This is a genomic window from Streptomyces sp. NPDC048606 (assembly GCF_040650855.1).
GTDB lineage: Bacteria > Actinomycetota > Actinomycetes > Streptomycetales > Streptomycetaceae > Streptomyces.
The window spans coordinates 112973-228315 of sequence record NZ_JBEZIB010000008.1; the positions used below are offsets into that span (position 1 = coordinate 112973).

Here is a 115343-nt window from a genome sequence, read left to right on the forward strand (position 1 = left end):
CGAACAGTCCAGGTCACAGGTGCCGGTGCTCGGGTACACCATCCCGTACGCGATCGGGAACGTGCTGCTGACCATCTGGGGCGCGGTCATCGTGCTCCTCACCCACTGACCACCCACCACAGCGTCCCCTTCCTCTTCCCCTTCCCCCGACGAACGCCGGTCCGCCGGCGCCGACCCGAGGAACCACCGTGCCGGAGACCAGCTTCAGCCGCGAGGAGATCCAGTCCTTCGCGCAGCTCAGCCCCTTCGAGCTGAAGGACAAGTTCATCCAGCTCGCCACCGCCGCCCAGGAGGAGAAGCCGGGGCAGAAGGACACCACCGCCCGCGCCATGCTCAACGCCGGTCGCGGCAACCCCAACTGGATCGCGACGGGTCCGCGCGAGGCCTTCTACGCGCTCGGCTACTTCGCGCTCGACGAATCGCGTCGGGTGTGGACCGCCGACAACCTCGGCGGCATGCCCGAGAAGGCGGGCATCGGCGACCGCTTCGACTCCTGGGTCCGACGCCACCCGGAGCTGCCCGGTGTCGAGATGCTGTCCGCGTGCGTCGCGTACGCGCTGTCGCGCTGGCCGTTCGACAAGGACGCCTTCGTCCACGAGCTCACCGATGCCATCACCGGTGACAACTACCCGGTGCCGGACCGGATGCTGACGCACGCGGAGCACGTGGTGCGCGGGTACCTCGCGGACGAGATGTTCGACAAGCGCCCCCCGGGGGACAACACCCTCTCCCTCTTCGCCACCGAGGGCGGCACCGCCGCCATGTGCTACATCTTCGACTCGTTGATGAAGAACGGAGTCCTCCACAAGGGCGACAAGATCGCCCTGATGACCCCGGTCTTCACCCCGTACATCGAGATCCCCGAACTCGACACCTTCGAGTTCGAGGTGGTCAACGTCTCCGCGAACCTCTTCGCCGAGACCGGCGTGCGCCAGTGGCGCTACCCCGAGGACCAGGTCGCCCAGCTCGCCGACCCCGCCGTCAAGCTGGTCTGCCTGGTCAACCCGAGCAACCCGCCCTCCCTGGCCCTGAGCGAACGGGTCGCGAACCAGATCAAGGACATCGTCGCGGGACCCAACCCCGACCTGATCATCGTCACCGACGACGTGTACGGCACCTTCGTGCCCGGCTTCCGCTCGCTCGCCGCCGAGCTGCCGCGCAACACCCTGCTGGTGTACTCGTACTCGAAGCACTACGGGTGCACGGGCTGGCGCCTGGGCGTCATCGGGCTGCACGAGGACAACGTCATCGACGAGATGATCGCCGGCTTCCCGCAGGAGCACAAGGACCGCCTGGCCAAGCGGTACGGAACGCTGAGCCTGGAACCCGAGAAGATCCGCTTCATCGACCGCCTCGTGGCCGATTCCCGCTCGGTGGCCCTCAACCACACGGCCGGACTCTCCCTGCCGCAGCAGGCGATGATGACCCTCTTCTCCCTCTTCGACCTGATGGCCGAGGGCCAGGCCTACAAGGAACGCATCCGCGCGATCGTCCACCGACGCCTCGACCTCCTCCTCGAAGGCGCGCAGATGAAGATCAGCGACGACGACCGGCGGGCGGGCTACTACATCGAACTGGACCTGCTCGCCGAGGCCGAGCGCACCCACGGCAAGGACTTCGCCGCCTTCCTGGAGAAGAACTACGAGCCCGTGGACCCGCTGTTCCGGCTCGCCGAACAGACCTCGGTGGTCCTCCTCAACGGGGGCGGCTTCGACGGCCCCGAATGGTCGGTCCGGGTCTCCCTGGCGAACCTGGACGACCTGGACTACCTGAAGATCGGCCACCACCTCAGGGGAATCTTCGACGACTACGCCTCGGAGTGGCGCCGCGCGCAGGCGACGGGCTGACGGCGAGGGGGTGCCCGCCCCACGGCGGGCACCCCCGCTGGAGCAACCGTGCGTCGCGCAGCCGCCGGGTACGGGGCGTGCCTCGCGCACGCGTACGCCGGGGCCGGATCAAGGGATCATCCCCCGCCATCCGCCCAGGCCCGCAGCACGACCGTGCAACCCGTCGAGTCGCGCGGAGGGACGATCTCGGACGCAGAGGGCGCTGAGAACCCGCAGCCCTCCAGCAGGTTCGCCCACTGGTAGGCCTCCCCCTCCCACCGGGGCACCGTCTCGGAGGGCACCCGGGCGGCCGTCGGCCCGTGCGCCTCGAACTGGGTTCCCGGGGTCAGGTGGGCCAGGACCAGCACGCCCCCGGGGCGTAGACGCCGGCAGATCGCCGGGAGGAGCACCTTCGGGTCTGTGAACCAGTGTGCGCCATACGCGGAGTACACGGCGTCGTACAGGTCCGTGGTGTGGTGCAGGTAATGCACGGCGTCGGCCTGGTGCACCTCGACCGCCGGCCCCCACCGGCGGTCGGCGGCGGCCACCTGCATCGGCGAGATGTCGACGCCGACGGCTCGCGCACCGAGGGCCGCGACGGCGGCGAGGCGGTCGCCCTTGCCGCACCCCAGCTCCAGGACGTCAGCCCCCGGCCCGACGCCGAGGAGTTCGACGCCGGGGCCGTGGCCCGGGTGGATCGTCCAGCTGAAGGGCGGCGGCGGGCCTTGGCGGCCGGCTGGGGTGAGGCCGGCATACCGGTCCCACTGGGACGAGGTGGTCATGGACGGCTCCGCGGGGAGAGGGCCCGGCCGCCGTGGCGGCCGGGCCCGTTGGGTCAGTCGTCAGACGGCAGCTGCATGACGAACCCGCGGGTGGGACGTTCGTCCGGATCGCGGGAAGTCGGCTGCTGTGCGGCCCGCCACGCTTCGACCAGCTCGGCGTACCGCGGGTCGTTCCACTCCTGCATGTGTCCTCCTATCGGGAGTGGAGCGTAGCGCCCGGTCAGACGGCGTTAGCTCGGTTCGGACAGGCACTGCGGGGTGGGCATGGGCTGGATCGGCCCGCAGTTCGGCGAGTGCTGGCAGGTCGCCGACACGTCGGTGACGCCGTTGTCCGGGCCCCGCCACAGCTCCCGGTCAACCGGGTAGCCGGCCATCTCGATCGCGACCATGGTGCGGTCGATGAATTCGGGGTCGTAGCGGCCGGAGGCCGGGAGTTCCGGGTAGTGGTGCACGAAGCCGCCCCCGAGGCGCTCGCACAGGCCGGTGTAGACGGCCGTGTGCAAGATCAGGGCGTGCCAGCCCTCGTCGACCACGCGGGACGGCGCGATGCCTCGCGCGCCCGTTGCCGCCGCGGCGACGAACTTCAGGCCTTCGAGCGTGACCCGCTCGGCCATGGTCCAGCCCATGTCGGGGTTGTCCTTGGCGACGGTCGCGATGACGGCGAAAAGGTCGGCGGGGGTGAGGAGGTCGCGGGCGTCACGGGTGCCGGGTTCCAGGGTCAACGTTGCGGTGGCGGCCTGCGCGGGGGTGGGCGGGCCGCCGGGCTTGGTGCTGCACGGCGGAGGGGGCGGGGTCGGACTGGTCATGTTCGTCTCCCTGGAAGTGGTGGTGCAGAGGTTCGTCAGCGGGTTCCTGCTGGGTCAGCGGACGCCGGTACGGCCGCCGCGCGTTCACGCGGCCTCGATGTTCGTGACGGCCGTGCTGAACTCGCGGCCGGACTTCATCCGGATGTAGGCGAGCGTCGCGTAGAACGCCTGGCCGTCATGCCGACCGACCTTCTCGCGCACCACGGCCATCAACTCGCCCTCGGCGCCGCAGGCAATGTCACGGACCCGGCGCCGCAGGAACGGGTGGTCCATGGCGGTGTACGGGTTGATCGGCGTGGTCACGAGGTGCTCCCTTCCGTCGTCAGCCGGTGGTGAGACCAGTCAACTGCGAGACGACGAAGTGGGACCATTTCCTATGCGGCACCCGCATACGGATATGCGCGCAGTGCGTAGGGGCACGCGAATCGACGGTTGAAACCCAAGACTGGGGGCACGTTGAGCATCACGCCGGCGGTCAAAGAAGCGTCCGCAGCCAAGGATTACGGGCGGGTCATCGAGTTGGTCCGCAAGGGCGCGAGGCTGACACAGACCCAGTTGGGCCAGACCTGCGGGCTGTCACAGTCGGCGGTGTCACGCCTTGAGAAGCGCGGGTCCGGGGCATACGCGACAGACGTCCTCGCGGTGATGGCGACCCACTTGGGCATCCCCGCCTCCCTGCTGGGGCTCGCGGACGCAGCGGTACGAGATGGGTACGAGCACATGGAACGAAGAAACTTCATGGGAGGAGTGGCCGCGGCAGCGGTAGCCCCAGCTCTGGCAGCGTTCCCCGATCCGAACGAGGGCGTTGGGCAAGCCGCAACGCTTCGGCTGGGCACGGCGTCCTACCGCCGCCTCGACGGGACCACCCCCTCAAGGGATCTCTCGGAAGCAGTGCAATCACACCTTCGGCTCGTGCAAACCGTGAGCCGAACCGCAAGCGACGATCGCCAACGGGCCCGGTTGGCGGCGGTCGGCAGCGAAGCCGCGAGCCTGGTGGGCTGGCTCTCGTGGGACATGGGCGATCACGGGTCAGCGCGAAGCTGGTACGGATCCGCGATCAAGGCGGCGCGCGCGGCAGGGGACCCCCTCCTCGCCTCCTACCAGGCAGGCAGCATGGCCCAGTTCGAGGCCGACGCCGGAAACGGGGCGCAGGCCCTGAACTGGACGCGGAAAGCGCGGGGCTTCCTGGACGCTCGTAGGCCGGCCGTCGCAGACGCGTGGCTGTCGGCGGTCGAGGCGCTCGCCCACGCTGCGGCGGGAGACGAGGAGGCGAGCGACCAGGCCCTGACCACGAGCCGGTCACTGGCCGCGCGGCTGGGGTCCGAGGACCCAGCCCCGTGGCCCTGGGTGTTCCGGTTCAGCGAGGCGAAGGTGGTGGCGGCGCGGGTTGCCTGCGGGGCCCGGCTGGGGCTGCCCGCCTGGGTCCTCGACGCTGACACGAAGGCGCTGGCCACCGGGCACACGAAGCAGCGCGCGCTCCTGCTGCTGGACATCGCGGCCGGCCATCTGGCGGCCGGCCGGGTCGAGGGCGCGTTCGCGATGGCCTCCCAAGCCCTGGAGTCCGGGGTCCAGTACCGTTCCGGACGGATCGTGGACCGTGCCCGTGCGGTCCGCCGCTCGTACCGCACCGCGTCACCGCCCAAGGTGGTCCGCGACTTCGACGAGCAGCTGCACGACGTCTACCTGTAGGGGAGGCACGCGATGCGTGTGGGAATCACCGGCCATCGAGGGCTGAACACGGAGGTCGAGCAGCGGGTTCGCGCGCTCCTGGAGACGGCGGTGAGCCAGAACGACGCCGTCGAGTTGGTGGGCGTCTCCTGCATCGCGGACGGCCCTGACGCCTGGTTCGCCGAGTATGTCCTCGCGCACGGTGGGTGTTTGGAGGTGGTGATCCCGGCTGACGAGTATCGCGACAACCTCCCTGCGGAGCACCGGGCCGTGTACGACCGCCTCCTAGGCCGGGCCACCGAGGTACACCGCACGGGGATGGCGGCCTCCGACTCGGCGGCCCACATGGCCGGCAGCGAGATCCTCGTCGGTCTTGTCGATGAATTGTGGGCCGTCTGGGACGGGAAGCCGGCATGGGGGTACGGGGGCACAGCGGACGTGGTGGCGTACGCCGAGCGAACGGGGGTACCGGTGCGCATTCTCTGGCCGGAAGGCGCCGGCCGCTGAGCCCCGGACGCACGCAAGCGCCCCCTCCCGGCCGGAGGCGAGAGGGGGTGTTCTCGGGTGGGGCTGCTGTCGGCGATGAGGTCGAGGGTGCTCGGCGCTCGATCCGCGCGGCCTGGGCTACTGGGCCGCGGATCCCACGACCGGGTAGTGGTCCGAGAGGGCGTCGTACGTGTAGGAGGTGCCCCAGCTGGAGACCGTCCAGGGGGTCGTCGTCTCCTTGATCACGTTGTTGTTCCAGCCGGCCGGGCGGGCGTGGCCCTTGCGGTGCAGGACGTAGTCCAGGTCCTCGCGCGGGTCGGTCGGGTAGCGGTACTTCGCGATAGAGTTCAGCGCGGTGTCGAAGGAGTACGGGTGGCCCGTGCGGCTGTCGGTGCCGGCCAGGTCGGCGTCGGCCAGCATGGAGGCGTACTCCGGGGTGCGCGAATCGACGTTCATGTCGCCCGCGACGATGACCTGTTCGGCCGCCGGTATGTTCTTCGCGTCCAGGAAGGCGTCGATGGCCCGGAACTGTCGGGAGCGCATCTGGGCCGCCTCGCCGGCCCCGCAGCCGGGGTCGGTGGACTGGGCGTGCGTGCCCACGACGTGCACCCGGGTGCCGTTCACGTCGAGGACGACGTAGGCGAAGCCCTTGTTGGACCACCAGTCGGCGCCGCACGCGTCCTTGTAGACGACCTGCTCCTTGCGGACGATCGGCCACTTGCTGAGGACCATCACCCCGCCGTCCTCGGGCGTGGTGGCGGAGTACGCGCCGCCCGTGGCGTCCCAGCCGCTCTTGCTGCGGCCCACCACCGGCGTGGCGTACGGGTAGCGGGAGGCGGAGTTCGCCCGCAGCGCGTCCGAGGCCGCGTTGTCGAAGGCCTCCTGGAGCACCACCACGTCGTGGCCCTGGTAGAAGGAGGCCTTGGGGATCTCGGCGGCCCGGTGGTCCTGGCCCCAGTTCGGGTAGAGGTTCTTGCTCATCAGGAACGCGTTGTACGTCAGCACGCTCAGCCGCGGCGTGGCGGCCTCCTCCGCCGCCGTGGCGGCGGGCGCGGTGGCGAGGGCCAGGGAACCGACGGCCAGGGCGGCGACGGCCGTGGCGGCGGCCCGGTGGCGGCGGTGCGAGATCTGCGGCATGGGGGTCTCCGTCATTCCTGCGGGAAGATCGACGCCGTCATACAAGCAGCCGCGGTTACTTCGGGGTAACACCCGTGACAAGACTTTCTGTCCTGCTCGGGACATCGTGGGGGACCGCCCGCCGGGGGCGGTCCGACGCAAGGGGTGAATACTGGAAGGACCGCCACAGGACACCCCGGGGGAGCACGGATGAGTACGAAGGCGACGCCCGGGACCACCGGCGACCACGACCCGGACCGCGAGCGCGGGAAAGCGCGCGGCCGCGATCCCGAGCCGCCGCCGCCCGGCGGAGTGCTCTGGAGCACCGCCGGGGACATCCGCTCCCTGCTGACCCTGCCCGCCGCCTTCACCCTCCAGGTCGCCCACCCCGCCGTCGGCGCCGGCGTCGACCGGTACTCCGTCTTCCGCACCGACCCCTGGGGGCGCGGCGAACGCTCGCTGCGCTCGGTGCAACTGTGGGTGTACGGCGGGGACGAGGCCGCCGCCGAGGGCCGGCGCGTGCGCCGTCTGCACCGGGAGATCCGGGGCGTCGACACCCGGGGCCGCGCCTACCACTCCCTCGACCCCGCCTGCTACGCCTGGGTGCACGCCACCGGCTTCCCCGTCTCCCTGTACGCCGGCCGCTACCTGTTCCGCCGCATCACCCCCGCCCAGGAGCGGCAGTTGTACCGGGAGTGGCTCCAGGTGGGCCGGATCCTGGGTCTGCGCGACCGGGACATGCCGCAGACCGTCGAGGAGTTCTGGCCCTACTACCACCGGATGCTGGCCGAGGAGATCGAGCCGACCAAGGTCGCCCGCGAACTGGTCGCCACCGACACCCCGGTGCCCCGCCCCGAACCCCGCTCCCGCGTCGCACGGGCACTGCTGCGCCCGACCTGGCCGCTGCTGCGGGTCGCCTACCTGCGCTTCCGGGCCTTCGTCACCGTCGGGTACATGCCGCCCGAGGCCCGGGCCGCCATCGGCCTGGAGTGGACGCCCGCGCAGGAGCGCCGGCTGCGCCGGCTCAGCACCGCCGCGCGGATCCTCGTACCGCTGCTGCCGGAGAGGGTGCGCTACCTGCCGATCGCCCGCGCCGCGCGGGCGCGCCGGCGCGCCGGAGTCCGCTGAGGACCCCGGCGCGCCCGCACGCGGTGCCGTCGGGCGCGATCAGTGGCCGTGGTCGTGGCCGGCGGCGTGACCCCGGTCGTCGCGGTCGTGGACGGTGTTCGTCGCGGCGATCTTCTTCCAGGACTTCGGCTCCGCCGCCGGCTTGGCGGGCGCCGCGCCGAAGGTGCGGGCGCCCGGGGCCGCCGCGGCCGACGGGGCGTAACCGGGCTTGCCCGCGGTGTAGAGCCAGGTCTCGAACAGCTGGGCGAGCGGCTTCTTCGAGATCTTCTCCGCGTACCGGACGAAGTCCCCGACCTTCGCGTTGCCGTAGGCCCGCTCGGTCGGCCAGCCCTTGAGGATCTTGAAGAAGGCCTCGTCGCCGATCTCGTCGCGCAGCGCCTGGATGGCGATGGCGCCACGGTCGTAGACGGCCCCGTGGAACTGGTTCTCGGCGCCCGGGTCACCCGGCTTGACCTGCCAGAACGGGTCCTCGGCCGGGCGGGAGGCGTAGGTCCACTGCGCGAGCTCGCGCGCGGTGCCCTCGCCCTCCTTCTCCGACCACAGCCACTGGCTGTAGCGGGCGAAGCCCTCGTTGATCCAGATGTCCTTCCAGTTGTCCACGGAGACGCTGTCGCCGTACCACTGGTGGGCCAGCTCGTGGACGACCACCTGGATGTTGGCGCCGTTCGCGAACTGGCGCGGGCTGTAGAAGGGCCGCGTCTGCGTCTCCAGGGCGAAGCCGCTGGGCACGTTCGGGACGTAGCCGCCCAGGGCGTTGAAGGGGTACGGGCCGAACACCCCTTCCAGCCACTCCGCGACCTCGCCGGTCCGCTCGATGCTCGCGCGCGCCGCGCCCGCGTTGTCGCCCAGGTCCTTGCTGTAGGCGTTGAGGATCGGCAGGCCGTTCGCGGTGGTGTCGGTGGTGATGTCGAACTTGCCGACGGCCAGCGTGGCCAGGTACGTGGCCTGCGGCTTGTTGGAGCGCCAGTTGTAGCGGGTCCAGCCGAGCTTGGAGGACTGCGACTGGAGGACACCGTTGCTGATGGCCTGGGTGCCGTCCGGGACGTTGATCGACACGTCGAAGGTGGCCTTGTCGAGCGGGTGGTCGTTGCTCGGGAACCACCAGGCGGCCGCGTCGGGCTCCTGCGCCGCGACCCCGCCGTCCGGGGTGCGCTGCCAGGCCGACCAGCCGTCGACCTTGAACTCCGAGGGCTTTCCCGCGTACTTGACGACGACGCTGACCTGCTTGCCGCGCGCGAGCGCCTTCTCGGGGGTCACCTCCAGCTCGTGGGCGCCGGAGGTGGCGAACTTGGCCTTGATCCCGTTGACGCGGACCTCGCTGACCTTGAGGCCGAAGTCGAGGTTGAAGCGCGACAGGTCCTGCTTGGCGGTGGCCAGGAGGGTCGCGGTGCCCTCCAGCAGGTCCGTCTTCGGCTGGTACTGCAGGCGCAGGTCGTAGTGGGAGACGTCGTAGCCGCCGTTCCCGCTGGCCGGGTAGTAGGGATCGCCGAGACCCGGGGCACCCGGAGTCGAGCTCGCCGCGGATGCCGGGATCACCAGCAGGAGGGAGGCGGCGAGCACGCTCGGGGCGATGACTGTGCGGCGCACGATGAGCTCCAAGTGGTAGGGGAGGCCGATGTGTTCGACCGTATTCACCCGCGATGCCCGCGTCATGTCCATGGCCACCTCTGTCACACGATCGCCATTCGGCCGTCACACCCCGCTCAGCGGACACCGTGCGGGGCCGGTGTTCCCGTACGGGGAGCCGCGCGCGGGGGCGCGGACCGTACGCGGTCGGGCGGGCGAACGGCGTCAGGAAGGCCGGAAATCGCCGGGTCCCGGATCCGCGGATCCCCGGATCCCCGGCGCGGGATCCCGGCCGGACGGGCCCCGGCCGGACGGGCGCCGCGACCGGAAGGGTGCCGGCCCGCCGGCCGGGCGTCGAGGAGGCGCGCGGGCGGCGACGGGCGCCGAAGGCCTCGACGGCGTCGCGGGCGCCGCGCGGGGCGGGGCGGGAACGCCGGGGTTCCCGGGGGTGCCGGGGCTCCCGGGGGTACCGGACATACTGAGCGGTCGGTAACCTGCGGGGCATGACGCTTCCCGCGCACGCCGCCCGCCGCTGTTGGCACGCCGCCATCAACCCCCTGCACTCCACCGTCTACTTCTCCCGCGACCTCGCCACCGAGTACGCCGCCCTCGGCGTCACCGACTCCGTGGCCGTCAACCTCGCCTCCCGCTCGGCCGCCATGGGCGCCGTCGGCCCCGGCGCGGTCACCGCCGCCTTCTACAACTACCGCCACGACCTCGTCGCCACCCACCTGCCCGCCGTCTGGCGGACCCTGACGCCCGAACAGGCCCTCGCCGCCCGACTGCGCGCCGTCGACGCCACCCTGCGCCGCGTCCTGGGACCCGAGGCCGTCGAGTCGCCCGAACTCGCCGAGGCCGCCGACCTCGCCCTGCGCGCCGCCGAGGCCTGCACCCGGCACGGCCGCACCCTCTACGCCGCCCACGCGGACCTCCCCGTCCCCACCGAGCCCCACCTGCGGCTGTGGCACGCCACCACCCTGCTGCGCGAGCACCGGGGCGACGGCCACCTCGCCGCCCTCCTGATCACCGGCCTCGACCCCCTCGAAGCCCTGGTCAGCCACACCGCCACCGGGCACGGCATGAGGCCGAAGTGGGTCAAGGGCATCCGCGGCTGGCGACAGGAGGACCTCGACGCCGCCGCCGACCGGCTGCGCGCCCGCGGAGCCCTCGACGCCGCCGGGGAACTCACCGAGGAGGGCGCAGCCCTGCGCGAGCGCCTGGAGACCGAGACCGACCGGCTCGACGCCGCCCCCTACGAGCACCTCGGCGCCGCCGGTCTCGCCCGCCTCCACGAACTCGGCGGCGGATTCGTGCGCCGGGCCGTCATGGGGGGCGCCTTCCCGGCGGACCTCACCGGCAAGGCCTGACCGGCAAGGCCTGAGCAACAAGGCCCGACCGGCGAGGCCCGACCGCGACCCGCAGGCCTCCCGACGTCCGCCGCGGCCACCTGCCACAATTGGCAGCCTTCCACGCAAACGAAGGCAGGCGGGACCGCAGTGACGATGTCCATCGAAGGCAGGATCGCCGAGGAGCTCGGCGTACGGGAGCGGCAGGTCAAGGCCGCCGTCGAGCTGCTCGACGGCGGCTCCACCGTGCCGTTCATCGCGCGCTACCGCAAGGAAGCGACCGAGATGCTCGACGACGCCCAGCTGCGCACCCTGGAGGAGCGGCTGCGGTACCTGCGCGAGCTGGAGGACCGCCGCGCGGCGGTCCTGGAATCCGTACGGGAGCAGGGCAGGCTCGACGCCGAGCTGGAGGCCCGGATCAACGCGGCCGACACCAAGGCCCGACTGGAGGACATCTACCTCCCCTTCAAGCCCAAGCGCCGCACCAAGGCCCAGATCGCCCGCGAGGCCGGCCTGGAGCCCCTGGCCGAGGGCCTGCTGAGCGACCCCTCCGTCGACCCGGCCGCCGCCGCGGCCGCCTTCGTCGACGCCGACAAGGGCGTCGCCGACCCGGCCGCCGCCCTGGAGGGCGCCCGCGCCATCCTCACCGAGCGCTTCGCCGAGGACGCCGACCTGATCGGCGACCTCCGCGAGCGCATGTGGGGGCGCGGCCGGCTCGCCGCGAAGGTCCGCGAGGGCAAGGAGGAGGCGGGCGCCAAGTTCGCCGACTACTTCGACTTCGCCGAGCCCTTCACCGCCCTTCCCTCGCACCGCGTCCTCGCCATGCTGCGCGGCGAGAAGGAGGACGTCCTCGTCCTGGACCTGGAGCCCGAGGCCCCCGAGGACGCCGACACCCCCGGCCCGTCCACCTACGAGGGCATCGTCGCCCGCCGCTTCGGCGTCGCCGACCGCGGCCGCCCCGGTGACAAGTGGCTCGCGGACACGGTCCGCTGGGCCTGGCGCACCAAGATCCAGGTGCACCTCGGCATCGACCTGAGGACCCGGCTGCGCGCCGCCGCCGAGGACGAGGCCGTACGGGTCTTCGCGGCGAACCTGCGCGACCTGCTGCTCGCCGCCCCCGCCGGCACCCGCGCCACCCTCGGCCTGGACCCGGGCTTCCGCACCGGCGTCAAGGTGGCCGTCGTCGACGCGACCGGCAAGGTCGTCGCGACCGACGTGATCCACCCGCACGTTCCCGCCAACAAGTGGGACGCCTCGCTGGCCACGCTCGCCCGCCTCGCGAAGGAGCACGCGGTCGAGCTCGTCGCCATCGGCAACGGCACCGCTTCCCGCGAGACCGACAAGCTCGCCGGCGACCTCATCGCCCGCCACCCGGAGCTGAAGCTCACCAAGGTGATGGTCTCGGAGGCCGGCGCGTCCGTGTACTCGGCCTCGGCCTTCGCCTCCCAGGAACTGCCCGACATGGACGTGTCGCTGCGCGGCGCGGTCTCCATCGCCCGTCGGCTCCAGGACCCGCTCGCCGAACTCGTCAAGATCGACCCGAAGTCCATCGGCGTCGGCCAGTACCAGCACGACCTGTCCGAGGTGAAGCTGTCCCGCTCCCTCGACGCGGTGGTCGAGGACTGCGTCAACGGCGTCGGCGTCGACGTCAACACCGCCTCCGCGCCGCTCCTGTCGAGGGTCTCGGGCATCAGCGGCACCCTCGCCGAGAACATCGTCGCCCACCGCGACGCCAACGGTCCCTTCCGCAGCCGCAAGGGCCTCAAGGACGTCGCCCGCCTCGGCCCGAAGGCCTACGAACAGTGCGCCGGCTTCCTGCGCATCCGCGGCGGCGACGACCCGCTGGACTTCTCCAGCGTCCACCCCGAGAGCTACCCGGTGGTGCGGGCGATGGGCAAGACCGCGGGCGCCGAGGTCGCGGCCCTGATCGGCAACACCTCCGTCCTGCGCTCCCTGCGGCCCGAGCAGTTCGTCACCGACTCCTTCGGCCTCCCGACCGTCACCGACATCCTGCGCGAGCTGGAGAAGCCGGGCCGCGACCCGCGTCCCGCCTTCAAGACGGCCACCTTCAAGGAAGGCGTCGAGAAGATCGGCGACCTGGCCCCCGGGATGATCCTGGAGGGCGTGGTCACCAACGTGGCCGCCTTCGGCGCCTTCATCGACATCGGCGTCCACCAGGACGGCCTCGCGCACGTCTCCGCCCTGTCGAAGACCTTCGTCAAGGACCCCCGCGACGTGGTGAAGCCCGGCGACATCGTCCGGGTGAAGGTCATGGACGTCGACATCCCCCGCAAGCGCATCTCCCTGACCCTGCGCCTGGAGGACGAGGCCGGCGCCGAACGCGGCGCCGGAGTGCCCGGCCGGCGGGAGGAGCGGCGCGAGGACCGCCGCGGCGGCGGACGCCCGCCGCAGCAGCGCGGCGGCGGCCAGACCGGCCAGACCGGCAACGGCGGCAACGGCCAGGGACGGAGCGGAGGTCAGGGACAGGGCCAGGGCGGACGCGGCGGACGCGGCGGCGCCGGCGACCGCCGCCAGGGCGCGCAGGGCGGCGGCCGTCCCTCCTCGGCGCCCGCGCCGGCCAACAGCGCCATGGCCGACGCCCTGCGCCGGGCCGGCCTCACCGGCCCCGACCAGGGCCGGGGACGCTCCTGACACGGCGACCGGCCCCGCCGGCCGGCGGGAAGCGGCACGAAGCGGCAGGAATGGCCGAATAGGCACCCCACCAGCGGGAATGCCTTGCCAACCCGCCCGGCACGTCTGTAGGGATGGTGGAACGCCCGTTCGTCACGCGCGAACGGGCGTTCCGCATTCCCCCACCGGGGCCCCACCCCCGAGCCCGCCCCAAGGCACAGGACGCCATGCCGCCACCCACCCACGCCTACCGACGCTGCCCGCGAAAGGGTCCGCGGAGGGAACCGCACATGCCCCACCGGAACCTCAGCCTGCGCAAACGGTGCGAGGTGATTCTCGGTCACATGGACCTCGCGCCACCGCTGTCCCTCGACACCCTGTGCGCCCGCATCGCCGAGCGCCGGGGCCGGCCGATCCGCCTGCACCCGCTCCCCGAGGAGGCCGCCGCGTCCGGGGTCTGCGGACTGTGGGTCGGCACCGACACGGTCGACCACGTCTTCTACGAGGACCGCACCACCCCCCTGCACCGCGAGCACATCGTGCTGCACGAACTGGGCCACATCCTCTTCGGCCACCACTCCCTCGACGGCGAGGAGAGCGACGGGCACGCCCCCGTGGTCCTCGGCCGCACCGACTACAGCACCCGCCAGGAGCGGGAGGCGGAGATGCTCGCCAGCATGATCCGCGTCCGCATCCGCACCTCCGGCGCCGCGCACGCGCGGCCCGCCTCCGCCGCCCGGGGCGCGCTCGCCCGGCTGGAGTCCGCCATGGGCTACGAGCGGGGCGTGCGCGATGGCGGCTGAGCTGCTCGCCCTCGGCGACCGGCTGGCCCTCCCCAGCGTCCTCGCCCTGTGGGCCGCCGTCCTGCTGCGCGCCCCCGGCGCCCTGCGCTCCCCGGAGCAGCGCGGACTGTGGCTCGCGGTCGCCACCGCCGCCGCCGCGATGACCCTGAACCTGCCCGCCGTCGTCGCCTACGCCATGAGCCGCGATCCCGGCTACGCGCACTCCGTCGGCCTCGTCCGCAACGTCATCGGGGTGCTGTCCGCCGGCGCCGTCCTCTACTTCGTCGCCGCCGCCACCCGCGGCCCGCGCCTGCGCCTGGCCTCCTGCGCGGGCACGGCCGCCTGGCTCGCCACCCTCCTGACCCTGGACCTGGCGGCCCCGGCGCACGGCCCCCACACCATCGGGTCCGCCGGCGCCCCGGTGCCCTCGCTCTCCTACTGGCTCGTCCTGGTCTCCGCCCACCTCGTCGCCAACACGATCTGCGTGCGGGTCTGTTGGCGCTACAGCCGGCGCACCGAGAGCCGCGGGCTCGCCGCCGGACTGCGCCTGTTCGGCCTCGGCACGGCGCTGGCGGGGCTGTTCTGGTTCGCCTTCCTGCTCAAGGCCCTGTTCGGGACCACCTGGGCGATGCCCGCCCTGCCCCTGCTGATGAACCTGCACGGCCTGTTGCGGGCCGCGGCCATCCTGGTCCCGACCCTGTTCACCCTGCGCCGCACCACCGCCGACATCGCCACCGCCTGGCGGCTGTGGCCGCTGTGGCGGGACCTGGTCCAGGCCGTCCCGCACGTGGTGCTCTCCGAGCCCCGCACGGGCCGGGTCCTGGAGCTGCTGTGGCCGCCCGTACCGCGCGACCTGCTCGTCTACCGCAAGGTGATCGAGACCCGCGACGCGATCCTGATCCTGGGCGAGTACGCGGCCCCCGGCGCGACGGAGCGGGCGCGCAGCCACGTCGCCGGCAGCGGGATCCCCGAACCCCGGCGCGCGGCCGCGGCGTTGGCCTGCGTACTGAAGGAGGCGCGCCAGGCCAAGCTCGCCGGGCGGACCGGGGTGCCCGGGCCGACCCCCGGCCTGGAACTGCCCGCCGAGATCAGGGCCTCGGGGGAGGGCGGCGACCTGGAGGGCGAGGCCCGCTTCCTCGTGGACGTCGCCCGCGCCTACGACTCGCGGGCCGCGACCGCCTTCGCCCCCGGCGCGGCCTGACCGGCCACCGACGCCGACCGATCCGCCGTACGGGACCGCCGCGCGCGGCCCCGCGCACCGAACCGCAGGAAGTGGGACCCAGTTGACCACCGTACTCATCACCGGCGCCAGCGCCGGACTCGGCGCCGCCTTCGCGCGCGGCTTCGCCGCCAAGGGCTGCGACCTGGTCCTCGTCGCCCGCGACAGGGAACGCCTCGAATCCGTCGCCGCATCGCTCGCCGGGGAGTTCGGGACGGTCTGCGAGGTCCTGCCCGCCGACCTGCTCGACACCGGCGACCTCGAACGCGTCGCCGCCCGGCTCGCCGGCACCGCCCGACCGGTCGACGTCCTGGTCAACAACGCCGGCTTCGGACTGCCCGCCCCCTTCCCGTACAACCCGTACGCGGACGAGGAACGGATGCTCGACCTGCTGGTCAAGGTGCCGCTGCGGCTCACCCACGCCCTGCTCCCGGGCCTGCGCGAGCGGCGCCGGGGCGCCGTCCTCAACGTCTCCTCGGTCGCGGGCCTGCTGCCGACCGGCACCTACGGGGCGGCCAAGGCCTGGGTCACCGCCTTCAGCGAATCCCTGCGCGTCGACATGGAGCCGTACGGTGTGCGCGTGCTGGCCGTCGTACCGGGCTTCACCCGCACCGAGTTCCAGGAGCGGGCCGGCATGGACGTCAGCGCCCTGAGCGAGGCGGTGTGGCTGGAGCCCGAGGCGGTGGTCGCCAAGGCCCTGAGCGACCTCGCCCGGCGCCGCCCGATCAGCGTCACGGGCCGACGCTACCGGGCGTACGCCCTGGCCGTACGCCACCTGCCGCGCGGGTTCGTCGCCCGGAAGATGGCCCGCAGGCGCGCGGCCCCGACGGGGACGCGCACCTGACGCACGGCCGCACCGCACCGCACCGGGCGGTGCGGGGGCCGGGCTACAGCTCCGTGACCTTGCCCTCCGCGACCTCCAGGCGGCGGGTCACGTGGACCGCGTCGAGCATCCGGCGGTCGTGGGTCACCAGCAGCAGGGTGCCCTCGTAGGCGTCGAGGGCCGCCTCCAACTGCTCGATCGCCGGCAGGTCGAGGTGGTTCGTCGGCTCGTCCAGGACCAGCAGGTTCACCCCGCGCCCCTGGAGCAGCGCCAGGGCCGCGCGCGTGCGCTCGCCCGGGGAGAGGGTCGCCGCCGGACGCAGCACGTGCGCCGCCTTCAGGCCGAACTTGGCCAACAGCGTGCGGACCTCGGCCGGTTCGGTGTCCGGCACCGCCGCGCAGAACGCCTCCAGCAGCGGCTCGTCGCCCAGGAAGAGCCCGCGCGCCTGGTCCACCTCGCCGACCAGCACGCCCGAACCGAGGCCGGCGGCGCCCGAATCCGGGGCGAGCCGGCCCAACAGCACTGCGAGGAGCGTGGACTTGCCGGCGCCGTTGGCCCCGGTGATCGCCACCCGGTCGGCCCAGTCGATCTGGAGGCTCGCCGGCCCGAAGGCGAAGTCGCCCCGCCGCACGGCCGCCTCGCGCAGGGTGGCGACGACCGAGCCGGAGCGCGGGGCCGACGCGATCTCCATGCGCAGCTCCCACTCCTTGCGCGGCTCCTCGACCACCTCCAGCCGTTCGATCGCGCGCTGCGTCTGGCGGGCCTTGGCGGCCTGCTTCTCGCTGGACTCCCCGCGCAGGTTCTTGCCGATCTTGTCGTTGTCGCTCGCCTTGCGGCGGGCGTTGCGCACGCCCTTGTCCATCCAGTTGCGCTGCATCTGGGCCCGGCCCTCCAGGGCGGCCTTCTTGCCCGCGTACTCCTCGTACTCCTCGCGGGCGTGACCGCGGGCGCGCTCGCGCTCCTCCAGGTAGGACTCGTAGCCGCCGCCGTAGAGGTTGATCTGCTGCTGGGCCAGGTCCAGTTCCAGGACCTTGGTGACGGTCCGGGTGAGGAACTCGCGGTCGTGACTGATGACGACCGTGCCCGCGCGCAGCCCCTTGACGAACTGCTCCAGCCGCTCCAGACCGGCGAGGTCGAGGTCGTTGGTGGGCTCGTCGAGGAGGAACACGTCGTAGCGGGACAGCAGCAGCGAGGCGAGACCCGCCCGCGCCGCCTGCCCGCCGGACAGGGCCGCCATCGGCAGGTCCAGGCTCACCGAGAGCCCGAGCTCGCCGGCCACCTCCTCGGCCCGCTCGTCGAGATCGGCGCCGCCCAGGTCCAGCCAGCGGTCCAGGGCCTCCGCGTACGCGTCGTCCGCTCCCGGGGTGCCGTCGACGAGTCCCTGCGTGGCCGCGTCGAGCTCCGCCTGCGCGGCGGCGACCCCGGTGCGGCGGGCCAGGAAGGTACGGACCGACTCGCCCTCGCGCCGCTCCGGCTCCTGGGGCAGGTGGCCGACGGACGCGCCGGGCGGGGACAGCCTGAGCTCACCGGTCTCGGGGGTGTCGAGCCCGGCGAGCATCCGCAGCAGGGTCGACTTGCCGGCGCCGTTGACGCCGACCAGGCCGATGACGTCACCGGGCGCCACCACGAGGTCGAGATCGGCGAAGAGCGTGCGCTCACCGTGCGCGGCGGTGAGCTTCTTGGCGACGAGGGTTGCAGTCATGATGCCCCGATCCTATCCGCGCCCCGCCGCACCCCCGGCGGCCACCGCCCGCCCGCCCGCGACCCCCGCCGGCCCGCCCCGCACCGAGCCGGAAGTCCCTAGGCGCCGATCAGGCGCAGCCCGCACCACAGGGCGGTCACGGCCACCACCAGGGCGGCGGGGGTGGTGAGCAGGCCGAGCCGGGTGAAGCGGCCGAGGCCCACCGGTACGCCGTGCTCCAGCAGGACCCGCCGCCACAGCAGGGTCGCCAGCGAGCCCGCGTAGGTGAGGTTCGGGCCGATGTTCACGCCGATCAGCACGGCCAGGACCGGCCCCGCCCCGCCGCCGGCCGCCAACGGCAGCAGGGCCAGCACGGCGGGCAGGTTGTTGATCAGGTTGGCCAGGACGGCGGCCACCCCGGCCACGGCGAGCAGCGTCGGCAGGGAGTCCCCCTCCGGCAGCACCCGGGCCAGGCCGTCGCCGAGCCCGTGGTCCACGACGGCCCGGACGACCACCCCGAGCGCGAGGACGAACAGGCAGAACGCGGGAGCGGCCGAGGCCACGACCTGCCGCACCGTCGTCTCCCGGCGGCGCAGGGCCCGTACCCCCAGGGCGATCGTGCCCGCCAGCGCCGCCCACGCGGGGCTCGCCCCGGCGACCGAGGCCACGGCGAAGCCGACCAGGGTCAGCGACAGCACCACGAGCGCGAACCGCGGCATCGGCGCCGGCTCGACCGCCTCGGGGACGTGCTCGGGCGGGGCCGCCAGGTCGGCCCGGAAGAAGCGGCGGAAGACGGCGTACTCGACGGCGATGGCGCCGACCCAGGGCAGGAACATCAGGGCCGCGAACCGGGTGAAGGTGAGCCCGCTGGCGGCGAAGGCCAGCAGGTTGGTCAGGTTGGACACCGGAAGCAGCAGCGACGCCGAGTTGGACAGGTGCGCGGTGGCGTGGACGTGCGGGGCCGGCCGGGCCCCGAGGCGGGCGGCCGTCGCCAGCACCACCGGGGTCAGCAGCACCACCGTGGCGTCGAGGCTGAGCGCGGCCGTCACCCCGGAGGCCACCAGGAACACCCCGCCGAGCAGCCCGACGGGGCCACCGCCGGCCGCCCTGCGGGCCACGGCCGCGCCGGCCGCGCGGAAGAGCCCCTCGTCCGCGCACAGCTGGGCCAGGGCCAGGATCACCGCGAGGAAGCCAACCACCGGAAGCAGCTCGCGGACCTGCGCCCAGGCGTCGGACGGCGACACCGCGCCGAGCGCCACCAGCAGCCCGGCCGCCGGCACCGCGGCCGCCGCCTCCGGCAGTCCGCGCGGGCGCAGCACGGCGAAGCCCAGGACGCACAGGAGCAGGGCGGCCGAGAGGGACTCGGCGAGGACGGTGTTCAGGGCGCTGCTCCGGAAGGACGGGTCGGTGACGGGCCGGAGCCAAGGATCGCAGCCCCGCCCGGGCCGCCCCGCACCGGATGCCCGATGGCCGGATAGGTGGGATCCCCGTCATTGCGGCCATCGGCGGTGCGTCACACCATGGAGGCATGACGTCGCGAAACGTACTGGTCGTCCTCTACGACGGGGTCCAGAGCCTGGACGTGACCGGCCCGGTCGAGGTGTTCAACGGGGCCTCGCGCTGCCCCGGCGACCGGGAGGGCTACACGATCCGGACGGTCTCCCCGGGAGGCACCCCGGTGCGCACCGACAGCGGTCTGAACCTGCTTCCGGACGGCCCGCTGGAAGGCGCCCGGCCCGACGCGGACACCACCCTGCTGGTCCCCGGCGGGCGGTACTCGGGCGATTTCGAGCCCCGGATCACCGAGTGGCTGCGCGCGTACGGGGGACGCGCGGGCCGCCTGGTCTCCGTGTGCACCGGCGGCCTGCTGCTCGCCGAGGCGGGACTGCTCGACGGCCGCCGGGCCACCACCCACTGGAACGCGTGCGAGGGGATGGCCCGCGCCTATCCGGCGGTGACGGTGGAACCGGACCCGATCTACGTCCGCGACGGCCACGTCGCCACTTCCGCCGGGGTCACCGCCGGCATCGACCTGGCCCTGGCCCTGGTCGAGGAGGACCACGGGCGGGACGTGGCCCTGCTGGTCGCCCGGCACCTGGTGGTGTTCCTGCGCCGGCCGGGCAACCAGGCGCAGTTCAGCGCCCAGCTCGCGGCGCAGACCGCCCGGCGCGAGCCGCTGCGGGAGGTCCAGCGGTGGATCGCCGAGCATCCGGGCGGCGATCTGAGCGTGGAGGCTCTCGCCGGGCGGGCCGCGCTGTCCCCGCGACACTTCGCGCGCGCCTTCCAGGCCGAGACGGGGGTCACGCCGGGGAGGTACGTGGAGCGGGTGCGGGTGGAGCACGCGCGGCGGCTGCTGGAGGACACGGGGGAGGGGGTGTCGCAGATCTCCCGGGCGTGCGGGTACGGCACCCCGGAGGCGCTGCGCCGCGCCTTCCTGCGCCACCTCGGCCAGTCCCCGGCCGAATACCGCCGCCGCTTCGGCCCCACGCCGCCCGCCGCACCCCCCGCTCGCGTCCCCGCCCTCGACCCGCTCTGACCCGACCGTCCCCACGGGCCGTCCCCGTACGGCCGTTCCCGTACGACCGCCGCCCGATCCCGGGCGGCGCGACCGCACACCGTCCGCTCCCGAGGAGCCAGCCATGCAGATCGCCGTACTGCTCTACGACCGCTTCACCGCCCTCGACGCCATCGGTCCCTTCGACACCCTGGGCCGGCTCCAGGACGCCGAGGTCGTCTTCGTCTCCGAACACCCCGGGCCCGTGCGCACCGACAACGGCTCCCTCGCGCTCGTCGCCGACAAGGCCCTCGACGAGGTCACCCGACCCGACATCGTGATCGTGCCCGGCGGCCCGCATCCCGAGCTGCAGATGGACAACCCGGCCGTCCTCGACTGGCTGCGCTCCGTGGACGCGACGACGACCTGGACCACGTCCGTGTGCACCGGCTCGCTGCTCCTGGCCTCCGCCGGCCTCCTCGACGGCCGCCGGGCCACCAGCCACTGGCTCTACCTCGACCGGCTGCGCCCCTTCGGCGCCGAGCCCACCGGGGACCGGGTGGTCTACGACGGCAAGTACGTGACCGCCGCCGGGGTCTCCTCCGGCATCGACATGGGCCTCGGCCTCCTCGGCCGGATCGCCGGCGACACGTTCGCGCAGACCGTGCAGCTCATGTGCGAGTACGACCCCCAGCCGCCCTACGACGCCGGTTCGCCGGAGAAGGCCCCCGCCCCGATCGTCGCGGCGCTGCGCGCGGTCAATCCGTTGGACGCCAGCTGAACTTCGGCGTCCGGCGCTCCAGGAAGGCGGCGACGCCCTCGGCGGTGTCGCCGCTGCCGGCCGCCTGGCCGGCCCAGTACCCGTCCCGGTCGGCGCGGCCGTCGGCGAACTCCTTGGCCGCCGCCTGCGTCAGGCGCGAGCGGGTCGTGAGGGTCCGGGCGAACGCGGCCACCCGCTCGTCCAGCCGACCGGCCGGCAGCAGTTCGTTCAGGAAGCCCGCCCGCAGCGCGGTGTCCGCGTCGATCAGCTCGGCGGAGAAGAGGAGGTACTTGGCCCAGGCGGGGCCGACCAGGGAGGCCAGCCGCCGGGTGGACGAGGGCGGGTAGACGATCCCCAGCCTGGCGGGGGTCACCCCGAAGGAGGCGCCCTCCTCCGCGAACCGCAGGTCGCAGGCGGCGGCCAGCTGGCTCCCGCCCCCCACGCAGAACCCGCGGACCGCCGCGATCGTCGGCAGCGGGAACGCGGCGAGGGCCTCCTCCGCCGCCACCGCGAGGGCCTGCGGGTCGTCGTCCCCGGTGAGGGAGGAGATGTCCGCGCCCGCGCAGAAGGTGGGACCGTGCCCCGTCAGGACCAGGACGCGCACGTCGGGATCCGCCCCGAGGCGCGCGAGCTCGCGCGGCAGCGCCCGCCACATGGCGGCCGTCATGGCGTTCCGCTTGGCGGGGTGCGAGATCACGACGGTGGCCACGCCGTCGGACACGGAGGAGTGCAGGCCTGCGTCCATGCGCCGGATGCTATCCCGGGCGCCCGATCCTATGATCGGGGGGAGTCCGTCCGACCGGGGGAGTCCGTCGCGGGGGGTGCTGAAAGGTGGCACACGTCCATGGGCACCGACCGCACCGACCACCCGGCCGATCACACGGGCCGCGGCGCTCACCACGGCCGCACGGGTCCGCAGCAGGACCGAAGGAAACTCAGCCGCGGCTTCGGCCTGATGGCCCTGCTCGGGGTCGTCCTCGTCCTCGCCGGGCTGGTGGGCCTCTGCTACACCGGGTTCGCGACCCTCACCTCGATGTTCCTGTTCGGCTGGCTCCTGCTGATCGGTGGCGTGATCGGCCTGGTGCAGGCGGTGCAGGCGCGCAAGAGCAACTACTTCTGGCTGGCCGTCATCGTGGCCGCCATCAACATCGCCGCCGGTTTCGTGATCCTGCGGCGCCCCGAGGCCAGTGCCGAGGCGCTGACCATGTTCGCGGCGCTGTTCTTCCTCATCGGAGGCGTGTTCCGGCTCGCGGGCGCCCTCGTGGTGCGCGGGGCGCACTTCGGGCTCACCCTCGTCCAGGGCGCCTTCGGCGTCCTGCTCGGGATCCTCGTCCTGTGGAGCTGGCCGGGCAGCAGCCAGTACGTGATCGGCGCGTTCTTCTCGCTCGCCCTGCTGTTCGACGGGCTGAGCCTGATCGCCCTGGGCATGGGAGCCCGGCGGATCCTGGGCCTCGTCAAGGACGAGGAGCCCGAGGGTACGGTCGTGGGCGGCGCCGCGGACCCCGGCGCGGCCACCCCCGCTCCGGGCACATCGGATCAGGAACGGTCGAACAACTGACTCCGTCATACGCCGGCGGTCAAAAAGCGTCCGATTGCCGCTGACTTATGGTCAGCGGTCCGGTCCGGACCAGCGTCTTCTCCACTCTTGACACGTGGAGACGATCGAGCGTGAAGACGGGGGCCGGAAGATGAACGAGAGCGGGAGTGTCCCGCCGGCCGGGGGAGGTGAGGTGCCGGCTCCGGCCGACCCCCTCGCGTACGAAGGGGTGTGGCGCTTCACCGCCCCCGCGGTAGAAGAATCCGTTCCGCAGGCCCGCCGGGCCGTGCGCGACCTGCTCGGCCGCCAGGGGGTGCCGGCCCACCGGGACGTGGTGTACTCCCTGCTGCTGATCGTCTCCGAGCTGGTGACGAACTCGGTCCGGCACGCGGCGCTTCTCTCCCCCGAGGTGGCCGTCGAGGTGGCCGTGGGGCGGGCGTGGGTACGGGTGGCCGTCGAGGACAACCACCCGTACCGGCCCAAGGCGCTGGAGGCCGACTTCGGCCAGACCGGCGGCCGGGGCCTGCTGCTCGTGCGCGAGATCACGCGCGAGGCCGGCGGGGTGTGCGACGTCGAGCACACCTCCACGGGGGGCAAGGTGATCTGGGCGGCCCTGCCGCTGACCACCCCGGCCCCGGCCGCCGTCGGCTGAGCGCGGGCCCGGCCGCCCGAGCCCGCCGCCGCGGTTCGCCCCGGCCACCGCTACCAGCCGGCGGCGTCGCCCGTCAGCTCGCGGATCGCGGGCCGGGCCGCGTCCAGCACCGTCATGAACCAGGCGGAGAAGGGTGCCTCGGCGTGCCGCTTCGCCAGCTCCTCGGCCGTGACGAACGCGGTGTCGCCGACCTCCTCCGGATCCGGTCGCGGCGTCGAGCGCGCCAGTCCCACGAACAGGTGGTTGTACTCCTGCTCCACCAGGCCCGACGCCGGGTCCGGGTGGTTGTAGCGCACGGTCCCCGCCTCCGCGAGCAGCGCGGGCGAGAGGCCGAGCTCCTCGTGGGTGCGCCGGGCGGCCGCCGCGAACGGCGACTCGTCGGGGTAGGGGTGCCCGCAACAGGTGTTCGACCAGACGCCGGGGGAGTGGTACTTCCCGAGGGCGCGCTGCTGGAGCAGCAGCCGGCCCTGCTGGTCGAAGAGGAACACGGAGAACGCCCGGTGCAAGAGCCCGGGTGCCTGATGCGCGGAGAGCTTCTCCGCCGTGCCGATGGTGTTCCCGGACTCGTCGACCAGTTCGAGCATGATCGGTTCCTGAGTGCCGGTGCCGGGGGACGCGTGGCCTGCGTCGGTGGCTGGTGTGGTCGGCATACCCATCCTTCGCTTCGGACTTCGACCTTCAGTCTGCCGTACAAAAGAGGCTTGTCCCCACTTCGGTGATCCGCGCATGTCCCCTCCCCGCCGCGTGGTAGGGCGGCGGGGAGGGGCGTGCTCAGCGGGTCGCCGGCACCTTCGGACGCGGGATCAGACGCCGAACGGCGCCGGGTACGCGATGGTCCCCGTCGGCACCGGAACGGAATCGTCCAGTACCAGCGCCATCATCGCCTCGTCCGGCACCTCGAAGGGTGCCCGGATGCCGAACCGGGAGGCCGGTACGAAGCCGAAGCGCGGGTAGTAGGCGGGATGGCCCAGCACCAGCACCAGCGACTCCCCCCGCTCCCGGGCCGCCGCCAGCAGCGCGCGCACCACCGTGCTGCCCGCGCCGGAGCGCTGCAGCTTCGGATCGACGGCCACCGGCGCCAGCGCGAGCGCCGGTGCGCCGTCCACCTCGCACCGGGTCAGCAGGGCGTGCGCCACCACCGCACCGTCGGACCCCTCGGCCACGTAGGACAGCCCCGGCAGCCAGGCCGCGTCGGCGCGGAGCGCGTCCACGAGATCAGCCTCCAGCGGGGTTTCGAAGGCGGCCAGGTTGACGCCCCGAACGGCCGCCCGATCGGACTCCGTCTCCGGACGGGTCCGCCGCGGGTCGCCGTCGCCGGCGCGCACCGGGGTCAGCACGTAGCCGGTGTACCCGTACTCGTGTCCGTGCCGTTCCCGTACGGCGAGCTCCTCGCGTACGGCGGCCAGCGCGACGGCCCGGGCCGCGTCGCCGCCCGGGGCCTCGCGGACCCGCTCGCCGAGCGGACCGTAGTACTCGGCCCAGTCGGAGTCCGGCTGGGGCAGCAGACCCAGCAGCCGGTACCCGGCCGCCTGGACGGCGGCGATGTTGCGGGAGCCCGACCGCAGCGGGTATTGGGGGTCCCAGAAGGCGCGGGCGCCGGCCGAGGGTTCCCCGGTGGTCCACTCGCACTCGCTCAGCACCAGCGTGCCGCCGGGCGCGAGCAGCCTCTTCCACTCGGCGAGCGCGCGGTCGAAGCCGATGTTGTAGGCCGAGCCCTCGGCCCAGACCAGGTCGAAGGAGCCGTCCTCGAAGGGGAGCGCCCCCATGTCGGCCCGGACGGGCCGGATCCGGTCGGCGAGGCCGCGCGCGTCGGCGGCGGCCCGCAGTTCGTCGAGGAACGGCTCGTGCAGGTCGACGGCGGTCACCTCGGCGCGGCCGGCGCCGCCGGCCTCGGCGGCGAGCAGCAGCGCGCTGCGGCCCGGACCGCAGCCCAGGTCCAGGACGCGCGGCCGCTCGGGCAGCGCTCCGGACAGGGACAGCAGGTGACGGGTGGAGGCGTCGGAGCCGGGGGACTGCCGGGGCAGGCCGCCGTGCAGCTCCATGAACGCCGCGAAGACCGCCTCGGGGGAGGGGGAGGCGGAATCAGGCGTGGTGGAGGTGGAGGTCGGGGTGGAAGTGGTGTGACGGGTGTTGTCGGACAACGTGAACCCTTGTGAACGGGGGCTCCGGCCGACGGGTTGGGATCGGTGAGATCAGACCCGGCCGGACGCCCGGAGGGAAATGGGGATGTACCGGAGTTCGCTGCGCACGGCCGCGACCACTACGACGGTCATCAACCCACCTCTTCCTCTCTCGGACCCGTAAGGCTCCACGTGACGGTCTGTACTCGGTCTGTGCACGACCGCCGGGAAGCGGTCGGGAGAACAGGTGTACGAGACTCGTGCACGTACGCCGTCCAGCGTAACAGCAGGGCCGAACGGCTGGTGAACGACGCCTTCCATTCATCCGATAGCCTCTGCCGACGTGCCGCCGCCCCCTCGGGCGCCCGCCGAGCGGCCCGTCGAACGTGTTCGTCGCAAGGAGTGAGTTCGTCTGTCGACCGTCATCCTCACCGGCCCGCCGGTACCCGGATCACCGCTCCAGGACGAGCTCCGCTCGCTCGGCTTCGACGTCCGCCCGGTCCCCGGGCCCGAGGACGCCGCCGCCGCGCTGGCCGACGTACCGGCCCACGAGCGGGTGGCGGTGGTCGACAGCGCCTTCGTCGGTCACCCGCACGCCCTGCGCCTGGCCCTGACCGACCCGCGCTTCGACGCCTGCGCGGTCACGGGCGCCCTCGCCGTCCAGGCCGGCGCGCGCGGAGCCCTCGACCGGGCCGCGGCCCTGGCGCCCGAGAGCGTAGGGGCCGGATCCGGCCCCTACCCGGACCGGCTCGCCGCCGCCGTCGAGGCCTCCGGGACCGACGTCCGGCGCCCCGAGCTCGGCACGCTCGTCGCCGCCGTCCCCGCACCGGGGGCGGAGCGCGACCGGGCCCTGGCCGAGGTGGCCGCCGTCGACGACGAGGCCGTCCGGCTGCGGACGGCCGTCAAGTCCCGCGACGGGTTCTTCACCACCTTCTTCGTCAGCCCGTACTCCCGCTACATCGCCCGCTGGTGCGCCCGCCGGGGCCTGACCCCGAACCAGGTCACCACCGCCTCGCTGATCACCGCGCTCATCGCCGCGGGCTGCGCCGCCACCGGCGACCGCTGGGGCTACGTCACGGCCGGCGTGCTGCTGCTCGTCTCCTTCGTCCTGGACTGCACCGACGGGCAGCTCGCCCGCTACTCGCTCCAGTACTCGACGATGGGCGCCTGGCTCGACGCCACCTTCGACCGGGCCAAGGAGTACTCCTTCTACGCGGGCCTCGCGCTCGGCGCCGCCCGCGACGGGGACGACGTATGGGCCCTCGCGCTCGGCGCCATGGTCCTCATGACCTGCCGGCACGTCGTCGACTTCTCCTTCAACGAGGCCAACCACGACGCCACCGCGAACACGAGCCCCACCGCGGCCCTCTCCGACCGCCTCGACAGCGTCGGCTGGACCGTGTGGGCCCGCAGGATGATCATCCTGCCCATCGGTGAGCGCTGGGCGATGATCGCCGTCCTGACGGCCCTCACCACGCCCCGGATCGTCTTCTACGCCCTCCTCGTGGGCTGCGCCTTCGGCGCCCTCTACACCACCGCCGGCCGCGTCCTGCGCTCGCTGACCCGAAGGGCCACCCGGACCGACCGTGCCGCGCGGGCCCTCGCCGACCTCGCCGACTCCGGGCCGCTCGCCGAACTCGCCGCCCGAGCCGGGGGCCGCTTCCCGACCGCCGCGCGGCTGCCCGCCGTGGTCCTCGCCGCGCTCGCCCTGGTCGCCGCGGCCTTCTTCCAGCCCTTCGGGAGCGTGACCCTCGTCGCGGTGGCCCTGTTGTACGCGGTGCTGAGCGGCCTCGCCGTCGCCCGGCCGCTCAAGGGGCCCCTGGACTGGCTGCTGCCGCCGCTGTTCCGGGCCGCGGAGTACACCACGGTGCTGGTCCTGGCCGCCAAGGCGGACGTCCCCGGAGCCCTCCCGGCGGCATTCGGCCTGATCGCGGCGGTCGCCTACCATCACTACGACACGGTCTACCGCATCCGCGGTGGCACCGGAGCGCCCCCGCACTGGCTGGTGCGGAGCACCGGCGGGCACGAAGGCCGGGTGCTGCTCGTCGCGGTGTCGGCCGCCGCCCTGTCGGGGCGCCCCGCGGACTTCCCCGTCGCGCTCACGGTCCTGGCCGTGTTCGTGGCTCTGGTGGTGCTCGTGGAGAGCATCCGTTTCTGGGTCTCCGCCGGAGCACCCGCCGTACATGACGAAGGAGAACCAGCATGATCGGCCTTGTACTCGCTGCCGGTGCCGGACGCCGCCTGCGTCCCTACACCGACACCCTGCCCAAGGCCCTCGTGCCCGTCGGCCCCGAGGGACAGGAGGACAGCCTCACCGTCCTCGACCTGACCCTGGGCAACTTCGCCGAGGTCGGCCTGACCGAGGTCGCCGTCGTCGTCGGCTACCGCAAGGAGGCCGTGTACGAGCGCCGCGAGGCGCTGGAGGCCAAGTACGGCGTCAAGATCACGCTGATCGACAACGACAAGGCCGAGGAGTGGAACAACGCCTACTCCCTGTGGTGCGCCCGTGACGTCCTCAAGCGGGGCGTGATCCTCGCCAACGGCGACACCGTGCACCCCGTCTCCGTCGAGAGGACGCTGCTCGCCGCCCGCGGCGAGGGCCGGAAGATCATCCTGGCCCTCGACACGGTCAAGAGCCTGGCCGACGAGGAGATGAAGGTCGTCACCGCCGACGGCGAGGGCGTGCGGAAGATCACCAAGCTGATGGACCCCGCCGACGCGACCGGCGAGTACATCGGCGTCACCCTCATCGAGCCCGAGGCCGCCGAGGCGCTCGCCGAGGCCCTGAAGACCACCTTCGAGCGCGACCCCGACCTCTACTACGAGGACGGCTACCAGCAGCTCGTGAACGACGGCTTCACGATCGACGTGGCCCCCATCGGCGACGTGAAGTGGGTCGAGATCGACAACCACGACGACCTCGCCAAGGGCCGGACGATCGCATGCCAGTACTGACGCGGCTGATCCCTTCCCCCGTCGTCGTCGACATCAGCTGCGGGGCGATGGACAAACTGGACGGCATCCTCGCCGACCAGCGCATCTCCGCGTCCGGCAAGCTCGCGGTCGCGATCAGCGGCGGTTCCGGGCAGGCGCTGCGCGCCCGCCTGGAGCCGGCCCTGCCGCACGCCGACTGGTACCCCGTCGTCGACGGCACCATCGACTCCGCGGTCAAGCTCGCCGACGACATAAAGGGTCGCCGCTACGACGCCGTCGTGGGCCTGGGCGGCGGCAAGATCATCGACGTGGCGAAGTACGCCGCGGCGCGGGTCGGCCTGCCCATGGTGGCCGTGGCCACCAACCTGTCGCACGACGGGATCTGCTCCCCGGTGTCCATCCTGGACAACGACAACGGGCGCGGCTCCTACGGCGTCCCCACCCCGATCGCGATGGTCATCGACCTGGACGTGATCCGCGAGGCCCCCACCCGCTTCATCCGCGCCGGCATCGGCGACGCGATCTCCAACATCTCGGCGATCGCCGACTGGGAGCTCTCGCACCGGATCACCGGCGAGGCCGTCGACGGACTGGCCGCCGCCATGGCCCGCACCGCGGGCGAGTCCGTCCTGCGCCACCCCGGCGGCTGCGGCGACGACGAGTTCCTCACCGTGCTCTCCGAGGGCCTCGTGCTCTCCGGCATCGCCATGTCGATCAGCGGTGACAGCCGCCCCTCGTCCGGCGCCTGCCACGAGATCAGCCACGCCTTCGACCTCCTCTACCCGGGTCGCTCCGCGCTCCACGGCGAGCAGGTCGGCATCGGCGCGGCCTTCGCGATGCACCTGCGGGGGGCCGGCGAGCAGTCCGGGCTCTTCGTCGAGGTGCTGCGCCGCCACGGGCTGCCCGTGCTGCCCGAGGAGATCGGCTTCAGCGTCGACGAGTTCGTCGCGGCCGTCGAGTACGCACCCCAGACCCGCCCGGGACGCTTCACCATCCTGGAGCACCTCAACCTGTCCGCAGCCGATATCAGGGACGCTTACGCCGACTATGTCCAGACCATCCATCGCTGAACTGCGGCCCGTCGTCCACCCGGCGGGCGTGAAGGACCGGCGCAGCGGAGAGCACTGGGGCGGGCGCCTCTACATGCGCGAGGTCTCCCTGCGCGTCACCCGACTCCTGGTGACCACCAGGGTCACGCCCAACCAGCTGACCTACGTGATGACCCTCGCCGGCGTCCTCGCCGCCCCGGCCCTGCTCGTGCCGGGCGTCTGGGGCGCGGTCCTCGGCGTCGTGATGGTCCAGCTGTACCTGCTGCTGGACTGCGTCGACGGGGAGGTGGCCCGCTGGAAGAAGCAGTTCTCCCTGTCCGGGGTCTACCTCGACCGGGTCGGCGCCTACCTGTGCGACGCGGCGGTCCTGGTCGGCTTCGGCCTGCGCGCGTCCGACCTGTGGGGCGGCGGGCGCGTCGACTGGCTGTGGGCCTTCCTGGGCACCCTCGCGGCCCTGGGCGCGATCCTGATCAAGTCCGAGACGGACCTCGTCGGCGTCGCCCGGCACCAGGTCGGCAAGCCCGTGGTCCAGGAGTCCGCCGCCGAACCGCGTTCGGCCGGCATGGCGCTGGCCCGCCGGGCCGCCGCCGCGCTCAAGTTCCACCGGCTGGTCCTCGGCATCGAGGCCTCCCTGCTGATCCTGCTGCTGGCCGTCCTCGACCAGATCCGAGGCGACCTGTACTTCTCCCGGCTCGGGGTGGCCGTCCTGGCCGGCATCGCGCTGCTCCAGACGGTTCTGCACCTGGTGTCGATCCTGGCCTCCAGCAGGCTGAAGTGACCGCGCCGACGCGGCTGGGCGCCGTGATCATCACCATGGGCGACCGCCCCGACGAGCTGAAGGCCCTGCTGGACTCCGTCGCGCGCCAGGAGGGCGACCCCGTCGAGGTCGTCGTCGTCGGCCAGGGCGTCAAGGTGACCGGGCTCCCCGAGGGCGTGCGCTCCGTCGAGCTGCCCGAGAACCTCGGCATCCCGGGCGGGCGCAACGTCGGCATCGAGGCCTTCGGCCCCGGCGGCCGTGACGTGGACGTCCTGCTCTTCCTCGACGACGACGGGCTGCTGGAGCGCACCGACACCGCCGACCTGTGCCGCCGGGCCTTCGCCGAGGACGACCGGCTGGGCATCGTCAGCTTCCGCATCGCCGACCCGGACACCGGCGCCACCCAGCGCCGGCACGTCCCGCGGCTGCGCGCCTCGGACCCGCTGCGCTCCTCCCGCGTCACCACCTTCCTGGGCGGCGCCAACGCCGTCCGGACGAAGGTGTTCGAGCAGGTCGGGGCCTTGCCGGCGGAGTTCTTCTACGCCCACGAGGAGACCGACCTCGCCTGGCGGGCCCTCGACGCGGGGTGGCTGATCGACTACCGCGCGGACATGGTGCTGCTCCACCCGACGACGGCCCCGTCCCGCCACGCGGTCTACCACCGTATGGTGGCCCGTAACCGGGTCTGGCTGGCCCGCCGCAACCTGCCGGCCCCGCTGGTCCCGGTGTACCTGGGCGTCTGGCTCGCCCTGACGCTCGTCCGCAGGCCCTCCGGGCCGGCCCTCAAGGCCTGGTTCGGCGGGTTCAAGGAGGGCTGGACCACCCCCTGCGGTCCCCGGCGCCCCATGAGGTGGCGCACGGTCTGGCGGCTGACCCGGCTGGGTCGACCGCCCGTCATCTGACAAGCTCGCGTCTGGGAGCATGGGCCCGATCACGGGTCCGGCGCTCCAGCCCCGATGCCCCTGCCGCATCTTGAAGACGGAAAGTTTCAACTTGTGAGTGACACAACCCACGACGGCGCCCTCGCCACGAGCAGGCCGCCGTCCGACGACGCGGGCCTGACCCCTGCGGAGCTCGCCGGGAAGTACGGCCTGTCCGTCAGCGGCGCGCGGCCCAGCCTGGGCGGATACGTACGGCAGCTGTGGGGCCGACGCCACTTCATCATGGCCTTCTCCCGGGCCAAGCTGGTGGCCCAGTACAGCCAGGCCAAGCTCGGCCAGATCTGGCAGGTGGCGACCCCGCTGCTGAACGCGCTGGTCTACTACCTGATCTTCGGCCTCATCCTGGACGCCGGCCGGGGCATGGAGAAGGGGGTGTACATCCCCTTCCTGGTGATGGGCATCTTCGTCTTCACCTTCACCCAGAACTCGCTGATGGCGGGCGTCCGGGCGATCCCGACCAACCTGGGTCTGGTGCGCGCGCTGCACTTCCCGCGCGCCTCGCTGCCGATCTCGTTCTCCATGCAGCAGCTCCAGCAGCTGATGTACTCGATGATCGTCGTGCTCGTGGTCGCCGTCGCCTTCGGGAACTACCCGCAGCTGTCCTGGCTGCTGGTGCTGCCGGCGCTGGTCCTCCAGTTCGTCTTCAACACCGGCCTCGCCCTGATCTTCGCGCGCATGGGGTCCAAGACCCCCGACCTCGCGCAGCTGATGCCCTTCCTGACGCGTACCTGGATGTACGCCTCCGGCGTCATGTTCTCGATCAACGAGATGCTGAAGGACAAGCCGCAGTGGATCGCGGACGTGCTCCAGTGGAACCCCGCCGCGATCTACATGGACCTGGTCCGCTTCGCGCTGATCGAGGACTACGGGCGGGAGAACCTGCCGCCGCACGTGTGGGGCTTCGCGATCGGCTGGGCGGTCCTGATCGGCCTCGGCGGCTTCGTGTACTTCTGGAAGGCTGAGGAGCGTTACGGCCGTGGCTGACATCACCGAAGCGGGCAAGAACAAGGCCGGGGTCCCGGCGAGCCGGGTGCCGACCGTCATCGCGGACGAGGTCCACATCGTCTACCGCGTGAACACCGGCAGCTCCGGCAAGGGCAGCGCCACCGCGGCGCTGAGCAAGATACTCCGCCGCGGCAAGGGCGACGCCCCGGGCGTGCGCCGCGTGCACGCCGTGCGCGGGGTCTCCTTCACCGCGTACCGGGGCGAGGCCATCGGCCTCATCGGCTCCAACGGTTCCGGCAAGTCGACCCTGCTGCGCGCCATCGCGGGCCTGCTGCCCTGCGAGTCCGGCAAGGTCTACACCGACGGCCAGCCGTCCCTGCTGGGCGTGAACGCGGCGCTGATGAACGACCTCACCGGCGAGCGCAACGTGGTCCTCGGCGGTCTCGCGATGGGCATGACCCGCGAGCAGATCAAGGAGCGCTACCAGGACATCGTCGACTTCTCCGGCATCAACGAGAAGGGCGACTTCATCTCCCTGCCGATGCGCACCTACTCCTCCGGCATGGCCGCGCGCCTGCGCTTCTCGATCGCCGCCGCCAAGGACCACGACGTCCTGATGATCGACGAGGCGCTCGCCACCGGTGACCGCAAGTTCCAGGTGCGCTCCGAGGCGCGCATCCGCGAGCTGCGGGAGAAGGCCGGCACGGTCTTCCTGGTGAGCCACAACAACAACTCGATCCGCGACACCTGCAGCCGCGTGCTGTGGCTGGAAAAGGGCGAGCTGTTGATGGACGGGCCGACCGAGGAAGTGGTCTCCGCGTACGAGAAGGCCACCAGCCACTGACGGCGGGCCGCGCGCCGGCTCCCCCGTGAACGAGGCCCCCGCCGCTGTCCGCGGCGGGGGCCCCGTCGTGCGGCGGCGACATTCCGGGGCGCCGCGGGCCCCGATAGGCCCGCGCGGTGTTGTACAGCGTAAGCTGGACCAGTTCTCAATCGCGCCAAGAGGGGACGATTCCCCGCGGCCGGAATCCCGTCGGGTACTCCCCGGTAAGGTCCGGCGGCGTGTCCGAAATGGGATGACTTGGGTCGGCAGTGTAGAACGGGAGACGTGACGGCAATGGCTACGGGAATTCTCCGGCCCCCAGGCACGGTGGCCGTCCCCGCCCCGGGCGGCGGGCGGTGACCCCCGAGCACGGCCTCCGTCCCCATCCGGACACGGACCGGGAACCCCCCGCGCGCGCCACCCTCGCCAAGGCGACCTCGGAGAACTTCCCCGTGGCCCCCGCCTTCCTGCCGCGCGCCTGGCGCCGCGGCCTCATGGCCGTCTACGGGTACGCCCGCCTCGTCGACGACATCGGCGACGGCGACCTCGCCCCCGGCGGCCACGACGCCGTCCTGCTCGGCCTGGACCCGGCCGCCGCGGGCGACCGCCCCGCCATGCTCGACGCCCTCGAAGCCGACCTGCGGCGCGTCTTCGGCGCCCCCGACGGCCCCCCGCGCCACCCCCTGCCGGCGGCGCTCGTGCCCGTCGTCCGCGAACACGGCCTGACCCCGGAGCCCTTCCTCGCGCTCATCGAGGCCAACCGCCTCGACCAGCGCGTCACGCGTTACGAGACCTACGGCGACCTCCTCGCCTACTGCGAGCTGTCCGCCAACCCCGTCGGTCGTCTCGTGCTCTCCCTCACCGGCACCTCCACCCCCGAGCGAATCCGCCGCTCCGACGCCGTCTGCACCGCGCTGCAGATCGCCGAGCACCTCCAGGACGTCGCCGAGGACCTCGCCCGGGACCGGATCTACCTCCCGGCCGAGGACATGCGCCGCTTCCACGTCACCGAGAACGACCTCGCGGCCCCGACCGCCGGCGCCTCCGTACGCTCCCTCGTCGCCTTCGAGGCCGCGCGCGCCCGCGCCCTGCTGGACGAGGGCACCCCCCTCGTCGGCAGCGTGCACGGGCGCCTGCGCCTGCTGCTCGCCGGTTTCGTCGGCGGGGGACGGGCCGCCCTGGGGGCCGTCACGGCCGCCGGCTTCGACGTACTTCCCGGCCCGCCCAAGCCCACCCGGAGCGGTCTGCTCCGCGAGGTGGCCGCCGTCCTGCGCACAGCGCCGAGAAAGGGGTGAGCCCGACCGTGGAGGGCCCCACACACGTGTCCGCACCGTCCGCTCCGGTCCTCGCCGCCTACAGCTACTGCGAGGCCGTCACCGGCACGCAGGCGCGCAACTTCGCGTACGGCATCCGGCTGCTGCCCACCGACAAGCGGCAGGCCATGTCCGCGCTGTACGCCTTTTCGCGGCGCGTCGACGACATCGGCGACGGCACCCTCGCCCCCGAGGCGAAGCTGGTCCGACTGGAGGAGACCCGCGCCCTGCTCGGCCGGATCCGGGCGGAGGAGATCGAGGAGGACGACACCGACCCGGTCGCCGTCGCCCTCGCGCACGCCGCGCGACGCTTCCCGATCCCCCTCGGCGGCCTCGACGAACTCATCGACGGCGTCCTGATGGACGTCCGCGGCCAGGAGTACGAGACCTGGGACGACCTCAAGGTCTACTGCCGCTGCGTGGCCGGCGCCATCGGCCGGCTCTCGCTCGGCGTGTTCGGCGCCGCGCGCGCCGGCACCCTCGGCGCCGACGCCGCCCGCGCCGACGAGTACGCCGACACCCTCGGCCTCGCCCTGCAACTCACCAACATCCTCAGGGACGTCTCCGAGGACGCGGCCAATGGCCGCACCTACCTGCCCGCCGAGGACCTCGCCAAGTTCGGCTGCTCGGAGGGGTTCGGCTCCGGCCGGGCCCCCGCCGGCTCGGACTTCGCCGGACTCGTCCACCACGAGGTCCGCCGCGCCCGCGCCCTGTTCGTCGAGGGCTACCGGCTGCTGCCGCTGCTCGACCGGCGCAGCGGTGCCTGCGTCGCCGCGATGGCCGGCATCTACCGACGCCTGCTCGACCGCATCGAACGCGAACCCGAGGCCGTCCTGCGCGGCCGCGTCTCGCTGCCGCCGCACGAGAAGGCGTACGTGGCCGTGCGCGGACTGTCCGGACTCGACGCCCGGACCATCTCCCGCCAGAGCGCCCGCAGGCGCGCCTGATGGCCCGGACCGCGCTCCGCGGCCCGCGACCGGCCGCGCACCCGCACGGCCCGGCGACCGGCCGGCGCCCCGCAGGTCGCGGCCGGGCAACCACCGCGGCGCACACCGCGTCTTCACCCCGGGCGACGGGCCGACGGCCGGCCACGACCACCGCCGCGTCGGACCTCCGCACGCCGGCGACCGGACACCACACCACGGGGGAGGGACCATGAGCGGCACCGACCGCGGCGAGCGCCGCGCCGTCGTCGTCGGCGGCGGCCTCGCGGGCGTCACCGCCGCGCTGGAACTCGCCGACGCCGGAGTGCGGGTGACCCTCCTCGAAGGCCGCCCGCGCCTGGGCGGCCTGGCGTTCTCCTTCAAGCGCGGCGACCTCACCGTCGACAACGGCCAGCACGTCTACCTGCGTTGCTGCACCGCCTACCGCTGGTTCCTGGACCGCGTCGACGGCGCCGCCCTCGCCCCGATCCAGGACCGCCTCGACGTACCGGTCCTCGACGTCGCCCACCCCGGCCGTCCGCGCCTGGGCCGGCTGCGCCGCAGCGCGCTGCCCGTCCCCCTGCACCTGGCCGCCTCCCTGGCCCGCTACCCGCACCTGTCCCTCGCCGAGCGCGTCGGCGTCGGGCGCGCGGCCCTCGCGCTGCGCCGCCTCGACCCCGCCGACCCGGCGCTCGACGGACTCGACTTCGCCACCTGGCTGGGCCGCCAAGGCCAGAGCCCGCGCACCGTCGAGGCGCTGTGGGACCTCGTCGGCGTCGCCACCCTCAACGCCACCGCCGACCAGTGCTCGCTGGGCCTGGCCGCCATGGTCTTCAAGACCGGCCTGCTCTCCGAGAACGGCGCCTCCGACATCGGCTGGGCCCGCGTACCGCTCGGCGAACTCCACGACACCCTCGCCCGCAAGGCCCTCGACGCCGCCGGCGTCACCACGACCCTGCGCGCCCGCGTCACCGCCCTGTCCCGCACGGACGAGGGGGGTTGGCGGGTCGACACCGAGGACGGGCCCCTGGACGCCGACACCGTGGTCCTCGCCGTCCCGCAGCGCGAGGCGCACGGCCTGCTGCCCGAAGGGGCGCTCGCCGACCCCGACCGGCTCCTCGACATCGGCACCGCCCCCATCCTCAACGTCCACGTGGTCTACGACCGCAAGGTCCTGCGGCAGCCGTTCTTCGCCGCGCTCGGCACCCCCGTCCAATGGGTCTTCGACCGCACCGACTCCTCCGGCCTCACCGACGGCGGCCAGTACCTGGCCCTGTCCCAGTCCGCCGCCCAGGAGGACATCGACGAACCCGTCTCCGTCCTGCGCGCCAAGTACCTCCCCGAGCTGGAACGGCTGCTGCCGGCCGCGCGCGGCGCGAAGGTACGGGACTTCTTCGTCACCCGCGAACGCACCGCCACCTTCGCCCCGACCCCCGGCGTCGGCCGGCTGCGCCCGGGCACGCGGACCGACACGCCGGGGCTGTACCTGGCCGGTGCGTGGACCGCCACCGGTTGGCCCGCGACCATGGAAGGCGCCGTCCGCAGCGGTCTGGACGCGGCCCACGCCGCGCTCGCCGCCCTCGGCCGTCCCCGCGAACACCCTCTGCAGGAGGCGGTATGACGACGACCACGACCACCAGCACGACCGGCACAGCACGTACAGGAACCAGAGGAGAGCCAGTGAACCCCGGGAACCCGGCTGTCGAGAACACGGCTGCCAGTGTGGGCACGGCCGGCGCGGAGAAGGCGGACACCCTCGCCCTCCTGGAACGCGGCCGCACGCTGTCGACGCCCGTGCTCCGCGCCGCAGTGGACCGGCTCGCGGCGCCGATGGACACCGTCGCCGCCTACCACTTCGGCTGGATCGACGCCCAGGGCAACCCGGCGGACGGCGACGGCGGCAAGGCCGTACGCCCCGCCCTCGCCCTGCTCTCCGCCGAGGCGGCGGGCGCGGCGGCCGAGGTCGGCATCCCCGGCGCCGTCGCCGTGGAGCTCGTCCACAACTTCTCGCTGCTGCACGACGACCTGATGGACGGCGACGAGCAGCGCCGCCACCGCGACACCGTGTGGAAGGTGCACGGCCCGGCGCTGGCCATCCTCGTCGGCGACGCCCTGTTCGCCCTCGCCAACGAGGTGCTGCTGGAACTCGGCACCGCGGAGGCCGGTCGCGCCACCCGCCGGCTGACCACCGCCAGCCGCAAGCTGATCGACGGCCAGGCCCAGGACATCTCCTACGAGCACCGCGAGCGCGTCAGCGTCGAGGAATGCCTGGAGATGGAGGGGAACAAGACCGGAGCCCTGCTCGCGTGCGCCGTGTCCATCGGCGCGGTGCTCGGCGGCGCGGACGACCGCACGGCCGACAAGCTGGAGGAGTACGGCTACCACCTCGGCCTCGCCTTCCAGGCCGTCGACGACCTCCTCGGCATCTGGGGCGACCCGGAGTCCACCGGCAAGCAGACCTGGAGCGACCTGCGCCAGCGCAAGAAGTCCCTGCCCGTCGTCGCCGCCCTCGCGGCGGGCGGACCGGCGTGCGAGGAGCTCGCGAAGCTGCTCGCGGCCGACGCCAAGAGCAACGACTTCGAGAACTTCTCCGAGGAGGAGTTCGCCCACCGGGCCGCGCTCATCGAGGCGGCCGGCGGCCGTCGGTGGACCGCCGACGAGGCCCGCCGCCAGCACGCGATCGCCATCCGCGCCCTGGACGACGTGGACATGCCCCAGCGGGTGCGCGAGCAGCTCGTCGCCCTCGCCGACTTCGTCGTCGTGCGCAAGAGGTGATCTCGGCCCGAAAGTGGATATGAATCGCGAGTCGCCGACCGGCGCCGCCTGACGGGCGGACCGGTCGACGGCGGACCCCAGCACAGCAGAGGACACTGTTCTAAGGGGAAGCCATGACAGCGATGACCGACGGCGGCGGCGCGGTGGCCGGCGGCGCCGATCCGCACGACGCCCGCACCGCGGCCAGGGCGCGGGCCCGACGGCCCGCGCCGGCCGCCCCGGGCGCCGGCGCCGATCTGCGCGGCGCCGTCCAGGAGGCCACTGCGCGCGCCGTCCGTGACCTCCTGGCCCGCCAGGACCCGGCCGGCTGGTGGAAGGGCGACCTCCAGACCAACGTCACCATGGACGCCGAGGACCTGCTGCTGCGGCAGTTCCTCGGCATCCGCGACGAGGCGACCACGGCCGCCGCCGCCCTCTTCATCCGGGGCGAACAGCGCGAGGACGGCACCTGGGCCACCTTCCACGGAGGTCCGCCGGAACTCTCGGCCACCATCGAGGCGTACGTGGCCCTGCGCCTGGCCGGCGATCCGCCCGACGCCCCGCACATGGCCCGCTCCTCGGCCTGGATCAGGGCCCACGGAGGGATCGCCGGCGCCCGCGTCTTCACCCGGATCTGGCTCGCCCTGTTCGGCTGGTGGAGCTGGGACCACCTGCCCGAACTCCCTCCCGAACTGGTCTTCCTGCCCCCCTGGGTGCCGCTGAACATCTACGACTTCGGCTGCTGGGCCCGTCAGACCATCGTCCCGCTCACCGTGGTCTCCGCGCTGCGGCCGGTGCGCCCCGCCCCCTTCGCCCTGGACGAGCTGCACACCGACGCCCGTACGCCCTTCCCGGACAAACCCCTGGCGAGCGCGACCAGTTGGGACGGGGCCTTCCAGCGCATGGACCGGCTCCTGCACCTGTACCGCCGGGTGGCCCCCCGCCGGCTGCGCGAGGCCGCCATGGCCACCGCCGCCCGCTGGATCATCGAGCGCCAGGAGAACGACGGCTGCTGGGGCGGGATCCAGCCGCCCGCCGTGTACTCCGTCATCGCCCTGCACCTGCTCGGCTACGCCCTGGACCACCCCGTGATGCGGGCCGGCCTGACCTCGCTCGACCGGTTCGCCGTCTGGCGCGAGGACGGCGCCCGGATGATCGAGGCCTGCCAGTCCCCGGTGTGGGATACCTGCCTGGCCGCCATCGCCCTCGCCGACGCGGGCCTGGAGCCCGACCACCCGGCCCTGGTCGCGGCGGCCGACTGGATGCTCGGCGAGGAGATCCGCAAGAGCGGGGACTGGGCCGTGCGCCGGCCCGGGCTCGAACCGGGCGGCTGGGCGTTCGAGTTCCACAACGACAACTACCCCGACATCGACGACACCGCCGAGGTGGTCCTCGCGCTGCGCCGCGTCCGCCATCCCGAACCGGCCCGGATCGAGGCGGCCATCGCGCGCGGGGTGTCCTGGAACCTCGGGATGCAGTCGCGCAACGGCGCCTGGGGCGCCTTCGACGCCGACAACACCTCCACCCTGCCCAACCGGCTGCCCTTCTGCGACTTCGGGGAGGTCATCGACCCGCCCTCGGCCGACGTCACCGCCCACGTCGTGGAGATGCTCGCCGTCGAGGGCCGGGCCGCCGACCCCCGCACCCGTCGCGGCATCGACTGGCTCCTCGCCGAACAGGAGCCCGACGGCTGCTGGTTCGGGCGCTGGGGCACCAACTACGTCTACGGGGTCGGCTCGGTGCTCCCGGCGCTGACCACCGCCGGCATCGCCCCCTCCCACCCCGCGATCCGGCGGGCCGTGCGCTGGTTGGAATCCGTACAGAACGAGGACGGCGGCTGGGGCGAGGACCAGCGCTCGTACCGGGACCGCGCCTGGGCCGGGAAGGGCGCCTCCACCCCCTCGCAGACCGCCTGGGCGCTGATGGCCCTGCTGTCGGCGGGGGAGCGGGACGGCGAGGCCGTCGAACGCGGCCTCGCCCACCTGGTGGACACCCAGCGGGCCGACGGCACCTGGGACGAGCCGTACTTCACCGGGACCGGCTTCCCGTGGGACTTCTCCATCAACTACCACCTCTACCGCCAGGTGTTCCCGCTCACCGCGCTCGGCCGCTACCTGTACGGGGAACCCTTCGGCCCCGGAGGTCGGCGCGGCGCCCCCGCCCCGTCCGCGTCCGCCACCCCGCCCCCGGCCCCGTCCGCCACCCCGCCCCCGTCCGCGACCGCGGGCGCGACCGAGGAGGCCGGATGACCGGGGAGGCCGGCTCCCCGGCCCCGCTCCTGATCGCCTGCGCGCTGCGCATCGAGCGGACGGCGTTGCGCGGCGCCGCCCGCGTCGCCCGCGAGGCGGGCCGGCCCGCCGCGTCCGTCCTGCGGACCGGGATGGGCCCGCGCGCGGCCGAGCGGGCCGTCACCGAGGCCCTGGGGCGCCCCGGGATGGAGGGGGCCGCCGTCCTCGCGACCGGGTTCTGCGCGGGCCTGGTGCCCGGCACGCACCCGGGCGACCTGGTCGTCGCGGAGACGGTGCGCGACCCGCGCGGCTCCGTGACCTGCACGGGCACCGCCCTGTTGGCCGAGGCCCTGGCCCGCGCCGCACCCGGGCGCACCGTGCACACCGGCGTCCTGATCGGCTCCGACCACGTCGTGCGGGGCCAGGAGCGCGACCGGCTGCGCGCCGGCGGCGCCCTCGCCGTCGACATGGAGTCCGCCGCGACCCTGTGGACCGCCACCCGGGGCGGCGCCCGCCCGGTTGCGGCCGTCCGGGTGATCGTGGACGCTCCGGAGCACGAGCTCGTCCGTATCGGCACGGTTCGCGGTGGAATATCGGCCTTCCGTGTGTTGCGTGCCGTACTGCCTGCTTTTTATGACTGGCACCGTTCGTTGCTGCTCCCCAGGAGGTGAGCCAGATGGCCATGCCACTGCGACAGTCCATCAGGGTCGGGACCTATCTGCTCGAACAGAAGGTCCGCAAGCGTGAGAAGTTCCCGTTGATCGTCGAACTGGAGCCGCTCTACGCCTGCAATCTCGCGTGCGAGGGGTGCGGGAAGATCCAGCACCCCGCCGGAGTGCTCAAGCAGCGCATGCCCGTGGCCCAGGCGGTCGGCGCCGTCCTGGAGTCCGGCGCGCCGATGGTGTCCATCGCGGGCGGCGAGCCCCTGATGCACCCCCAGATCCACGAGATCGTGCGCCAGCTGGTGGCCAAGCGGAAGTACGTCTTCCTCTGCACGAACGCCATGCTGCTCCGCAAGAAGATCGAGAAGTTCACCCCTTCCCCGTATTTCGCCTTCGCCGTCCACATCGACGGACTGCGCGAACGCCACGACGAATCGGTGGCCAAGGAAGGCGTCTTCGACGAGGCGGTCGCCGCCATCAAGGAGGCGAAGCGGCGCGGATTCCGGGTCACCACGAACTCCACCTTCTTCAACACCGACACCCCCCAGACCATCATCGAGGTCCTCAACTACCTCAATGACGACCTCCGCGTCGACGAGATGATGATCTCGCCCGCCTACGCCTACGAAAAGGCCCCCGACCAGGAACACTTCCTCGGCGTCGAACAGACCCGCGAACTGTTCAGGAAGGCCTTCGCCGGCGGAAACCGGCGCCGCTGGCGCCTCAACCACTCCCCGCTCTTCCTCGACTTCCTGGAAGGCAAGGCGGATTTCCCCTGCACCGCCTGGGCCATTCCGAATTACTCGCTCTTCGGCTGGCAACGCCCCTGCTACCTGATGAGCGACGGGTACGTCCCCACCTACCGGGAACTCATCGAGGACACCGACTGGAGCAAGTACGGCCGCGGCAAGGACCCGCGCTGCGCCAACTGCATGGCGCACTGCGGCTACGAACCCACCGCCGTCCTCGCCACCATGGGGTCCCTCAAGGAGTCCCTGCGCGCGGCCCGCGAGACCATCGGAGGCAACCGGGAAGCCTCGTCATGACGGCCGCGCAGGGCGGAGCCGGCGGCTTCGACCTCGCCGCGCTGCTGGCCGAGCGCGGCGGGGAACGCTACGAGCTGCACGCCCGCCACCTCAACCCCCAGCTGCCCCGGATGCTGCACACCATCGGCTTCGACAAGGTCTACACGCGGGCCGAGGGCGCGCACTTCTTCGACGCCGAGGGCAACGACTACCTCGACATGCTGGCCGGATTCGGGGTGATGGGCCTGGGCCGCCACCACCCGGTGGTCCGCCGCGCCCTGCACGACGTCCTCGACGCCGGCCTCGCCGACCTCACCCGCTTCGACTGCCCGCCGCTGCCCGGACTGCTGGCCGAGCGGCTCCTCGCGCACAGCCCCCACCTGGACCGGGTCTTCTTCGGCAACAGCGGCACCGAGGCCGTGGAGACCGCCCTGAAGTTCGCCCGGTACGCCACCGGCCGCCCCAGGGTCCTCTACTGCGACCACGCCTTCCACGGGCTCACCACCGGCTCCCTGTCCGTCAACGGCGAGGCCGGCTTCCGCGACGGCTTCGCCCCGCTGCTCCCGGACACGAGGATCGCCCTCGGCGACCTCACGGCCCTGGAGCGGGAGCTGGCCCGCGGGGACGTGGCCGCGCTCATCGTCGAACCCGTCCAGGGCAAGGGGGTGCACGCGGCCCCGCCGGGGTTCCTGCTCGCCGCGCAGGAGATGCTCCACCGGCACAAGGCCCTGCTGATCGCCGACGAGGTGCAGACCGGCCTCGGGCGCACCGGCGACTTCTACGCGTACCAGCACGAGCCGGGCGTGGAACCGGACCTCGTGTGCGTGGCCAAGGCCCTCTCCGGCGGGTACGTGCCGATCGGCGCCACCCTCGGCAAGGACTGGATCTTCCGGCGCGTCTACTCCTCCATGGACCGGGTGCTCGTGCACTCGGCGAGCTTCGGTTCCAACGCGCAGGCGATGGCCGCCGGCCTCGCGGTCCTGTCCGTCATGGAGGACGAGGGGATCGTCGCCCGCGCCCGCGCCACCGGCGACCTGCTGCGCGGTCGGCTCGCCGCGCTCGTGGACGAGTACGAGCTGCTGCACGAGGTGCGCGGGCGCGGGCTCATGATCGGCATCGAGTTCGGCCGGCCGTCCTCGCTGGGGCTGCGCGGCCGTTGGACGATGCTCCAGGCCGCCCGCAAGGGTCTGTTCGCGCAGATGGTCGTGGCGCCCCTGCTGAGCCGGCACCGGATCCTCACGCAGGTCTCCGGCGACCACCTGGAGGTCATCAAGCTCATTCCGCCGCTGATCGTCGACGAGGGGGACGTGGACCGCTTCGTCGGGGCCTTCCGCGAGGTCATGGACGAGGCCCACGGCGGCGGCTCGCTGATGTGGGACTTCGGCCGGACGCTGGTCAAACAGGCCGTCGCCAACCGCTGACGACCGCGGCTTCCCGCGGGGCCCGCACGGCCCCGCGGGGGAGCGGTCCTACGGCTCCAGCAGCCGTCCGCGCAGTCGCTCCAGGGTCTCGGGCGCGAGCGCGAGACCCTCGGCGAGGTAGCGGTCTACACCGCCCCACCCGCCGTCGATGGCCTCGAACGCCGCGAGGAGGTACTCGGCGCGCGCGTCGAACAGCGGTGAGAGCAGCTCCATCACCTCGGGGGTGCGGGCCTCCGCCTCGTCGTCGCGGCGCACCCGGTAGCGGCGGTGCGGGGCGTTCGACTCCAGGTAGTCCGCCACGATGGCCTCGCGCTCGACCCCGAGCGCCAGCAGGGTGACCGCGATCGACAGACCGGCCCGGTCCTTGCCCGCCGCGCAGTGCATGAGCGCCGGCACGCTGTCGTGCGCGAGCGCGTGGACGACCCGGCTGTGCTCGGCGGTACGGGTGCGCACCATGGTGCGGTACGACTCGGCCATGCGGGCGGCGGCCCTCCCCTCGCCCAGGAGCGCGCGCAGCTGCGCCAGATCGCCCTCGCGGACCATCTTCCAGAACTCGCGGCCGTCGGCGGGATCCGACAGCGGGATGTTCACGTTCCGTACGCCCGGCAGCTCGACGTCCGCCCCTTCCAGGGCGTGGTCGGCGCGGTTGCGGAAGTCGAAGACGGTGTGGAGGCCGAGGGAGCCGAGGAACTCTGCACCGGTTTCGGTGGCATGCGCGAGATGTCCGCTTCGGAACAGAAGTCCCGGCCTGACCCTCCGTCCGTCGGCGGTGGGCAACCCGCCCACGTCACGGAAGTTGCGCACGCCGATCAGCTCCGGCTCCGGTTCGGGCCGCGGCGGAAGGGGCGGGGGTATCAGCTGGGTCACGTGTGCTCCTCCATCTAGTCCTGTGTTGTCCGAATTACGCTGGTTGGGGCCAACTTGCCATAGGGGGAGGCGAGATCGTGCCGGACTCCGTGAGCCAGATCATACGGTGACCGTGCGTGCCTGATCACGAAATGCGAATTGCCTTGCCGGGGCGGTTGTTGATGGTCCGGAACAAACGGAGGGTGACAGGAATTGCCTCGATTCCCCTTCCCCGTGAATGCGTCGGGGAATCGGCGGCTTGTTGGCCACGGTCCCGCTCGATTACCTTCGCGATCGATCCGGGTGGACCGCCTAATCCTGCCGCCGCCCGGGAACCGCACCCGACCATCGACGCGCGCGGCAGGAGCGGGGGAACCAGGTAAGCCGCCGTACCGGATCCCATCCGGTCGGCTAGGGGTGAAGCCGTACACGTCCTCGACGGATACGGCCGGACATCTCCAGTCCGAACCCGACAGCTCACCTCGCAGGCGACGGAGAGGAATTCGCCATGCCCGGAAAGGGTAAGCACCGCCGTCCGAAGTCCCGTTCCCTGTCCCGCGGAATCGCGGTGGCCGGCACCGGCGGAGCCGCGCTCGCGCTGCCGTTGATCGGAGCCGGCGGCGCCCACGCCACCGGTCCCGCCGCCACGTCGAACACCCCGGCCGCCGCGCCCGTGCGGGCCGAGGCGGCCCCCGTCGCCGCGCCGGCCGAGGCTCCCGCCGCCGCGCCGACCGTCTACACCGTCGTGCCGGGCGACCACCTCTCGAAGATCGCCGCCGAGCGCCACGTCACCGGCGGCTGGGAGCGGCTCTACGCCGACAACCGCGAGGCCGTCGGCTCTGATCCCTCCCTCATCCACCCCGGCCTGAAGCTCACCCTCGACGGCGCGGCCGGCCGGACCCCCGCCCCGCGGGCGTCGACCGCGCCCGCCGCGCCGACCCAGGGCTCCTCCACCGGGACCCAGGCGGGCGACGAGGACTCCTCCGGCGCGGACGCCGCCGACGGGGCGACCCCCGAGGCCGCCCCGGCGCCGAAGCCCGCCCCGGTCAAGAAGACCGTCCCGGCCCCGCGCTCCGTCGGCAAGGCCCCGGCGGCCCCCGCCGCCCCGGCCGCCCCGGCGAAGGCCGGCGCCTTCGTCTCCCCGGTCGCCGGCGGCGTCACCACCCCGTACCGCCTCGGCGGCAGCATGTGGTCCTCCGGCTACCACACCGGCGTCGACTTCACCGCGAGCACCGGCACCACCGTGAAGGCGGTCGGCGCGGGCACCGTCGTTTCCGCAGGCTGGGGCGGCTCGTACGGCAACGAGGTCGTCATCCGGCACGCCGACGGCAAGTACTCCCAGTACGGCCACCTGTCCTCGCTGTCCGTATCCGTCGGCCAGAGCGTCACCGCCGGCCAGCGCATCGGACTCTCCGGCGCCACCGGCAACGTGACCGGCCCGCACCTGCACTTCGAGATCCGCACGGGCCCGTCCTACGGCTCCGACATCGACCCGGTGACCTACCTCCGGTCGAAGGGCGTCAGCCTCTGAGGACAACCGCCGACGGGCGGTGGGGAACGTGGGGCCGGGGCCTGAGGGGGGTCCCGGCCCCATCTGTACTTATTCCTTATCCCCCGGGTGGTATAGATCACGGTCCGTCAACCCCTCATTACGTTGGCGTAGGTTGCTTTCGGGGGTGAAGGATGGGTTCCCGTGGCAGCGACGAAGACGACACTCAAGACCATCGGCTCGTACGCGGCGATCGGGGACAGCTTCACCGAAGGCGTGGGGGACCCGGGACCCGGGGACTCGTATCTCGGCTGGGCGGACCGGCTCGCCGTACTCCTGGCGGATCGGCGTGACGAGCACGACTTCAGGTACGCGAACCTCGCGGTGCGGGGCAAGCTCCTGGACCAGATCGTGGCCGACCAGGTCCCGAGGGCCAAGGCCCTCGCCCCGGACCTCGTCAGCTTCTGTGCGGGCGGCAACGACATCATCCGGCCCGGCACCGACCCCGACGACGTGGCGGAGCGCTTCGAGGCGGCCGTCGCCGACCTCACCGGCGCCGTCGGCCAGGTCATGATCACCACCGGCTTCGACACCCGGGGCGTCCCGGTCCTCAAGCACCTCCGGGGCAAGGTGGCCACGTACAGCGCCCACGTGCGCGCCATCGCCGACCGCTACGACTGCCCCGTCCTCGACCTCTGGTCGCTGAGGTCCGTGCAGGACCGGCGCGCCTGGGACGGCGACCGGCTCCACCTCTCGCCCGAGGGGCACACCCGCGTCGCGCTGCGCGCGGCGCAGGTCCTCGGCTACGAGGTCCCGGCCGACCCGGACCAGCCCTGGCCGCCCACGCCGCCGCGCGGCTCGGTGGACGTCACCCGGGACAACATCCAGTGGGCGCGCGAGCACCTCGTCCCGTGGATCGGCCGCCGGCTGCGCGGGGAGTCCTCCGGCGACCACGTCGAGGCCAAGCGCCCGGACCTGCTGCCGCTGTAGCCGACCCGGGCGGAATCCTCCGGCGTCGGTGCGCGTTGGTCTGGTACGGAGTACGGAGCACGTCCGTACCAGACCGACCCGCACATTCCCCAGGAGGCGCCTTGACCGGCTCCCGACCCCTGCGTCCCCGGCTGCGCGCCCTGCGGCCCGAAGCCTTCGGCGCGGACCCCACCGGGGCGCGACTGGAGCGGATCCTGCGCTCGCCGAACTTCGCCGACGGGGCCTTCGTGAACCCCCTGGGAACCCGGGTCAGGCCCGCCGGGTCGAAGGCCGAGTTCGCGCGGATCTACTTCCACAAGGAACAGCGGGTCCGGCGCAACCCCGGAGCGCCGATCCCCGTCTACCCGACGACCCTCGCCGAACTGGCCAAGCCGCCGGTGAGCGGTCTGCGGCTGACCTGGATGGGCCACTCCAGCGTCCTCGCGGAGATCGACGGCCGTCGCGTCCTGTTCGACCCGGTGTGGGGCGAGCGCTGCTCGCCCTTCCCCTTCGCGGGCCCCAAGCGGCTGCACCCCGTCCCCGTGCCGCTCGCCTCGCTCGGCGAGGTCGACGTCGTCGTCATCTCGCACGACCACTACGACCACCTCGACCTGCCCACGATCAAGGCCCTCGCCGGCACCGACACGGTCTTCGCCGTCCCGCTGGGCGTCGGCGCCCACCTGGAGCGCTGGGGCGTCCCGGCGCACCGCCTGCGGGAACTGGACTGGAACGAGGCCACCGAGGTCGCCGGCCTCACCCTCACCGCGACGCCCGCCCGCCACTTCTGCGGGCGCGGACTGCGCAACCAGCAGTTCACCCTCTGGGCCTCCTGGGTCGTGGCGGGGGAGGAGCACCGGATCTTCCACAGCGGGGACACCGGCTACTTCCCCGGGTTCCGGGAGATCGGCGAGGCCCACGGCCCCTTCGACGCCACGATGATCCAGATCGGCGCCTACTCCGAGTACTGGCCCGACATCCACATGACGCCCGAGGAGGGCATGCGGGCCCACCTCGACCTCCAGGGCGGCGTCGCGCGCGGCACGATGCTGCCGATCCACTGGGGCACCTTCAACCTGGCCCCGCACCCGTGGGACGAGCCCGGGGAGGGCACCGTCGCCGCGGCCGGGGCCGCCGGGGCCGCCGTCGCGCTGCCGATCCCGGGACAGCCCTTCGAGCCCGGGGCGGCCGACGCCCCGGGCGAGGCCTGGTGGCGGCCCTTCGTCGCGGGCGTCACCCCCGCGCCGGAGCCCGTCGCGGGCGCGGCCGGGCGGTCCGTCACGGCCCCGGCGTCCGCCGGCCCGGTCGCCGCGGCCGGACCCGGGGCGGGCCCGGCCGGGCGAGGGGAACCGGAGGCCGTCGGCTCCTAGGGCCGTCACCGGAGCGGGGCGCGCACGCGGTCCGGAGCGGCGTACGCCCCGGACCGGGGAGCGTCGGCCGCCGCGCGCCCGCCCGGCCCGGGCGGGCGCACGTCAGGACGGACGACGGCCCGTCACCGGGAACCCTCCGGGGCGAGGCGTGCCGCCAGCCCGCTCGGGGTGGGGCGGGCGTAGAGGTCCCGCACCGCCACCGAGCCCAGGCCCGCCTTGCGCAACGCGCCCAGGAGCCGTACGGCGAGCAGGGAGTTGCCGCCGTTCTCGAAGAAGTGGTCGTCCGCCCGGGTGTGCGGCCCGACGACGGCGCGCCACACGGAGAGGACCCGCTCCAGGGTCTCGGACGTCGCCGCTCCGGGCCCCGGGGCCGCGCCCTCCTCCCGTACGGCGGCGGTCGGGGAGCGTCGCGGCAGCGCCGCCCGGTCCAGCTTGCCGTTGAGGGTCAACGGCAGCGCGGGGAGCGCGATCAGCTCCGCCGGCACCATGTAGTCGGGCAGCAGGGCCGCGACGCGACGGCGGACGTCCGCCGTGGTCCCCGCCCCGTCGGCGGGCACCAGGTAGGCGACGAGCCGGGCGTGGGCCGGACCGTCCTCCCGGCCCAGGACGATCACGGCGGCGTCCGCGACATCGGGATCGTCCAGCAGCACGGAGCGCACCTCCCCCAGCTCGATGCGGAACCCGCGGATCTTGACCTGGTCGTCCAGGCGCCCGGCGTGATCGAGGGAGCCGTCGAGCCGCAGCCGCCCCAGATCGCCGCTGCGGTACAGCCGGCGGCCGCTCACGGCGTCGACCACGAACCGCTCGGCGGTGAGCTCCGGCCGGTTGAGGTAGCGCCGCGCCACTCCCGCCCCGCCCACCCAGATCTCGCCGAGCGCGCCCGGGGGCAGCGGCCTTCCCCGCGCGTCCCGGACGGAGACGGACCAGCCGGCGAGGGGGCGCCCCACGCGGTGGAGGTGCGTCGTGGGAGCCCAGGGCAGGACGTCGTGGAGGGTGACGTGCACGGTGGTCTCGGTGATCCCGTACATGTTGACCAGACGGCTCTCGCCGACCGGATGGCGCCGGAACCAGCCGCCCAGCATCCGGGGGTCGAAGGCCTCGCCGCCGAGGACGACGAGCCGCGGCGCCGGGCCCGCCTCCCGCGCGTCGTGCTCCAGCAGGGCGGCGAAGGCGGACGGCGTCTGACTCAGTACGGTGACGCCCTCGCGCACCAGCAGGGCGTGGAACTCCTCGGGCGAACGCGTCACGAGGTGGGGTACGACGACGAGCCGGCCCCCCGTCAGCAGGCAGCCCCAGATCTCCCACACCGAGAAGTCGAAGGCCGCCGAGTGGAAGAAGCTCCACACGTCGTCGGGGCCGAGGGCCATCTCCCCGCGCGTGGCCTCCATCAGGGCGAGGACGTTGCCGTGGGGAACGACCACCCCCTTGGGCCGGCCGGTGGTCCCGGAGGTGTAGATGACGTAGGCGGTGTGGTCGGGACCGACGACCGGCAGCTCCACGTCCGGCGCCGCCTGCGCACCCGCCGACAGGGCCGCCGGCGCGAGCACCGGGGTACCGGGCCCGGCGGGGAAGGTCGAGACGGTGCTGATGACGAGGGCGAGCCCGGCGTCCTCGGCGATGTGGCGCAGCCGCTCGTCGGGGGAGTGCGGGTCGAGCGGGACGTAGGCGGCGCCGCTCTTGAGCACGGCCAGCAGGGCCACCACGAGGTCGACGGTGCGCTTCAGGCAGACGCCGACGAGATCGCCGGGGGAAACGCCCCTCCGCACCAGTTCGCGGGCCCAGGCCGAGGCCCGCTCGTCCAGTTCCCGATGGGTCAGCCGTCGCCCGCCGTCGTCCACGGCGATCGCGTCCTGCCGGTCGCGGGCCGCCCGCTCGACGGCGGCGGGGATCCCGAGGGCCTCCGCCGGGCCCGGCCCTGTGTGGTCGCCCCACGCGACGACGGCGCGCGCCTCGGCGTCGGTCAGCAGGGCGAGGTCGGCGACGATCCGCCCGGGCGGCTCCCGGTCCAGGTCGGACGCGAGCCGCCCGACCTGCCGGACGAAGGCCTCGGCGACCGTCGCGTGCACGGCCTCGGGCGAGCGGGTGGAGGTGTCGAGGACGACGCCGTCCCCCTCCCGGACGAAGACCGGCGCCGTCGCGAAGGCGCCGGGCGGGAACGGCAGGTAGGTCAGGCCGGGCCGGCGGTCCGACAGGACCACGCAGACCGCGGGGCCTTCGCCGCCGCCCGTCCCGCCGGCCCCGTCTGCCCTGTCCGTCCCGTCCGCCCTGTCCGTCTCGCCCGGCGCGCGGAGTCGGGCCTCGACCCGGTCGAGCAGCCGCCCGATCGGGAGGTCCTCGTCGACCTCGACCCGGATCACCTTCGCCTCGGGGAAGTCCCCGAAGGTCGCGTCCGACACGACGGCCAGCCGCACCGCGGCGGCGCGCTCGTACCGGCTCAGCGCGAGGGCCGCGGCGGCCACGGCGGCCACCGGCCGCACGGGCCCCTCGGCGGCCGTCCCCGGCGCGCCCGGGACGGGCTCCGGTCCCGGCCCTGTGTCGCCGGCCAGGCCCCACGGGGGCGCGCCGGCCGGACGCCGACCCGCGTCGTGCGCGTCCCGGCCGGCCCCGGCTCCGGCTCCGCCGTCGGTACCGGCCCCGGTCCCGGGTCCGTCGTCGACCCCCGTCAGGAGGTCGAGCAGGTCGTCGGGATCGGCGTCGGCGGCCGTCAGCGTACGGGCGACCGCGCGCAGCCCCTCGGCGGTCAGCCGTCCCCGACGGGCGACGACGCTGAGGTCGGCCGTGCCGTCCGGATGGCGGGTCAGGACCACGCGCGGGCCGGCGGCCCCGGGTCCGAGCGGCCGCAGCGCCTCCCGGTGCCCCCGGGCGGAGGCGGTCGGGGTGAGACCGGCCCGCGTGATCCAGTAGCTGCCGACCTCGTCGAGCCGCGCCGAGGAGGCCGCGCGGGCGATCCGCTCCGCGGCCCGGTCGATGCGGGCCCCGTGGGACAGGCGCAGGACGAGGCCGTGCTCGGCCGCGTCCCCGAGCACGGAGCCGGCGCCCGTACCCGTGTGAGTCGTTTCGGTCATCTCATCTCCACATCGGCCGGGAGGGGCTCATCGGGCGGAGAACCCGCCGTCGACCGTCAACGTCGTTCCGGTCACCTGGCGGGAGTCGTCACAGGCCAGCCAGAGCGCCGCGTTGGCGATCTCCTCGGGTTCGATCAGCGCGTTCATCGGCTGGGCCGTCACGAAGGTCCGCTCGTGTTCGTCGACGTCCACGTCCAGACTGCGGGCGATCTCGGCCAGCATGCGTCCCTCCACGTGGGGGGCGTCGCGCACCGAGCCGGGGCACACGGCGTTGACCCGCACCCGCAGCGGCGCGAAGTCGAGTGCCGCCGCCTTCGTCAGTCCGACCAGCGCGTGCTTGGCCGCCACGTAGGCCGCGAAGTTCCGGTACCCGACGAGGCCCGCCGTCGAGGAAACGTTGACGATGCTGCCGCCGCGCCGGGCGAGCATGCCGGGCGCGACGGCCCGGATCATCCGCCAGGCCCCGGACAGGTCGACGTCCAGCATCAGCTGCCACTCGTCGTCCTCGATCTCGTGGACGGGCCTGCCGGACGGGGCCGCGATGCCGGCGTTGTTGACCAGCACGTCGAGGGTGCCGAACCGGCGCAGCGCCGTGCCGATCGCGTCCCGCACCGAGGAGCTGTCCCGGACGTCCGCGAGCACGGACAGGGTGGCCGCGCCGGCCTTCCGGCACAGCTCGTCGGTCCGCTCCAGCTGGTCCCGGTCGGCGAGCGGGTACGGTACGCCCGCGATGTCCGCGCCGATGTCCAGGAGCACCAGGTCCGCGCCCTCCTCGGCGAAGCGCACGGCGGTCGCCCGGCCGAGCCCGCGGCCCGCCCCGGTGACGACGGCCGTCCTGCCCTCCAGCCTCACCGCGCCTCCCGCCCGGTCGGGGCCCCCGCGCCGGGGTGGAGGTCCGCGGCGATCAGGCGCAGCAGCTCCCCGGGCGCGTCCAGCAGGTACATGTGGCCGCCCGGCAGCTCCGCGTACGTGAACGCGCCGGTGGTCACCTTGCCCCACTCGGCCGCGTCACCCGCGCCGACCAACGCGTCCGCGTCGCCCCGCAGGCAGGTCACGGGCGCCTCGACGGGCGCCTGCGACAGCGGACGGTAGCCCTCGTGCATGGCCACGTCCGCGCGCAGCATCGGCAGCAACAGCTCCCGGAACTCCGCCACCTCCCACACCGGGTGCCGGTAGCCCGCGAAGGTCTCCACGGCGGCGAGGAAGGCGTCGTCGTCGAGGTCGGCCGCGCTCTCGGTGCGACCGTGGAAGGGGCCCGGCGACCCGCTCACGTACACGTGGGCGACCGGGATCTCGGTGCGCTCCTCCAGGGCGCGGGCGAGTTCGAAGGCGAGCACGGCGCCCATGCTGTGCCCGAAGAGGGCCACGCGGCGGTGTCCGGCCGCCGCGGCCTCGGCCGCGGGGAGCAGGGCCCGGACGGCCTCGGCCACCTCCCGCAGGGGTTCCTCGTCGGTGCGCTCCTCACGGCCCGGCAGTTGCAGGGGCGCCAGGAGGACACCGGGCGGGGTCAGGGGGTGCCACTTGGCAAACACGCTCGCGCCGGCGCCCGCGTAGGGCAGGCACAGGAGCGGTACGGGCTCGGGCGTCATCGCGGGCTGTCTCGTTTCGTGCGGGGACGCGCCGCCCCGGACGCGGGTGCGTCCGGGGCGGCACGTTCGGTGTGTGGGGGACGCGTGGGCCACCGCGGGGGCGCGGGACCTCAGGGGCGCAGGACCGCCGGCGGCCAGGCCAGGGGCTCGTCGACGCGGGAGACGAGGGGCAGGTCGCGGATGTCGTCGTGACCGAGCACCCACATCAGGAACCGCTCGAAGCCCATGCCGAACCCGGAGGTGAGCATCGGGGTCTCCTCACGCATGCGGACGTACCACTCGTACTCCTCCTCCTTGACGTTGTGCATCGCCATGGACTTGCGCAGGAGCCCGGGATCGACGTGGCGCTCGCCGGAGCCGACGACCTCGCCCATGCCGAAGAGGAGGTCGGCGCAGCGCGCCCGGTCGCTGTCGTCCGGGGTGAAGGCCTGGTAGAAGGGCACGGCCAGGGTGTCCTGGTCGTGCACCCACACGAACTCGCTGACCCTGGCCATCAGCAGGCGCTCGCCCTTGCGGGTCAGGGTCCGCCAACCGCCCTCGTCGCGGACGCAGCCGTCCTCGTCCGCGAGGATCCGTATCGCCTCGTCCAGGGTGACCCGCTCGAACGGGGCGGTGTGACGGGCCATGCGCTCCAGGTGCGAGACGTCGCCGCGCGCGGTGAGGAGCTGCTCGCCGTGCCGGTCGAGCAGGGCCGCGGAGAGGGCCTTGACGTAGCCGTCGACGTAGCGGATGAGGTCTTCCATCCCGCCGGGGATCTCGGCCTCGCTGTGCGTGAACTGGCTCAGGTGCGTCGCGTCGGGGGTCTCGCCGCGGAAGCTCGGCAGGACGCTGTAGCAGCCGCCGGGCGAGAGGCGGCAGCCGTACTCCAGGGCGAACTGCATCGAGTCGGCCAGGTAGGTGTCGACGCCGCCCACGTCGACCTTGACGGCCTCGGTGTCGCTGCCGAGGGCGGTGGGGCAGGTGACCGTGCGCGTCGTGATCGGGAGCCACAGGTGTTTGAGCCCCTGCGAGCGCGCGTACTCCATGGTCGTCCACTGGAGGGTCTCCTGGAGGTCGGCCACGAGCTGGTACCAGGGCGAGCGCAGGGCCCGGACGAACGCCCCGGGCTCGTTGCTCGCGTAGGTGAGCGGCGGGGTGACGCGCGGGGTGAGCGGGGTGGTCGGCGACATGGGGGGTCCCTTCTTACCGGTGGGCGGGGGAGGTCGGGAGGATGTTCTGGTTGCCGGACAGCACGTTCCGCGGGTCGAAACGGCGCTTGAGCTCCGCCAGGCGCTCGTACCGGGCCGCGCCGTAGACCTCGGCGACCTTGCCGGGCGCCTCGTCCTGGAGGTAGTTGACGTACGCGCCGCCGTGCTGCCACGGCGCGAGCCGTCGCACGCCCAGGCGGCTCCAGTCCGCGTTGGCCGCGTCCCGGTCGGGATCGGTCCACTGCGAGGAGACGGTGACGATGTAGGGGGCGTCCCGGCGGGGGAAGGCGGACTCCTCGTCGGGGACGTCCGCGATGGCGCCGCGCAGGTACTCGAAGTCGACGGACGAGTACGGGGAGACCATGGCGGCGGCGCTCGCGAGCAGCTGCCCGGCGGCGTCACCGGTGAGTTCGGACAGGTAGCAGGACTTGGTGTAGTAGCGGTTCCCGTGGGGTTCGCCGTGGTCCCCCAGCGCCTGGAGCTCGGCGTACTCCAGGAGGCGGACGTCGCTCGCGGCGGCGGACGCGAACAGCGGGTCCGTGTGCTCCGGCCCCCGCGCGGGGTCGCCGAACCAGGCCGCGGTGAGGAACAGGGCCGGCTCGCCGCGCAGTTCCGCGGGGATCCAGTCCTGCGTCCCGGCGTGCTTGAGGGCGCCCACGGCGTGCAGGTCGGGGCCCTGCGCCTCGGCGAACTCCCGGTAGCGGGCGAGCGCTTCGAGCCCCCGGTCGAGGGGGAAGACGCCGGTGTGGAGGTGCACCGGGCCGACCGGGCGCAGCCGCAGCGTGAAGCGGGTGACGATGCCGAGGTTGCCGCCGCCGCCCCGCAGGCCCCACAACAGGTCCGGGTGGTGGTCCTCGTCGGCCACGACCACGCTGCCGTCGGCCAGCACCACCTCGGCGGCGAGGATGTGGTCGCAGGTCAGGCCCCATTTGCGGGCGAGCCATCCGTAGCCGCCGCCGAGGGCGAGGCCGCCGAGGCCCGTGTGCGAGACGACGCCGGCGGGGCAGGCCAGGCCGTGCGGGGTGGTCGCGGCGTCGACGTCGGCGAGGAGGCTGCCGCCCTGGGCGTGGGCGATCCGCCGCTCGGGGTCGACCGTCACCTCCCGCATGAGGGAGAGGTCGATCAGTACGGCGCCGTCCGCGAGGGCGGTCCCCGCGACGTTGTGGCCCCCGCCGCGCACGGTCACCGGCTGCCCGGTCGCCCGGGCGTAGCGCAGCGCGGCGCCGACGTCGGTGGGGGAGGTGCAGCGCAGGATCGTGCTCGGCCGGCGGTCGTGCATGCCGTTCCACACGGCCCGCACCCGGTCGAAGTCGGGGTCGGTCGGTCCCACGACCGGGCCCCGGAAGGAGCGGCGCAGTTCCGTCTCGGCGGAGGGGGAGGTCGGTTCGAGGAGTTCGGTCACGGTCGTGCTCGCCTTCCGGTGGTTCGCGTGCGGTGCCCTCAGGGGCGGGTCAGGTCGGGGGTGAGGATCTCGGCGATCCGGCGCCGGGGTTCGGCGTCCATGGCCTCCTCGTGCCGGCAGTCGAGTGCGTGTCCGGTGACGTCCTTCAGGTACGGGTCCCAGGACAGGGGGCTCGGTCGGGAGGGGCCCAGGCTCCCGGTGGCGTGGAAGTACACGGTCCGGCCGGTGAAGGGGGAGGGCCGGTGCCGGGCCAGCAGCCGGCTCGCGTTGACGCCGACCCGCACCAGCCGGTCCAGGTCCCCGACGGAGGTGCCCCACCGCTCCCCGGCGCTCGCGCGCAGTTCCTCCAGCACCCGCTCGATGTCCTCCTCCGCCCCCGCCGCCGTCCGTCCGGGGTCGGGGGGAAGGGGGGCCAGGGTGGTCAACAGGCCGTACTCGTCCCACTGTTCGGGGGTGGCGTGCGGCGGGTGGGGCCAGCTCTCGCCCGGGAAGGCGTCGATCAGGACCAGCAGGTCGACGCGGTGCCCCTCGCCCTCCAGGCGCGTCGCGAGCGCCTGGGCGATGTTGCCGCCCAGCGACCAGCCGAGCAGCCGGTAGGGGCCCTCCGGCTGCACCCGGCGGATCTCGCCGCACATCGCGTCGAGCATCTCCTCCAGGTCCGCGGGCGCGTCCGCCCCCTCGGCCAGGCCGGGGGCCTGGAGCCCGTACAGCGGCACGGCGGGCGGCAGGTGGGCGGCCAGGCCCGCGTAGCTCCAGGCCAGGCCGGTCGCGGGATGGACGCAGAACAGCGGCCGGGCGCCCGTGACGGAGCGCAGCGGCAGCAGGACCGCGAGGTCCTCGCCGGGGTCGTGCGTCCCGGCCGCGGCGAGGATCCCGGAGACGGTCGGCGCCCGCAGCAGCGAGCGCACCGTGACGTCCAGCCCCATATCCGTCCGCAGGCGGCTGAGCAGGCGCATGGCCAGCATGGAGTGTCCGCCGAGGTCGAAGAAGCCCTCGTCGACGCCGACCCGGGGCAGGTCCAGCAGATCGCGGAAGATGCCGCACAGCAGCTCCTCCCGCGGGGTGCGCGGCGGGAGGCCCCCCTCGTCGACGGCCGTCCCGGGCGCCGGCAGGGCCTTGCGGTCGATCTTGCCGTTCGGTGTCACGGGGAGTTCGTCGACGCACACGAACACCGAAGGCACCATGTACTCCGGCAGCGCCGCGGCGGTGTGGCGCCGCAGCTCCGCCGCCGAGGGCGCCTCGCCCGCCACGGGGACCACGTAGGCGAGCAGGCGGGTGCCGCCGTGCCGGTCCGGCGCCGCGAGCACGAACGCCTGGTGGACGAGGGGGTGCCGCTCCACGACGACCTGCACCTCGCCGGGCTCGATCCGATGCCCGCGGATCTTCACCTGGTGGTCGGCCCGCCCGAGGAACTCCAGCTCCCCGACCGCGTTCCAACGGACGAGGTCGCCCGTGCGGTACATCCGCTCACCGGGCTCGCCGAACGGGTCGGCGACGAAGCGCAGGGCGGTGACGTCGACCCGGCCGGCGTAGCCGCGGGCCAGCCCGGCGCCGCCGACGTACAGCTCGCCGACGGCCCCGGCGGGCACCAGTTGGAGCAGGTCGTCGAGGACGTACGCCCGCGTGTTGCGCAGCAGGCGGCCGATGGGGGCGCGCTCGCGGCGGAAGTCGTCGCCGGCGCGGATCACCGAGATCGACACGTCGTCGGAGCACTCCGCGGGGCCGTAGACGTTGGCCAGCGGGATGTCGGGGTGGCGGGCGAACCAGCGGTCGACCAGGTCGGGGGGCAGCTCCTCGCCGTGCACGAGCATCCAACGCAGGCCGCGCAGGAGGCCGACGTGCCGTGCGTCGAGGTCCCACAGGTCGAGGATCGCCCGCAGCACCTGCGGCACGATCTGAAGGACGGTGATGCCCTCGTCGGCGACGCAGCGGGCGAGCGCCAACGGGTCGCGGATGGTGTCCTCGTCCAGTACGTGGACCCGGCCGCCCACCGCCGCCGCCGTCAGCGCCTGCCAGACGGCGACGTCGAACGTCAGCGGCGCGTTGAAGGCCATCGTGTCGTGCTCGTCGAGGCCGTAGAGCTCGATGACGGCCAGCAGGTGGTTGGACAGGCCCCGGTGGGGCACCAGCACCCCCTTGGGGTGACCGGTGGACCCGGAGGTGAACACGGCGTAGGCGAGGGCGAGCGGGTGCGCGACCCCGCCGTCCCCCGGTGGGGTCCCCGGGCCGACGGCCGGGGAGGGGGCGTCCGCGAGCGGTTCGGCCCGCCGGACCCCCTCGACGCCCTCCAGCAGCAGCGCGGTCCGCTCCTCCAGCCCCGGCTCGGTCAGCACGAAGCGGGCGCCGCTGTCGGTCAGCATCCGCCGGGCCCGGTCGAGGGGCAGGTCGGCGTCGAGCGCGAGGTAGCCGGTGCCGGCCCCGAGCGCGCCGAGCGCGGCCGTGACGAACCAGGTGCCGCGCCGGGCGACGATGGCGGTCAGGTCGTCGGCCCCGGCCCCGGCGGCCCTCAGGCCGCGGGAGAACGCGGCCCCGGCCCCGTCGAGCTCCCGGTAGGTGTGGCGGCCGTCCGCCCCCGACACGGCCACGGCGTCGGGCCGTACGGCCGCCCGCGTCCGTACGGAGGCGGCCAGGTCGAGGTGCCGCTCCGCGACCTCGGGGCCGTTCCACTCCACCAGTTGCCGGTGCCGCTCGGCCTCCGCCAGCACCGGCAGCTCGCGCAACCGCACCGACGGGTCGTCGGCGACCCGTACCAGCACCCGTTCGAGGCGTTCGGCCAGGAGCCGGACGGAGCCCTCGTCGAAGAGGTCCGTCGCGTACTCGAAGGACACGCGCAGCCCGTCCGGGCGCCCGGACCCGGTGCGGCGGTCCTCGAAGTCGAGGGACAGGTCGAACTTCGCGGTCCGCGTGCCCAGGCGCAGCAGTTCGGCCTTCAGCCCGGGCAGCACGAGGGCGTCGCCCGGACCGCCCTCGTGCAGGGCGACCATCACCTGGAACAGCGGGTGGTGGGAGGGGGACCGCTTCGGGTTCAGGGCCTCCACGAGCCGGTCGAAGGGCACGTCCTGGTGGGCGTAGGCGTCGAAGTCGGCGGCCCGCACCCGGGCGAGCAGCTCTGCGAACGTCGGGTTGCCGGAGGTGTCGGTGCGCAGGACGAGCGTGTTGACGAAGTAGCCGACCAGTCCGTAGAGCGCCTCGTCCGACCGGCCCGCCGTGGGGGTGCCGAGCGGGATGTCGGTGCCGGCGCCGCAGCGGGTGAGCAGCGCGGCGACCGCGGCCTGGAGCAGCATGAACAGGCTGCAACCGTGCCGGCGGGCGACGTCGACCAGCCTGCCGTGCAGGGCCGCGTCGAGGGGGTGGTCGTGGACGTCCCCGGCGGCCTCCACGCCGTCGGCGGGCCGCCCGTCGCCGCCCAAGTCGTGCAGGACGCCCCGGTCGGGCAGGACCAGCCGGTCGGGCAGCCCGGACAGCGTCCGGTGCCAGAACCGCAGCTGCCGGCTGACGAGGCTGTCGGGGTCCTCGTCGTCCCCGAGGAGTTCGCGCTGCCACAGCGTGTAGTCGCCGTACTGCACCGGCAGCGGCGCCCAGTCGGGCGCGCCGCCCCCGAGCCGGGCGGTGTACGCCGTGCCCAGGTCCCGCAGCAGCGGCGTCAGGGACCATCCGTCGCAGACGGCGTGGTGCAGGACCAGCGCCAGTACGTGCTCCTCGTCGGCCGACCGGATCAGGCGGGCGCGCGTCAGCAGGTCGCCGTCGAGGTCGAAGGGCTCCTCCACGACGCCGCGCAGCACCTCGTCGAGCGGTTCGCGGTCCGCGACCTGCAGGACCAGGTGCGGGCCGGCCGCGTCGGCGGGCAGGACCCGCTGGTACGGCACTCCCTCGTGCTCGCCGAAGACGGTGCGCAGGCTCTCGTGACGGGTCACCACGTCCCGCAGCGCGGCTTCGAGCGCCGGGACGTCGAGCGGGCCGGTCAGCCGCACCGGCACGGGCACGTTGTAGGTGGAGGTGGGCCCCTCCAGGCGGTGGAGGAACCAGAGCCCCTGTTGGGCGTAGGACAGCGGGAACACGCTCACTCCTTGGGATCCCCGGCCGACGGGCGGAACGGGTGAGGGGGTACGGGCGCCGTCACGAGCGGCGGGCCAGGCGCGGGCGCGCCGGGCCGTCGGAGCCGCCCCGCTCCAGCAGGGCCGCGATGCCGGCGACCGTCGGGGCGTCGAGGACCCGTGCCAGCTCGATCGGCACTCCGGTCACCGAGCGGATGCGGTTCCACAGCCGCATCATCCGCAGGGAATGGCCGCCGAGATCGAAGAAGTCGTCGTCCAGCGAGACCGACTCCACCCCCAGCACCTCGGCGAACGCGGCGGCCACCGTGACCTCCAGCTCCGTGCGGGGGGCGCGCCCGCGGCCGTCCGGGTCGGGGGACGCGGGCAGGGGGATCGCGAGCAGCGCCGCCCGGTCGATCTTGTGGTTGTGGGTCCGCGGCATCACGGCCACCTGCTGGAGCGAGCCGGGCACCATGTAGGCGGGCAGCAGTTCGGCGAGCCGGCCCGTCAGCGCGGCGGTGTCCAGGGGGCTCCCGGCGGTGAAGAAGGCCCGCAGCGAGGCGATGCCGTCGGCCTGCGGACTCAGGACCACGGCGGCCTCGCGGACCTCGGGGAGCAGGCCCAACCGGACCTCGATCTCCGCCGGTTCGACGCGGTAGCCGCGGATCTTGACCTGGTCGTCGGCGCGCCCGAGGTAGTCCAGCAGCCCCTCCTCCGTCCAGGCGGCGCGGTCGCCGGTGCGGTAGAGGCGCCCGTCGATGCCCGGCGCCGTCACGAACGCGGCCCGGTCGAGCTCGGGCCGGTTGAGGTAGCCGCCGCTCAGCCCGTCCCCGCCGACGCAGAGCTCGCCGGGGACGCCGAGGGGCTGGGGATTGAGGTCCCGGTCGAGCACCCACGCCGTGGAATTGGCGATCGGGCGTCCGATGGGGATCCGGCCGGAGCCGGCCTCGGCGACGCGCCGCACCACCGAGAACGTCGTGTTCTCCGTCGGACCGTAGGCGTTGGCGAGGGTGAGGGTCGGGCAGGCTTCCAGGGCCCGCGCCACGTGGCCCGGGGACAGGGCCTCACCACCGACGAGCACGTGACAGCCCGCCAGAGCCGTGGGGTCCTGGTCGACGAGCTGGTTGAACAGGGTCGCCGTCAGGAACATGAGGTTCACCCCGTGCCGTTCGACGGCGGCCCGCAGCTCCACCGCGCTGAGCACGGTGGTGCCGGGGACCAGCACGACGGTGCCGCCGTTGAGGAGCGCGCCCCAGAACTCGAAGGTGGTGGCGTCGAAGGCGAGGGCGCCGGTCTGCAGGATCCGCGAATCGCGGGACAGGTCGACGAAGTCGGTGCCGCGCACCAGCCGGACCACCGCCCGCTGGCCGATCATCACGCCCTTGGGACGACCGGTGGTCCCCGAGGTGTACATCACGTACGCCTCGGCCCGCGGCCCCGAGGGCGGCGGCAGCGGCCGCTCGTCCTCACCCTCCTCGGGCTCCTCCCGGGGCGCGGTGAGGTCCAGCACCGGGACGGCGGCCGTGACCCGGGGGTCGTCGGTCACCAACAGGCAGGCGCCGCTGTCCTCCAGGAGGAAGGCGCGGCGCTCCGCCGGCGTGTCGACGTCGAGGGGGACGTAGGAGGCGCCCAGCCGTACGACCGCCAGCATCAACGCCGGCAGCAGGGGCGTCCTCTCCAGCAGGAACGCCACGCGCCGGCCCGGGGCGACCCCCCGGGCGCGCAGCAGCCCCGCCAGCTCCTCCGCCCGCTCCCGCAGCCGGCGGTAGCTGGTGGTCCCCTCCGCGTGGCTGACGGCCACGCCGTCCGGTCGGGCCTCGGCCTGCTCGGCGAAGAGCTGGTAGAGCCCCGTGTCGCGCGGGTACTCCCGGTCCGTGCGGGACAGCGCGCGCAGCCCCTCCAGCTCGGCGTCCGGGGTGAGGCGCAGCTCGCCGATCGTCGGCTCGCCGTCGGCGCACAGCCGCCCGAGCAGGTGCTCCAGGTGCCCGAGCATCCGCTGGACGAAGAGGGCACCGAACGTGTGCTCGTCGGCGTCCGCGTGCAGGGCGAGCCCGCCCTCCCGGGACCGTTCGTGCGAGAGGACCAGCGCCGCCCGCGTGCCGGCGGGCGCCGGACCGTCGAGGACGCACACGATCTCGGACGCGCCGCCGCGCTCCGGCTCCGGGGCGCGCACCGTCCGCAGCGCGGCGGCGACGAAACCGACGTGGTCGCTCGCCCGCAGCGAGGAGGGCATGGTCGCCACCAGGTCACGGGCCGGGTCGGCGGGCGACCAGGTCGTCCGCCGGATCCCCAGACAGAAGGCGGTGCCGTCGGCGTACTTGCGCGCCAGGACGAGCGCGGCCGCGCAGACGAGCTCCTCGGTCCGGTCGCCGATCAGGCTCGCCAGCTCGGCCGGAAGAATGCGGGTGGACCGCGTCGTGCGGCACGGCCCCGTCATACGGCAGCCGGCGCCGAAAGGAAATCCGGTCGGGGCGTCGGCCTGCCCCGGAAGCTCATTTCCCACGAGTTCTCTTCACCCATTTCGATCGGTCCGCACGGGCTCGTTCCCGTAAGGCGACAACGGCCGCGCCACATGCGTTCACGGGCTGTTCGGATACCGTCGGCAATAGAACGCAGACCGATGCTAAGCAGCCGGACATCCGGCCGGGCGGCAGAACCCCGGGCACAATGGCGGTAGTTCGAACATGCCGGTCTGGTGCGCGGTACGAAGGGGCCGGCAGTGTAGGCCGGGCACAGAGCCCTTCCCCCCACTACCCCAGGCAGGACAGGAAAGTGACACAGACGGCGCCGGCGCGGCGCACCGAAGCGGACCCCCCGGCCTCCCTGTGGCGGAACAGGAACTTCCTGCTGCTGTGGACGGGCCAGGGGATGGGCACCCTGGGCCCGCGGGTCGCCCTCGTGGCCATGCCGCTGCTGGCCCTGGAGGTGCTCGACGCGTCGACGTTCCAGGTCTCGTTGCTGACCCTGCTCGGCTGGCTGCCCTACCTGGTCTTCTCGCTCCCCGCGGGAGTGGTCGCGGACCGCCTCGACCAGCGCAGGACGATGATCGCCTGCGACCTGGGCCGCATGCTGCTCCTGGTGTCGATCCCCGTCGCGAGCATGACGGGATGGCTGAGCCTCACCTACCTCTACGTCGTCGTCGCGACGACCGGCACCCTCACGGTGCTCTTCACGGTCGCCTACCGCAGTCAGCTGCCCAAACTGGTCGGGGCCACCCAGCTGGTGGACGCGAACGGCAAGTTGGGCATGTCGGACGCGCTGGCCGAGATGGGCGGACCGGCGCTCGCCGGCCTGCTCGTCGGCCTGCTCGGCGCCGCGCGCGGCCTCTTCGCGAACGCCGCCACCTACGGCCTGAGCGCCCTCACCCTCGGACTGATCAAGGTCCCGGCCGCGGATCGGCAGGGCGCGGCGGTCGCCCGCCTGCCGTTCCGGACCGCCGTCACCGAGGGGTTCGCGTTCGTGCGGCGCGAAGCGGTCCTGCGCAGCCTGCTGCTGTGCACCACCGTCTCCAACTTCTTCTTCATCGCCGCCTCCTCGGTGCAGGTCACCTTCATGTCGCGCGAGCTGCACGCCTCGCCCGCCGTCATCGGCCTGGTCTTCTCCTGCGCGGCGGTCGGCGGGCTGCTCGCCGGCGCCTTCGCCAACCGACTGTCGAACGCCATCGGTTCGGCACGGATCATGTGGGTCTCCATGCTGGTCCCCGGCCCCCTCTACCTGCTGATGCCCGCCGCGGGCCCCGGCTGGGGCCTCGCCCTCTTCGCCCTCGGCCTCGCGGCGTTCTCGGCGAACTCGACGCTGTTCAACACCGCCTCCCTCTCCTACCGCCAACGCGTCTGCCCGCCCGACCTGCTGAGCCGGGTGAGCTCGGTCTACCTGTGGATCTCCTACGGGGCCGTCCCCCTCGGCTCCCTCCTCGGAGGAACCCTCGGCGCCACGCTCGGCCTCCGCCCCACCCTGTGGCTCTGCGCCCTCGGCCTGTGGAGCGCGGCACTGTTCGTCGTTTTCTCGCCATTGCGCGCGATGCGAGACACCCCCGGAATCCCGACCGAGGTCGAGGAGAAGAAATGAACACGGAAGAAACGGTGGGGGAAAGCGTCGCGGACGCCCTGCTGGCCATCTTCAGGAACAGCCTGGCGATATCCGATGTCACCCTCGACGGAAAGTTCTACGCGCTGGGCGGAGATTCGCTCCTCGCCGTGCGCGTCGTCAACGAGGCGCGGGAAAAGGGAATCAACCTCTCGCTGCGCGATCTGCTCGTCCACCAATCGGTGCGCGCCCTGTTGAACTCCGAGAGCGTCCGGGCGGGCACCGCGAAGAACTCCCCGGAACCGTTGGGGGCGTCCGCCGCCGGCGCGGGGCCGACGCACACCGCCGAGCCGTTCTCCCTGCTGTCCGCGCGGGACCGCGCACGGCTGCCCGATGGACTCCAGGACGCCCTGCCCGCCTCGGCGCTCCAGGCCGGCATGCTCTACCTGTGCGAGGCGGGCGGGGACCGCCACCTCTACCACAGCGTCGAGGGCTGGGAGGTCCGCGCCCCCTTCGACGAGACCCGCTTCCGCGCGGCCGTACGGGACCTGACGCACCGCCACCCCGCCCTGCGGACCTCGTTCGACTTCGGAGACCTGTCCACCCCGGCCCAACTGGTGTGGAACCACGTCGAGCCCGCGCTGCGCGTCGAGCACGCCGACTCCGCCGACGCGGCGCTGCGCCTCCTGGAGGACTGGCGCTCCCTCACCGGGATCGCGCCGCTCGACTGGCGCACCGCACCCCTGGTCCGGTTCCTGGTCGTCACGCTGCCCGGCTCCTTCCACGTGGCCGTCTCCGCCCACCACGTGGTGCTGGACGGTTGGAGCTTCAGCCGGCTCGCGGTCGACCTGACGCGGCTCTACGACACGGGCGCGGACGGGCGCGGCGCCGAGGAGGGGGTGGCGGACGCGAGGACCGCCGAGGAGGCGGCGGCGCGCCAGGAGGCGGGCCGGGAGGCGTGCGAGGAGGCCGCCGTCAACGCCCGCGTCCAGCACGCCTTCGTCGCCGCCGAACAGGCCGCCTCCGCCTCCGCCTCCGCCGAGGCCCACTGGCTCGCCCAGGCGGGCACCGCGGACGCGCTCGTCCCGTACGTGGACCCGGCGCGCGCCGTCGACGCCTCGGCGCGGCTCCTGCTGGACCTGCCCCGGGACCTCGTCGCCTCACTGTCCGGCGTGGCACGGGACCTGGGCACCTCGCGCAAGTCGGTGCTGCTCGCCGCGCACGCGGCGGCGCAGGGAGCCTGGTCCGGCCGCGACCGGGACGTGGTCACCGGACTCGTCTTCAACACCCGCCCGGAGAGCCCGGGTTCGGACCGGGCGACCGGACTCTTCCTCAACACCCTCCCGGTCCGCTTCGAGACCCTCCCGGACAGCTGGAACGACCTGATCCGCCACGCCGACGAGCTGGAGCGCGGCGGCTACGCCCACCGGCACTACCCGCAGGCCCTCCTGACCGAGCGCCTGGGCCGCCCGGCGTTCCCCGTCGTCTTCAACTACATGCACTTCCACGCCTACCGCGACCTCGACCGGCCCTCGGCCACCCCCACGCGCGGGCGATGGCGCAGGGGCAAGCCCAGCTTCCCCCTGCACGTCAACGTCGAGATCACGGACGGCCGCGGTCAGGTGCGCATCGGCTTCGACCCGGACCTCGTCCCCCGTCCCTCGGTCGAGGCGTACGCCCGCACGCTCCACGAGGGCCTCGTCCGGCTCGCGGCCGACCCCGCCGGCCCGACCCGGTGGACCCCGGACCCCACGCACCGTCCGCACACCGGACCCCAGGAAAGCGACGACTGATCATGGCAACCCGCCCCCGGCCGCGTTTCGCCGTCCTCTACGACCTCGGCGCCGTCCCCGCCGGCGAGATCGGCGCGGGCCTCGCCGACCTGGGAGACGTCACGTTCCTGGTACCGGATGGCTCCGACCACGTCGAGCGACTGCGGCCCGTGATGGAGATGCTCGGCGACGTCCACACCCTCTCCGGTGACCCGGCCGATGACGCCCGGCTGATCCGCGCGATCGCCCCCGACGCCGTCCTCACCTTCTGCGACGACCTGCTCCGGCCCGCCGGAGCGCTCGCCGCCGCGGCGGGCGTCCCCGGCCCCTCGGAGCGCACCACCCGGCTGTTCACCGACAAGGGCCTGCAACGACGCGCCCTGCGCGAGGCGGGCGTGGACCGCACCCGGACCGCGGTGATCGACACCCTCGCCGCGTGGGACGCCGCCCTCGACGAGGTCGGACTGCCCGCGATCGTGAAGCCCGTCAGCGGAACCCTCAGCCGGCACACCTTCGCCGTACGCTCCCCCCGGGACCGCGCCGAGGTGCGCGCCCACCTGGAGGGACTGGTCGCGGCGGGGGAGTGGGGGCCGTTCATCGTCGAGGAGTACCTCCGGGGCCTGCCGAGCGAGCCCTTCGGCGACTACGTCTCGGTGGAGAGCGTGTGCACCCCCGAGGGGATCACGCACCTGGTGCTCACCGACAAGACCCCGGTCATGCCGCCGTTCCGGGGGACCGGCCGGATCTGGCCGAGCCACCTGTCCCGGGCACGGCAGCGGGAGGTGCTCGACCTGGTCGGCGCCGCGCTGGAGGCGGTCGGCGCGGACCGGGGCTTCACCCACACCGAGGTCAAGCTCACCGCCGACGGACCCCGCGTCATCGAGATCAACGGCCGCATATCCGGCTACGTCAACATGATGGCCCGGGAGACCTGCGGAGTGGACCTGGTCGAGCTCGGCGCCCGCGTCGCCCTCGGCGAAGAGGTGGAGCGGGCCCCCTTCGACTTCGGCGGCAAGGTGCACTTCCAGTACAACAACCTCGCCCCGCTGCGCCCCTGCCGCCTCGAAGGCGTGGACGGCGCCGAGGAGGTCCGCGCCCTGCCGGGCGTCACCGCGTACCGCGCCTTCGTCCGCCCCGGCACGGACCTGGCGGGCGGCACCTCCACCCGCACCCTGGACGCCCTCTCCGGCGTGGGCGACAGCCACGACGAGGTGCTCGCCACCATCGAGGCGGCGCGCGCGGCCCTCACCTTCGAGCTGCGCTTCGAGGACGGCACGCGCCGGCTGACCGGCCTGGAGCTGCCCGAGCACTGACCGCCGCCGGCGCACCTGCACCCGGCGTACCGGGACCCGCACCGCCGGGGTCCGACGGCGCGCGGCCGTCGGACCCCGGCGTCGGCCCCCGCCCGTCAGACCCCGGCGGCCACGGCGACCCCGAGCGCGACGAGCACCAGCCCGGTGACCAGACGCAGCCGACGCTGGACCACCGGCCGGGTCATCAGGGCGCGGCCACGGCTGACACCCCAGGTGAACAGCAGGTACCAGCAGGCGTTCACCGACGCCCACACCGCGCCCAGCAGCGCGATCGAGGCGAAGACCGACCCGCGCGCGGTGACGAACTGCGGCAGCACCGACACCGCGAAGACACCTGCCTTCGGGTTGCCCAGGTTCGTCGCGAGCCCCGCCCCGAAGGCCCCCCAGCGCCCCGCGCGCCCGTCGGTCCGCCCGGCCGGCGCCGGACCGCCGCGCCCCGCCCGGAGCGTGTTGACCCCGAGGACGACGAGCACCAGGCCGCCGGCGATCCGTACGACGGCGTACAGGTCGGGGTTGGTCAGCAGCAGGGTGGACAGGCCCGCCGCCGCGGACAGGGACCACAGCAGCAGCCCCACCGCGTTGCCGACGATGGTGGCCCGCGCGACGCTCAGGCCGCCCTCCAGCGTCTGCCGCATCATCATGGCCTGACCGGCGCCCGGGAGCATCGCCAGCAGCCAGGTGGTCATGACGAAGAGCGGCAACTGCGTGGGCACTACGGCAGCCCGTCGGCGACGGCGGCCAGGAACACGTCGTTCTCGGCCGGTGTCCCCACCGACACCCGCAGCCAGGACGGGACCCCGCCGTCGCGGACCAGGGCCCCGCGCGCCACGATCTCGCGCCAGGCCCGGCGGGTGTCCCGGAAGCGGCCGAACTGCACGAAGTTCGTCTCGGAGGCGGCCACCTCGTAGCCCGCCGCCCGCAGTTCCCGCACCAGCCGGTCCCGCTCCGCGGTGATGCGGTCGACGTTCCCCAGCCGGGCCGCCGCCCGCTCCAGCAGGGCCAGTGCGATCGCCTGGGTCGGCGCGGACAGGTGGTAGGGCAGCCGCACGAGTTGGACGGCGTCCACGATCGCGGGGGCGCCGACGAGGTAGCCCAGCCGCAGCCCGGCCAGGCCCAACCCCTTCGAGAGGGTGCGCACGACGACCAGCAGCGGCCGTTCCTCGATCAGCGGCAGCGGGGACGGGGTGCGCTGGAACTCGACGTACGCCTCGTCCAGGATCACCAGCGCCGGACCCGCCGACTGGGCCGCGTCGTACAGGGCGGCCACCGTATCGGGGCTCACCGCGGTGCCCGTCGGGTTGTTCGGAGCGGTGATCAGGACGACGTGCGGACGGTGCTCGACGATCGCCGCGCGGGCCGCGTCGGGCGCGATCGTGAAGTCCCGCGCCCTCGGCGCGCCGCACCAGGCGGTGCCCGTGCTGCGGGCGATCTCGCGGTGCACGGCGTAGGAGGGCTCGAAGCCCATGGCCAGGCGGCCGGGGCCGCCGAAGACCTGGAGGAGCTGCTGGACGACCTCGTTCGCGCCGTTGGCCGCCCAGACCCGCCCCGCGTCGAGCGGCGGACCGCCCTCCGCCTCCAGGTGGCGGGCGAGCGCGGCCCGCAGGGCCAGGGCGTCGCGGTCCGGATAGCGGTTCAGGTCGCGCAGCACCGGACGCAGGAGCGCCAGCACCTCGTCGACCAGATCGTCGGGGAGCGGGTACGGGTTCTCGTTCGTGTCGAGCCGGACGGGGACGTCGATCCGCGGCGCGCCGTAGGCGGTCAGCCCCCTCAGCTCCGAGCGGATCGGCAGTTCATCGATGCTGACCATGGGAAGGTCCTTCAGTCGTCGAAGTCCAGGAAGTCCGACACGAGGGGCCCGGCGACGGCCCGGAACTCCTCGAAGTACGCGTGCCGCGCGCCCGGCAGCAGCGCGAGCCGGGCGCGGGGGATCCGGTCCGCCAACAGATGCGCGTTGGCGACGGGGTTGAGCCGGTCGTCGGTGCCGTGCACGACCAGCGTCGGGCAGCCGATCCAAGCCAGCGCGTCCCAGGCGTCGTGCCGGTCGCTCGCCACCAGGTGCCGGTTGCGCGCGAACGCCGGCATCGTGGGATCGCCGAGGGTGCGGTGGGGGCCGGGGTGCTCGGCGAGCCAGGCCGGCGTGTACATCAGGTCGAGGAGCGCCGCCCGCCGGCCGGCCGCGTCCCCGCCCGCCAGCGCCCGGCGCACGCTCGCGTCGCGCTCGACCGCGTGCGGACCGCCCGGAGAGGTGCAGCCGAGGACGAGGGAGCGCACGCGGTGCGGCCGGTCGACCGCCAGCCACTGCGCGACGCGGCCCCCCATCGAGGTGCCGTACACGTCCGTCCGCTCGATCCCCAGGTGGTCGAGGACCGCGCGGACGTCGTCGGCGAGGAGCCGCGTGCTGTAGGGCACGTCCGGCCTGTCGCTGTCCCCGGTGCCGCGGTAGTCGATCGTGAGGGTGGCGCGGACGGCGTGGAAGTCCTCGCGCACGCCGTCCCACCAGTGGTGCGAGTTCGCCTGGCCCGCGAGCAGGACCAGCGGCGAACCGGTCCCCCGGAGCTGGTAGGCGATGCGGGTGCCATCCGCGGCCCGGGCGTACGTCGTGCCCACGTCGCTCCTCTTCGATCGGGGTGTGCGCGGAGGCTACATGCCGGCGACCGGGGCGGCGTCGGATTCCGCCTCGTGCGAGAAGTAGCCGGTGGTCGCCTTGCGGCCGGACCGCAGGTGGGCCCCCTCCTGGATCTCGAAGAGGGAGTTGAACTCGGCGGCGGCGAGCGGCAGTCGCCACGTGCCGCCCTCGCTGCGGGCCGTCTTGGAGACCTTGCCCCGCACCAGCTTGGCCGTGGGCTCGTTGTGCGCGGCGTGCGGGCCGTAGTACAGCGGGAAGGCGTCGCTCGCCCGGTAGGCGGGGATGAACGCGCGGCGGTAGCGGTCCGAGTTGTTCTGCTCGGAGGAGTGGACGACCAGCGGGTGCAGGAAGACGACGCTGCCGGCCTTCCCCTGGCAGTCCACGACGGTGGACTCCGCCACGCCCACGCCGTCGAGGCTCACGATCTTGCCGCCGAAGAACCCGTCCACCTCGTGGCTGAGCAGACCGCTCTTGTGCGAGCCGGCGGCCACCTGGAGGCAGGCGTTCTCCCGGGTCGCGTCGTCGAGGTAGACGAGCGCGGCCACCAGGTCGGTGTTGGAGTGCGGGTAGTAGGCGAAGTCCTGGTGCCATTCGACGGGGCTGCCGACGTGCGGCGCCTTCACGTTGAGCTTCGAGTACTGCAGGATCAGGTCGTCGCCGATGAGGTCGGCGACGGCGTCGAGCAGGCGCGGGTGCTCCGCCAGTTCGGCGAACACCTTGTCACGGCTCGTCGGAGCCCAGATGCGACGGGCCTTCGAGGCGTCACCGGGTTCCGTCTCGGCGACGGAGTTCAGGTCCTGACTGGAAAGCAGGTCGTCGACGACCTGTCGCGCCCGATCGACGAAGTCGCTCTCGAAGAGCCCTTCCACGACCAGGAAACCGTTCTCCCGATAGGCTTCGATCTGGCTCTCGGAGAGGACGTGTCCCATGAATGCACTCTCTTTCCGGCAATCGCCCCGCCGACCGGCGGGGCGCGGTCCATCGGCACATGCGTGTGAACGATCTGCGGCAGCGGGTCTCGCACCGCCTGCCCCCGACCATACAAGGACCAACCGGACTGGAGGGGAGGCAACTTGGAGAATTCGAAAAGCAGCGAAAGTGCCTCCGGTAGTGCCCCTCGGGCGCTGCGGTACTGCGTAGCGTGACGAGCCCTGAGCGACTTTCCGACGGCTAGGGAGTTCCATGACCGGCGTCTCGCGAGAGCCCGCTGACCGTAGTACTGCGGCGGCGGTCGAGATCCTTGACTGCACGCTTCGGGACGGCAGTTACTCCGTGGACTTCAAATTCACGGAAGAGACCATTCGAGCCGTCCTCGCCGGCCTGGAGAATTCGGGGATGGGCCTGATCGAACTCGGCCACGGACTCGGTCTCAACGCGGGTGAGGCGCTCTCCCGGCCCAGCCTCGTGACCGACGAGCGCTGCTTCGAGATCGCGTCCGGGACCCTGCGCCGGGCCGCCTGGGGGATGTTCTGCATTCCCGGGCTCGCCGAGCCGGCCCACCTGGCCCGCGCCGCCGGGGGCGGGATGGGCTTCGTGCGCGTCGGCGTCGACATCACCGACGTGTCCCCGGCCGCCCGGTTCGTCGGGCAGGCGAGGGAACTGGGCCTGCGGACGTTCGTGAACCTGATGAAGACCAACGTGCTCGACGAGCGCGGCGTGGTGGCGGCGGTCCGGCGGTGCGCCGGGTTCGGGGCCGACGCCGTCTACCTGGTGGACTCCGTCGGCGGCTACCTGCCGCACGAGGTCGAGGCCCTCTTCCGACGGGTCGGCGACGAGACGGGCGTCCCGCTGGGCTTCCACGGCCACGACAACCTCGGGCTCGCCAACGCCAACGCGCTGGCCGCCGCGACCGCCGGCGCGCGCTACGTGGACACCACCCTCGACGGCATCGGGCGCGGCGCGGGCAACACCGTGACCGAGGCCTTCGCCGCGATCCTCGCGCGGCACCGGGGGGTCGGGGCGTACGACTACCGGGCGCTCGCCCGGCTGAGCGAGACCGTCGTGCGCACCCTGCCGCGCCTGCACGACGACCGCACCTTCCAGGTGCTCGGCGGGCTGACGCAGACCCACTCCAGCTTCTTCCCGCTGATCACGCGCTGTGCGGAGGCGGCCGACGTCGACGTCTTCGAGCTGATGACCGCCGTCGCCGAGGTCGAGCGCGTCCGCCCGACGGAGTCGCTCGTCAAGGAGATCGCCGCCGCTCTGCGCTCCTGAGTCCTGGCCGGTACGCCATCGGGCCGGCCGCCGCGGGGACACCCCGGGGCGGCCGGCCCCCGCTCGTCCGCGACGCCGGTCGGCGCCCCCGCGGGCCGGTCGCGACCGGGGGTCGACGGAGCGACTTGACATGCGCGGCCGGCGGCCCGGCATGACGTGCCTCACACGATTAATCCGTGAAATGTCGTCGGCGTCGAAAGGTTCGCGCCGGCATGGCGTCAAGTGACGGGTCCTTATATCGGGAGCATGCGACCAAACCGCGCATCGCCTTCCGTTCGGGTCGACGGCATGAGGCAGTTGTCGGCCGGCGCAAGTGCCGATATGCCTCCCATTGGAAGGCAATGCTTGATCGCCCGAGGGTTCCCCGGCCAACCAACTCCCGTTAGGGTCAGACCAGTCGGTACGTCCAATCTAGACGTTCCGCATGGGTAATCGCTTGAGGGGGACTCGTGGCAAACCTTTTCGACGATGCCGACGGGGAATTCGTAGTTCTTGTGAACGCCGATCGACAGTTCAGCCTCTGGCCCGGCTCCATCGAGATCCCCCCGGGCTGGGACGTGGTTTCGGGACCGGCCGGGCGCCGGGCATGCCTCGACCGTGTCGAGGCCGACTGGCGGAGCCTGCGGCCGGCGAGCCTCTCCGGAGAGCTCCTCGACTGATCCGTCGAAATTTACACTTCCGGCCAACGGGGGCCAGGAGAATTCCTCACAGGGAATGGCTGCCGGCCGCGTACGGAACCGTCACCCCCCACCCACGGGACGGCGTGCGCGCGTATCCACATCTGGAGCAATTGAAGATGATGAACTGGGCGAATGTCGAGGACTTCGGTATCCAACTCCAGCGGTACCGCAAGAGGGCCCAACTGAGCCAGAAGACCCTGGCCGACCTCTCGACGGTCAGCGTGCGGGCCGTCCGCAACCTGGAGCTCGGGCAGGTGGCCGCCCCCCGCCGGGAGACGGTGCGCCTCCTCGCGGACGCACTCCTGCTGACCACCCACGAGCGCCTCTCGTTCGAGCTCTCGGCGGGCGGCGAGGTCGACGAGGCGCTCTTCGCCACCCTCAGCCCGCCGACCGACGTACTGGCGCGTCCCCTCCTCGGGCGCACCCGCGAACTCGAATCACTCGTACGGCAGTTGCGCAGCGAGCAGCAGCGGATCACGGTCCTGTCCGGATTCCCCGGCGTCGGCAAGACGCACCTGGCGGTCGCCGCCGCGCGCACCGTCGAGGCCGCGACGGCCACGCCGGTCCTCTGGGTCCAACTCCAGAAGGGCCGCGACCGCGGCCCGCTCCAGGCGGCCATCGCCGACCTGCTGGTGGGCGAGGGGACGGGCGTGGGCCGGCTCGCCCGGCAGATCGGCGACCGGGCCACCCTCCTCGTCCTCGACGGCAACGACAGCGGCCAGGTCCGTCGCGAGACGGTGTGGACCCTCATCCGCGAGTGCCCGCACCTCAGCGTCCTGGAGACCGGGCGCGTCCCCCACGGCGTCTCGGACCACCACAGGTTCCTCGTGTCCCCCCTGCCCACCTGGCGGGCGGGCACGGCGCAGGTCCCCACCACCCACGCGCCCGCCCTGGACTTCCTGTTGCGGCGCTTTTGCGACCTGCGGCCCCACTTCCAGGCGGGCGAGGGCGACCACCAGAAGCTCGCGGAGGTCTGCGCCCGACTCGACGGACTGCCCGGCGCCCTCGAATCGGCCGCCTCCTGGGCCACCGTGATCTCCATCGACGAACTGGTGACCATGGCCCGGGACGAGCCGGAGGCCCTCGCCAGCCATCCCGCGACGCGCAGCGACCCGGTGGCGGCGGCCCAGGGCGTACTGGGGCAGCAGACCCCCGTCACCCAGGACCTGGCGCTCCGGCTCGCCGACCGGCCCGAAGGGTGGACCATCGACCAGGTCGTCCGCCAGGCGGGGCTCCCCAGGGCGCAGGCGGCCCTCGCCGTCCAGTCGCTGCTGCACGCCGGCCTGATCGTCGAACTCCCGTCGAAGCCGGGCGGCCCCGTCCGCTTCGCCCTCCTGCACCTCGCCCGCGTCGCGATGCGGGGGCGCTCCCCGCTCGTGCCCAGACTCGCGCTCTGCGCGAGCTGACGAGTCCTCATCTTCTGTTCCTCGAAACGGAGTACGCATGCGTCTTTGCACCATGAACCTGGACGGCCGGGAAGACGTCGGCATCGCCGTCGACGGCGGGATCGTCCCGCTGAGCGTCCTCGCGGAGCGGGCGGGGTCCCCCTTCGGCCCGACGCTCTTCGACATCGTTGTCGGCGACCAGTTGGACGGCATCCGGGAGGCCTTGGCCGATCCGGAGGTCAAGGCTGCGGCCGTGAGTTCCACGGAGGCGGTCTTCGGCCCGATCTACCGCCGGCCGCCCAAACTGTGGGGTGTCGGGCTGAACTTCCGCAGGCACGCCGACGACCTCGACGTCGAACAGCCCGCCGGCACGCCCGGCTCGTACCTGCGTCCGAGCAGCTGCGTCATCGGCCACGGGGACGAGATCGTCCTGCCGACCCAGTCGGACCGCGTCACGGCGGAGGCGGAGCTCGGCGTGGTGATCGGCCGGACCTGCCGGGACGTCGCACCCGAGGACGCCGCGTCCGTCATCTTCGGCTACACGACCGTCCTGGACATGACCGCGGAGGACGCGATCCGCGTCAACCCGCGCTACATCCCCTGGTCCAAGGCCTTCGACACGTTCTGCAGCCTCGGCCCGTGGATCGTGACCCCCGACGAGGTCGGGGACCTCTCGACCCTGCGCGTCTCCACCGTGGTGAACGGCGAGACCATCGCCACCAACCAGGTCTCGGCCATGATGCGCGACCCCTACTGGCAGGTCGCCCACTTCTCCGGCGGCATGACGCTCGACGCCGGATCCGTCCTCGCCACCGGCACCCCCGGGGCCGGCGTCATCCGCGACGGCGACGTCGTCGAAGCCGTGGTGGAGAGGGTGGGCACCCTCCGCAACACGGTGCGCCGAGCCGCCCGCTAGCGGCCGGGAGCGCGTACGCCCACGAAGGGCGGGGGCGTACGCGCTCCCGGCGCATTCGGGCTGTCGTGCGAGCGCTCCGTCGGGAGCGGGAAGCGGGCCGCCCAAGTTCCCCAACTCGGCGTCCGGGGTGGGAGCGTGCGGTCTAGCGTGGGTATCCGGTGATCAACACCGGGCCCCGGGAACGCCGGGGGCCGGGCCCCACGTACCGAGGACGCCGATGTCCGGACTCCGCGCCGCACGCCACGCACCGTCGAGACACGCCGCCACCGGTCCCGACCGGCGGATACGGCCCCAGCTGGTCCGCGCCGCCGTCCTGCCCACGCTCGCCGCCGGGCTCAGCGGCGCCGCCGCCGTGATCTTCACCCTCCAGCTCGGCGGCGGCGCCGGGGAACGCGACGCCCGCCTGTGGCCCGTCCTCACCGGCTGCGCCCTGCTGGTCCTCGGGGCCCTCGCCGCCGCCCTGCTCGGGGCGCAGCGCGGCGCCAAGACCGTCCGGGACCGCTGCGAGGCGCTGCGCCGCTCCAGCGTGCGCGGTCGCCAGGAACTGCGGACCGCCGCCGAGGGGCTGGAGCGCGGGGAGGCCCCGTCCCGGCCCGCGCGCGGCGCCCAGGGCCCGGCCGGACCGTCCGGCGAAGGGGGCGGCGGTGGCGGTGGAGGCGACGAGTTCCGGCTGCTGGCCCAGGAGTTGCGCGGCGCCCGCGAACAGGCCCACGAGACCCTGGTCCGGCTGGCCGTCGCGCCCGCGCCCAGCGACAGCGACCGCAAGGTGGAGGTCTTCGTCAACCTGGCGCGCCGCCTTCAGTCCCTCGTGCAGAGGGAGATCTCGCTCCTCGACGAGCTGGAGGACACGGTCGAGGATCCCGATCTGCTGAAGGAGCTCTTCCACGTCGACCACCTGGCCACCCGGATCCGCCGGCACGCCGAGAACCTCGCCGTGCTGGGCGGCGCCGCCTCGCGCCGCCAGTGGACCCGCCCGATCGACCTGAGCGAGGTGCTGCGCTCCTCCGTCGCCGAGGTCGAGCAGTACACGCGGGTCAAGGTGGTGCCCCCGGCGGGCGGCACCGTCCGCGGCCACGCCGTCGCCGACGTGGTGCACCTGCTGGCCGAACTCGTCGAGAACGCAACCGTGTTCTCCGCCCCCGACACCGATGTGGTGGTCCGCGCGGAACGGGTCACCGCCGGCATCGCCGTCGAGGTCGAGGACCGCGGACTGGGCATGCCGCCCGAGGAACAGCACCGGATGAACGCCCTGCTCGGGGACCCCGACCAGGTGAGCGTGGGGCACCTGCTGGCCGACGGCCGGATCGGGCTCTTCGTGGTCGCGGCGCTCGCCCGCCGGCACGGCGTCAAGGTGGAGCTGAAGTCCAACATCTACGGCGGGGTCGTCGCCGTGCTCGTCCTGCCCCAGGGCCTGCTGGGCGCGCAGGCGCCGACCGCCTCCGACGTGCGGGGCGGCTCGCGGACCACCTCGTGGGGCACCGGCCAGGGCGTGGGACTCCCGCCGCTGGAGCCCGTACGGGTCCCCGCGCCCGCCTCCTGGCCCACGACGCCCACCGGCCCCACCGGCCCCGTCGCGCCCGGCGGACCGCGCCGGCCCGCCGCCCCCGAAGGGCCCGCCACCCCGACGGACCGGTACCCGACCCCCACGGTGCCCATGGCCCGCGTGGACGGCGGCGACCCGATCGGCGACGACGAGGACGGGGACCGGCCCCTCCTGCCCCGCCGGCGCGCCCAACAGCACCTCGCCCCCCAACTGCGCGAGACCCCCGCCCCCCGCCCGGCCGCCGACCCGGAGCCCGCCCCGCACGACCCCGACCTGATGGCGGCCTTCCAACGCGGCTTCGGCCGGGCCGAGTCGGACCCCCACGCGTGAACCGGGCCCCCGCCCGGACCCCCACCCCAGCAAGGAGCACACCCCCATGACCGGTGAGACCGCGACGAAGACCGGCAGCCTCTCGGACCTCGACTGGCTGTTGGGCGGACTCGTCCAACGCGTGCCGTACACGCGCAGCGCGGTGCTGCTCACCGCCGACGGGCTCGTCACCTGCGTCCACGGGCTCGACGCCGACAGCGCCGATCACCTGGCCGCCCTGGCCTCCGGCCTGTACTCGCTGGGGCGCAGCGCCGGAGCGCGCTTCGGGGACGGCTCGGAGGTCCGCCAGGTGGTCGTGGAACTCGACACCGCCCTCGTCTTCGTCTCCGCGGCCGGATCCGGCACCTGCCTCGCGGTCCTGGCCGACCGGGAGGCCGACGCGGGCGTCCTCGGCTACGAGATGGGCATGCTGGTCAAGAGCGTGCGGCCGTTCCTGGCGGCCCCGCCGCGCCGCCCCGTGCCCGCCGCCTCCCCCGCCGTCGAAGCGGAGCGATGAGGGCCCCGGCGCGGGGGGTCCACGGCACCCAGGCGGCGCCCGACCCGCCGTGGCTGGACGATTCGGCGGGCCGGGTCGTGCGCCCGTACACCGCGTGCGGCGGGCGGACCCGTTCGACCGTCGCCCTCGACCTGCTCTCCCTCGTCACCGCGACGGGGGTGCGCCCCCGCGTCCCGCTGGGGGCCGAACACACCCTCGCCCTGCGGCTGTGCGCGGGCACGGCCGCCGTCACCGTGGCCGAGCTGGCCGGGCAGCTCCGGCTGCCGGCGGTGGTGGTGAAGGTGCTGCTGTCCGACCTGATGGAGTACGGGGCCGTCATGGTGCAGGCGCCGCGCTTCCCGGGCGGCGGATCCTTCGCCGCCGACGACCAGAGCCTGCTGAGGGCGGTGCTCGATGGCCTACGCCGCCGGCTGTGAGCCCGCCCCGGGCCTCCCCGCGACCTTGAAGATCCTGGTCGCGGGCGGGTTCGGCGCGGGCAAGACCACCTTCGTGGGGGCGGTCAGCGAGATCGAGCCGCTCTGCACGGAGGAACTCCTCAGCGGCATGAGCGCGACGGCCGACCGGCTGGAGGGGGTGGAGACGAAGACGACGACGACCGTCGCGCTGGACTTCGGCCGCATCACCCTCGACGAGCGCCACGTGCTGTACCTGTTCGGCACGCCAGGTCAACACCGGTTCTGGTTCCTCTGGGAGGAACTGTGCGCGGGCGCGCTCGGCGCGGTCGTCCTCGCCGACACCCGACGGCTCGCCGACTGCTTTCCCGCCGTGGACTTCTTCGAGCGGCGCGGCATCGGCTTCCTCGTCGCCGTCAACGAGTTCGACGACGGCCACCGTTACACGGCCGAGGAGGTCCGGGAGGCGGTGGGTCTCGACCCGCGGGTGCCCGTCGTGCGGTGCGACGCGCGGCTGACCGGCTCCGGGACGGCCACCCTGGCCGCCCTCGTCCACCACCTGCTCACCGAGGCCGGCCCCACCGGCCGACCCGCCCACACGGATTCGGGGGAACCGCCATGAACCGCTACGAATCGACCGGCCACCTGTTGTTGACCCCGGTGGACCGGGAGGCGCCGGCGCGCGCCGTGCGCCTGCGCGAACTGGGCCTGGGGGAACGTCCCGACCCCGAGCTGGACGCCTTCGCGGCGCGGGTCGCGCGGCGGCTCGACGCCCCGTACGCGGGCGTCAACTTCGTCGGCGGGGAACGACAGTTCTTCGCGGGGCTGCACCACGCCCCGCAGGCCCCGGCGAGCGCCTATCCGGCGCGGGTCCTGGCCCGAGACCACGGCTACTGCCCGCACGTGGCGGTGCGGCGCAGCGCGCTGGTGCTGGAGGACGTACGGGACTTCGCGCGCTTCGCGGGCAACGCCGTCGTGGACGAGAGCGGGGTGCGCTCCTACCTCGGCGCTCCCCTGACCGACCGGCGCGGGATCGTCCTGGGCACGGTGTGCGCGGTGGACGTGGTGCCCCGGCGCTGGGGCACGGCCGGCCTGGCGACGGTCAAGGAGTTGGCGTCGGAGCTCGTGGCGCTCTTCCACGCGCGCGAGGACCGGCGCCCCTGACGGAGTCGTCCGCAGCCGGGTGGGGGACGGGGCCGTCCCCCGCCCGGGCGGGCGGCGTTCAGCGGGCGGCGTTCGGCAGGAAGGCCGTGATCCGACCGCGCAGCGAGGCCGGGTCCAGGCCGTGGGCGGCGGTGTGCTCCTCGATGGTGCCGTAGCGGCGCAGCTCCGCCCTGCCGACGCCCAGGCCCAGGATCCGGTGCGGGACGTCGAGGAGGGCCTCGCCGGCCTGCCGGGCGGAGGTGCCGGCCAGGTAGGGCTCGACCAGTACCACCTCCGCGCCGGCGCGCGCCGCTGCGGCGCGCAGGGCCGCGTCGTCGAAGGGGCGCACGGTGGCGGCGTAGAGCACCGTGACGTCGAGGCCCTCGGTCGCGGCCAGGACGTCGTCGAGCAGCGGGCCGACGGCGAGCACGACGCCCCCGCCGCCCTCGCGGACGGTCTGGAAGCGCAGGTCGCCGAGCGGGCGCGGCGCGCGGTTCGACTGCTGGGAGAGCCGGACGTAGACCTTGTCGTCCCCGGCGGCGTAGGCGTGCCGCAGCAGCTCCTCGGCCTCGTCCGGGTGGCCCGGCACGTGGACCGTCCAGCCGTCGAGGGTGTCCAGCAGGGCCACGTCTCCCGGTGCCATGTGGGTGTACCCGCCCGCGGGCCAGTCGTGGCTGGCGCCGGCGCTCACCAGGACCCCGCCCGTGTCCTGGTGCCCGAAGTCCAGCTTGATCTGCTCGAACGGCCGCTCCACCAGGAAGGCGGCGAAGGTGTGCACGATCGGCCGCAGCCCGGTGAGCGCCAGGCCGCCGCCGACGCCGATGAGCAGCTGCTCGCGGATGCCGACGTTGATCACCCGGTCCGGGTGGCGCTCCTGGGCGGGGCGGAACCCGTCCATGGTGATCTCCGCCAGTACCAGCGCGAGCCGGGGGTCCTCGTCGAGCACCCCCGAGGTGACCGAGACGAACCGTTCCCGCATGGTGTCCATGATGGTTTCCCTCCCTGACCCTTCGACCCTGTCCGGGTCCTTCAGAACTTCTTCTCGACCCGGGCGACGACCGCGTGCGGCCGGCCCGGGTGGGGTGCGGTGAAGGCGGCGTGCAGCGCCGCGTGGTCGCGCCCGTCGACCGTGACCGCCGACCAGCCGGCGGCCTCGAAGCGGGAGGCGATCCCGCCCCGCCAGCCGTGGGTGGCGGAGTCGTTGTCGATCACCACGGTGTGCAGGTTCTCCAGCCCGGCGGAGCCGGCGTAGGCGAGGGCCTCGTGGTTGCTGCCCTCGTCGAGCTCCGCGTCGCCGATCAGCGTCCAGACCGCGGCCCCGTCCTCGCCCCGGGCGCGCAGCCCGAGGGCGCTGCCGACCGCCAGCGGCAGCCCGTGCCCGAGCGAGCCGCTGCCGATCTCCACGCCGGGGATCAGGGTGCGGTCGGGGTGGTGGCCGAGGGGGGAGTCGTAGGAGCCGAAGCCGGGGAGCCAGTCGACGGGGAAGAACCCCTTGGCGGCGAGTACGGCGTAGTAGGCCATCGGCCCGTGCCCCTTGGACAGCAGGAAGCGGTCCCTGCCGGGGTCCTCGGGGGCGCGCGGGTCGACCCTCAGCACGCGGTCGTAGAGCACCCACAGCACGTCGAGGGTGGAGGTGGCGGCGGGGCCGTGCTTCTCGGCTCCCGTCATGAGGGCGATCAGCCGCCCCAGATCCTGGTGGCGGTACCCGGTGTCCGTGGTTGCCTGTGTCATGCAACCACCATGTGACCTCAAGCGCGGTTGAGGTCAAGCGTCGTCCGTCCGATCCGCCACATCCGTCGGATCCGGCGTCGGTTCCGGCCGTTCGGGAAAGGTGCGCGCGAACACCCCCGGAAGTGCGGTATCGTTCTTCTGCGCGTCCGGCCAGGGGAAACCCCAGGTCAGCGCGCATCGGGACGTGGCGCAGCTTGGTAGCGCACTTGACTGGGGGTCAAGGGGTCGCAGGTTCAAATCCTGTCGTCCCGACTCTGCTGACGCAGGTCGGAGGCCGTTCTCTCATCCGTGAGAGGGCGGCCTTTCGTGCATCCCGCCCCGTATCCCCGTCCCGTCCACCCGCGACGCTTCGCGCCGACCGGCCCGCGCCCCGATGTGGCGCACGTCGCGCACCACCGCCGCCGGCAGCGGAACCGCCGCCCCGCGTAGCATGTCCGAGCGAACAACGACCACGTTAACGTCTGGCAAATCGGCTGAAAATTGATATCTAAAGCATCGCGAACCCTTTCGCGGAGAGACGGTGGAACCGGGACCGCCGCGTGGCGGCGCCCGCGCGTCGTGCTGTGGACCGCGGCGAGCGTGGTGACCCTCGGGTTCCTCATCGGGCTGGAGATCGCCGCGCGCGGCTACGGCACGCGCGGACCGATCGCCGCCCAGGCGCGAGAGGTGATCTTCGCCCCCCAGTCGGGGACGGTGCTCTACGCGGCCATGGCGTTGATGATGGTCGTGCTCACCTGGAGACAGCGGTTCATCGCGATCGGCGCCGCCATCGGCATCGACCTCGTCTTCTGGCTCGTGCGGTGGCTGGTCGGCGCCGAGATGATGTACGGCAACGGCGCCCTGCTGGTGACCCTCGCCTGCGGGGTCATCGCCCTCACGCGCCGTACCGGCCGCGAGCGCGCCCTGCTCCTGCAGGGCGTCGGCCTGGCCCTGCTGCTCGTGACCGGCCGCAAGACCGGCTACACCTGGCTGCTGATCACCTCGAAGACCCGCCCGATGGTGCTCGACCAGTACGTGGCGACCGCCGACCACGCCCTGGGCAACCCGTCGTGGGTGGCGGGGCGGATCGTCGAGGCCACCGGAGTGGTCGGCTTCCGCGTCCTGGAGTTCGTCTACATCCAGCTCGCCGTGATGGCCGTCATCGTCGCGCTCTACCAGCTGCGCAACGTGGCGGCCGAGCGGCGCTTCCCGAGCCACCACCTCGTGCGCACGTTCCTGGTCATCGGGCTGCTCGGGCCGGGCATCTACATGATCTTCCCGGTGGTCGGGCCGATCTTCGCCTACGGCGCCGACGGCGGCCAGTGGGCGCTCGCCGACCTGTGGCCGAACACGCCGCCGCCGCTCGGCGTACCCCTGCCGATGCCCTTCGACGGGTTCACCCCGCGCAACTGCATGCCCAGCCTGCACACCGCGTGGGCCACCGTGATCTTCATCCACTCCCGCAAGGGCCCCCGCGCCCTGCGCTGGGCCGGCACGTTCTGGCTGATCGCCACGCTCGGCGCGACGCTGGGCTTCGGCTACCACTACGGCGCCGACATCATCGCCGGCGTCGTGTTCACGCTCACCATCGAGGCGGGGCTGCGCGCGCTCGCGCGCGGCTGGGACCGCTCGGCGACCGTCCTGGTCGCCTCCGGCGCCGCCGTGTTCGTCGCGCTCCTGCTGGCGTACCGCTACCTGTCGACCCAGATGGCCGCGCACCCGTGGCTCTTCGGGCCGCTGGTCGTCCTGTCGATGGTCGCCGTGATCTACGGATACGTCCGCACCACCCGGGCCTGGGAGCGTACGCCCGTGCCCGTGCGGCTGCCGGGCCAGCGCCGGGAGCAGCAGCAGCCCGAGCTGGTCTGAGTTCGAGTCGGGTCGCTTGCGCGGGTCGCGTTCGCGTGTCGGGGCCGTACCGGAGGGATCCGGTACGGCCCCGACCGCTTTGACGCGGGGTCGGCCTCAGGACACGGTGACCCGGGCCAGGGCCCAGGAGGTGTGGTCGAAGGCCGAGCGGTTGTCGGCGTCCTCGACCACCAGGCGCAGGACGCGTACGCCCCGCACGTCGAGGTCGACCCGGACCGGGCCGCCGGCCGCCGTGAGGCTGGGGGTGGTCAGGAGCAGCCGGTCGTCCCCGTACACCCTGGCTCGGGTGGCACCGGACGGGCTCTGTGCGGCGGAGAAGTCGTCGATGCCGACCAGGGAGGTGAAGCGGACGGCGGCGCCGCCGAGGTGGTAGGCGATGTCGCTGGGCGCGTGGACGCCGAGGCCCTTGGCGTACTCGGTGCCGCCGAAGGAGATCGGCGGCCCGTCGCCGGCCGCGTTCCTGCCGTTGGAGGCGTCCCGCTCCACCGGACCCCAGCCGTTGGCGGCGCTGATCCAGGCGAGGTCGGAGAGGTAGGAGTCGCGGGTGGGCGCGGGAGGCGGCGTCGCGACCGTGCCCGTCGCGGGATAGCGGACGGGGCCCGCCGCAGCGAGGGCGCCGCCCTCCGCGGTGAATTCCCACGGGGTCGCGGGGGCGGCGTTCGCGGGCGGGGTCACCTGCCACGACGCGGTGAGCCGGGCGCCGGCGGCGAGCAGGGGAGCGGCGGTCGGGGAGGTGGGGGAGACGGCCCATCCGGCGGGGGCGCGCAGGCTCAGCGTGGCCGTGGTCCAGGGCCGCGCGGAGCCGTTGTCCAGGGTGGCGGTGACGGTCAGGGCCCGGCCGGGAACGGCGAGGCGGGGCAGCGTCAGGGCGGTCCCGAACGGTGCGCGGGCGTGGACGTCCTTCCAGGAGGACCGCATCAGCGCCACCAGTTCGGCGGCCCTGGCCGGGTGCCGGTCGACGAGGTCGCGGCTCTCGCCGGGGTCGGCCGCCAGGTCGTACAGCTCGACCTGCCAGCGGTCGTCGGGAAGCGTGCGGTCGCGCTCGGGGGCGAAGCGCACGGCCTTCCAGTTCTCCCGACGGACCGCCTCGGCGAGCCACGTGGCGCGCCCGCCGTCCTGGGCGTCGGCCCGGGAGGTCACCCCCCGCTCGTCGCGGAACCAGTACAGGTGGCCGTGGCGCGCCGAGTCGCCGCCGCCGGCGAGCAGGGGAGCGGCGGAGAGCCCGTCCACGTCGGTGGGGGCGGGGGCGCCTCCCAGCTCGGCGAGGGTGGGCAGGAGGTCGGTCAGGGGGGTGGGGCGGTCGCTGGTGCCCGGCCGGACCCGGCCGGGGCCCCAGGCGATGAGGGGGACGCGTACGCCGCCCTCGTAGAGGTTGCGCTTGTAGCCGCGCAGCGGGCCGTTCGCGTCGAACAGGTCGGGGTTGACGCCGCCCTCCTCGTGGGGGCCGTTGTCGCTGGTGACGAGGAGGACGGTGTCCCGCTCCAGGCCGTGGGCGCGCAGCCGGTCGACGACCTTGCCGACCAGGGTGTCGAAGGCGGACACCTGGGCGGCGTGGCCCTTGTTCGCCGCCGTCCAGGGCCGGTCCGCGTAGGCGCCGGTGTCGGGGACGTCACTGGGGGCGTGCGGGACGGTCGGGGTCAGCAGGAGCAGGAAGGGCTCGGCGGCGTGCGCGTCGATGAACTCCAGCGCGCTCCGTTCGAGGAGGTCGGGGGCGTACACGGCCCTGGCCCCGCCGGCGTTCCCGGGGACGGGTTCCCTGACCCCGCCCCGCCAGAGGTACTCCGGGTAGTACTGGTGGGCGTGGCCGTGGTCGATGTAGCCGTGGAACTCCTCGAACCCGCGGGCGGCCGGGTGGCTGTCCTGACCGGCCGCTTCCGGCCCGAAGCCCCACTTGCCGATCACGGCGGTCCGGTAGCCGCGGGCCCGCAGCACCTGGGCGAAGGTGGTGTCGGCGGCGGTCAGCGCGCCCTGGGCCCCGGAGGGGTTGGCGCGCACCGAGGAGTGGCCGGTGTGCAGTCCGGTCAGCAGGGAGCAGCGGGAGGGGGCGCAGACGGCCGCGGTGGAATAGGCGTCGGTGAAGCGGAGCCCCTCGCCGGCGAGCCGGTCGAGGCGGGGGGTCGCGATCAGCTTCTGCCCGTAGGCGCCGAGTTCGCCGTAGCCGAGGTCGTCGGCGAGGACGACGACGAGGTTCGGCGGTCGGGTGCCGGGGGCGTCCGCCGGGGCCGCCGCCGCGGCCGCGCCGGCGGACGGGGTCCGCGCCGACGCGCCCGCGGTCGCGGGGACGGCCGCCAGGCCGAGCGCTGCGGTCGAACCGGCCAGGAAGGTGCGGCGGTCGGGCATGGTGGACGGCTCCTCGGGTGCGGGGGGACGGGCCGGGTGCTCCGCCGATCATGGGCGGGGAGCCGCACCGGGACCATGCACGGGGCATGAAGAACGTGTGACGCCCCGAGCGGGGCCCGTCGGGGCGCCGCGCCGGCCCCGACCGGCGCCCACCGGGGCCGGTACCCGGGCCGGGCACCGTCGCCCGCCTGCCCACCCGGGCCGCGCACCGACCCACCCGGGTCATTCGCCTGCCCACCCGGGCCGCGCACCGACCGCCCCGGTTCGCCCGGCGCCCGCCCGGGCCGCGGGCGGCGCCCGTCGGGTCGGGTGGGCGGACGTCCGTGGCGGGCGGGGTGTCGCCGCGTGCGCGCGACCCCCTACAGTGCGTGATGTCCCGCCCGGTCCGTGCCGACGTACCACCGTCGAACAGGAGCAGATCCGTGACCACGCACGCCCGTCCGTCCCCGGCCGGTCGCCGGATCCCCGAGCTCGATCCCGCGGAGGTCGGGCGGTGGCGGGAGCGGGGCGGCGAACTCGTCGAACTGTTCGCCCGGGCGCGGGAGGAGCTCGGCGGGGTCGCCGCCGTGCGCCTCGGGCCGCGCCCGACAGTCCTGGTCACCGACCCCTCGGCCGTGCGGCACGTGCTCGCCCTGCGTCCCGACCGCTACGTGAAGCGCTCCCACCGGGCGCGCCTGCTGATCGGCGACGGCGTGCTGGCCGCCACCGGCGACGCGTGGCAGCGACAACGGCGCCTGTTGCAGGGCCGGTTCACCGGGCCCGGCATGCGCCGCTGGGAGGGGCGGATCGCCGGGGCCGCGCGGACCGCCGCCGCGCGCTGGGACGCGTACGCCCGCACCGGGGAGGTCTTCGACGTCGGCGACGAGATGCGCCGCTTCGCCCTGGACACCATCTGGCGCTCCCTGACCGGGCACCCCCTGGACACCGGCACCGAACGCGAACTGGCCGCCGTGGCCGCCGTGGTGGCCGCGCTGCCCAGCCTGCCGGCCGACGGGGTACGGGCCCGGGGGGCCGTCGCCGACGAGCTCGCCAGGATCGACGCCGTCGCGGCCCTCGCCATCGACGCCGCCCGCGACGGCGGGGCCGGCCCCGACGGTCCGGGGCTGCTGCACGTCCTGCTGGAGGCGGCGGACACCCGTCCCGAGTACACCGACGATCTGATCCGCGACGAACTCGTCACCCTGCTCGTCGCCGGCCACGAGACCACCGCCGGCACCCTGACGTGGCTCCACCTCCTCCTGGACCGCAACCCCGAGGCCCGCGCGCGGGCCCTCGCGGCGGGTGCGCCCGGCTCACCCGAACGGCGCAACGCCCTCCAGGGGCTCGTCCACGAGACGCTGCGGTTCTACCCCTCCGCCTGGATACTGCCGCGCAGCGCGGCGCGGGACGACCTCCTCGCCGGGTACGCCGTCGAGGCCGGCACCGACGTACTGGTCTGCCCCTACCTCACCCACCGGGACCCGGACCTGTGGGAGGACCCGGAGCGCTTCGACCCGGCACGGTTCACCACCCCCGGCCGCCGCCCGGCTCACCCCGGCGCCTACCTGCCGTTCGGCATCGGCCCCCGGGCCTGCCTGGGCCTGCGGTTCGCGATGGTCGAGTCGACCGTCCTGCTGGAGCACCTGCTGCCGGCCCACACCCCGAGGTTCCGCTCCGTCCCGACCGGGGCGGCGTACGGCATCACCGTCCGCCCGGACGGCCCGACCCCCGCGACGCTCACCGGGTAGCGCCGAAAACGCTTGGACGCCGCCCGGTGGCGCGCGGGACACTGCGGACCCTCTCCGATCGGTCCGACAAAGCAGGGTTGGGATGGGTACGCCTCAATCGCGCAAAATCACGCCGAACAAGGGTTCGGTGGTCCTCGCACTTCGCTACTACGGAAGGGAGTTGGGGCGCCTTCGATGGCTGACCGTGCCCGCGATGCTGCTCCCGGCGCTCGGCAACATCGGCATCGACTACGTGGCCCCGCTGGTCATCGCCAAGCTCGTCGGCCGCATCGCCGACGAGGCGGGCTCCGGGGCCGGCGTCGACGTCGCGGCGATGCTCCCCTACGTCATCGGCTTCGCCGTCGTCCTCCTGTGCGCCGAGGCGCTGTGGCGCGCCGGCCTCCACTGCCTGAACCGCGTCGACGCCCTCGGCATCGAGCGGCTGTACGTCATCGGCATGGACGAACTCTTCGCCAGGGACGCCGCGTTCTTCCACGACAACTTCGCCGGATCGCTCACCAAGCGGGTCCTGAGCTTCGCCTCCCGCTTCGAGGAGTTCTTCGACACCCTCACCTTCTCGGTCGTGGGCAAGTTCGTGCCCCTGCTGTTCGGGTCGGTGGTGCTCTGGCAGTACGAGCCCCTCCTCGTCGTCGGACTCCTGGCGATGATCGCCTTCGCGGCCCTGCTCGTGCGGCCCCTGATCCGCCGTCGCCAGGCCCTCGTGGACGAGCGGGAGGAGGCCATCGCCCGTGTGTCCGGCCACGTCGCCGACAGCCTGATGAACATGGACACGGTCCGGGCGTTCGGCGCCGAGGACCGCGAGGCCGCCGAACACCGCAGGCGGGTCGCCGAGTCGCGCCGGCTCACGCTCCGCTCGTGGGACTACGGCAACCTGCGCATCGACACCATCGTCGCCCCGATGTCCGTACTGACCAACGCGCTCGGCCTGCTTCTCGCCGTCACCCTCGCGGGCGGAGGGCACGGGGTGGAGGCCGTCGTCGTCGCCTTCACCTACTACTCCAACGCCACCCGGATCATGTTCGAGTTCAACCAGATCTACCGCCGGCTGGAGAGCTCGATGACGGAGGCCGCGCAGTTCACCGAACTCCTGCTGAAGCCGGCGACCGTGCTCGACCCGCCCTGCCCCGAACCCCTGCTCTCCGAGGGCGCCGACGTGCGCTTCGAGAAGGTGGACTTCACCCACGGCGGAGCCGAACCGCTCTTCGAGGGCCTCGACCTGGCCGTGGCCGGCGGGTCGAAGATCGGGCTCGTCGGACGGTCCGGAGGAGGCAAGACCACCCTGACCCGGCTGCTGCTGCGGATGACGGACATCGACGCGGGCCGGATCCTCATCGGGGGCCAGGACATCAGCCGGCTGTCCCAGGCCGACCTGCGCGGCCTGATCGCCTACGTGCCCCAGGACCCGGCGATGTTCCACCGCACCCTGCGGGAGAACATCGCCTTCGCCCGACCGGACGCGACCGAGGCCGAGATCCGCGCCGCCGCCGAGGCCGCGCACGTCACGGAGTTCGCCGACGCCCTGCCCGAGGGCTTCGACACCATGGTCGGCGAGCGCGGGGTGAAGCTGTCCGGCGGGCAGCGCCAACGGGTTGCCCTCGCCCGCGCGATCCTGCGCGACGCGCCCATCCTGCTCCTCGACGAGGCCACCAGCGCCCTCGACTCCGAGAGCGAGATCCTCGTCCAGGACGCGCTGTGGCGGCTCATGGAGGGGCGGACGGCGCTCGTCGTCGCCCACCGCCTGAGCACCGTCGCCGGCATGGACCGGCTCGTCGTCCTCGACCGGGGCCGGATCGTCGAACAGGGCACGCACCAGGAGCTGCTCGCGGCGGAGGGCGCCTACGCGAAGCTGTGGCAGCACCAGTCGGGCGGCTTCCTGGAGGACGCCCCCGACCGGGCCGACCTGCGCTGAGGCGCGGCTCCGGGGGCGGGGCGGGGCGGGCGCGGGCCCGGGTGCCGGCGCGGGGCGCCGGTCCCGCCCCGCCCCCGCCCTCCCCGGGACGGCGCTCAGGAGCCGACGTACGCCGCCAGGTGCTCGCCCGTCAGGGTGGACCGGGCCGCGACCAGATCGGCCGGCGTGCCCTCGAAGACGATCTTCCCGCCGTCGTGGCCCGCACCGGGCCCCAGGTCGATGATCCAGTCGGCGTGCGCCATGACCGCCTGGTGGTGCTCGACCACGATCACCGACTTGCCGGAGTCCACGAGCCGGTCCAGCAGCGCCAACAGGTGCTCGACGTCCGCCAGGTGCAGCCCGGTCGTCGGCTCGTCGAGGACGTAGATCCCGCCCTTGTCGCCCATGTGGGTCGCCAGCTTCAGCCGCTGCCGCTCCCCGCCCGACAGGGTGGTCAGCGGCTGCCCGAGGCTGAGGTAGCCGAGGCCGACCTCGGAGAGGCGTACGAGGATCCGGTGCGCCGCCGGGGTGTGCGCCTCGCCCGCGCCGAAGAACTCCTCGGCCTGGGACACCGACATCTCCAGCACCTCGCTGATGTCCCGCCCGCCCAGCCGGTACTCCAGCACCGACGCCTGGAACCGCCGGCCCTCGCACTCCTCGCAGGGGCTCGCGACCCCGGCCATCATCCCGAGGTCGGTGTAGACCACCCCGGCGCCGTTGCAGGTGGGGCAGGCGCCCTCGGAATTGGCGCTGAACAGCGCCGGCTTCACCCCGTTGACCTTGGCGAACGCCTTGCGGATCGGGTCGAGCAGGCCGGTGTACGTCGCCGGGTTGCTCCGTCGCGAGCCGCGGATCGGGGTCTGGTCGACCGACACCACCCCCGCGTCCGCCGGGATCGACCCGTGGACGAGCGAGCTCTTGCCGGAACCGGCGACGCCCGTGACGACCGTCAGCACCCCCAGCGGGATGTCGACGTCGACCCCGCGCAGGTTGTTGGCCGTGGCGCCCCGCACCTCCAGGGCGCCGGTGGCCTCGCGGACCTCCTTCTTGACGCCCGACCGGTCGTCGAGGTGGCGACCGGTGAGGGTGCCGCCCGTCCGCAACCCCTCGACGGTGCCCTCGAAGCAGACCGTGCCGCCCGCCTGTCCGGCGCCCGGGCCGAGGTCGACCACGTGGTCGGCGATCGCGATCATCTCCGGCTTGTGCTCCACCACCAGCACCGTGTTGCCCTTGTCGCGCAGCCGCAGCAGCAGCTCGTTCATCCGCTGGATGTCGTGCGGGTGCAGCCCCGAGGTGGGCTCGTCGAACACGTACGTGACGTCGGTCAGCGAGGAACCGAGGTGACGGATCATCTTCACGCGCTGCGCCTCGCCGCCCGACAGCGTGCCCGCCGGCCGGTTCAGCGACAGGTAGCCGAGGCCGATCTCGACGAACGAGTCCAGGGTCCGGCCGAGCGCGGTGAGCAGCGGCGCCACCGACGGCTCCCTGAGGCCCCGCACCCACACGGCGAGATCGCTGATCTGCATCGCGCAGGCGTCGGCGATGCTGACCCGCTTGATCTTCGAGGAACGCGCCGCCTCGCTCAGCCGGGTCCCGTCGCATTCGGGGCAGGTGGTGAAGGTGACCGCCCGCTCCACGAAGGCCCGGATGTGCGGCTGCATCGCTTCCTTGTCCTTGGACAGGAACGACTTCTGGATCTTGGGGATCAGGCCCTCGTAGGTGAGGTTGACCCCGTTGACCTTCACCTTCGTCGGCTCGCGGTAGAGGAAGTCCTGCATCTCCCGCTTGGTGAACCGGGAGATCGGCTTGTTCGGGTCCAGGAACCCCGACTCGGCGTAGATCCCCACCGTCCAGACGTTGTCCGACTTCCAGCCGGGGATGGTGAAGGCGCCCTCGGCGATCGACTTGGAGTCGTCGTACAACTGCGTGAGGTCGATGTCGGAGACCGAGCCGCGCCCCTCGCAGCGCGGACACATGCCACCGGTCCGGTTGAAGGTCGCCTTCACGGTCTTCTGCGCCCCGCGCTCGACCGTGATCGCGCCGCTCGCCCGGACCGAGGGCACGTTGAAGGCGTACGCGCCGGGCGGTCCGATGTGCGGCTTCCCGAGCCGGCTGAAGAGGATCCGCAGCATGGCGTTGGCGTCCGTGGCGGTGCCGACCGTGGAGCGCGGGTCGGCGCCCATCCGCTGCTGGTCGACGATGATCGCGGTCGTCAGCCCGTCGAGGACGTCGACCTCGGGCCGCGCCAGGGTGGGCATGAAGCCCTGGAGGAAGGCGCTGTACGTCTCGTTGATCAGCCGCTGCGACTCCGCCGCGATCGTGTCGAACACCAGTGAGCTCTTGCCCGAACCGGACACGCCGGTGAACACCGTCAGGCGCCGCTTGGGGATCTCGATGCTGATGTCCTTGAGGTTGTTCTCGCGCGCTCCGTGCACGCGGATCAGCCCGTGGCTGTCGGCGGCGTGCGGGGCGGGCGAGCGGGTGTCCGTCCTCCTGGCCATGGCTCTCGTGTCTCCCTCGGTCGGCGGGGCCGCCTGCGCGGTCACCTGCGGCGTCACCCGGCCCGGTCGCAACACCACCGGGCCGACGATCACGCTACCGGCGGCCCGGCGGCCGGCGCTTCTCGAATCCTGACCGGATCCCGATCGCCGTCCGCCGGACCTCCCCCTCCCGCCGGGGCCCCTCAACCCTCGGCGGGCGTTCCTCGCCGGCCCCACTCGCGGGCCAACAGTTCGTACGAGCGGACCCGGGCCGCGTGGTCATGGGTGATCGTGGTGATCAGCAGCTCGTCCGCCCCGGTCGCCCCCGCGAGCCGCTCCAGGTGGTCCGCGACGGTCCGCGGCGACCCGACGAAGCGGGTGTCCACCCGGTCCGCCACGAGCGCCCGGTCGGCCTCGGTCCACGGCAGGGCCCGCGCCTCGTCCGGTGACGGATAGGCGATGGCGCCCTCGGCGGTGCGGATGCTGCGCACCCAGGGCCCGTACCCCTCGGCCAGCTCGCGGGCGCTCGCGTCGTCCTCGGCCACCACCACGTCCGCCGAGACGCTCACGTACGGGCGCTCCAGGTCCGCCGACGGTTTGAACGCCGCCCGGTAGCCCTCCACCGCCTCCAGCACCGAACCGGGGCTGACGTGGTAGTTCCCGGCGAACCGCAGACCGCCCCGCCCGGCGGTGTCCGCGCTCTGCCCGCCGCTGCTGCCCAGGATCCACACCTGTACGTCGGCCCCCTCGCCCGGTACCGCGCGCGCCCCGATCCCCTCCGGGGACCGGTACTCCCCGCGCAGCAGCGCGAGGACGTCGTCGACCTGCTCGCCGTAGTCCTGCGCGGTGGCTCCCGGCAGGTTCAACAGCTTCTGCTGGAGCGCCACCCGGGGGTGACCCAGCAGGTGCGCGAAGGAGAACCGGGGCGGGATCAGCAGCCCGTTCGGCGTGTACCCGACGAAGGGCTCGGCGGCGCCCTCCGCGGGCCGCGGGGGCCGGCCCGCCGAGCGGCCCAGCCCCAGGTCGAGCCGGCCCGGGTGCAGGGCGTCGATCAGGCCGAACTCCTCGACCGTCGAGAGCGCGGTGCGGTGCCCGAGCTGGACGGCGCCCGAACCGATCCGGATCGTGGAGGTCGCCGAGGCGGTCAGGGCGAGCAGCACGGCCGGGGAGGTCCCGGCGACGCCGGGGTTCAGGTGGTGCTCGGCGAACCAGTACCGGGCGTAGCCGAAACGTTCCGCCTGTCGGGCCAGGTCGATGCTGCGGTGCAGGGCCTCCGCGGCGGTGGAACCGGAGGTGATCGGCACGAGGTCGAGGACCCCGAGCGGGATGCCGGACATGACGGGTCTCCTTACGGGTCGGCGTACGCGCCTTACAGGTCGGCGTCCGCGCCGGCGGCCTCGGCACCGCCGCCGGCCCCCTCGGCCCCGGCGGCGGGCCGCCGGGCCTCGGGTACGGACAGGCCGAGGTGGTCGCGCAGGGTGGTGCCGGTGTACTCGGTGCGGAAGGCGCCCCGCTCCTGGAGCAGCGGCACCACCGTGTCGGCGAAGGCGTCGAGCCCGCCGGGGGTCAGGTGCGGGACCAGGATGAAGCCGTCGGCGGCGTCCGCCCGCACCAGGTCGTCGATGGCGTCCGCGACGGTGGCGGGGGAGCCCACGAAGGTCTGCCGGGCGGTCGTGGCGATGACCAGCTCGCGGATCGACAGGTTCTTCGCCTCGGCGAGCGCCCGCCACTCCCGGGCCGTGGCCAGGGGGTCGCGGAACTGCCGCACGCTCGCCCGGCCCAGGGCGATCGTGTTCTCCCCGGGCACCGGGTCCACCTCGGGCAGCGGGCCGTCCGGGTCGTAGCCGGACAGGTCCCGGTTCCAGACGTGCTCCAGGTACGCGATCGCGGTGGCCCCGCTCACCTGGAGGCGGCGCACCTCGTGGGCGAGCTCGCGGGCCTCGGCGTCGGTGTCGCCGAGGACGAAGGTGGCGGCGGGCAGGATCAGCAGTTCCTCGGGGCGCCGGCCGTACCGGGCGAGGCGCCCCTTGACGTCGGCGTAGAAGGCGCGGCCCTCGTCCAGCGTGCCGTGGCGGCCGAAGATCGCGTCCGCGCGGGCGGCGGCGAACTCGCGCCCCTCGTCCGAGTCGCCCGCCTGGAAGATCACCGGTCGGCCCTGCGGGCCGCGCGGCACGTTGAAGCGGCCCTCGATGTCGAAGTGCCGCCCGCGGTGCGCGAAGGCACCGGCGCGCCCGTCCCGCAGGAAGGTGCCGGAGACGGGGTCGGCGGCGATCTCCGTACCGTCCCAGGAGTCGAAGAGCTCGGTGGCGGTCGCCAGGAACTCCCGGGCCCGCGTGTAGCGGTCCTCGCGCGGCAGGAACCCGCCGCGGCGGAAGTTCTCGCCGGTGAAGGCGTCCCAGGACGTCACCACGTTCCAGGCGGCCCGGCCGCCGGAGAGGTGGTCGAGGCTCGCGAACTGGCGGGCCACCTCGTACGGCTCGTTGAAGGTGGAATTGATCGTGCCCGTCAGTCCCAGGTGCTCGGTGACGGCGGCCAGCGCCGCGAGCACGGTGAAGGTGTCGGGACGGCCGACCACGTCCAGGTCGTGGATCCGGCCGCCCTGTTCGCGCAGCCTGAGCCCCTCGGCGAGGAAGATGAAGTCGAACCTGGCGCGTTCGGCGGTCCGCGCGAAGTGCGCGAAGGAGTCGAAGTCGATGTGGCTGCCCGCCTCGGGGTCGCTCCACACCGTGGTGTTGTTGACGCCGGGGAAGTGCGCCGCCAGGTGGATCTGCTTGCGCGGCTCGCCGCTCATGCCGTCCTTCCGGTTCCGGGGGTCCGGGCCCCGCGTCGGGTCGGGTGCGTGGTGGAGCCGGCGCCGCCGGCGGCGTACCGGTTGGGCGGGCGCTCCAGACCCAGCAGAGCTCGCAGGGTCCCGGCCCCGTACGCGCCGCGGAAGGCCCCGCGCCGCCGGAGCTCGGGGACCAGGCCCCGGGTGATCGCCGGCAGGTCGTCGGCCAGTACCGCGGGCCGCAGCCGGAAGCCGGTCATCCCCGCCCGCCGCCACTCCAGGAGCAGCTCCGCGAGCCCGGCCGGGGTGCCCGTGAAGAAGGCGCCCTCCGGGTCGTACGGGTCGCCGGCCGCCTCGTCGAGCCGGTCGCGCCGGGCCGCCGCGGTCGCGGTGTCCGGGGCGAGCAGGACCGTCAGGTCGGCGAAGACGTGCCGCGGCGCGGCCTCCGAGCCGAAGGCGGCCGAGGCCGCCGCCCGCGCCTCGTCGAGGTCGCGCGGCGCCACGTACACCAGGTCCACCAGACCGGGCCGGGGCGCGGTCGAGCCGGCGGTCGCGGTCACCAGCGGCTGGCCCTGCGGCGGTCGGGGGGTGATCGAGGGGCCCCTCACGCGGAAGTGGCGGCCGACGAAGTCGATGTGGTGCAGGCGGTCGCGGTCGACGAAACGGCCCGTGGCGACGTCGCGGATCTCCGCGTCGTCCTCCCAGCTGTCCCACAACCGCCGGACGACCTCGATGTGGTCGGCGGCCTCCTCGGCCGACTCGCCGACCGGCAGCGGGAACGTACGACGGCCGAAGTGGGCCGCCTCGTGCGGCGGCGCACAGGCCCGCAGGAGCACGCCCGCCCGTCCCCGGCTGACGTGGTCCAGCGTGGCCAGCGCCTTGGAGATGTGGAACGGCTCGGTGTGGGTGGCCGTCACGCTCGGCACGAGTCCGATGTGCCGGGTCAGCGGGGCGACCCGGGCGGCCGTCAGGACCGCGTCCAGCCGCCCCCGCACCCGGTCGGTACGGGTGTCGTGCTCCGTCGGGGAGGAGGACTGGAGGGTCAGGCCGTCCTCGAAGGTGACGAAGTCCAGCAGACCCGCCTCGGCCTCGGCGACGACGTCGGCCCAGTACCGGGCGGTGAACAGTTCGCCGGGGCGGGCCCCCGGCTCCCGCCAGGCCGCGGGATGCCACCCGGCTCCGTCCAACGCGACGGCGAGGTGCAGTTCGGACACGACGAGCCCTGCCTTCCGGTTCGGTCTCGGAGGAGACCTTCCGGATCCCCTCCGAGAACGCTATGCCGGGGCTTCGGCCCGAACCATGGATGGGCCGTTAAGTGCATTTGACGGGATTGTTTCGGACCGTCACACCACGGCTGACCTGCGCGGACCCTGCCGGTAGCCGGGTTCGGCGGGGCTCGATCGGCACCCGCGCCGAAGGATGATCACCGGGCGCGGGCGTCCAGGGGGTGGACGGGTCCGACGGAGCGGGGGGCACCACTGGAATGATCAAAGGGCGGTGGGGTTAGCATATGAGCGCCGCCTAGCTCGAAAGATGAACCTGTGACTGTCAACGAGGACTCGTTCACCAACTGGAAAAACCGCGAAGAGATCGCGGAGTCCATGATCCCCATCATCGGGAAGCTGCACCGGGAGCGTGACGTCACGATCCTGCTCCACAGCCGCTCCCTGGTGAACAAGTCAGTGGTCAGCATCCTCAAGACCCATCGATTCGCCCGGCAGATCGACGGCGAGGAGCTCTCGGTCACCGAGACGATGCCGTTCCTCCAGGCCCTCACCACCCTCGATCTCGGCCCCTCGCAGATCGACATCGGCATGCTCGCCGCGACGTACAAGAGCGACGACCGCGGTCTGTCGGTGGAGCGGTTCACCGCCGAGGCCGTCGCCGGCGCGATCGGCGAGAACAAGATCGAGCGCGGCGACGGCCGCGACGTCGTCCTGTACGGCTTCGGCCGCATCGGCCGCCTGGTCGCCCGCCTCCTCATCGAGAAGGCCGGCTCCGGCAACGGCCTGCGCCTGCGCGCCATCGTCGTCCGCGGTGGCGGCGAGCAGGACCTCGTCAAGCGCGCCTCGCTGCTGCGCCGCGACTCCATCCACGGCCAGTTCCAGGGCACCATCACCGTGGACGAGGAAACCAGCACCATCCTCGCCAACGGCAACGCGATCAAGGTGATCTACGCGAACGACCCCTCCGAGGTCGACTACACCGCGTACGGCATCAAGGACGCCATCCTCATCGACAACACGGGCAAGTGGCGCGACCGCGACGGTCTCGCCAAGCACCTGCGCCCGGGCATCGACAAGGTCGTCCTGACCGCCCCCGGCAAGGGTGACGTCCCGAACATCGTGCACGGCGTCAACCACGACACGATCAAGCCGGACGAGCGGATCCTGTCCTGCGCCTCCTGCACCACCAACGCGATCGTCCCGCCGCTGAAGGCCATGGACGACGAGTACGGCGTGCTGCGCGGCCACGTGGAGACGGTCCACTCGTTCACCAACGACCAGAACCTCCTGGACAACTACCACAAGGCCGACCGTCGTGGTCGCAGCGCGCCGCTCAACATGGTCATCACCGAGACCGGTGCCGCGTCCGCCGTCGCCAAGGCCCTGCCCGAGCTGAAGGCGCCCATCACCGGCAGCTCGATCCGCGTCCCCGTCCCGGACGTCTCGATCGCGATCCTGAGCCTGCGCCTGGGTCGCGAGACCACCCGTGAGGAGGTCCTGGAGCACCTGCGCGACGTGTCGCTGCACTCGCCGCTCAAGCGCCAGATCGACTTCACGACCGCCCCCGACGCCGTCTCCATGGACTTCGTCGGCTCGCGCCACGCCTCGATCATCGACGCCGGCGCCACCAAGGTCGACGGCGACAACGCCATCCTGTACCTCTGGTACGACAACGAGTTCGGCTACTCCTGCCAGGTCATCCGCGTCGTCCAGACCGTGTCCGGCGTGGAGTACCCGACGTACCCGGCCCCGCAGGTCTGAGCGACCCGGACCCGCCCGACGGCCCCCGCGCCGTGGGCCCCGAACGCGCCGCGGCCGCGGCGAAGAAGGAACCCCCTTCCTCGCCCCGGCCGCGGCGCTTCGTCGTTTCCGGGGCGGGGCGGCGCCCGCACACGGTGCGTCAAAAACGCATAAAGATTGCCGGAACCAGGCAGTGTGCGGGCCGGGTGCGCGATGACACGATGCCGTTGTCCGGCGGGTTCGACACACGGCAGGGGGAGAGTGCCATGGGATGGTTTCTCGGTCTCGGCATCACGGGGGTCCTCCTGCTCGTCGGCTCGCTGGTGTTCGACGGGGTGCTGGAGTCGGTCTTCGACGGCGCCGCCGCCGGACCGCTCGACGGTTGGCTGTCGCTCCCGGTGATCGCGGGCTTCGTCTCGATGCTCGGCTTCACGGGGGCGATCGTCCTCGGTTCCACGGGACTGGGGACGGGAGCGGCGGCCACCGTCGGCGCCGTGGCCGGGGCGGGCGTCGGCTGGGCCACGTACCGCTTCGGCCGCGCCCTGGCGCGCGACCGCGACGGGGCGGCCCCCCGCCAGGGCGACCTCGTCGGATCGGCCGGCACCGTCGTCACCGGCATTCCCGGGGGCGGCGGCTACGGCGAGGTCCTGCTGCGGCTCGCCGGCCAGCCGGTGAAGTACGCCGCCACCTCCGCCGGGCCGCTCGGCCGCGGCGCCGAGGTGTGGGTGAGCGCCGTCCCGACGCCGACCTCCGTCGAGGTCCGCGCCGTGGAGCGCTGACCGAGGCCCCGCGGGGCCCGCGGCCCGGCCGCCCGCCGCCGGCTCGGCGGTGCGCGGCGCGCCGCCCCCGTCCCATGTCGTTGTTCCGCCTGTTCACGGGAGTGTGCCCATGAGTCCTGTCGTCGTCTCCGTCGTGGGGGTGGTCGTCCTCCTGGTCCTGTCGGCCCTGGTCGTCGTCACCCGCTACAAGGTCGCCGGCCCCAGCGAGGCCTTCATCATCACCGGCCGGCGCGGCAGGAAGACCACGGACCCGTCCACCGGCCGGGTCGTCACCGACAACAGCGGGCAGAAGGTCGTGGTCGGCGGCGGGGTCTTCGTCGTCCCCTTCGTGCAGCAGCGCTTCACCCTCGACCTGTCCAGCCGGCACATCCCCGTCGCCGTGCGCGGCGCGGTGACCCTGCGCGGCATCAAGGCCAACCTCGAAGGCGTCGCGATCGTCAAGGTCGGCGGCACCGAGGACGCCATCCGCGCCGCCGCCCAACGGTTCCTCCAGCAGCAGGACGGCATCGTCGGCTTCACCCAGGAGGTGCTGTCGGGGGCCCTGCGCGCCATCGTCGGCCGCATGTCGGTCGAGGACGTCATCCGCGACCGCGCGGCCTTCGCCGGCCAGGTCGCTGAGGAGGCCGAGGCGAGCCTGTCCGGGCAGGGCCTCGTCCTCGACGCCTTCCAGATCCAGGACATCACCACCGAGGGCTCCTACCTGGAGGACCTGGGCCGCCCCGAGGCCGCCCGCGCCAAGCAGGAGGCCGACATCGCGGAGGCCAACGCCCGCCGCACCGCCGAGCAGGCCCGCCTGAAGGCGGAGGAGGAGATCGCCGTCGCGCAGCGCACGCTCCAGCTGCGCCAGGCGGAGATCAAGGCCGAGACCGACGCGGCCTCCGCCCAGGCCAACGCCGCCGGTCCGCTGGCCGAGGCCGACCGGCAGCAGCAGATCCTCACCGAACAGGAGAAGGTCGCCGAACGACAGGCCGCCCTGACCGACCGCCAGCTCGACACCCAGGTGCGCAAGCCCGCCGACGCCCGCCGCTACGAGGCCGAGCAGGAGGCGGAGGCCAAGCGGGTGGCCCGCGTCAAGCAGGCCGAGGCCGAACGCCTCGCGGCCATCGCCGCCGCCCAGGCGGAGGCCGAGAGCGCCCGACTGACCGGTGAGGGCGAGAAGCAGCGCCGTTCGGCCCTGGCCGAGGCGGAGGCCATCGAGGGCGCCCGGCGCGGCGAGGCCGAGCGGGCCCGGCGCGCGGCGATCGCGGAGGCTGTCCGCCTGGAGGGCGACGCGGAGGCCGCGTCGATCGCCGCCCGGGGCGCCGCCGAGGCGGAGGCCATGGACAAGAAGGCCGAGGCCTTCGCCCGCTACGGCGAGGCCGCCGTGCTCCAGATGCTGGTCGAGGTCCTGCCCGAGGTCGTCGGCAAGGCCGCCGAACCGCTCGCCGCCATCGACAAGATGACCGTCATCTCCACCGACGGGGCGAGCCGGCTGTCCCGTACCGTCGCCGACAACGTCGCCCAGGGCGTGGAACTGCTCGGCTCGACCACCGGACTGGACCTCCCGCAGCTCCTCAAGGGTCTGACGCGGGGCGCTGACGCCGCCACCGCCGCGCAGGCGGGGGCCGGAGCGGCTTCCGACACCGGCCGGGACCGCGGCTCGGACCGGGGCGGTGACGGGCGGATCCCCATCGCGGGGTAGCGGGAGCCGGTGCGCGGCCCGGCCCGGGGACCACCGACGGTGGTCCCCGGGCCGGACCCGTCGGCTACTTCTTGCCGAGCAGTTCCCTCATGTGGGCGATCTCGGCGCCCTGCGAGGACATGATGGCGCCGGCCATGTCCTTGGCGGCCTGGAACCGGCCGTCGGACTGTTCGGTCTTCGCCATGGCCACCGCGCCCTCGTGGTGCTTGACCATGAGTTCGAGGAAGGCGGTGTCGAAGGCCCGTCCCTCGGCCTTGGACAGGCGGTCCATCTCCTCGCCGGTCATCATCCCGGACATGGCGTGCCCGCCGTGCCCGCCGTCGGCTCCGGCCGCGGGCACCTGCTCGCCCCAGGCGGCGAGCCACCCGGAGAGGGTCTTGATCTCCGGGTCCTGGGCCTTCCTGATCTCCTCGGCGAGCTTCTTCACCTCGGCGGATCCGGCGCGCGTCGCGGCCAGGTCGGCCATCTCGACGGCCTGGCGGTGGTGGGGGATCATCCCCTGGGCGAAGGCGGTGTCGGCCGCGTTGTTCTCGCCGCGGGCACCCGTGCCCGGGGAGGAACCGGCGGAGGGCGTGGCCCCGGCGGGAGGCGTGGCGGCGGACGTCCGGCCGGAGGAGCCGTGGCCGGAGTGCGTCGGGCCGCCGTCGGCCGGGTCGGAGTTCCCGCCGCAGGCGGCGAGGACGAGGGCGGCGGTCGCGGCCAGCGCGACGGCGGAGGTACGACGGATCGTGGAACGCCGGATGGTCATGGTGGTGCTTCTCCTGTGCTGCGGCACGCCGGACGACGGCGTGCGGGAAAGTGGACGGGCTCGTGCGTCGGGGTGACGCCGGAGACCGCCTATACGCGCAGGAGTTGCAGTTCCGAGAGTGAGGGCGGCGCCCGTCCGTCCACCGCCGAGGCGGGGGCGATCCCGTGGGCGGCCGGCGCCGGCGCCCCGAGCGCGCCGGGCGCGGGCGCCGGACCGGACAGGACCGGGGGAGCGCCGGTGCCGGGGGCCGCGCAGGTGGGGTCGGCGTGCTCGGCGTGACCGCCGCCGGGGCCCTCGTGCGGACAGGCGCAGGGCGCGGCGGGGACCGCGGCGTCCCGGGCGCCGACCGGCGTCGTGCGGTCCACCACCGTGCCGTGGGGGGAGGCCTCGGGCCGCGCCGCGTCGTGGGACGGGGCGGTGTGTCGGGCGGTGCTGTGGGACGGGGCGGCGTGCCGCGCGGTGTCGTGCGGGGAGGTCGCCGCCGCGAGGGCGGGTCGGAACGCCGCGGCGACGGCCGCGGGGGCCTTCGCCGGGATCCCGCCCGGGCCCAGGCCGTGCATGCCCAGCAGGCCCGTGAGCACGGCCAGGACGAGCCACAGGCGTCGGGGCAGCGCGAAGGGGCCGCTCGCCCGACGCACCGTTTCGCTCATGCACGCATCGTAGGCGACCCCGGAAAAATACTCCAAGGGGGTATGCCCGCGCGGAGGACCCCGCTGCCCTCGCCGCCCCTCGCCGATCCCCGCCGCTGTCCGTTCGGGTCCTACGGGGCGCCGGCGGGGCGGCCCTCGTGCAGCTCCAGCGGCCCGGTGCCCTTGGCGCGCGCCTTGAGGCAGGCCTTGATCTGCCGGCGCAGCAACGGTTTGACGGCCCCGCGCAGTTCCCCGGGGTCCACCGTCCGCCAGCTCAGCAGCTCGCCCTCGGGCAGGCGGATCCGGCCGAGCGTGTCGGCGTCGAGCACCCCGCCGTCGTAGAGGAAGCGGATCCGCGCCGGATGGCCGGGGCGGTGCGACCAGTTCACCGCCAGGAGCCGGCCGGGGGGCAGGTCCAGCCCCAGTTCCTCGCGGACCTCGCGGGCGGCTCCGGCCCTCGGGGTCTCGCCGAGGTCGCTGTCGACGCCGCCGCCCGGCAGCAGCAGGCGCCCGGCGTCTCCGTAGCCGGGCTCGACCAGCAGCACCCGGCCGGCCACGTCGGTGAACAGGACGTTCGCCGCGGTGAGGGACTTCGGCCGGGCGGCGCGGTGGCCGGCCGCGTCGAAGCCGCCCGCGTGCTCCAACGCCGCCCGGTCGGCCGGATCGAACCCGGCGGGCGAGCCCGGCTGGGGCACGCCGTCGACCAGGTGCGCGAACGAACCCAGCCGCAGCGCGGCCAGCGCCGCGCGCAGCCGGGGCGCCAGGCGGGCGGGGAGGCGGGCGTGCGCCTCGTCGGGGGTGAGCCAGTGCGCCCCGGTGATCTCCCCGTCCGCGAAGGAGACGGCGTCGATCCGGTCGGGGGTGAGCGGGCCGACGAGGTGGACGTGCACCACGAGCGAGCGGCCGAGCCGGCCGGGTCGACAGGAGTCCACGGCGAGCAGCCGGCCCACCGGGACGGACAGGTCCAGCTCCTCCTTGAGCTCCCGGGCCAGGCCCTCCTCGGGGGTCTCGGTGTCCTCGACCGTGCCGCCCGGCAGTTCCGCGTCCTCCTTGTAGGAGGTGGTCAGGACGAGGACCCGGCCCTCGGTGTCCATGACGATCCCGGTCGCGGCGACGAGCGGGGCGGGCTGCGCGGCGTAGTACGCGCGCACGCCCTCGTCGGACGCGGGGGCGGCGGTGGAGGAGGGCTGGTCGGGCACGGTGGGGGCTCCAGCGGGTTCGTCGTGCGGCCGGCTCGGTGCATCGCCGGCGTCACCGCATGCCTACCACGCCGCGCCCCGCCCCCCGCCCACGGACACCTTCACGATCCGTGGGTGAGGGCTGCCCCGACCACGGCCTCGACACGGGTGCGCTGCTGTCGGGCGGTGGCCAGGGGGTTGGGCCGCAGGGCGTAGACCGTCCGGTGGTGGTGGTCTTCGCCGCTTGCGAAGACGCCGCTCGTCCAGCCGCCGCTGGACCCGGTCTTGCCCCAGATCTTCGTTCCGTTCAGCTCGATTCCCATCAGCCCGCCGGCACTGAAGCAGGCCGCGCCGGCGGGGCAGCCGGTGTTCTCGGGGGCGCCGGGGACCGCGGGAACCTCGAAGAGGTGCCGCTGCTGGGCCGGAGGAAGGAGACGTCCTCCCAGCAGGGCCTTCAGGAACGCGTCGAGGTCGCCGGGGGTGGACGTCAGCCCGCCCTCCGACCAGGCCCAGGCGACGGCCGGGTCCTCGGAGAGCCGGGTGTCGCGCAGGGCCAGGGGGCGCAGGATCCGCCGGTCGAGCTCGTGGGCGTAGGGGCGGCCGGCGACCTTCTCCACGAGCAGCCCGGCGACGAAGCTGTTCAGCCCGTTGTACTGCTGGACGGTTCCCGGGGCCGGGACACGGCCGGGACGGTCCGCCGCGTCCGCCGCGAAGGAGGCCTCCACCACCCCGCGGGGGCCGAGCGGCACCCGGGCCGGCCGGGGCAGGTCGCCGGTGTGGTCCAGGAGTTGGCGTACCGTCACGCCGGCGTACTGCGGCGGGAGCAGCTCGGGCAGGTGGCGGCGGACGGGCTCGTCGATGCCGATCCGGTGCTCGGCGACCAGCTGGAGCACCACCGCATCGGTGAAGACCTTGGTCACGCTGCCCACCGGGAAGGGCCCGTCCGCCTCCACCTCTCCGGCCGTCCCGGTGTACGGGCCGCGCACGCCCCGGCCGGCGACCCGCACCACGGCCGCGTCCGTCACCCCGTCCGGCAGGGTGGCGAGCAACGCCCGGACGGCGGTGGCGCCGTGGGTGTCGCGGACGTCGTGGGAAGCGAGCACGCCGGGCGCGGCCGTGGCCGAGGGGGCGGCGGCCAGACCGGTGGCGAGTGCGGCCGCCGCCAGGCAGCCGGCGGTGAGACGGCGGGCGGCACGCAGGGGCGTGGTCATCGGTGGCTCCTGAGAACGGGGCGGGCGCTCGGATCGGTACCCGCGCTGGACCCACCTTCGTCCCGCACCGCCCGTCGATCATGGGTGATCACCCTGAACCACCCCTGAACGCACCCCGATCGGGTCGCGGGCCCGCGGGCGGGGTCGAGGACCCCGGCCGAAACCGTCAGCGTCACCTCGACGACACGCTCAGGCCCGTACGAGGAGCAACCCGCCCAGGGTCACCATCGTCGCGGCGACCAGGCCGTCCAGCACCCGCCAGGCCCCGGGCCGCGCGAGCAGGCCGGTGAGCAGCCGGGCCCCGTAGCCGAGGGCGGAGAACCAGATCAGGCTGGCCAGGACCGCGCCGATGCCGAACGCCCACCTCAGGTCGCCCCGGTCGGCGGCCAGTGAGCCCACGAGCAGCACGGTGTCCAGGTACACGTGCGGGTTGAGCCAGGTCATCGCCAGGCAGGTCAGCACCGCCCCGCGGGCGGAGCCGACGGCCGCCCCCGAGGCGCTGAGGGCCGCCCCGGGGGCGGGGCGCAGCACCCGGCGGGCCGCCAGGATCCCGTAGCAGATCAGGAACGCGCCGCCGGCGACCGCGACGGCGGTGAGGGCGGCGGGCCAGGCGGTGACGAAGGCCCCGACCCCGGCCACGCCGAGGGCGATCAGGGCCGCGTCCGACACGGCGCAGATGGCGACGACCGGGAGGACGGCCTGCCGGCGCGCCCCCTGGCGCAGCACGAAGGCGTTCTGCGCGCCGATGGCGACGATGAGGGACAGTCCGGTGCCGAAGCCGGCCAGGGCCGCTGTGGTGATGCCGTGGTTCATGGGACGACCGTAGGCAGCGTGGCGCAACCAGTACAGCTAAAGATTTTTACGTAGCATTAGCGCTCGTGATGGAAGACCTTCCCCTGGACCAGGTCCGGACCCTGCTCGCGGTCGTCGACGAGGGCACCTTCGACGCCGCCGCCGCGCTCCTGCACGTCACCCCCTCCGCCGTGAGCCAACGCGTCAAGGCGTTGGAGCAGCGCACCGGGCGGGTCCTGCTGATGCGCTCCAAGCCGGTGCGCCCCACCGAATCGGGAGAGGTGGTGATCCGCTTCGCGCGCCAGCTCGCCCGGCTGGAACGCGACGCGCGGGCCGAGTTGGGCATGGCCGACGACCTGGGCCCGGTCCGCCTGCCCCTGGCGGTCAACGCGGACTCCCTCGCCACCTGGTTCCTGCCCGCGCTGACCCGGGTGCCGCAGGAACCGCCGATCTGCTTCGAACTGCACCGCGAGGACGAGGGCCACACGACGGCGCTGCTGCGCGAGGGGCAGGTCATGGCCGCCGTCACCTCCTCGCCCGATCCGGTGGCGGGGTGCTCGGTGCGGGCCCTGGGGCTGGCGCGCTACCTGCCGGTGGCGAGCCCGGCCTTCGTCGCCCGTCGGCTGCCGGGGGGCGCGCGATCGGAGGCGCGGCGGCTGTGGGAGGCGCCGGTGATCGTCTTCGACCGGCGCGACGAGCTCCAGGACGCCTACGTACGGATGCTGTCCGGCGGCGCCGCCGGGGCCGGCTCCGTCCGTCACCTCGTGCCGACCTCGGAGGGGTTCCGGGACGCGGTGGTGGCCGGGCTGGGGTGGGGGCTGGTGCCCGAACCGCAGGCCGAGCCGCTGCTGCGGTCCGGGGCGCTGGTGGAGCTGGCGTCGGGGCGCCCCCTGGACGTACCGCTGTACTGGCAGCAGTGGAAGCTGGACTCGCCCGCCCTGGCGACGGTGGCCCGCGTGGTCGCCGAGGTCGCGCTGGAGGAGCTGCGCCCCGTGCCCCCCGCCCGACCGGACGCCGGCCCGCCCCGGTCCGCGCCGCCGACGGGACGCTGAGGGCGGCGCCGGACCGGAACGCCGAGGGCGGCGCCGGGACCGGAACGCGCCCCGACCCTTCCCGACCGTGGCCGGGGCGGGGGTGCGACGGTGGCAGACTGGCCGCTGATCCGCCGAAGGGGAGTACGTCCGTGTCCATGTTCAGCAACCTGCGCCGCGCCGTGCGCCGCGGCTACCGGCGGGCCGTCGACCTCAGCCACCCGGCCCGCTCCCCGCTCGGCAGCGCCGTCGTCAACTGCGTCGTGTACGTGGACGGCGCCCGCCAGGACGGGTGCACGGAGGTGGAGGAGGCCCTCCACCGGGTGCGCAAGGCGGGCGAGGGCTTCGTCTGGATCGGTCTGCACGAGCCCTCCCAGACGGAACTGGCCGGCCTCGCCGCGCTGTTCGGGCTGCACCCGCTGGCCGTCGAGGACGCGGTCAACGCCCACCAGCGTCCCAAGGTCGAGCGCTACGACGAGACCCTCTTCGCCGTCTTCAAGACCGTCCGCTACGTCGAGCACGAGGAGCTGACGGCGACCAGCGAGGTCGTGGAGACCGGCGAGCTGATGGCCTTCGTCGGCGAGGACTTCGTGATCACCATCCGGCACGGCGGACGCGGCACCCTCGGCCCCGTCCGCGAGGCCCTGGAGGCCGAGCCGGCGCAGTTGGCGCAGGGTCCGGCCGCCGTCCTGCACGCGATGGCGGACCACGTCGTCGACGACTACGTGGCCGTCACGGACGCCGTGCAGAGCGACCTCGACGCCGTGGAGACCGCCGTGTTCAGCGAGCACGGCGGCCGGGGTGACGCCGGTCGCATCTACCAGCTCAAGCGGGAGCTGCTGGAGCTGCGCAGGGCGGTGGCCCCGCTCGACCGGCCGTTGCAGCACCTGGCGACGCAGCCGATACCGGTCGTTCCGCCGGAGGTCCGCGCCTACTTCCGGGACGTGGCCGACCACCTGACCCGCGCCACCGAGCAGATCTCCGCCTACGACACCCTCCTCGACTCGATCCTCCAGGCCCACCTGGCGCAGGTGACGGTGGCCCAGAACGAGGACATGCGCAAGATCACGGCCTGGGCGGCCATCGTCGCCGTCCCCACCATGGTCTGCGGGGTCTACGGCATGAACTTCGACCACATGCCCGAACTGCGCTGGACCTACGGCTACCCCACCGTCCTCGGCGTCATGGCCGTCGCCTGTTTCCTCATCCACCGGGGCTTCCGCCGCAACGGCTGGCTCTGACGAACCTCGGGGCCCGCCTCCGGCCCCCCGGCCCCCGCCCCCCCCGACTCGGGGGGTCGGGCATGGCCGAAAAACGTCGACGGGAGCGATGAGCGCGTGGTGCGTGGGGTGTTCGCGTCTCCCGATGTCTGGTAGGAAAGTTTCCTAACGGAATCGGGAACGCCCAACCACCGCATGGAGGCCCCGTGTTCACCCCTCACCGCAAGTCCCTGACGATCGGCGCCGTGCTCACGGCCGCCCTGCTCGCCGCGCCCGTCGCCGCGCACGCGACCGACGCCCCCCGGGCCGAGGCCGGCCCCCGCGTCGCCGCCGCGGCGGCGACCGGCCTCGACGATCCGGCGAAGAAGGACATCGCCATGCAGATCGTCTCCAGCGCCGAGAACTCCTCGCTGGACTGGAAGGCCCAGTACAAGTACATCGAGGACATAGGCGACGGTCGCGGCTACACCGCCGGCATCATCGGCTTCTGCTCCGGCACCGGCGACATGCTCGACCTCGTCGAGTACTACACCCAGGTCAAGCCGGGCAACGTGCTCGCCAAGTACCTGCCCGCCCTGCGCAAGGTCGACGGCAGCGACTCGCACGCCGGACTCGACCCGAACTTCACCAAGGACTGGGCCAAGGCCGCCCAGGACAGCGTGTTCAAGAAGGCCCAGGACCACGAGCGCGACCGGGTCTACTTCGACCCGTCCGTCAAGCAGGGCAAGTCCGACGGCGTCGGCACCCTCGGCCAGTTCATCTACTACGACGCCATCGTGATGCACGGCGACGGCACCGACTCCACCAGCTTCCGCAACATCCGCAAGCGCGCCCTGACCAAGGCCAAGCCCCCGGCCCAGGGCGGCAACGAGACGACCTGGCTGAACGCCTTCCTCGATGCCCGCGTCTGGGCGATGAAGCAGGAGGAGGCCCACAGCGACACCAGCCGGGTCGACACCGCCCAGCGGGTCTTCCTGAAGAAGGGCAACCTGAACCTCAACACCCCGCTCGACTGGAAGGTCTACGGGGACTCCTTCCACATCGGCTGACCCGGACGGGCCGGCCCGCCTCGGGCCGGCCCCTCCCGTCTCCCCGGATCCGGAGGACCACCGACATCCCCGGCACCGCCACCCCCAGCCGTCCCTTTATCCCCAACTCACGCGAAATTCAAGCGAGTTGGCCAAATCGAGACCTGCGGAACCGGCTTGGGTGTGCCCCCCACAGGGAATGAGTCCGGCCCGGCCCCTTCCCGGGTGGAGCGGGCCGATCGATGCCGTCCTTAGGGGGGACTCGTGCACTACTACGTCGACGTCATCAAGCGCTACGCGGACTTCTCCGGCCGGGCGCGCCGCCAGGAGTACTGGATGTTCGTCCTCTTCAGCATCCCGATCATCGTCGTCCTGATGCTGGTCGACTTCGCCCTCGGCAGCTACCCGGTCATCTTCTGGATCTACAACCTTGCCGTCTTCCTCCCGACGCTGGGGCTCAGCGTCCGCCGCCTGCACGACACCGGCAGGTCCGGCTGGTGGTACCTGGTCAGCGTCATCCCGTTCGTCGGCTGGATCGCCATCATCGTCCTCATGGCCATCGAGGGCGACGCCGGTCCCAACGCCTACGGACCCAGCCCCAAGCAGCTCCAGGCCTGAGCCGCACCGCGCCACGCCGCACCACCCACGACGGCGCCGCTCCACGACCCACCGGGTCGCGGGCGGCGCCGTCGCCGCCGTACGCCCGGACGGGTCGCGCCGCCGCCGGGGTGACACGCGTCTCGTCCGTCTTGCGGCAGGGGGCTGTCCAGAGCGGCCCGATCACGAGATATCTTGATGTCGAGCAATGTTGCAGACGAGAGACGCAGACTGTGGAGCGGAGCATCCGGTGACTGACTCGACCATCATCTACACGCACACTGACGAGGCCCCGGCCCTCGCGACGTATTCCTTCCTGCCTGTGATCCAGGCCTACGCGTCGACGGCCGGTGTGAATGTCGAGACCCGTGACATCTCCCTGGCCGGTCGGATCATCGCCAGCTTCCCCGAGCACCTGGAAGAGGGCCAGCGCATCGCCGACGCCCTCGCCGAGCTGGGCGAACTGGCGAAGACCCCGGAAGCCAACATCATCAAGCTTCCGAACATCTCGGCCTCGATCCCGCAGCTGAAGGCCGCGATCGCCGAGCTCCAGGGCCAGGGCTACGCCCTCCCGGACTACCCGGACGACCCGAAGACCGACGAGGAGCGCGAGATCCGCTCCCGCTACGACAAGGTCAAGGGCAGCGCCGTCAACCCGGTCCTGCGCGAGGGCAACTCCGACCGCCGCGCGCCCGGCTCGGTCAAGAACTACGCCAAGGCCCACCCGCACCGCATGGGCGCCTGGTCCTCCGAGTCGAAGACAAACGTCGCCACCATGGGCGAGCACGACTTCCGCTCCACCGAGAAGTCCACCGTGATCGCCGAGGCCGGCACGCTGCGCATCGAGCACGTCGACGCCGACGGCACCACCACCGTGCTCCGCGAGTCCGTACCGGTCCTCGCCGGTGAGGTCGTGGACGCGTCCGTCATGCACGTCGACGCCCTGCGCACCTTCCTGAACGACCAGATCGCCCGCGCCAAGGCCGAGGACGTCCTGTTCTCCGTGCACCTCAAGGCCACGATGATGAAGGTCTCCGACCCGATCGTCTTCGGCCACGTGGTCCGCGCGTTCCTCCCGAACACCTTCGCCCGCTACGGCGCCACCCTCGCCGCCGCCGGTCTGTCCCCCAACGACGGCCTCGGCACCATCCTGAACGGTCTGGGCGCCCTGCCCGACGGCGACGCGATCAAGGCCTCGATCGACGCCGAGATCGCCGAGGGCCCCGCCCTCGCGATGGTCGACTCCGACAAGGGCATCACCAACCTGCACGTCCCCTCGGACGTCATCGTCGACGCCTCCATGCCGGCCATGATCCGCACCTCCGGCCACATGTGGGGCCCGGACGGCGCCGAGGCCGACACCCTCGCCGTCCTCCCGGACAGCAGCTACGCCGGCGTCTACCAGGTCGTCGTCGACGACTGCCGTGCCCACGGCGCCTTCGACCCGGCCACGATGGGCTCGGTGCCGAACGTCGGCCTCATGGCGCAGAAGGCCGAGGAGTACGGCAGCCACGACAAGACCTTCGAGATCGCCTCGGCGGGCACCGTCCGCCTCGTCGACGCCTCGGGCGCGGTCGTGCTGGAGCAGGAGGTCGCCGCCGGCGACATCTTCCGCGCCTGCCAGACCAAGGACCTCCCGATCCAGGACTGGGTCAAGCTCGCCGTCACCCGCGCCCGCGCCACCGGCGCCCCGGCCGTGTTCTGGCTCGACGAGACCCGTGCCCACGACCAGCAGCTGATCGCCAAGGTCAAGACGTACCTGGCCGACCACGACACCGACGGTCTGACCATCGAGATCCTCTCGCCGGTCGAGGCCACGGCGTACTCCCTGGAGCGCATCCGCCGCGGCGAGGACACCATCTCCGTCACCGGCAACGTGCTGCGCGACTACCTGACCGACCTCTTCCCGATCCTGGAGCTGGGCACCAGCGCCAAGATGCTGTCGGTCGTCCCGCTGATGGCCGGCGGCGGCCTCTTCGAGACGGGCGCGGGCGGCTCGGCCCCCAAGCACGTGCAGCAGCTCGTCAAGGAGAACTACCTCCGCTGGGACAGCCTCGGCGAGTTCTTCGCCCTGGCGGCCAGCTTCGAGCACCTCGCCACCACCACCGGCAACGCCCGCGCCCAGGTGCTGGCCGACACCCTGGACCGCGCGACCGGCACCTTCCTCAACGAGGACAAGTCGCCGACCCGTCGCATCGGCGGCATCGACAACCGCGGCAGCCACTTCTACCTGGGCCTGTACTGGGCGCAGGAGCTGTCCCGCCAGATCGACGACCCGAAGCTCGCGGCCGCCTTCGAGCCGCTGGCCAAGACGCTCGCCGAGTCCGAGCAGAAGATCGTCGACGAGCTGAACGCCGTCCAGGGCTCCCCGGCCGAGATCGGCGGCTACTACCAGCCCGACCCGGCCAAGGCCGCGACCGTGATGCGTCCCTCCGCGACGTGGAACGAAGCGCTGCGACTCCTGGGCTGATCCCGCCCGGGTCCCGACGGGGACCCGCGCGACCCGCTCCGCCCCGGCCGGCCTCGTGCCCGGCCGGGGCGGACCCGTATCCGCGTACGGGCCCGTGCGGGCACAGGGGTACGGCTCAGCGGGCGAGGGGGTCCGCCGCCACCCGGAAGCCGATGTTGCCCGAGGAGCTGTCGGGGGTGTTGCGCGTACGGGCCGCGACCCGGTAGCGGTTGCAGTACGAGTCGTGGCACATGTGCGAGCCGCCGCGCATCGAGCGCTGCGGACCGGCCGGGTCGAACCGGTCGGCGCACCACTCCCACACGTTGCCCACCGCGTTGTACAACCCGTACCCGTTGGGCCGGAAGGACTTCGCCGGGGCCGTGCCCCGGTAGCCGTCCGCCAGGCTGTTGTGGGTGGGGAAGTCCCCGTTCCAGATGTTGCACATGTACCGGCCGCCGGGGCGCAGTTCGTCGCCCCACGGGTAGCGGCGCTGTTCCAGCCCGCCGCGGGCCGCGTACTCCCACTCGGCCTCCGTGGGCAGCCGCGTCCCCGACCAGGCGCAGTAGGCCCGGGCGTCGTTCCAGGACACGTGGACCACGGGGTGGTCCTGCCGGTCGGCGAAGGAGGAGCCGGGCCCTTCGGGCCGGCGCCAGTCGGCCCCGGAGACCGCCCGCCACCACGGGGTGCCGGCCACCGCCGGGGAGACGGCGGCGAGCCGGTCGTCGAGGAAGCCCTCGAAGACGAAGCTGAACCCGAACGACTCCGCCTCCGTGACGTGCCCGGTGGCCTTCACGAAGGAGGCGAACCGGGCGTTGGTGACGGTGGTCGGGGCGACACGGAACGCCCCGACCACCACTTCCCGGATCGGACCCTCCCCGTCCGCCACGAACCCGTCCGCGTCCTGCGTCCCCATCAGGAACCGGCCGCCCGGAAGCTCCAGGAGGTCGCGCACCGCCCGCCGGACGGCCTGGTCCACCTCCGCGGGCCCGTCGGGCGCCTGGGCCGTCGGCGTGGCGGCCGACACGGACACGGACACGGGCTCGCGGGCGGGGGTGCAGCAGGGCTTCGGCGGCATCGTCTTCTCCTCGGGGCGGCCGGCGGGGTCGAGCGGGGGCTCAGCCGGTCCGGTCGGCGGCCAGTCGGGCGGCCAGCGCCGGGATCCCGAGGGCCTGCTCCTGGGCCGGCGTGGCCTGGTACAGCAGGTTCCGCAGCTGGTGCGGGTCGGCGGCCAGGTCGTAGTACTCGCGGAAGGTCACCTGGCCGGTGCCGGACACCGCCCCCGTCGCGTCCGTGTGCAGGTCGTAGTACTCCGTGTACTGCTTGTCCTTCGCCACGTACGAGGCCCAGGTCCTGGGCCCGGTACCGCCCGCGCCCTGCTTCCACCACTGCACCAGCAGGTGGTCGCGGGAGGCGGGGCCGAGCAGCGAGTGCCCGTCCAGCCCCGCGGGCGCGGGGATGCCGGCGGCGTCGAGGATGGTCGGGGCGATGTCGATGTTCGCGACGATCCGCCCGTCGGTGGTGCCGCCGCCGAAGCCGCCGGCCGGCCAGGACAGGTAGAACGGCACCTCGTGGGCGGGGGAGTAGGGCACCGACTTCTTCAGCCAGCCGTGGTCGGCCCAGGTGTAGCCGTTGTCCCCGGTGAAGACGACGAGGGTGTTCTCCAGCTGGCCCAGCGCCGCGAGCCGGTCGCGGATCGCCCGGACGGCGTCGTCGACGGAGCGCAGGCTGCGCAGTTGCCGCGTCCGCAGCTCCTGGGCGTCGGCGAGCGTGGACGTCGCCTCGCGGATGTACGGGGGCTTGTCCGAGCGGTCGGCCTCCGGGACGGACGGGCGGCCGTTCCACGGCGGGACGGGCGTGTCGGAGTACTTGGGGGCCGGCACGTTCGGCTCGTGCGAGGCGTAGGGGGTGACGTAGGCGAACCACGGACGGGTGTCGGTGGTCGACTTGTCGAGGAAGGCCAGCGTCCTGTTCTTGATGACGTTGGTGGTGTAGCCGGGGAGTTCCTGCACCGTGCCGTCGATGTTCCAGCGGGCCGCGTTGAACGCGGGCTGGAGCAGCGCCCACTCCTCGAAGTGCGGCGGATTGTCCGCCAGCGGCCAGGAGTTGAGGTACTTGCCGAACAGTCCGGTGCGGTAGCCGGCGTCGCGCAGCCGGCGCTGGACGGTCGTGGACTGGTCGAGGCCGCGGGAGGCGGCGTTGTTGCGCACGCCGTGGTGGTGCGCGTGCCGGCCGGTGAGGATCGACGAGCGCGACGGCGCGCACAGCGGGGTCGCGGCGTGCCCGTGGGTGAAGGTGACCCCGTTGCCGCCGAGCCAGTCGACGGTCTGGGAAATGGCCCAGTCCGTGTGCTTCGGGTGGTCGTCGGTGACGATCAACAGGATGTTGGGTCGTGCGGCGGCCGGGGAGGGGCCCGCGGCCGCGGCCGAGCGGGCCAGGGCCGGAGTGGCGGCGGCGGCCGCGACCGCCGCCGCGCCGGTGAGGAATCCGCGTCGACCGACGGCGGTGGTGCGGGACGTTCCGGACGTGCGGGGTTGCTCGCTCACGGGAGTCTCCTACGCGCGGGGAAGGGGCGTACGCACCGGGCTCGCGAACGACCCGATCCGTCCGATCCGACGGCCGGCGGCGAACCCGCAGGTCAGACCCTAGGATCCGGACCCCCGTCACTCAATGACCCCCGCATGGCAGTGCCGTGGCGTTGCCGTGGCGGCGCTGTGGCCGTGGCGTTGCCGCGCCGTGGCACGCGTGTGGCCGGGCCCGCGGTCGGCCGGTCGGCGCGTTCGCGGACCCGGTCGGCGCGGTCGCTCAGAGGTGGTGCACCCGGCCCTGGCCCACGGCGAGCGGCTGCCGCCCGGCGGCCAGGATGCGCAGGCCGGGGGCGACGGCGAGCAGCGCGCGCAGCCAGTCCAGCGCGACGGGGTTCAAGCGGTCGCTGTCGTCGAGGACGAGCAGCATGTCCCGTTCGGCGAGCCACGAGGCGGCGTTCGCGGTCCCGCAGGGCAGGAAGGGCATTCCGGGTACGCAGCCCAGCGCGGACACCAACTCCCCGACGCTGCCCTCCCGTCCGACCGAGACCACGGCCGTGCCGTCGCAGAAGTTGGACGCGAGGCGCCGCGCCACGTCGCGGACGAGCGTGCTGCGCGGCTCCTGGGACCGGCCGGTGACGGTCAGGACCCGGCCCCGCCGCACGGCGGTGAGCAGGGCGGACAGCTCGGTGGACGTGGCAGGCAGTGTTCCGCTCGTTCGGTGGTCCCTCATCATCACGATGCCCCCCATTGCATGCGTGACCGGCGCGGCAACAGGGATGATTCGAGCCGCGTGACGACGATTATGCGCCAATTCCACCGCATCACCAGGGGAATGTCGTATTCCGTCACCGGGTCCCGGACGCCGCCCCGTGTTTTCCTTCGGGGGTGAACATCGAGAGCTCCAGAGTGCCCCACGAGAGGCCGATCCGCAGCCTGCGGCGCAGGACCGACGACGACCTCGCCACGTGCGCACGGCTCCTCGCGGAAGTCCACGCCCATGACGGCTACCCCGTCAACTGGCCCGAGAATCCCGCCGCTTGGCTGGCCGGCGATCCCGTGCTCGGCTCCTGGGTGGCCGAACTCGACGGCCGCCCGGTGGGACACGTCGGTCTGTCGCGCTGCGGCGAGGGAGACGCGGCCCCGCTGCTGTGGAGCGCGCGCGGCGGCGCCGGGTCCGGGCGGACGCCCGACCGTACGGCCGTCGTCGGCCGGCTGTTCGTCGCCCCGGCGGCGAGGGGGCACGGGATCGGCGCCCTGCTGATCGCCCGGGCGGTGGAGGAGGCCCGCCGCCGCGCGTTGCACGCGGTGCTCGACGTCGTCGCCTCCGACACCGCGGCGACGGCCCTGTACGAGCGGCTGGGCTGGGAGTTGCTGGACACCGTCGAGCAGCGGTGGGGGCCGCGCCAGGTGGTCTCCGTACGGTGTTACGCGGCGCCCGCGTGAACCCGCGCCGGGCGTGACCGGGGGCGGGCCGGCGGCGGGGCGGGGCAGGCCCGGGGACGGGGGGCAGCCGCGGTGCCCGTGGCCCGCGCGGCGCGGCCCGGGCCGCGGGGGACGGTTGTCCGGACGTCGGGCATGCGCTCTACTGCCGTTGGACCCCGGGAGCGGGGCGGACGTCGGCGGAGGGGCCACGATGACAGCGGACCGGCAGCAGCGGCGCCCGGCGGCGCGGGACGGCGCACGGGCCGCGCGCGCCTCGCACCGAAGGCCCCGACACCGGGGCCCCCGCGCCCTGTTGGCCTTCCTCCTGGCCGCGTTCCTCCTCGTCGGGATCGGAGCCGCGGCCGGCATCGCCTGGAACGCCGACCCGACGGGGTCCCGACCCGAGAGGGCCGGGCGCGACACGGGTCCCCCCGGCGCCCGCACCCCCACCCCCACGGGAGCCGCGCCCGCCACCCCGGCCCCCGAACCCCCACCGCCGACCCCCTCCGCCTCGGCCTCCCCCTCCGGACCGGCCCCGACGGACGGCCCGCCCGGCCACGCCGCCACCCCGGCCCTGCCCTTCGACCTGCCCTCCCCGGCCGCGCTGCGCTCGGGCGCGGCCGCCGGGAAACTGGTCTTCGCCCACTACTTCACCCCGTACCCGCTCTCCCTGGACAACGCCGCCGCCGACGTCGACTACTACACCCGCAACTACCTCCGACCGGCCGGGGAGAACGGCCGCCACCTCGGCTACGGCGGCCTGCTGCGCGACCGCCCGCCGCCGGTGGCGCCCGGGACGGGCGACTGGGAGTACGCCAACCTCCTGCGGGAGGTCCGCACCGCCCGCGCCGCCGGCCTCGACGGTTTCACCCTCGACCTGCTGTCCCTCTCCGGGAAGAACTGGGAGCGCTCCACCGCGCTGCTGCGGGCGGCCCACGCGGTCGACCCCGGCTTCAAGATCATGCTGATGCCGGACATGACCTCCCTGGACACGGACGATCCGGCCGTGCTCGCGGACGCCCTCGCCACCCTCGCCGCTTCCCCCGCGGCCCACCGGCTCGGCGACGGACGCCTCGTCGTCTCCCCCTTCAAGGCCGAGGCGAAGGACGTCGGATGGTGGGAACGGGTCCTCGACCGCCTGGCCTCCCGGCACGGCGTGCGCACCGCCTTCGTGCCGCTGTTCCTCGACTTCGCGGCCCACGGCACGGCCTTCGCCCCCATCAGCCACGGGTTCTCCGAGTGGGGCAGCCGCAGCCACGTCGGCCAGGAGGGCGCCACCGAGGACGTCCGCCGGGCCCACGCCCTCGGCAAGATCTGGATGCAGCCGGTGTCCGTCCAGGACGCCCGCCCCAACCAGGGCGTCTACGACGAGGCGGGCAACACCGCCACCCTGCGGTCCACCTGGACGCACGCCATCGAGGACGGCGCCGACTGGGTCCAACTGACCACCTGGAACGACTACTCCGAGGGCAGCCACATCGCCCCGTCCCTGCACAACGGCTCGACGTACCTGGACCTGACCTCCTACTACCTGACCCGCTTCAAGACGGGCAGCTGGCCCGAGATCGTCCGCGACACCCTCTACCTCACCTCCCGCACCCAGTTCACGGGCGCCGCCCCGACCGCCCCCGGGCAGACGCGGCTGATGTCCCTGCGCAAGGGCAGCGCCGCCGCCCGGGACACCGTGGAGGTGCTCAGCTTCCTCACGGCCTCCGGCACCGTCCGCACCACCGTCGGCGCCGCGAAGGCCGCGCACGAGACCCCGGCCGGGGTCCACGCCCGACTGCTCCCGCTCGCGCCGGGCACCAGCTCGGCCCGGCTGGCGCGCGAAGGCTCCGAGGAGGTGCGGGTGGAACTGCCCTACCCCGTCGAGCGCACGCCCGACGTCCAAGACCTCCAGTACTACGCGGCCACCAGCGGCCGGAAACCCTAGGGCCCGTCGTCGATCAGGCGCAGGCGTCGATCAGGCGCAGGCCAATGCGTGCGAAGTGGTCCTTCCGCGCGCGCCCCGCCCCCGGCATGATCCCGATGCCGCACCCACCGCCCGGTGCGTCACCGACCGTCCCCGGAGGTACCCCCGTGACCCAGCCGCCCGCCCCGCCCGTCTTCCCGGGCGGTCCCGGCCTCTTCGCGCTGGACCCCGCCATCGCCCACCTCAACCACGGCTCCTACGGGGCGGTCCCCCTCCCCGTCCGGCAGGCCCAGGAAGCCCTGCGCGACCGGGCCCACGCCGACCCCGACTCCTTCTTCAACGGCGCCGCCGACCGGCTGGCCGCCACCCGTACCCGCGTCGCCGCGCACCTGCACACGGACCCCGACGGGCTCTC

The 115343-nt window shown here is 73.5% G+C and carries 97 protein-coding genes, 1 tRNA gene and 1 riboswitch (2 of these 99 running past the window's edge); of the genes, 59 read left to right on the forward strand and 39 right to left on the reverse strand.

The genetic code is table 11. The annotated features are described in order from the left end of the window. A protein-coding gene (gene aspT / locus AB0D01_RS11195; protein WP_363054844.1) for an aspartate-alanine antiporter crosses the window boundary here: on the forward strand, window positions 1-109 show its final stretch. The gene continues 1595 nt to the left of window position 1, outside the view; only the last 109 of its 1704 coding nucleotides appear in the window; the start codon falls outside the window, past its left edge; its stop codon occupies window positions 107-109. Window positions 110-188: 79 nt separating this feature from the next. Next, a complete protein-coding gene (locus tag AB0D01_RS11200) occupies window positions 189-1847 on the forward strand; it encodes a bifunctional aspartate transaminase/aspartate 4-decarboxylase (RefSeq protein WP_363054845.1) in 1659 nt (552 codons plus the stop codon). A gap of 116 nt (window positions 1848-1963) precedes the next feature. Here AB0D01_RS11200 and AB0D01_RS11205 read toward each other — a convergent pair whose 3' ends face one another. From AB0D01_RS11205 to AB0D01_RS11220, 4 genes are all read right to left on the reverse strand, one after another. Beyond that, entirely contained in the window at window positions 1964-2608 is a 645-nt protein-coding gene (locus tag AB0D01_RS11205) for a class I SAM-dependent methyltransferase (RefSeq protein WP_363054846.1), read from the reverse strand. 53 nt (window positions 2609-2661) lie between these two features. Further along, window positions 2662-2793 carry a hypothetical protein gene (locus tag AB0D01_RS11210; protein ID WP_363054847.1) on the reverse strand — a complete coding sequence of 44 codons (132 nt, stop codon included), beginning with the start codon at window positions 2791-2793 and terminating at the stop codon, window positions 2662-2664. A gap of 45 nt (window positions 2794-2838) precedes the next feature. Beyond that, window positions 2839-3414 carry a hypothetical protein gene (locus tag AB0D01_RS11215; protein WP_363054848.1) on the reverse strand — a complete coding sequence of 192 codons (576 nt, stop codon included), beginning with the start codon at window positions 3412-3414 and terminating at the stop codon, window positions 2839-2841. Window positions 3415-3498: 84 nt separating this feature from the next. Continuing rightward, on the reverse strand, window positions 3499-3717 hold the full coding sequence (locus AB0D01_RS11220; RefSeq protein WP_363054849.1) for a hypothetical protein: 219 nt from the start codon (window positions 3715-3717) through the stop codon (window positions 3499-3501). Between the two features lie 417 nt (window positions 3718-4134). Here AB0D01_RS11220 and AB0D01_RS11225 point away from each other — a divergent pair, with 417 nt between their 5' ends. After that, entirely contained in the window at window positions 4135-5103 is a 969-nt protein-coding gene (locus AB0D01_RS11225) for a twin-arginine translocation signal domain-containing protein (protein ID WP_363054962.1), read from the forward strand. A 12-nt stretch (window positions 5104-5115) separates the two neighbouring features. Beyond that, window positions 5116-5589, forward strand: coding sequence for a hypothetical protein (locus tag AB0D01_RS11230; RefSeq protein WP_363054850.1), 474 nt, complete (start codon window positions 5116-5118; stop codon window positions 5587-5589). A 117-nt stretch (window positions 5590-5706) separates the two neighbouring features. Here AB0D01_RS11230 and sph read toward each other — a convergent pair whose 3' ends face one another. Beyond that, window positions 5707-6705: a sphingomyelin phosphodiesterase gene (sph, locus tag AB0D01_RS11235; RefSeq protein WP_363054851.1), complete on the reverse strand. Its 999-nt coding sequence runs from the start codon at window positions 6703-6705 to the stop codon at window positions 5707-5709. A 189-nt stretch (window positions 6706-6894) separates the two neighbouring features. Here sph and AB0D01_RS11240 point away from each other — a divergent pair, with 189 nt between their 5' ends. Continuing rightward, entirely contained in the window at window positions 6895-7812 is a 918-nt protein-coding gene (locus AB0D01_RS11240) for an oxygenase MpaB family protein (RefSeq protein WP_363054852.1), read from the forward strand. A 39-nt stretch (window positions 7813-7851) separates the two neighbouring features. Here AB0D01_RS11240 and AB0D01_RS11245 read toward each other — a convergent pair whose 3' ends face one another. Beyond that, window positions 7852-9399 (reverse strand): M1 family metallopeptidase, encoded by a 1548-nt coding sequence (locus AB0D01_RS11245; protein WP_363054853.1) that lies wholly within the window; start codon window positions 9397-9399, stop codon window positions 7852-7854. Window positions 9400-9881: 482 nt separating this feature from the next. Between AB0D01_RS11245 and AB0D01_RS11250 the strand changes: the two genes are divergently transcribed. From AB0D01_RS11250 to AB0D01_RS11270, 5 genes are all read left to right on the forward strand, one after another. Then, window positions 9882-10745, forward strand: coding sequence for a hypothetical protein (locus tag AB0D01_RS11250; protein ID WP_363054854.1), 864 nt, complete (start codon window positions 9882-9884; stop codon window positions 10743-10745). A 129-nt stretch (window positions 10746-10874) separates the two neighbouring features. Beyond that, window positions 10875-13376, forward strand: coding sequence for a Tex family protein (locus tag AB0D01_RS11255; RefSeq protein WP_363054855.1), 2502 nt, complete (start codon window positions 10875-10877; stop codon window positions 13374-13376). A gap of 269 nt (window positions 13377-13645) precedes the next feature. After that, window positions 13646-14158, forward strand: a complete 513-nt coding sequence (locus tag AB0D01_RS11260; RefSeq protein ID WP_363054856.1) for a hypothetical protein — start codon at window positions 13646-13648, stop codon at window positions 14156-14158. After that, a complete protein-coding gene (locus tag AB0D01_RS11265; RefSeq protein ID WP_363054857.1) occupies window positions 14148-15338 on the forward strand; it encodes an MAB_1171c family putative transporter in 1191 nt (396 codons plus the stop codon). The genes AB0D01_RS11260 and AB0D01_RS11265 overlap by 11 nt, the downstream gene beginning before the upstream one ends. Window positions 15339-15420: 82 nt before the next feature. Then, a complete protein-coding gene (locus AB0D01_RS11270) occupies window positions 15421-16200 on the forward strand; it encodes an SDR family oxidoreductase (protein ID WP_363054858.1) in 780 nt (259 codons plus the stop codon). Between the two features lie 43 nt (window positions 16201-16243). Here AB0D01_RS11270 and AB0D01_RS11275 read toward each other — a convergent pair whose 3' ends face one another. Both AB0D01_RS11275 and AB0D01_RS11280 read right to left on the reverse strand, forming a co-directional pair. Further along, window positions 16244-17881, reverse strand: a complete 1638-nt coding sequence (locus AB0D01_RS11275) for an ABC-F family ATP-binding cassette domain-containing protein (protein ID WP_363054859.1) — start codon at window positions 17879-17881, stop codon at window positions 16244-16246. Window positions 17882-17979: 98 nt separating this feature from the next. Then, window positions 17980-19242 carry an ArsB/NhaD family transporter gene (locus AB0D01_RS11280; protein WP_363054963.1) on the reverse strand — a complete coding sequence of 421 codons (1263 nt, stop codon included), beginning with the start codon at window positions 19240-19242 and terminating at the stop codon, window positions 17980-17982. A 146-nt stretch (window positions 19243-19388) separates the two neighbouring features. On the opposite strand from AB0D01_RS11280, the gene AB0D01_RS11285 reads away from it, so the two are divergent. After that, window positions 19389-20396: a GlxA family transcriptional regulator gene (locus AB0D01_RS11285; RefSeq protein ID WP_363054860.1), complete on the forward strand. Its 1008-nt coding sequence runs from the start codon at window positions 19389-19391 to the stop codon at window positions 20394-20396. Between the two features lie 103 nt (window positions 20397-20499). Further along, window positions 20500-21135, forward strand: coding sequence for a DJ-1/PfpI family protein (locus tag AB0D01_RS11290; protein WP_363054861.1), 636 nt, complete (start codon window positions 20500-20502; stop codon window positions 21133-21135). Here AB0D01_RS11290 and AB0D01_RS11295 read toward each other — a convergent pair. Beyond that, the gene (locus AB0D01_RS11295; RefSeq protein WP_363054862.1) at window positions 21113-21859 is read right to left on the reverse strand and encodes an enoyl-CoA hydratase/isomerase family protein; all 747 of its coding nucleotides are present in this window, start codon (window positions 21857-21859) and stop codon (window positions 21113-21115) included. The two genes, AB0D01_RS11290 and AB0D01_RS11295, sit on opposite strands and share 23 nt — an antisense overlap. Before the next feature lie 210 nt (window positions 21860-22069). On the opposite strand from AB0D01_RS11295, the gene AB0D01_RS11300 reads away from it, so the two are divergent. Both AB0D01_RS11300 and AB0D01_RS11305 read left to right on the forward strand, forming a co-directional pair. Next, window positions 22070-22672, forward strand: a complete 603-nt coding sequence (locus AB0D01_RS11300) for an HdeD family acid-resistance protein (RefSeq protein WP_363054964.1) — start codon at window positions 22070-22072, stop codon at window positions 22670-22672. Between the two features lie 130 nt (window positions 22673-22802). After that, window positions 22803-23303, forward strand: coding sequence for an ATP-binding protein (locus AB0D01_RS11305; protein ID WP_363054965.1), 501 nt, complete (start codon window positions 22803-22805; stop codon window positions 23301-23303). A 50-nt stretch (window positions 23304-23353) separates the two neighbouring features. Here the strand turns inward: AB0D01_RS11305 and idi are convergent, their stop codons facing one another. From idi to AB0D01_RS11320, 3 genes are all read right to left on the reverse strand, one after another. Continuing rightward, window positions 23354-23953, reverse strand: coding sequence for an isopentenyl-diphosphate Delta-isomerase (gene idi, locus AB0D01_RS11310; protein WP_363054863.1), 600 nt, complete (start codon window positions 23951-23953; stop codon window positions 23354-23356). Between the two features lie 153 nt (window positions 23954-24106). Then, entirely contained in the window at window positions 24107-25345 is a 1239-nt protein-coding gene (locus AB0D01_RS11315; RefSeq protein WP_363054966.1) for a bifunctional class I SAM-dependent methyltransferase/N-acetyltransferase, read from the reverse strand. 529 nt (window positions 25346-25874) lie between these two features. Beyond that, a complete protein-coding gene (locus AB0D01_RS11320) occupies window positions 25875-26012 on the reverse strand; it encodes a hypothetical protein (RefSeq protein ID WP_363054864.1) in 138 nt (45 codons plus the stop codon). Here AB0D01_RS11320 and AB0D01_RS11325 point away from each other — a divergent pair. From AB0D01_RS11325 to AB0D01_RS11395, 15 genes are all read left to right on the forward strand, one after another. Continuing rightward, entirely contained in the window at window positions 25986-27629 is a 1644-nt protein-coding gene (locus AB0D01_RS11325) for a DUF5941 domain-containing protein (RefSeq protein WP_363054865.1), read from the forward strand. The genes AB0D01_RS11320 and AB0D01_RS11325 overlap by 27 nt on opposite strands. Beyond that, window positions 27626-28378, forward strand: coding sequence for a phosphocholine cytidylyltransferase family protein (locus AB0D01_RS11330; RefSeq protein ID WP_363054866.1), 753 nt, complete (start codon window positions 27626-27628; stop codon window positions 28376-28378). Before AB0D01_RS11325 ends, AB0D01_RS11330 begins: the two co-directional genes overlap by 4 nt. Further along, window positions 28366-29427 (forward strand): iron-containing alcohol dehydrogenase family protein, encoded by a 1062-nt coding sequence (locus tag AB0D01_RS11335; RefSeq protein ID WP_363054867.1) that lies wholly within the window; start codon window positions 28366-28368, stop codon window positions 29425-29427. Before AB0D01_RS11330 ends, AB0D01_RS11335 begins: the two co-directional genes overlap by 13 nt. Further along, complete coding sequence (locus AB0D01_RS11340) at window positions 29405-30184, forward strand: CDP-alcohol phosphatidyltransferase family protein (RefSeq protein ID WP_363054868.1); 780 nt, start codon at window positions 29405-29407, stop codon at window positions 30182-30184. Before AB0D01_RS11335 ends, AB0D01_RS11340 begins: the two co-directional genes overlap by 23 nt. 35 nt (window positions 30185-30219) lie before the next feature. Continuing rightward, on the forward strand, window positions 30220-31065 hold the full coding sequence (locus tag AB0D01_RS11345) for a glycosyltransferase (protein ID WP_363054967.1): 846 nt from the start codon (window positions 30220-30222) through the stop codon (window positions 31063-31065). Between the two features lie 93 nt (window positions 31066-31158). Beyond that, window positions 31159-32088 carry an ABC transporter permease gene (locus AB0D01_RS11350; RefSeq protein WP_363054869.1) on the forward strand — a complete coding sequence of 310 codons (930 nt, stop codon included), beginning with the start codon at window positions 31159-31161 and terminating at the stop codon, window positions 32086-32088. Next, window positions 32081-32893 carry an ABC transporter ATP-binding protein gene (locus AB0D01_RS11355; protein WP_363054870.1) on the forward strand — a complete coding sequence of 271 codons (813 nt, stop codon included), beginning with the start codon at window positions 32081-32083 and terminating at the stop codon, window positions 32891-32893. The genes AB0D01_RS11350 and AB0D01_RS11355 overlap by 8 nt, the downstream gene beginning before the upstream one ends. Window positions 32894-33228: 335 nt before the next feature. Beyond that, window positions 33229-34167: a squalene synthase HpnC gene (gene hpnC, locus AB0D01_RS11360; protein WP_363054871.1), complete on the forward strand. Its 939-nt coding sequence runs from the start codon at window positions 33229-33231 to the stop codon at window positions 34165-34167. An 8-nt stretch (window positions 34168-34175) separates the two neighbouring features. Continuing rightward, window positions 34176-35132 (forward strand): presqualene diphosphate synthase HpnD, encoded by a 957-nt coding sequence (hpnD, locus tag AB0D01_RS11365; RefSeq protein WP_363054872.1) that lies wholly within the window; start codon window positions 34176-34178, stop codon window positions 35130-35132. A gap of 208 nt (window positions 35133-35340) precedes the next feature. Beyond that, entirely contained in the window at window positions 35341-36729 is a 1389-nt protein-coding gene (gene hpnE / locus AB0D01_RS11370) for a hydroxysqualene dehydroxylase HpnE (RefSeq protein ID WP_363054873.1), read from the forward strand. Further along, window positions 36726-37883 (forward strand): polyprenyl synthetase family protein, encoded by a 1158-nt coding sequence (locus tag AB0D01_RS11375; protein ID WP_363054874.1) that lies wholly within the window; start codon window positions 36726-36728, stop codon window positions 37881-37883. The genes hpnE and AB0D01_RS11375 overlap by 4 nt, the downstream gene beginning before the upstream one ends. A gap of 113 nt (window positions 37884-37996) precedes the next feature. Beyond that, complete coding sequence (shc, locus tag AB0D01_RS11380; protein WP_363054875.1) at window positions 37997-40111, forward strand: squalene--hopene cyclase; 2115 nt, start codon at window positions 37997-37999, stop codon at window positions 40109-40111. Continuing rightward, window positions 40108-40761, forward strand: a complete 654-nt coding sequence (locus AB0D01_RS11385; protein WP_363054876.1) for a 1-hydroxy-2-methyl-2-butenyl 4-diphosphate reductase — start codon at window positions 40108-40110, stop codon at window positions 40759-40761. The genes shc and AB0D01_RS11385 overlap by 4 nt, the downstream gene beginning before the upstream one ends. Before the next feature lie 5 nt (window positions 40762-40766). After that, entirely contained in the window at window positions 40767-41798 is a 1032-nt protein-coding gene (gene hpnH, locus AB0D01_RS11390; protein ID WP_363054877.1) for an adenosyl-hopene transferase HpnH, read from the forward strand. After that, entirely contained in the window at window positions 41795-43198 is a 1404-nt protein-coding gene (locus AB0D01_RS11395; RefSeq protein ID WP_363054878.1) for an aspartate aminotransferase family protein, read from the forward strand. Before hpnH ends, AB0D01_RS11395 begins: the two co-directional genes overlap by 4 nt. A 48-nt stretch (window positions 43199-43246) precedes the next feature. Here the strand turns inward: AB0D01_RS11395 and AB0D01_RS11400 are convergent, their stop codons facing one another. Then, window positions 43247-44065: a tyrosine-protein phosphatase gene (locus AB0D01_RS11400; RefSeq protein ID WP_363054879.1), complete on the reverse strand. Its 819-nt coding sequence runs from the start codon at window positions 44063-44065 to the stop codon at window positions 43247-43249. 318 nt (window positions 44066-44383) lie between these two features. Further along, window positions 44384-44548: riboswitch (cyclic di-AMP (ydaO/yuaA leader) on the forward strand. A gap of 4 nt (window positions 44549-44552) precedes the next feature. On the opposite strand from AB0D01_RS11400, the gene AB0D01_RS11405 reads away from it, so the two are divergent. From AB0D01_RS11405 to AB0D01_RS11415, 3 genes are all read left to right on the forward strand, one after another. After that, window positions 44553-45575 (forward strand): LysM peptidoglycan-binding domain-containing M23 family metallopeptidase, encoded by a 1023-nt coding sequence (locus AB0D01_RS11405; RefSeq protein ID WP_363054880.1) that lies wholly within the window; start codon window positions 44553-44555, stop codon window positions 45573-45575. Window positions 45576-45737: 162 nt separating this feature from the next. Then, window positions 45738-46523: an SGNH/GDSL hydrolase family protein gene (locus tag AB0D01_RS11410; RefSeq protein WP_363054881.1), complete on the forward strand. Its 786-nt coding sequence runs from the start codon at window positions 45738-45740 to the stop codon at window positions 46521-46523. 101 nt (window positions 46524-46624) lie between these two features. Then, window positions 46625-47869, forward strand: a complete 1245-nt coding sequence (locus AB0D01_RS11415; protein ID WP_363054882.1) for an MBL fold metallo-hydrolase — start codon at window positions 46625-46627, stop codon at window positions 47867-47869. 122 nt (window positions 47870-47991) lie between these two features. Here AB0D01_RS11415 and AB0D01_RS11420 read toward each other — a convergent pair whose 3' ends face one another. The 7 genes from AB0D01_RS11420 to AB0D01_RS11450 form a co-directional block, all read right to left on the reverse strand. Beyond that, window positions 47992-50934, reverse strand: a complete 2943-nt coding sequence (locus tag AB0D01_RS11420; protein ID WP_363054883.1) for an amino acid adenylation domain-containing protein — start codon at window positions 50932-50934, stop codon at window positions 47992-47994. Window positions 50935-50961: 27 nt separating this feature from the next. Further along, window positions 50962-51786 carry a mycofactocin-coupled SDR family oxidoreductase gene (locus tag AB0D01_RS11425; RefSeq protein ID WP_363054884.1) on the reverse strand — a complete coding sequence of 275 codons (825 nt, stop codon included), beginning with the start codon at window positions 51784-51786 and terminating at the stop codon, window positions 50962-50964. Then, on the reverse strand, window positions 51783-52523 hold the full coding sequence (locus AB0D01_RS11430; RefSeq protein WP_363054885.1) for an alpha/beta fold hydrolase: 741 nt from the start codon (window positions 52521-52523) through the stop codon (window positions 51783-51785). Before AB0D01_RS11430 ends, AB0D01_RS11425 begins: the two co-directional genes overlap by 4 nt. A 110-nt stretch (window positions 52524-52633) precedes the next feature. After that, window positions 52634-53692 (reverse strand): amino acid--tRNA ligase-related protein, encoded by a 1059-nt coding sequence (locus tag AB0D01_RS11435; RefSeq protein ID WP_363054886.1) that lies wholly within the window; start codon window positions 53690-53692, stop codon window positions 52634-52636. 13 nt (window positions 53693-53705) lie between these two features. After that, window positions 53706-55112, reverse strand: coding sequence for an FAD-binding oxidoreductase (locus AB0D01_RS11440; protein WP_363054887.1), 1407 nt, complete (start codon window positions 55110-55112; stop codon window positions 53706-53708). Between the two features lie 38 nt (window positions 55113-55150). Beyond that, window positions 55151-59170 carry an amino acid adenylation domain-containing protein gene (locus tag AB0D01_RS11445; RefSeq protein ID WP_363054888.1) on the reverse strand — a complete coding sequence of 1340 codons (4020 nt, stop codon included), beginning with the start codon at window positions 59168-59170 and terminating at the stop codon, window positions 55151-55153. Window positions 59171-59228: 58 nt separating this feature from the next. Continuing rightward, window positions 59229-61649 carry a non-ribosomal peptide synthetase gene (locus AB0D01_RS11450; protein WP_363054889.1) on the reverse strand — a complete coding sequence of 807 codons (2421 nt, stop codon included), beginning with the start codon at window positions 61647-61649 and terminating at the stop codon, window positions 59229-59231. Between the two features lie 269 nt (window positions 61650-61918). On the opposite strand from AB0D01_RS11450, the gene AB0D01_RS11455 reads away from it, so the two are divergent. Genes AB0D01_RS11455 through AB0D01_RS11465 form a run of 3 tightly spaced genes read left to right on the forward strand, consistent with a single transcriptional unit; the run spans window position 61919 to window position 66257 of the window. Then, window positions 61919-63214: an MFS transporter gene (locus AB0D01_RS11455; RefSeq protein ID WP_363054890.1), complete on the forward strand. Its 1296-nt coding sequence runs from the start codon at window positions 61919-61921 to the stop codon at window positions 63212-63214. Continuing rightward, a complete protein-coding gene (locus tag AB0D01_RS11460) occupies window positions 63211-64965 on the forward strand; it encodes a condensation domain-containing protein (RefSeq protein WP_363054891.1) in 1755 nt (584 codons plus the stop codon). The genes AB0D01_RS11455 and AB0D01_RS11460 overlap by 4 nt, the downstream gene beginning before the upstream one ends. Before the next feature lie 2 nt (window positions 64966-64967). After that, the gene (locus tag AB0D01_RS11465) at window positions 64968-66257 is read left to right on the forward strand and encodes an ATP-grasp domain-containing protein (protein WP_363054892.1); all 1290 of its coding nucleotides are present in this window, start codon (window positions 64968-64970) and stop codon (window positions 66255-66257) included. Window positions 66258-66352: 95 nt separating this feature from the next. Here the strand turns inward: AB0D01_RS11465 and AB0D01_RS11470 are convergent, their stop codons facing one another. The 4 genes from AB0D01_RS11470 to AB0D01_RS11485 are packed head-to-tail and all read right to left on the reverse strand — an operon-like array spanning window position 66353 to window position 69812. Next, on the reverse strand, window positions 66353-66970 hold the full coding sequence (locus tag AB0D01_RS11470; RefSeq protein ID WP_363054893.1) for a LysE family translocator: 618 nt from the start codon (window positions 66968-66970) through the stop codon (window positions 66353-66355). Beyond that, window positions 66970-68064, reverse strand: coding sequence for a histidinol-phosphate transaminase (locus AB0D01_RS11475; protein ID WP_363054894.1), 1095 nt, complete (start codon window positions 68062-68064; stop codon window positions 66970-66972). The genes AB0D01_RS11470 and AB0D01_RS11475 overlap by 1 nt, the downstream gene beginning before the upstream one ends. Window positions 68065-68075: 11 nt before the next feature. Beyond that, window positions 68076-68864, reverse strand: coding sequence for an alpha/beta fold hydrolase (locus tag AB0D01_RS11480; RefSeq protein ID WP_363054895.1), 789 nt, complete (start codon window positions 68862-68864; stop codon window positions 68076-68078). Between the two features lie 33 nt (window positions 68865-68897). Further along, on the reverse strand, window positions 68898-69812 hold the full coding sequence (locus AB0D01_RS11485; RefSeq protein ID WP_363054896.1) for a phytanoyl-CoA dioxygenase family protein: 915 nt from the start codon (window positions 69810-69812) through the stop codon (window positions 68898-68900). Window positions 69813-70065: 253 nt separating this feature from the next. On the opposite strand from AB0D01_RS11485, the gene AB0D01_RS11490 reads away from it, so the two are divergent. The 9 genes from AB0D01_RS11490 (at window position 70066) to AB0D01_RS11530 (ending at window position 78003) form a co-directional block, all read left to right on the forward strand. Next, on the forward strand, window positions 70066-71097 hold the full coding sequence (locus AB0D01_RS11490) for a hypothetical protein (protein WP_363054897.1): 1032 nt from the start codon (window positions 70066-70068) through the stop codon (window positions 71095-71097). A gap of 449 nt (window positions 71098-71546) precedes the next feature. Then, window positions 71547-71756, forward strand: a complete 210-nt coding sequence (locus tag AB0D01_RS11495) for an MbtH family NRPS accessory protein (protein ID WP_363054898.1) — start codon at window positions 71547-71549, stop codon at window positions 71754-71756. Between the two features lie 140 nt (window positions 71757-71896). After that, window positions 71897-73183 carry a helix-turn-helix domain-containing protein gene (locus tag AB0D01_RS11500; RefSeq protein ID WP_363054899.1) on the forward strand — a complete coding sequence of 429 codons (1287 nt, stop codon included), beginning with the start codon at window positions 71897-71899 and terminating at the stop codon, window positions 73181-73183. Between the two features lie 37 nt (window positions 73184-73220). Further along, window positions 73221-74078: a fumarylacetoacetate hydrolase family protein gene (locus AB0D01_RS11505; protein ID WP_363054900.1), complete on the forward strand. Its 858-nt coding sequence runs from the start codon at window positions 73221-73223 to the stop codon at window positions 74076-74078. Window positions 74079-74295: 217 nt separating this feature from the next. Further along, window positions 74296-75951: an ATP-binding protein gene (locus tag AB0D01_RS11510; protein WP_363054901.1), complete on the forward strand. Its 1656-nt coding sequence runs from the start codon at window positions 74296-74298 to the stop codon at window positions 75949-75951. Window positions 75952-75997: 46 nt separating this feature from the next. Then, complete coding sequence (locus AB0D01_RS11515; protein ID WP_363054902.1) at window positions 75998-76447, forward strand: roadblock/LC7 domain-containing protein; 450 nt, start codon at window positions 75998-76000, stop codon at window positions 76445-76447. After that, window positions 76444-76863, forward strand: a complete 420-nt coding sequence (locus AB0D01_RS11520; RefSeq protein ID WP_363054903.1) for a DUF742 domain-containing protein — start codon at window positions 76444-76446, stop codon at window positions 76861-76863. Before AB0D01_RS11515 ends, AB0D01_RS11520 begins: the two co-directional genes overlap by 4 nt. Further along, the gene (locus AB0D01_RS11525; protein ID WP_363054904.1) at window positions 76841-77461 is read left to right on the forward strand and encodes an ATP/GTP-binding protein; all 621 of its coding nucleotides are present in this window, start codon (window positions 76841-76843) and stop codon (window positions 77459-77461) included. Before AB0D01_RS11520 ends, AB0D01_RS11525 begins: the two co-directional genes overlap by 23 nt. Next, window positions 77458-78003, forward strand: a complete 546-nt coding sequence (locus tag AB0D01_RS11530; protein WP_363054905.1) for a GAF domain-containing protein — start codon at window positions 77458-77460, stop codon at window positions 78001-78003. Before AB0D01_RS11525 ends, AB0D01_RS11530 begins: the two co-directional genes overlap by 4 nt. Window positions 78004-78061: 58 nt before the next feature. Here AB0D01_RS11530 and AB0D01_RS11535 read toward each other — a convergent pair whose 3' ends face one another. Both AB0D01_RS11535 and AB0D01_RS11540 read right to left on the reverse strand, forming a co-directional pair. After that, window positions 78062-78970: a transketolase gene (locus AB0D01_RS11535; protein ID WP_363054906.1), complete on the reverse strand. Its 909-nt coding sequence runs from the start codon at window positions 78968-78970 to the stop codon at window positions 78062-78064. Between the two features lie 41 nt (window positions 78971-79011). Next, a complete protein-coding gene (locus AB0D01_RS11540; RefSeq protein ID WP_363054907.1) occupies window positions 79012-79713 on the reverse strand; it encodes a transketolase in 702 nt (233 codons plus the stop codon). A 178-nt stretch (window positions 79714-79891) separates the two neighbouring features. Here AB0D01_RS11540 and AB0D01_RS11545 point away from each other — a divergent pair. After that, window positions 79892-79965 (forward strand) — tRNA-Pro (locus AB0D01_RS11545). A gap of 228 nt (window positions 79966-80193) precedes the next feature. Beyond that, the gene (locus tag AB0D01_RS11550) at window positions 80194-81558 is read left to right on the forward strand and encodes a phosphatase PAP2 family protein (RefSeq protein WP_363054908.1); all 1365 of its coding nucleotides are present in this window, start codon (window positions 80194-80196) and stop codon (window positions 81556-81558) included. 96 nt (window positions 81559-81654) lie between these two features. Here the strand turns inward: AB0D01_RS11550 and AB0D01_RS11555 are convergent, their stop codons facing one another. Further along, window positions 81655-83898 (reverse strand): sulfatase-like hydrolase/transferase, encoded by a 2244-nt coding sequence (locus tag AB0D01_RS11555; RefSeq protein ID WP_363054909.1) that lies wholly within the window; start codon window positions 83896-83898, stop codon window positions 81655-81657. A gap of 422 nt (window positions 83899-84320) precedes the next feature. Between AB0D01_RS11555 and AB0D01_RS11560 the strand changes: the two genes are divergently transcribed. Both AB0D01_RS11560 and AB0D01_RS11565 read left to right on the forward strand, forming a co-directional pair. Beyond that, a complete protein-coding gene (locus tag AB0D01_RS11560) occupies window positions 84321-85625 on the forward strand; it encodes a cytochrome P450 (protein ID WP_363054910.1) in 1305 nt (434 codons plus the stop codon). 82 nt (window positions 85626-85707) lie between these two features. Next, complete coding sequence (locus AB0D01_RS11565; RefSeq protein ID WP_363054911.1) at window positions 85708-87534, forward strand: ABC transporter ATP-binding protein; 1827 nt, start codon at window positions 85708-85710, stop codon at window positions 87532-87534. Between the two features lie 95 nt (window positions 87535-87629). Here the strand turns inward: AB0D01_RS11565 and AB0D01_RS11570 are convergent, their stop codons facing one another. The 4 genes from AB0D01_RS11570 to AB0D01_RS11585 form a co-directional block, all read right to left on the reverse strand. Next, on the reverse strand, window positions 87630-90014 hold the full coding sequence (locus AB0D01_RS11570; protein WP_363054912.1) for an excinuclease ABC subunit UvrA: 2385 nt from the start codon (window positions 90012-90014) through the stop codon (window positions 87630-87632). A gap of 182 nt (window positions 90015-90196) precedes the next feature. Further along, window positions 90197-91330, reverse strand: coding sequence for an LLM class flavin-dependent oxidoreductase (locus AB0D01_RS11575; protein WP_363054913.1), 1134 nt, complete (start codon window positions 91328-91330; stop codon window positions 90197-90199). Between the two features lie 32 nt (window positions 91331-91362). After that, complete coding sequence (locus tag AB0D01_RS11580) at window positions 91363-92784, reverse strand: NtaA/DmoA family FMN-dependent monooxygenase (RefSeq protein WP_363054914.1); 1422 nt, start codon at window positions 92782-92784, stop codon at window positions 91363-91365. Continuing rightward, window positions 92781-93974 carry an LLM class flavin-dependent oxidoreductase gene (locus tag AB0D01_RS11585; protein WP_363054915.1) on the reverse strand — a complete coding sequence of 398 codons (1194 nt, stop codon included), beginning with the start codon at window positions 93972-93974 and terminating at the stop codon, window positions 92781-92783. Before AB0D01_RS11585 ends, AB0D01_RS11580 begins: the two co-directional genes overlap by 4 nt. 327 nt (window positions 93975-94301) lie before the next feature. On the opposite strand from AB0D01_RS11585, the gene AB0D01_RS11590 reads away from it, so the two are divergent. From AB0D01_RS11590 to AB0D01_RS11600, 3 genes are all read left to right on the forward strand, one after another. Further along, window positions 94302-95747, forward strand: a complete 1446-nt coding sequence (locus AB0D01_RS11590; RefSeq protein WP_363054916.1) for a glyceraldehyde-3-phosphate dehydrogenase — start codon at window positions 94302-94304, stop codon at window positions 95745-95747. A 245-nt stretch (window positions 95748-95992) separates the two neighbouring features. Next, window positions 95993-96505 (forward strand): hypothetical protein, encoded by a 513-nt coding sequence (locus AB0D01_RS11595; RefSeq protein WP_363054917.1) that lies wholly within the window; start codon window positions 95993-95995, stop codon window positions 96503-96505. Window positions 96506-96614: 109 nt separating this feature from the next. Further along, the gene (locus tag AB0D01_RS11600; protein WP_363054918.1) at window positions 96615-98186 is read left to right on the forward strand and encodes an SPFH domain-containing protein; all 1572 of its coding nucleotides are present in this window, start codon (window positions 96615-96617) and stop codon (window positions 98184-98186) included. A gap of 64 nt (window positions 98187-98250) precedes the next feature. Here the strand turns inward: AB0D01_RS11600 and AB0D01_RS11605 are convergent, their stop codons facing one another. From AB0D01_RS11605 to AB0D01_RS11625, 5 genes are all read right to left on the reverse strand, one after another. Further along, window positions 98251-98934 (reverse strand): DUF305 domain-containing protein, encoded by a 684-nt coding sequence (locus AB0D01_RS11605; protein WP_363054919.1) that lies wholly within the window; start codon window positions 98932-98934, stop codon window positions 98251-98253. An 89-nt stretch (window positions 98935-99023) separates the two neighbouring features. Continuing rightward, window positions 99024-99584: a DUF6153 family protein gene (locus tag AB0D01_RS11610; protein ID WP_363054920.1), complete on the reverse strand. Its 561-nt coding sequence runs from the start codon at window positions 99582-99584 to the stop codon at window positions 99024-99026. Window positions 99585-99694: 110 nt separating this feature from the next. Further along, window positions 99695-100762 (reverse strand): NUDIX hydrolase, encoded by a 1068-nt coding sequence (locus AB0D01_RS11615; protein ID WP_363054921.1) that lies wholly within the window; start codon window positions 100760-100762, stop codon window positions 99695-99697. A gap of 101 nt (window positions 100763-100863) precedes the next feature. Further along, complete coding sequence (locus tag AB0D01_RS11620; protein WP_363054922.1) at window positions 100864-101952, reverse strand: serine hydrolase domain-containing protein; 1089 nt, start codon at window positions 101950-101952, stop codon at window positions 100864-100866. A 189-nt stretch (window positions 101953-102141) separates the two neighbouring features. Then, on the reverse strand, window positions 102142-102765 hold the full coding sequence (locus tag AB0D01_RS11625; RefSeq protein WP_363054923.1) for a LysE/ArgO family amino acid transporter: 624 nt from the start codon (window positions 102763-102765) through the stop codon (window positions 102142-102144). A 68-nt stretch (window positions 102766-102833) separates the two neighbouring features. Between AB0D01_RS11625 and AB0D01_RS11630 the strand changes: the two genes are divergently transcribed. The 5 genes from AB0D01_RS11630 to AB0D01_RS11650 all read left to right on the forward strand — a co-directional run bounded on the left by AB0D01_RS11630 (window position 102834) and on the right by AB0D01_RS11650 (window position 109090). Beyond that, complete coding sequence (locus AB0D01_RS11630; protein ID WP_363054968.1) at window positions 102834-103796, forward strand: LysR family transcriptional regulator ArgP; 963 nt, start codon at window positions 102834-102836, stop codon at window positions 103794-103796. A 137-nt stretch (window positions 103797-103933) separates the two neighbouring features. Then, window positions 103934-105016, forward strand: a complete 1083-nt coding sequence (corA, locus tag AB0D01_RS11635) for a magnesium/cobalt transporter CorA (RefSeq protein WP_363054969.1) — start codon at window positions 103934-103936, stop codon at window positions 105014-105016. A 185-nt stretch (window positions 105017-105201) separates the two neighbouring features. Next, the gene (locus tag AB0D01_RS11640) at window positions 105202-106044 is read left to right on the forward strand and encodes a chitosanase (RefSeq protein WP_363054924.1); all 843 of its coding nucleotides are present in this window, start codon (window positions 105202-105204) and stop codon (window positions 106042-106044) included. Between the two features lie 243 nt (window positions 106045-106287). Further along, on the forward strand, window positions 106288-106641 hold the full coding sequence (locus AB0D01_RS11645) for a DUF805 domain-containing protein (RefSeq protein ID WP_363054925.1): 354 nt from the start codon (window positions 106288-106290) through the stop codon (window positions 106639-106641). Window positions 106642-106870: 229 nt separating this feature from the next. Then, a complete protein-coding gene (locus AB0D01_RS11650) occupies window positions 106871-109090 on the forward strand; it encodes an NADP-dependent isocitrate dehydrogenase (protein WP_363054926.1) in 2220 nt (739 codons plus the stop codon). A gap of 115 nt (window positions 109091-109205) precedes the next feature. On the opposite strand, the gene AB0D01_RS11655 is transcribed toward AB0D01_RS11650, so the two are convergent. From AB0D01_RS11655 to AB0D01_RS11665, 3 genes are all read right to left on the reverse strand, one after another. Next, on the reverse strand, window positions 109206-110144 hold the full coding sequence (locus AB0D01_RS11655; RefSeq protein ID WP_363054927.1) for a formylglycine-generating enzyme family protein: 939 nt from the start codon (window positions 110142-110144) through the stop codon (window positions 109206-109208). A gap of 40 nt (window positions 110145-110184) precedes the next feature. Next, on the reverse strand, window positions 110185-111612 hold the full coding sequence (locus tag AB0D01_RS11660) for a sulfatase (RefSeq protein ID WP_363054928.1): 1428 nt from the start codon (window positions 111610-111612) through the stop codon (window positions 110185-110187). Between the two features lie 259 nt (window positions 111613-111871). After that, window positions 111872-112330, reverse strand: coding sequence for a hypothetical protein (locus tag AB0D01_RS11665; protein ID WP_363054929.1), 459 nt, complete (start codon window positions 112328-112330; stop codon window positions 111872-111874). Between the two features lie 149 nt (window positions 112331-112479). On the opposite strand from AB0D01_RS11665, the gene AB0D01_RS11670 reads away from it, so the two are divergent. The 3 genes from AB0D01_RS11670 to AB0D01_RS11680 form a co-directional block, all read left to right on the forward strand. Beyond that, entirely contained in the window at window positions 112480-113037 is a 558-nt protein-coding gene (locus tag AB0D01_RS11670; protein ID WP_363054930.1) for a GNAT family N-acetyltransferase, read from the forward strand. A gap of 190 nt (window positions 113038-113227) precedes the next feature. Further along, window positions 113228-114949, forward strand: a complete 1722-nt coding sequence (locus AB0D01_RS11675; protein WP_363054931.1) for a glycoside hydrolase family 71 protein — start codon at window positions 113228-113230, stop codon at window positions 114947-114949. Window positions 114950-115095: 146 nt separating this feature from the next. Next, window positions 115096-115343: the start of an aminotransferase class V-fold PLP-dependent enzyme gene (locus AB0D01_RS11680; protein WP_363054932.1), read on the forward strand. The gene runs 895 nt beyond the window's last position; 248 of the gene's 1143 nt are visible here — the first part of the coding sequence; the start codon lies at window positions 115096-115098; the stop codon falls past the right edge of the window.

What these genes read in the sequence shown, in the direction of transcription:
- AB0D01_RS11205 (WP_363054846.1), bottom strand. Translation starts at nt 2,608, where the DNA reads ATGACCACCTCGTCCCAGTGGGACCGGTATGCCGGCCTCACCCCAGCC.
- AB0D01_RS11210 (WP_363054847.1), bottom strand. Translation starts at nt 2,793, where the DNA reads ATGCAGGAGTGGAACGACCCGCGGTACGCCGAGCTGGTCGAAGCGTGG.
- AB0D01_RS11215 (WP_363054848.1), bottom strand. Translation starts at nt 3,414, where the DNA reads ATGACCAGTCCGACCCCGCCCCCTCCGCCGTGCAGCACCAAGCCCGGC.
- AB0D01_RS11225 (WP_363054962.1), top strand. Translation starts at nt 4,135, where the DNA reads ATGGAACGAAGAAACTTCATGGGAGGAGTGGCCGCGGCAGCGGTAGCC.
- AB0D01_RS11230 (WP_363054850.1), top strand. Translation starts at nt 5,116, where the DNA reads ATGCGTGTGGGAATCACCGGCCATCGAGGGCTGAACACGGAGGTCGAG.
- sph (WP_363054851.1), bottom strand. Translation starts at nt 6,705, where the DNA reads ATGCCGCAGATCTCGCACCGCCGCCACCGGGCCGCCGCCACGGCCGTC.
- AB0D01_RS11240 (WP_363054852.1), top strand. Translation starts at nt 6,895, where the DNA reads ATGAGTACGAAGGCGACGCCCGGGACCACCGGCGACCACGACCCGGAC.
- AB0D01_RS11250 (WP_363054854.1), top strand. Translation starts at nt 9,882, where the DNA reads ATGACGCTTCCCGCGCACGCCGCCCGCCGCTGTTGGCACGCCGCCATC.
- AB0D01_RS11260 (WP_363054856.1), top strand. Translation starts at nt 13,646, where the DNA reads ATGCCCCACCGGAACCTCAGCCTGCGCAAACGGTGCGAGGTGATTCTC.
- AB0D01_RS11265 (WP_363054857.1), top strand. Translation starts at nt 14,148, where the DNA reads ATGGCGGCTGAGCTGCTCGCCCTCGGCGACCGGCTGGCCCTCCCCAGC.
- AB0D01_RS11275 (WP_363054859.1), bottom strand. Translation starts at nt 17,881, where the DNA reads ATGACTGCAACCCTCGTCGCCAAGAAGCTCACCGCCGCGCACGGTGAG.
- AB0D01_RS11285 (WP_363054860.1), top strand. Translation starts at nt 19,389, where the DNA reads ATGACGTCGCGAAACGTACTGGTCGTCCTCTACGACGGGGTCCAGAGC.
- AB0D01_RS11290 (WP_363054861.1), top strand. Translation starts at nt 20,500, where the DNA reads ATGCAGATCGCCGTACTGCTCTACGACCGCTTCACCGCCCTCGACGCC.
- AB0D01_RS11295 (WP_363054862.1), bottom strand. Translation starts at nt 21,859, where the DNA reads ATGGACGCAGGCCTGCACTCCTCCGTGTCCGACGGCGTGGCCACCGTC.
- AB0D01_RS11300 (WP_363054964.1), top strand. Translation starts at nt 22,070, where the DNA reads ATGGCCCTGCTCGGGGTCGTCCTCGTCCTCGCCGGGCTGGTGGGCCTC.
- AB0D01_RS11305 (WP_363054965.1), top strand. Translation starts at nt 22,803, where the DNA reads ATGAACGAGAGCGGGAGTGTCCCGCCGGCCGGGGGAGGTGAGGTGCCG.
- idi (WP_363054863.1), bottom strand. Translation starts at nt 23,953, where the DNA reads ATGCCGACCACACCAGCCACCGACGCAGGCCACGCGTCCCCCGGCACC.
- AB0D01_RS11315 (WP_363054966.1), bottom strand. Translation starts at nt 25,345, where the DNA reads ATGGAGCTGCACGGCGGCCTGCCCCGGCAGTCCCCCGGCTCCGACGCC.
- AB0D01_RS11330 (WP_363054866.1), top strand. Translation starts at nt 27,626, where the DNA reads ATGATCGGCCTTGTACTCGCTGCCGGTGCCGGACGCCGCCTGCGTCCC.
- AB0D01_RS11335 (WP_363054867.1), top strand. Translation starts at nt 28,366, where the DNA reads ATGCCAGTACTGACGCGGCTGATCCCTTCCCCCGTCGTCGTCGACATC.
- AB0D01_RS11340 (WP_363054868.1), top strand. Translation starts at nt 29,405, where the DNA reads ATGTCCAGACCATCCATCGCTGAACTGCGGCCCGTCGTCCACCCGGCG.
- AB0D01_RS11345 (WP_363054967.1), top strand. Translation starts at nt 30,220, where the DNA reads ATGGGCGACCGCCCCGACGAGCTGAAGGCCCTGCTGGACTCCGTCGCG.
- hpnE (WP_363054873.1), top strand. Translation starts at nt 35,341, where the DNA reads ATGAGCGGCACCGACCGCGGCGAGCGCCGCGCCGTCGTCGTCGGCGGC.
- AB0D01_RS11375 (WP_363054874.1), top strand. Translation starts at nt 36,726, where the DNA reads ATGACGACGACCACGACCACCAGCACGACCGGCACAGCACGTACAGGA.
- shc (WP_363054875.1), top strand. Translation starts at nt 37,997, where the DNA reads ATGACAGCGATGACCGACGGCGGCGGCGCGGTGGCCGGCGGCGCCGAT.
- AB0D01_RS11385 (WP_363054876.1), top strand. Translation starts at nt 40,108, where the DNA reads ATGACCGGGGAGGCCGGCTCCCCGGCCCCGCTCCTGATCGCCTGCGCG.
- hpnH (WP_363054877.1), top strand. Translation starts at nt 40,767, where the DNA reads ATGGCCATGCCACTGCGACAGTCCATCAGGGTCGGGACCTATCTGCTC.
- AB0D01_RS11395 (WP_363054878.1), top strand. Translation starts at nt 41,795, where the DNA reads ATGACGGCCGCGCAGGGCGGAGCCGGCGGCTTCGACCTCGCCGCGCTG.
- AB0D01_RS11405 (WP_363054880.1), top strand. Translation starts at nt 44,553, where the DNA reads ATGCCCGGAAAGGGTAAGCACCGCCGTCCGAAGTCCCGTTCCCTGTCC.
- AB0D01_RS11420 (WP_363054883.1), bottom strand. Translation starts at nt 50,934, where the DNA reads ATGACCGAAACGACTCACACGGGTACGGGCGCCGGCTCCGTGCTCGGG.
- AB0D01_RS11430 (WP_363054885.1), bottom strand. Translation starts at nt 52,523, where the DNA reads ATGACGCCCGAGCCCGTACCGCTCCTGTGCCTGCCCTACGCGGGCGCC.
- AB0D01_RS11435 (WP_363054886.1), bottom strand. Translation starts at nt 53,692, where the DNA reads ATGTCGCCGACCACCCCGCTCACCCCGCGCGTCACCCCGCCGCTCACC.
- AB0D01_RS11460 (WP_363054891.1), top strand. Translation starts at nt 63,211, where the DNA reads ATGAACACGGAAGAAACGGTGGGGGAAAGCGTCGCGGACGCCCTGCTG.
- AB0D01_RS11465 (WP_363054892.1), top strand. Translation starts at nt 64,968, where the DNA reads ATGGCAACCCGCCCCCGGCCGCGTTTCGCCGTCCTCTACGACCTCGGC.
- AB0D01_RS11475 (WP_363054894.1), bottom strand. Translation starts at nt 68,064, where the DNA reads ATGGTCAGCATCGATGAACTGCCGATCCGCTCGGAGCTGAGGGGGCTG.
- AB0D01_RS11485 (WP_363054896.1), bottom strand. Translation starts at nt 69,812, where the DNA reads ATGGGACACGTCCTCTCCGAGAGCCAGATCGAAGCCTATCGGGAGAAC.
- AB0D01_RS11490 (WP_363054897.1), top strand. Translation starts at nt 70,066, where the DNA reads ATGACCGGCGTCTCGCGAGAGCCCGCTGACCGTAGTACTGCGGCGGCG.
- AB0D01_RS11500 (WP_363054899.1), top strand. Translation starts at nt 71,897, where the DNA reads ATGAACTGGGCGAATGTCGAGGACTTCGGTATCCAACTCCAGCGGTAC.
- AB0D01_RS11505 (WP_363054900.1), top strand. Translation starts at nt 73,221, where the DNA reads ATGCGTCTTTGCACCATGAACCTGGACGGCCGGGAAGACGTCGGCATC.
- AB0D01_RS11510 (WP_363054901.1), top strand. Translation starts at nt 74,296, where the DNA reads ATGTCCGGACTCCGCGCCGCACGCCACGCACCGTCGAGACACGCCGCC.
- AB0D01_RS11515 (WP_363054902.1), top strand. Translation starts at nt 75,998, where the DNA reads ATGACCGGTGAGACCGCGACGAAGACCGGCAGCCTCTCGGACCTCGAC.
- AB0D01_RS11520 (WP_363054903.1), top strand. Translation starts at nt 76,444, where the DNA reads ATGAGGGCCCCGGCGCGGGGGGTCCACGGCACCCAGGCGGCGCCCGAC.
- AB0D01_RS11525 (WP_363054904.1), top strand. Translation starts at nt 76,841, where the DNA reads ATGGCCTACGCCGCCGGCTGTGAGCCCGCCCCGGGCCTCCCCGCGACC.
- AB0D01_RS11530 (WP_363054905.1), top strand. Translation starts at nt 77,458, where the DNA reads ATGAACCGCTACGAATCGACCGGCCACCTGTTGTTGACCCCGGTGGAC.
- AB0D01_RS11535 (WP_363054906.1), bottom strand. Translation starts at nt 78,970, where the DNA reads ATGGACACCATGCGGGAACGGTTCGTCTCGGTCACCTCGGGGGTGCTC.
- AB0D01_RS11540 (WP_363054907.1), bottom strand. Translation starts at nt 79,713, where the DNA reads ATGACACAGGCAACCACGGACACCGGGTACCGCCACCAGGATCTGGGG.
- AB0D01_RS11555 (WP_363054909.1), bottom strand. Translation starts at nt 83,898, where the DNA reads ATGCCCGACCGCCGCACCTTCCTGGCCGGTTCGACCGCAGCGCTCGGC.
- AB0D01_RS11565 (WP_363054911.1), top strand. Translation starts at nt 85,708, where the DNA reads ATGGGTACGCCTCAATCGCGCAAAATCACGCCGAACAAGGGTTCGGTG.
- AB0D01_RS11570 (WP_363054912.1), bottom strand. Translation starts at nt 90,014, where the DNA reads ATGGCCAGGAGGACGGACACCCGCTCGCCCGCCCCGCACGCCGCCGAC.
- AB0D01_RS11575 (WP_363054913.1), bottom strand. Translation starts at nt 91,330, where the DNA reads ATGTCCGGCATCCCGCTCGGGGTCCTCGACCTCGTGCCGATCACCTCC.
- AB0D01_RS11580 (WP_363054914.1), bottom strand. Translation starts at nt 92,784, where the DNA reads ATGAGCGGCGAGCCGCGCAAGCAGATCCACCTGGCGGCGCACTTCCCC.
- AB0D01_RS11595 (WP_363054917.1), top strand. Translation starts at nt 95,993, where the DNA reads ATGGGATGGTTTCTCGGTCTCGGCATCACGGGGGTCCTCCTGCTCGTC.
- AB0D01_RS11600 (WP_363054918.1), top strand. Translation starts at nt 96,615, where the DNA reads ATGAGTCCTGTCGTCGTCTCCGTCGTGGGGGTGGTCGTCCTCCTGGTC.
- AB0D01_RS11605 (WP_363054919.1), bottom strand. Translation starts at nt 98,934, where the DNA reads ATGACCATCCGGCGTTCCACGATCCGTCGTACCTCCGCCGTCGCGCTG.
- AB0D01_RS11610 (WP_363054920.1), bottom strand. Translation starts at nt 99,584, where the DNA reads ATGAGCGAAACGGTGCGTCGGGCGAGCGGCCCCTTCGCGCTGCCCCGA.
- AB0D01_RS11620 (WP_363054922.1), bottom strand. Translation starts at nt 101,952, where the DNA reads ATGACCACGCCCCTGCGTGCCGCCCGCCGTCTCACCGCCGGCTGCCTG.
- AB0D01_RS11625 (WP_363054923.1), bottom strand. Translation starts at nt 102,765, where the DNA reads ATGAACCACGGCATCACCACAGCGGCCCTGGCCGGCTTCGGCACCGGA.
- AB0D01_RS11630 (WP_363054968.1), top strand. Translation starts at nt 102,834, where the DNA reads ATGGAAGACCTTCCCCTGGACCAGGTCCGGACCCTGCTCGCGGTCGTC.
- corA (WP_363054969.1), top strand. Translation starts at nt 103,934, where the DNA reads ATGTTCAGCAACCTGCGCCGCGCCGTGCGCCGCGGCTACCGGCGGGCC.
- AB0D01_RS11655 (WP_363054927.1), bottom strand. Translation starts at nt 110,144, where the DNA reads ATGCCGCCGAAGCCCTGCTGCACCCCCGCCCGCGAGCCCGTGTCCGTG.
- AB0D01_RS11675 (WP_363054931.1), top strand. Translation starts at nt 113,228, where the DNA reads ATGACAGCGGACCGGCAGCAGCGGCGCCCGGCGGCGCGGGACGGCGCA.